Source organism: Lentzea sp. NPDC004789 (assembly GCF_053601075.1).
Genome location: NZ_JBSGBE010000023.1, coordinates 57,672 through 168,634, shown reverse-complemented (window position 1 = coordinate 168,634; position 110,963 = coordinate 57,672). Strand labels below are relative to the sequence as shown.

At 70.5% G+C, this 110,963-nt stretch carries 78 protein-coding genes (1 of these 78 only partly in view); 43 read left to right on the top strand and 35 right to left on the bottom strand.

Annotated features, from left to right (window positions below; genetic code table 11):
• From ACWEIJ_RS38445 to araA, 4 genes are all read left to right on the top strand, one after another.
• The coding region (locus tag ACWEIJ_RS38445; protein ID WP_449842196.1) for a hypothetical protein at positions 1 to 208 on the top strand (208 nt) is incomplete at its 5' end.
• Between the two features lie 40 nt (positions 209 to 248).
• Positions 249 to 1,922: a ribulokinase gene (gene araB, locus ACWEIJ_RS38440; RefSeq protein WP_449842195.1), complete on the top strand. Its 1,674-nt coding sequence runs from the start codon at positions 249 to 251 to the stop codon at positions 1,920 to 1,922.
• Positions 1,922 to 2,575: an L-ribulose-5-phosphate 4-epimerase gene (locus ACWEIJ_RS38435; protein ID WP_449842194.1), complete on the top strand. Its 654-nt coding sequence runs from the start codon at positions 1,922 to 1,924 to the stop codon at positions 2,573 to 2,575. Before araB ends, ACWEIJ_RS38435 begins: the two co-directional genes overlap by 1 nt.
• Before the next feature lie 20 nt (positions 2,576 to 2,595).
• Positions 2,596 to 4,098: an L-arabinose isomerase gene (gene araA / locus ACWEIJ_RS38430; protein ID WP_449842193.1), complete on the top strand. Its 1,503-nt coding sequence runs from the start codon at positions 2,596 to 2,598 to the stop codon at positions 4,096 to 4,098.
• Here the strand turns inward: araA and ACWEIJ_RS38425 are convergent.
• Complete coding sequence (locus ACWEIJ_RS38425; protein WP_449842192.1) at positions 4,068 to 4,805, bottom strand: alpha/beta fold hydrolase; 738 nt, start codon at positions 4,803 to 4,805, stop codon at positions 4,068 to 4,070. The two genes, araA and ACWEIJ_RS38425, sit on opposite strands and share 31 nt — an antisense overlap.
• A 245-nt stretch (positions 4,806 to 5,050) precedes the next feature.
• Here ACWEIJ_RS38425 and ACWEIJ_RS38420 point away from each other — a divergent pair, with 245 nt between their 5' ends.
• The 3 genes from ACWEIJ_RS38420 to ACWEIJ_RS38410 all read left to right on the top strand — a co-directional run bounded on the left by ACWEIJ_RS38420 (position 5,051) and on the right by ACWEIJ_RS38410 (position 9,033).
• Positions 5,051 to 5,845, top strand: a complete 795-nt coding sequence (locus ACWEIJ_RS38420; protein ID WP_449842191.1) for a hypothetical protein — start codon at positions 5,051 to 5,053, stop codon at positions 5,843 to 5,845.
• Between the two features lie 162 nt (positions 5,846 to 6,007).
• Entirely contained in the window at positions 6,008 to 7,975 is a 1,968-nt protein-coding gene (locus ACWEIJ_RS38415) for an RICIN domain-containing protein (RefSeq protein WP_449842190.1), read from the top strand.
• 77 nt (positions 7,976 to 8,052) lie between these two features.
• The gene (locus tag ACWEIJ_RS38410; protein ID WP_449842189.1) at positions 8,053 to 9,033 is read left to right on the top strand and encodes a cellulose binding domain-containing protein; all 981 of its coding nucleotides are present in this window, start codon (positions 8,053 to 8,055) and stop codon (positions 9,031 to 9,033) included.
• A gap of 90 nt (positions 9,034 to 9,123) precedes the next feature.
• On the opposite strand, the gene ACWEIJ_RS38405 is transcribed toward ACWEIJ_RS38410, so the two are convergent.
• On the bottom strand, positions 9,124 to 10,098 hold the full coding sequence (locus ACWEIJ_RS38405; RefSeq protein ID WP_449842188.1) for a LacI family DNA-binding transcriptional regulator: 975 nt from the start codon (positions 10,096 to 10,098) through the stop codon (positions 9,124 to 9,126).
• A gap of 70 nt (positions 10,099 to 10,168) precedes the next feature.
• Here ACWEIJ_RS38405 and ACWEIJ_RS38400 point away from each other — a divergent pair, with 70 nt between their 5' ends.
• A complete protein-coding gene (locus ACWEIJ_RS38400; RefSeq protein ID WP_449842187.1) occupies positions 10,169 to 11,341 on the top strand; it encodes an MFS transporter in 1,173 nt (390 codons plus the stop codon).
• A 54-nt stretch (positions 11,342 to 11,395) separates the two neighbouring features.
• Here the strand turns inward: ACWEIJ_RS38400 and ACWEIJ_RS38395 are convergent, their stop codons facing one another.
• Positions 11,396 to 12,160: a pectate lyase gene (locus ACWEIJ_RS38395; RefSeq protein ID WP_449842186.1), complete on the bottom strand. Its 765-nt coding sequence runs from the start codon at positions 12,158 to 12,160 to the stop codon at positions 11,396 to 11,398.
• A 613-nt stretch (positions 12,161 to 12,773) separates the two neighbouring features.
• On the opposite strand from ACWEIJ_RS38395, the gene ACWEIJ_RS38390 reads away from it, so the two are divergent.
• The 7 genes from ACWEIJ_RS38390 (at position 12,774) to mmuM (ending at position 22,668) form a co-directional block, all read left to right on the top strand.
• Positions 12,774 to 15,584: a glycoside hydrolase family 48 protein gene (locus ACWEIJ_RS38390; RefSeq protein ID WP_449842185.1), complete on the top strand. Its 2,811-nt coding sequence runs from the start codon at positions 12,774 to 12,776 to the stop codon at positions 15,582 to 15,584.
• A gap of 11 nt (positions 15,585 to 15,595) precedes the next feature.
• The gene (locus tag ACWEIJ_RS38385; RefSeq protein WP_449842184.1) at positions 15,596 to 16,852 is read left to right on the top strand and encodes a lytic polysaccharide monooxygenase; all 1,257 of its coding nucleotides are present in this window, start codon (positions 15,596 to 15,598) and stop codon (positions 16,850 to 16,852) included.
• On the top strand, positions 16,852 to 17,304 hold the full coding sequence (locus ACWEIJ_RS38380) for a hypothetical protein (protein WP_449842183.1): 453 nt from the start codon (positions 16,852 to 16,854) through the stop codon (positions 17,302 to 17,304). Before ACWEIJ_RS38385 ends, ACWEIJ_RS38380 begins: the two co-directional genes overlap by 1 nt.
• A 20-nt stretch (positions 17,305 to 17,324) precedes the next feature.
• Entirely contained in the window at positions 17,325 to 19,079 is a 1,755-nt protein-coding gene (locus ACWEIJ_RS38375; RefSeq protein WP_449842182.1) for a glycoside hydrolase family 6 protein, read from the top strand.
• Between the two features lie 86 nt (positions 19,080 to 19,165).
• Positions 19,166 to 20,494: a beta-L-arabinofuranosidase domain-containing protein gene (locus ACWEIJ_RS38370; protein WP_449842181.1), complete on the top strand. Its 1,329-nt coding sequence runs from the start codon at positions 19,166 to 19,168 to the stop codon at positions 20,492 to 20,494.
• A 101-nt stretch (positions 20,495 to 20,595) separates the two neighbouring features.
• Positions 20,596 to 21,615 carry a LacI family DNA-binding transcriptional regulator gene (locus ACWEIJ_RS38365; RefSeq protein WP_449842180.1) on the top strand — a complete coding sequence of 340 codons (1,020 nt, stop codon included), beginning with the start codon at positions 20,596 to 20,598 and terminating at the stop codon, positions 21,613 to 21,615.
• A 162-nt stretch (positions 21,616 to 21,777) separates the two neighbouring features.
• The gene (gene mmuM / locus ACWEIJ_RS38360) at positions 21,778 to 22,668 is read left to right on the top strand and encodes a homocysteine S-methyltransferase (protein WP_449842179.1); all 891 of its coding nucleotides are present in this window, start codon (positions 21,778 to 21,780) and stop codon (positions 22,666 to 22,668) included.
• Positions 22,669 to 22,672: 4 nt separating this feature from the next.
• Here mmuM and ACWEIJ_RS38355 read toward each other — a convergent pair whose 3' ends face one another.
• Positions 22,673 to 23,188 (bottom strand): LppU/SCO3897 family protein, encoded by a 516-nt coding sequence (locus tag ACWEIJ_RS38355; protein ID WP_449842178.1) that lies wholly within the window; start codon positions 23,186 to 23,188, stop codon positions 22,673 to 22,675.
• A 182-nt stretch (positions 23,189 to 23,370) separates the two neighbouring features.
• Here ACWEIJ_RS38355 and ACWEIJ_RS38350 point away from each other — a divergent pair, with 182 nt between their 5' ends.
• Positions 23,371 to 24,885: an ABC transporter substrate-binding protein gene (locus tag ACWEIJ_RS38350; protein WP_449842177.1), complete on the top strand. Its 1,515-nt coding sequence runs from the start codon at positions 23,371 to 23,373 to the stop codon at positions 24,883 to 24,885.
• The gene (locus ACWEIJ_RS38345) at positions 24,885 to 26,627 is read left to right on the top strand and encodes an ABC transporter permease subunit (RefSeq protein WP_449842176.1); all 1,743 of its coding nucleotides are present in this window, start codon (positions 24,885 to 24,887) and stop codon (positions 26,625 to 26,627) included. Before ACWEIJ_RS38350 ends, ACWEIJ_RS38345 begins: the two co-directional genes overlap by 1 nt.
• Before the next feature lie 89 nt (positions 26,628 to 26,716).
• Here the strand turns inward: ACWEIJ_RS38345 and ACWEIJ_RS38340 are convergent, their stop codons facing one another.
• From ACWEIJ_RS38340 to ACWEIJ_RS38305, 8 genes are all read right to left on the bottom strand, one after another.
• The gene (locus tag ACWEIJ_RS38340; RefSeq protein ID WP_449842175.1) at positions 26,717 to 27,949 is read right to left on the bottom strand and encodes a ricin-type beta-trefoil lectin domain protein; all 1,233 of its coding nucleotides are present in this window, start codon (positions 27,947 to 27,949) and stop codon (positions 26,717 to 26,719) included.
• A 17-nt stretch (positions 27,950 to 27,966) separates the two neighbouring features.
• Complete coding sequence (locus ACWEIJ_RS38335) at positions 27,967 to 29,280, bottom strand: ricin-type beta-trefoil lectin domain protein (RefSeq protein WP_449842174.1); 1,314 nt, start codon at positions 29,278 to 29,280, stop codon at positions 27,967 to 27,969.
• A 114-nt stretch (positions 29,281 to 29,394) separates the two neighbouring features.
• Positions 29,395 to 30,684, bottom strand: a complete 1,290-nt coding sequence (locus tag ACWEIJ_RS38330) for a ricin-type beta-trefoil lectin domain protein (protein ID WP_449842173.1) — start codon at positions 30,682 to 30,684, stop codon at positions 29,395 to 29,397.
• Between the two features lie 58 nt (positions 30,685 to 30,742).
• Positions 30,743 to 32,062, bottom strand: coding sequence for a cellulose binding domain-containing protein (locus tag ACWEIJ_RS38325; RefSeq protein WP_449842172.1), 1,320 nt, complete (start codon positions 32,060 to 32,062; stop codon positions 30,743 to 30,745).
• A 48-nt stretch (positions 32,063 to 32,110) separates the two neighbouring features.
• On the bottom strand, positions 32,111 to 34,966 hold the full coding sequence (locus ACWEIJ_RS38320) for a glycosyl hydrolase family 95 catalytic domain-containing protein (protein WP_449842171.1): 2,856 nt from the start codon (positions 34,964 to 34,966) through the stop codon (positions 32,111 to 32,113).
• A 79-nt stretch (positions 34,967 to 35,045) separates the two neighbouring features.
• The gene (locus tag ACWEIJ_RS38315) at positions 35,046 to 36,395 is read right to left on the bottom strand and encodes an extracellular catalytic domain type 1 short-chain-length polyhydroxyalkanoate depolymerase (RefSeq protein WP_449842170.1); all 1,350 of its coding nucleotides are present in this window, start codon (positions 36,393 to 36,395) and stop codon (positions 35,046 to 35,048) included.
• Positions 36,392 to 37,759, bottom strand: a complete 1,368-nt coding sequence (locus ACWEIJ_RS38310) for a glycoside hydrolase family 43 protein (protein ID WP_449842169.1) — start codon at positions 37,757 to 37,759, stop codon at positions 36,392 to 36,394. Before ACWEIJ_RS38310 ends, ACWEIJ_RS38315 begins: the two co-directional genes overlap by 4 nt.
• Before the next feature lie 89 nt (positions 37,760 to 37,848).
• Positions 37,849 to 39,240, bottom strand: a complete 1,392-nt coding sequence (locus ACWEIJ_RS38305; RefSeq protein ID WP_449842168.1) for an endo-1,4-beta-xylanase — start codon at positions 39,238 to 39,240, stop codon at positions 37,849 to 37,851.
• Between the two features lie 547 nt (positions 39,241 to 39,787).
• On the opposite strand from ACWEIJ_RS38305, the gene ACWEIJ_RS38300 reads away from it, so the two are divergent.
• Positions 39,788 to 41,167: a glycoside hydrolase family 6 protein gene (locus ACWEIJ_RS38300; RefSeq protein ID WP_449842167.1), complete on the top strand. Its 1,380-nt coding sequence runs from the start codon at positions 39,788 to 39,790 to the stop codon at positions 41,165 to 41,167.
• Between the two features lie 48 nt (positions 41,168 to 41,215).
• On the top strand, positions 41,216 to 41,899 hold the full coding sequence (locus tag ACWEIJ_RS38295; RefSeq protein ID WP_449842166.1) for a glycoside hydrolase family 11 protein: 684 nt from the start codon (positions 41,216 to 41,218) through the stop codon (positions 41,897 to 41,899).
• Positions 41,900 to 41,955: 56 nt separating this feature from the next.
• Here the strand turns inward: ACWEIJ_RS38295 and ACWEIJ_RS38290 are convergent, their stop codons facing one another.
• Entirely contained in the window at positions 41,956 to 44,304 is a 2,349-nt protein-coding gene (locus ACWEIJ_RS38290) for an RICIN domain-containing protein (RefSeq protein ID WP_449842165.1), read from the bottom strand.
• A 229-nt stretch (positions 44,305 to 44,533) separates the two neighbouring features.
• On the opposite strand from ACWEIJ_RS38290, the gene ACWEIJ_RS38285 reads away from it, so the two are divergent.
• The 7 genes from ACWEIJ_RS38285 to ACWEIJ_RS38255 all read left to right on the top strand — a co-directional run bounded on the left by ACWEIJ_RS38285 (position 44,534) and on the right by ACWEIJ_RS38255 (position 55,637).
• The gene (locus ACWEIJ_RS38285; RefSeq protein ID WP_449842164.1) at positions 44,534 to 45,301 is read left to right on the top strand and encodes a FadR/GntR family transcriptional regulator; all 768 of its coding nucleotides are present in this window, start codon (positions 44,534 to 44,536) and stop codon (positions 45,299 to 45,301) included.
• Positions 45,302 to 45,441: 140 nt separating this feature from the next.
• Positions 45,442 to 46,473 (top strand): LacI family DNA-binding transcriptional regulator, encoded by a 1,032-nt coding sequence (locus ACWEIJ_RS38280; protein ID WP_449842163.1) that lies wholly within the window; start codon positions 45,442 to 45,444, stop codon positions 46,471 to 46,473.
• A 383-nt stretch (positions 46,474 to 46,856) separates the two neighbouring features.
• Complete coding sequence (locus ACWEIJ_RS38275; protein WP_449842162.1) at positions 46,857 to 47,570, top strand: SGNH/GDSL hydrolase family protein; 714 nt, start codon at positions 46,857 to 46,859, stop codon at positions 47,568 to 47,570.
• A gap of 39 nt (positions 47,571 to 47,609) precedes the next feature.
• Positions 47,610 to 49,067, top strand: a complete 1,458-nt coding sequence (locus ACWEIJ_RS38270) for a non-reducing end alpha-L-arabinofuranosidase family hydrolase (RefSeq protein WP_449842201.1) — start codon at positions 47,610 to 47,612, stop codon at positions 49,065 to 49,067.
• 67 nt (positions 49,068 to 49,134) lie between these two features.
• Positions 49,135 to 50,742 (top strand): glycoside hydrolase family 27 protein, encoded by a 1,608-nt coding sequence (locus tag ACWEIJ_RS38265; RefSeq protein ID WP_449842161.1) that lies wholly within the window; start codon positions 49,135 to 49,137, stop codon positions 50,740 to 50,742.
• Positions 50,739 to 52,694, top strand: coding sequence for a family 43 glycosylhydrolase (locus ACWEIJ_RS38260; RefSeq protein ID WP_449842160.1), 1,956 nt, complete (start codon positions 50,739 to 50,741; stop codon positions 52,692 to 52,694). Before ACWEIJ_RS38265 ends, ACWEIJ_RS38260 begins: the two co-directional genes overlap by 4 nt.
• 129 nt (positions 52,695 to 52,823) lie before the next feature.
• Entirely contained in the window at positions 52,824 to 55,637 is a 2,814-nt protein-coding gene (locus tag ACWEIJ_RS38255) for a helix-turn-helix transcriptional regulator (RefSeq protein WP_449842159.1), read from the top strand.
• Here ACWEIJ_RS38255 and ACWEIJ_RS38250 read toward each other — a convergent pair.
• The gene (locus ACWEIJ_RS38250) at positions 55,630 to 55,896 is read right to left on the bottom strand and encodes a hypothetical protein (RefSeq protein WP_449842158.1); all 267 of its coding nucleotides are present in this window, start codon (positions 55,894 to 55,896) and stop codon (positions 55,630 to 55,632) included. The genes ACWEIJ_RS38255 and ACWEIJ_RS38250 overlap by 8 nt on opposite strands.
• Complete coding sequence (locus ACWEIJ_RS38245; protein WP_449842157.1) at positions 55,893 to 56,708, bottom strand: phytanoyl-CoA dioxygenase family protein; 816 nt, start codon at positions 56,706 to 56,708, stop codon at positions 55,893 to 55,895. The genes ACWEIJ_RS38250 and ACWEIJ_RS38245 overlap by 4 nt, the downstream gene beginning before the upstream one ends.
• 71 nt (positions 56,709 to 56,779) lie before the next feature.
• Here ACWEIJ_RS38245 and ACWEIJ_RS38240 point away from each other — a divergent pair, with 71 nt between their 5' ends.
• Positions 56,780 to 57,532, top strand: coding sequence for a helix-turn-helix domain-containing protein (locus tag ACWEIJ_RS38240; RefSeq protein WP_449842156.1), 753 nt, complete (start codon positions 56,780 to 56,782; stop codon positions 57,530 to 57,532).
• 84 nt (positions 57,533 to 57,616) lie between these two features.
• On the opposite strand, the gene ACWEIJ_RS38235 is transcribed toward ACWEIJ_RS38240, so the two are convergent.
• The 10 genes from ACWEIJ_RS38235 to chvE all read right to left on the bottom strand — a co-directional run bounded on the left by ACWEIJ_RS38235 (position 57,617) and on the right by chvE (position 70,254).
• The gene (locus tag ACWEIJ_RS38235) at positions 57,617 to 57,955 is read right to left on the bottom strand and encodes an anti-sigma factor family protein (protein ID WP_449842155.1); all 339 of its coding nucleotides are present in this window, start codon (positions 57,953 to 57,955) and stop codon (positions 57,617 to 57,619) included.
• Positions 57,952 to 58,446 carry a sigma-70 family RNA polymerase sigma factor gene (locus tag ACWEIJ_RS38230; RefSeq protein WP_449842200.1) on the bottom strand — a complete coding sequence of 165 codons (495 nt, stop codon included), beginning with the start codon at positions 58,444 to 58,446 and terminating at the stop codon, positions 57,952 to 57,954. Before ACWEIJ_RS38230 ends, ACWEIJ_RS38235 begins: the two co-directional genes overlap by 4 nt.
• 28 nt (positions 58,447 to 58,474) lie before the next feature.
• Positions 58,475 to 59,248 carry an enoyl-CoA hydratase/isomerase family protein gene (locus tag ACWEIJ_RS38225; protein WP_449842154.1) on the bottom strand — a complete coding sequence of 258 codons (774 nt, stop codon included), beginning with the start codon at positions 59,246 to 59,248 and terminating at the stop codon, positions 58,475 to 58,477.
• Positions 59,249 to 59,258: 10 nt separating this feature from the next.
• A complete protein-coding gene (locus ACWEIJ_RS38220) occupies positions 59,259 to 60,494 on the bottom strand; it encodes a hypothetical protein (RefSeq protein ID WP_449842153.1) in 1,236 nt (411 codons plus the stop codon).
• Entirely contained in the window at positions 60,491 to 62,023 is a 1,533-nt protein-coding gene (locus ACWEIJ_RS38215; RefSeq protein ID WP_449842199.1) for an amino acid adenylation domain-containing protein, read from the bottom strand. Before ACWEIJ_RS38215 ends, ACWEIJ_RS38220 begins: the two co-directional genes overlap by 4 nt.
• Before the next feature lie 113 nt (positions 62,024 to 62,136).
• Positions 62,137 to 63,219, bottom strand: coding sequence for an aldose epimerase family protein (locus ACWEIJ_RS38210; RefSeq protein WP_449842152.1), 1,083 nt, complete (start codon positions 63,217 to 63,219; stop codon positions 62,137 to 62,139).
• 12 nt (positions 63,220 to 63,231) lie between these two features.
• Entirely contained in the window at positions 63,232 to 66,312 is a 3,081-nt protein-coding gene (locus ACWEIJ_RS38205) for a family 43 glycosylhydrolase (protein WP_449842151.1), read from the bottom strand.
• A gap of 113 nt (positions 66,313 to 66,425) precedes the next feature.
• Entirely contained in the window at positions 66,426 to 67,640 is a 1,215-nt protein-coding gene (gene mmsB / locus ACWEIJ_RS38200) for a multiple monosaccharide ABC transporter permease (RefSeq protein ID WP_449842150.1), read from the bottom strand.
• Entirely contained in the window at positions 67,637 to 69,142 is a 1,506-nt protein-coding gene (gene mmsA, locus ACWEIJ_RS38195; protein ID WP_449842198.1) for a multiple monosaccharide ABC transporter ATP-binding protein, read from the bottom strand. The genes mmsB and mmsA overlap by 4 nt, the downstream gene beginning before the upstream one ends.
• Before the next feature lie 26 nt (positions 69,143 to 69,168).
• Positions 69,169 to 70,254, bottom strand: coding sequence for a multiple monosaccharide ABC transporter substrate-binding protein (gene chvE / locus ACWEIJ_RS38190; protein ID WP_449842149.1), 1,086 nt, complete (start codon positions 70,252 to 70,254; stop codon positions 69,169 to 69,171).
• A 202-nt stretch (positions 70,255 to 70,456) separates the two neighbouring features.
• Between chvE and ACWEIJ_RS38185 the strand changes: the two genes are divergently transcribed.
• The 4 genes from ACWEIJ_RS38185 (at position 70,457) to ACWEIJ_RS38170 (ending at position 78,002) form a co-directional block, all read left to right on the top strand.
• Positions 70,457 to 73,156: an RICIN domain-containing protein gene (locus ACWEIJ_RS38185; RefSeq protein WP_449842148.1), complete on the top strand. Its 2,700-nt coding sequence runs from the start codon at positions 70,457 to 70,459 to the stop codon at positions 73,154 to 73,156.
• Between the two features lie 110 nt (positions 73,157 to 73,266).
• A complete protein-coding gene (locus tag ACWEIJ_RS38180; RefSeq protein ID WP_449842147.1) occupies positions 73,267 to 73,797 on the top strand; it encodes a SigE family RNA polymerase sigma factor in 531 nt (176 codons plus the stop codon).
• Positions 73,794 to 74,579 carry a hypothetical protein gene (locus ACWEIJ_RS38175; protein ID WP_449842146.1) on the top strand — a complete coding sequence of 262 codons (786 nt, stop codon included), beginning with the start codon at positions 73,794 to 73,796 and terminating at the stop codon, positions 74,577 to 74,579. The genes ACWEIJ_RS38180 and ACWEIJ_RS38175 overlap by 4 nt, the downstream gene beginning before the upstream one ends.
• A gap of 336 nt (positions 74,580 to 74,915) precedes the next feature.
• Positions 74,916 to 78,002 carry a tetratricopeptide repeat protein gene (locus ACWEIJ_RS38170; RefSeq protein ID WP_449842145.1) on the top strand — a complete coding sequence of 1,029 codons (3,087 nt, stop codon included), beginning with the start codon at positions 74,916 to 74,918 and terminating at the stop codon, positions 78,000 to 78,002.
• A 118-nt stretch (positions 78,003 to 78,120) separates the two neighbouring features.
• On the opposite strand, the gene ACWEIJ_RS38165 is transcribed toward ACWEIJ_RS38170, so the two are convergent.
• Together ACWEIJ_RS38165 and ACWEIJ_RS38160 are read right to left on the bottom strand one after the other, a co-directional pair.
• Positions 78,121 to 80,697: a glycoside hydrolase family 9 protein gene (locus tag ACWEIJ_RS38165; protein WP_449842144.1), complete on the bottom strand. Its 2,577-nt coding sequence runs from the start codon at positions 80,695 to 80,697 to the stop codon at positions 78,121 to 78,123.
• 43 nt (positions 80,698 to 80,740) lie between these two features.
• Positions 80,741 to 82,738, bottom strand: a complete 1,998-nt coding sequence (locus tag ACWEIJ_RS38160) for a cellulose binding domain-containing protein (protein WP_449842143.1) — start codon at positions 82,736 to 82,738, stop codon at positions 80,741 to 80,743.
• Positions 82,739 to 82,856: 118 nt separating this feature from the next.
• On the opposite strand from ACWEIJ_RS38160, the gene ACWEIJ_RS38155 reads away from it, so the two are divergent.
• The 4 genes from ACWEIJ_RS38155 to ACWEIJ_RS38140 all read left to right on the top strand — a co-directional run bounded on the left by ACWEIJ_RS38155 (position 82,857) and on the right by ACWEIJ_RS38140 (position 89,978).
• Complete coding sequence (locus ACWEIJ_RS38155; RefSeq protein WP_449842142.1) at positions 82,857 to 83,570, top strand: type 1 glutamine amidotransferase domain-containing protein; 714 nt, start codon at positions 82,857 to 82,859, stop codon at positions 83,568 to 83,570.
• Positions 83,571 to 83,695: 125 nt separating this feature from the next.
• Positions 83,696 to 88,627, top strand: coding sequence for a CHAT domain-containing protein (locus ACWEIJ_RS38150; protein WP_449842141.1), 4,932 nt, complete (start codon positions 83,696 to 83,698; stop codon positions 88,625 to 88,627).
• Between the two features lie 18 nt (positions 88,628 to 88,645).
• A complete protein-coding gene (locus ACWEIJ_RS38145) occupies positions 88,646 to 89,038 on the top strand; it encodes a hypothetical protein (RefSeq protein ID WP_449842140.1) in 393 nt (130 codons plus the stop codon).
• A 10-nt stretch (positions 89,039 to 89,048) separates the two neighbouring features.
• Positions 89,049 to 89,978: a hypothetical protein gene (locus ACWEIJ_RS38140; RefSeq protein ID WP_449842139.1), complete on the top strand. Its 930-nt coding sequence runs from the start codon at positions 89,049 to 89,051 to the stop codon at positions 89,976 to 89,978.
• Here the strand turns inward: ACWEIJ_RS38140 and ACWEIJ_RS38135 are convergent, their stop codons facing one another.
• Positions 89,979 to 91,151, bottom strand: coding sequence for an FAD-dependent monooxygenase (locus ACWEIJ_RS38135; protein WP_449842138.1), 1,173 nt, complete (start codon positions 91,149 to 91,151; stop codon positions 89,979 to 89,981).
• Between the two features lie 104 nt (positions 91,152 to 91,255).
• Between ACWEIJ_RS38135 and ACWEIJ_RS38130 the strand changes: the two genes are divergently transcribed.
• Positions 91,256 to 91,720 carry a MarR family winged helix-turn-helix transcriptional regulator gene (locus ACWEIJ_RS38130; protein WP_449842137.1) on the top strand — a complete coding sequence of 155 codons (465 nt, stop codon included), beginning with the start codon at positions 91,256 to 91,258 and terminating at the stop codon, positions 91,718 to 91,720.
• Positions 91,721 to 91,923: 203 nt separating this feature from the next.
• Here the strand turns inward: ACWEIJ_RS38130 and ACWEIJ_RS38125 are convergent, their stop codons facing one another.
• Complete coding sequence (locus ACWEIJ_RS38125; protein ID WP_449842136.1) at positions 91,924 to 93,348, bottom strand: 5'-methylthioadenosine/S-adenosylhomocysteine nucleosidase family protein; 1,425 nt, start codon at positions 93,346 to 93,348, stop codon at positions 91,924 to 91,926.
• A gap of 79 nt (positions 93,349 to 93,427) precedes the next feature.
• Complete coding sequence (locus ACWEIJ_RS38120; protein ID WP_449842135.1) at positions 93,428 to 94,540, bottom strand: TIR domain-containing protein; 1,113 nt, start codon at positions 94,538 to 94,540, stop codon at positions 93,428 to 93,430.
• 88 nt (positions 94,541 to 94,628) lie between these two features.
• Between ACWEIJ_RS38120 and ACWEIJ_RS38115 the strand changes: the two genes are divergently transcribed.
• The gene (locus ACWEIJ_RS38115) at positions 94,629 to 95,114 is read left to right on the top strand and encodes a GNAT family N-acetyltransferase (protein ID WP_449842134.1); all 486 of its coding nucleotides are present in this window, start codon (positions 94,629 to 94,631) and stop codon (positions 95,112 to 95,114) included.
• Here the strand turns inward: ACWEIJ_RS38115 and ACWEIJ_RS38110 are convergent.
• Both ACWEIJ_RS38110 and ACWEIJ_RS38105 read right to left on the bottom strand, forming a co-directional pair.
• Positions 95,103 to 96,248 carry a hypothetical protein gene (locus tag ACWEIJ_RS38110; RefSeq protein WP_449842133.1) on the bottom strand — a complete coding sequence of 382 codons (1,146 nt, stop codon included), beginning with the start codon at positions 96,246 to 96,248 and terminating at the stop codon, positions 95,103 to 95,105. The two genes, ACWEIJ_RS38115 and ACWEIJ_RS38110, sit on opposite strands and share 12 nt — an antisense overlap.
• The gene (locus ACWEIJ_RS38105) at positions 96,245 to 97,315 is read right to left on the bottom strand and encodes a helix-turn-helix domain-containing protein (protein WP_449842132.1); all 1,071 of its coding nucleotides are present in this window, start codon (positions 97,313 to 97,315) and stop codon (positions 96,245 to 96,247) included. The genes ACWEIJ_RS38110 and ACWEIJ_RS38105 overlap by 4 nt, the downstream gene beginning before the upstream one ends.
• 221 nt (positions 97,316 to 97,536) lie before the next feature.
• On the opposite strand from ACWEIJ_RS38105, the gene ACWEIJ_RS38100 reads away from it, so the two are divergent.
• Positions 97,537 to 98,169 carry a hypothetical protein gene (locus tag ACWEIJ_RS38100; RefSeq protein WP_449842131.1) on the top strand — a complete coding sequence of 211 codons (633 nt, stop codon included), beginning with the start codon at positions 97,537 to 97,539 and terminating at the stop codon, positions 98,167 to 98,169.
• Between the two features lie 13 nt (positions 98,170 to 98,182).
• Here ACWEIJ_RS38100 and ACWEIJ_RS38095 read toward each other — a convergent pair whose 3' ends face one another.
• Positions 98,183 to 100,825 carry a hypothetical protein gene (locus tag ACWEIJ_RS38095; RefSeq protein WP_449842130.1) on the bottom strand — a complete coding sequence of 881 codons (2,643 nt, stop codon included), beginning with the start codon at positions 100,823 to 100,825 and terminating at the stop codon, positions 98,183 to 98,185.
• A gap of 199 nt (positions 100,826 to 101,024) precedes the next feature.
• Here ACWEIJ_RS38095 and ACWEIJ_RS38090 point away from each other — a divergent pair, with 199 nt between their 5' ends.
• The gene (locus tag ACWEIJ_RS38090) at positions 101,025 to 101,453 is read left to right on the top strand and encodes a YkvA family protein (RefSeq protein ID WP_449842129.1); all 429 of its coding nucleotides are present in this window, start codon (positions 101,025 to 101,027) and stop codon (positions 101,451 to 101,453) included.
• 57 nt (positions 101,454 to 101,510) lie between these two features.
• Here the strand turns inward: ACWEIJ_RS38090 and ACWEIJ_RS38085 are convergent, their stop codons facing one another.
• Positions 101,511 to 103,388, bottom strand: a complete 1,878-nt coding sequence (locus ACWEIJ_RS38085; protein WP_449842128.1) for a S8 family serine peptidase — start codon at positions 103,386 to 103,388, stop codon at positions 101,511 to 101,513.
• A gap of 284 nt (positions 103,389 to 103,672) precedes the next feature.
• On the opposite strand from ACWEIJ_RS38085, the gene ACWEIJ_RS38080 reads away from it, so the two are divergent.
• The 3 genes from ACWEIJ_RS38080 (at position 103,673) to ACWEIJ_RS38070 (ending at position 109,236) form a co-directional block, all read left to right on the top strand.
• A complete protein-coding gene (locus tag ACWEIJ_RS38080) occupies positions 103,673 to 104,878 on the top strand; it encodes a calcium-binding protein (RefSeq protein ID WP_449842127.1) in 1,206 nt (401 codons plus the stop codon).
• 14 nt (positions 104,879 to 104,892) lie between these two features.
• Entirely contained in the window at positions 104,893 to 105,720 is an 828-nt protein-coding gene (locus ACWEIJ_RS38075) for a hypothetical protein (protein ID WP_449842126.1), read from the top strand.
• A gap of 69 nt (positions 105,721 to 105,789) precedes the next feature.
• Positions 105,790 to 109,236, top strand: a complete 3,447-nt coding sequence (locus tag ACWEIJ_RS38070) for an AfsR/SARP family transcriptional regulator (RefSeq protein ID WP_449842125.1) — start codon at positions 105,790 to 105,792, stop codon at positions 109,234 to 109,236.
• On the opposite strand, the gene ACWEIJ_RS38065 is transcribed toward ACWEIJ_RS38070, so the two are convergent.
• The gene (locus tag ACWEIJ_RS38065; RefSeq protein ID WP_449842124.1) at positions 109,229 to 110,203 is read right to left on the bottom strand and encodes an NADP-dependent oxidoreductase; all 975 of its coding nucleotides are present in this window, start codon (positions 110,201 to 110,203) and stop codon (positions 109,229 to 109,231) included. The genes ACWEIJ_RS38070 and ACWEIJ_RS38065 overlap by 8 nt on opposite strands.
• 93 nt (positions 110,204 to 110,296) lie before the next feature.
• Between ACWEIJ_RS38065 and ACWEIJ_RS38060 the strand changes: the two genes are divergently transcribed.
• Positions 110,297 to 110,963, top strand: partial view of a LysR family transcriptional regulator gene (locus ACWEIJ_RS38060; protein WP_449842123.1) — the 5' portion only. 206 nt of this gene lie beyond the right edge of the window; 667 of the gene's 873 nt are visible here — the first part of the coding sequence; it begins with the start codon at positions 110,297 to 110,299; its stop codon lies beyond the right edge, outside the window.

Genomic DNA, 110,963 nt, shown 5'->3' with positions numbered 1-110,963 from the left:
GTCCGGTGAGGTGCTGCCGGGCCTCTACGCCGCCGGTGAGGCCGCCGGCTTCGGTGGCGGTGGCGTGCACGGCTACCGTGCGCTGGAAGGAACGATCCCGCCCGCGCCGACTTCGGCGCGGGCGGTTTGTCGTGCGCTCACGTTGGTTCACGTTCGTTCATGTTCCTTGTGTATGCAGGGAAAACATGATGTAAAAGTGGCATCTTGACTCGCCCAATGTTAGCGATAACACTCAGGTGGTGACTGACATGACGATCGACCACGACGCGTGTGTGGTGGGTGTCGACTTCGGCACGCTGTCCGGTCGCGCCGTGGTCGTGCGCGTCCGCGACGGTGCCGAGCTCGGCACTGCGGTGCACGAGTACCGCCACGGTGTGGTGGACCAGGTTCTGCCCAAGACCGGCGCGCCGCTGCCGCCGGAGTGGGCGCTGCAGGTCCCGGCCGACTACCTCGACGTCCTGCGCACCGCCGTCCCGCAGGCGGTCGAGGCGGCCGGGATCTCCGCGGCCCAGGTGATCGGCATCGGGACGGACTTCACCGCCTGCACCATGGTTCCGGTGACCGCGGACGGCACGCCGCTGTGCGACCTGCCGGAGTTCGCGGACAACCCGCACGCCTACGTGAAGCTCTGGCGCCACCACGCCGCCCAGCCCCAGGCCGACCGGATCAACGAGCTGGCGCACCGCCGCAAGGAGCCGTGGATCGCGCGCTACGGCGGGCTCATCTCGTCGGAGTGGGAGTTCGCCAAGGGCCTGCAGGTGCTGGAGGAAGCGCCCGAGGTGTACGCGGCGATGGACCACTGGGTCGAGGCCGCCGACTGGATCATCTGGCAGCTGAGCGGCACCTACACCCGCAACGCCTGCACGGCCGGCTACAAGGGCATCCACCAGGACGGCCAGTACCCGAGCGACAACTTCCTCGCCGAGCTCAACCCGGCGTTCGAGACCTTCGTCGCCGACAAGCTCGACCACCCGCTGTCCGCACTGGGCGACCGCGCCGGGTCGCTGACGGCGCAGGCCGCGGCGTGGACCGGTCTGCCGGAGGGCATCGCGGTCGCGGTCGGCAACGTCGACGCGCACGTCACCGCGCCGGCCGCGCAGGCGGTCGAGCCCGGCCAGATGGTCGCGATCATGGGCACCTCGACGTGCCACGTGATGAGCGGCGACGTGCTGCGCGAGGTGCCGGGCATGTGCGGCGTCGTCGACGGCGGCATCGTGCCGGGCCTGTGGGGTTACGAGGCCGGGCAGAGCGGTGTCGGCGACATCTTCGCGTGGTTCCTGCGCAACCAGGTTCCGCCCGTCTACCACGAGCAGGCGAGCGAACGCGGCATCACCGTGCACGAGCTGCTGTCCGAGCTGGCCGCGCAGCAGCAGGTCGGCGAGCACGGGCTCATCGCGCTGGACTGGCACAGCGGCAACAGGTCCGTGCTGGTCGACCACGAGCTGTCCGGCGTGATCGTCGGTCAGACGCTCGCCACCAAGGCCGAGGACGTCTACCGCGCGCTGCTGGAGGCGACGGCGTTCGGCACGCGGGTCATCATCGACACCTTCACCGACGCGGGTGTGCCGGTGCGGGAGCTGGTGATCGCGGGCGGCCTGGTGAAGAACAAGCTGCTCATGCAGATCTACTCCGACGTGGTCAACCTGCCGCTGTCGGTGATCGGCTCCGAGCAGGGGCCGGCGCTCGGTTCCGCGATGCACGCCGCCGTGGCCGCCGGTGCCTACGCCGACATCCGCGCGGCCGCGGCCGCCATGGGTTCGGTGCGGCGCGACGTCTTCACGCCGGTGCCGGAGAACGTCGAGGCCTACGAACGGTTGTTCCTCGACTATCTGGAGCTGCACGACTACTTCGGCCGGGGTGCCAACGATGTCATGCACCGCCTGCGCCAGTACCGCCGCGACGCCCTGGAGGGGAAGAGCTGATGTCCGCCACGGCAGAACTGCGCCGCACGGTCGCCGAGCTGCACCGCGAGCTGACCCGCTACGAGCTGGTGATCTGGACGGCGGGCAACGTGTCCGCCCGCGTGCCGGACCAGGACCTGATGGTGATCAAGCCGTCCGGTGTCTCCTACGACGACCTGGGGCCGGAGGCGATGGTCGTCACCGACCTGCACGGCAACCTGGTCGAGGGCGAGCTGGCACCGTCGTCCGACACGGCCGCGCACGCGTATGTGTACCGCCACATGCCCGAGGTCGGCGGTGTAGTGCACACACATTCCCCTTACGCCACAGCGTGGGCCGCACGCGGTGAGCCCATCCCGTGCGTGCTGACGATGATCGCGGACGAGTTCGGCGGTGACATCCCGGTCGGGCCGTTCGCGTTGATCGGCGACGACTCGATCGGCAAGGGAATCGTGGAAACGTTGCGGGGCAGCAGGTCTCCCGCCGTGCTGATGCGCAACCACGGCCCGTTCACCGTCGGCGCCACGGCACGCGCCGCGGTGAAAGCCGCGGTGATGCTCGAGGACGTCGCGCGCACCGTCCACTTCGCACACCAGCTCGGCAAGCCGGACATGATCGACCAGCAGGACGTCGACCGGCTCTACGAGCGCTACCAGAACGTCTACGGCCAGTGAGCCCAGAAGGAGAGCAGCACATGCCGGACAAGCCCCAGATCTGGTTCCTCACCGGCAGCCAGCACCTCTACGGCCCCGAGACGCTCGACCAGGTCGCCGCGCAGTCGCAGCAGATCCAGCGGATGCTGAGCGACTCGGGACGGATCAGCGCGGAGATCGTGTGGAAGCCGGTGCTGACCGACTCCGGCGCCATCCGCGCGATCATGCAGCAGGCCAACAACGATCCGACCTGCGTCGGCGTGATCGCGTGGATGCACACCTTCTCCCCGGCGAAGATGTGGATCACCGGGCTGGACCTGCTGCGCAAACCGTTGCTGCACTTGCACACGCAGTTGAACGAGGCGCTGCCGTGGTCCACCATCGACATGGACTTCATGAACCTCAACCAGGCCGCGCACGGCGACCGCGAGTTCGCCTACGTGCAGACCAGGATCGGGGTGGCGCGCAAGACGGTCGCCGGCCACGCGAGTGATCCCGTGGTGGCGCAGCGGATCGACGGCTGGGCCCGGGCCGCCGCCGGCCTCGCGCACCTGCGTTCCCTGCGGCTGGCCCGGTTCGGCGACAACATGCGCGACGTCGCGGTGACCGAGGGCGACAAGGTCGAGGCCGAGCTGCGGTTCGGCGTCTCGGTGAACACCTACGGCGTCAACGACCTCGTCGCCGTCGTGGACGAGGTGCCGGACGCGGACATCGACCTGCTCGTGGCCGACTACGCCGAGGCCTACCGGCTGGCACCGGAGCTGGCGCGCGGGGCGGAGCGGCACGAGTCGCTGCGCTACGCCGCCCGCATCGAGATCGGCCTGCGGTCCTTCCTGGACGACGGCGGTTTCGGCGCGTTCACCACGAACTTCCAGGACCTCGGCGGGCTGCGGCAGCTGCCGGGCCTGGCCGTGCAGCGGTTGATGGCCGACGGCTACGGCTTCGGCGGCGAGGGCGACTGGAAGACCTCGGCACTGCTCGCCGCGGTCAAGGCCATGGGCACCGGCACCGGCCGCGGCACGTCGTTCATGGAGGACTACACCTACCACTTCGGGCCGGGCGAGCCGAAGATCCTCGGCGCGCACATGCTGGAGGTGTGCCCGACGATCGCCGAGGCGCAGCCGTCGTGCGAGATCCACCCGCTCGGCATCGGCGACCGGGAGGACCCCGTTCGACTGGTGTTCGACGCGGCCACCGGTCCCGCCGTGGTGATCGGTCTCGCCGACATGGGCGACCGGTTCCGCCTGGTGGCCAACGAGGTCACGGTCGTCGCGCCGGACGAGCCGCTGCCGAAGCTGCCCGTCGCGCGGGCCGTGTGGCAGCCCGCGCCGTCGCTGTCGACGTCAGCGGAGTGCTGGCTCACCGCGGGAGGTCCGCACCACACCGTGATGACCCAGGCGGTCGGATCGGAGGTGCTGCGGGACTTCGCGCAGATGGCGGCCACCGAGCTGGTCCTGATCGACGCCGAGACGACGCCCTGGTCGTTCGCTGACAGGTTGCGCTGGAACCAGGCCTACCACCGCCTGGCGCTGGGGATCAACTGACGCGCGTGGAACTCGGCGATCTGTCGCCACATCGCGACGGGGTTGGAGTACATCGGCAGATGCCCGCTGTGCGGGATCTCGGCGAGCTCCACCCCGTTCGCGTCCAGCACGGGCAAGTAGGACAGACCGGCGCACTGTTCGCCGTAGAGGTACATCCGCGGGCAGGGGAGTGACAGGAACTTCCCCATGAGGTTGCCGTGGTCGGCCAGTTCCACCATCGAGCGGAACATGCCGGCCACGGCGCCGCGCCGCACCTTGTGCGGCAGGTTCGCCGCGTACAGGCCGCTGCCGTAGTGAGGCGCGTTGCGCGTGCGCTCGGCGCCCTGCAGGAAGAACCCGGCGGGATCGGGCTGCGCCAGCGCCTCTCTGCTCAGCACGCAGTCCTCCGGTCCCAGCACGCCCTTGATGTTCACGAAGCTGAGCACCCTGCCCGGTTCCTGGTGCGCCAGGATCAGCGCCGTGAGCGCGCCCGTCGAATGCCCGATGACGTGGAACCTGCCGATGCCCGCGCGTTCGAGCACCGCGCGGGCGGTGTGGACGAGGAACGGGATGTCGACCGCCGCTGGATCGGTGCAGTCGGTGGCACCGGCACCGGGCATGTCGTAGGTGAGGAACGGACGCCCGGCGAAGTCGTGCCGCTGCGCGATGTCGAGGTAGTCCTCCTTGCTCGTGCCGAAGCCGTGCAGGAAGACGATCGGGGCGTCCACACCACCCCTGTGCACTGCCGCTACCTGGAGGTTCACGCCCTGGACGCGTAGCGGTAGGTGCTCGTGGACGACTCTGTCTGCCGATGGCATGGCTGTTCCCCGGTTCTTCGCAGGTGCGGACTGCGGAATAGGCAAAGAGCATGCCATTGGCTGTGAACGCTCACAAGTGGTTGAACCCTTCACGATTCCTGTCCGTATCCCGCTGTGCCGGCACAAAACGTCCACCAACTCGTGAGGTTTCGAACATGTCGAGTGCGCATGCACAGCCGAAGCGGAAGAAGCGGTTGCTGGTTGCCGGAGTCGCCGTGGCCGCCACCCTGTCCGCGGCGACCGCGGCCGCCGCCTTCGCGGCAGGTGGGGACAACGAGAACCAGTCGATCGCCTGCCCCCAGCCGGTCATCGGCGCGGTACCGGCCAAGGCGCAGGCCGAGGTGCAGCGCGAACTGGCCAACCTGGACAAGCAGATCGCCGAGGCCAACAACCGGTTGCGCACCTCCAAGGGGGAGGGCGGGCCGAACTTCGTCCAGAACGCGATCCTGGGACCGTTGAAGGACAAGCGGGTCGCGGCGCTGAACCGGATCGAGACCGCGATCGGCCGGGTGGCCCAGAAGCCGGAAGGCCTCGAGAGGTTCGCGACCTGCGGGCTGGGCAAGGCACCCGCTGTGCCCGCCGCTCCGCCGAAGGGCAACAACGGCAACAACGCCAACAACGGCAATAACGGCAACAACAACGCCGGATCGGGCAACAACGCGGCCGGCAAGACGATCGCCTGCCCGCAGCCGGTCATCGGCGAGGTGCCCGCCAAGGCGCAGGCCGAGGTGGACCGCGAGCTCGCGAACCTCGACAAGCAGCTGGCCGAGGCGAACAACCGCTTGCGCACCTCGGAGGGTCAGGGCGGGCCGAACTTCGTGCAGAACGCCATTCTCGGGCCGTTGGCCGGAAAGCGCGCGTCCGCACTGGACCGGATCGCCATCGCCATCGGCCGCGTGGGCACGAAGCCCCAGGGCCTCGAACGCTTCGCCACCTGCTCGCTCAAGTAACTCCTCCTCGGGGTTCGAGCGGTGCCGGGCCCGTCTCCTCGGGGGCGAGCGTTTCGGGAGAGGACCTGCCGGGTGGTCGCGCCACCGCCCGGCAGGACCTTGACGCAGTATGTGGTCCTCTGTAGATGTTAGCGTGAACATTGCGCGTTCAACGGAGAACCGATGAGACTTCTTCCCCTGCTAGCCGCTTCGGCGCTCACCCTCACGACCGCGGTCCCTGCCTCAGCCGCGGTCGAGTCAGTCACGGTGAAGCCGGATCCGACGTACCAGCAAGAGCCGTTCCAGGGCTGGGGCACGAGCCTGGTGTGGTTCGCGAACGCCACGGGCGGTTACCCGGACGAGATCCGCAACCAGCTGGCAGAGCTGCTGTTCGGTGAGGACGGACTCAACCTCAACATCGCCCGCTACAACATCGGTGGCGGCAACGCGCCGGACGTCCCGCAGTACCTGCGTGCGGGAGCCGCGGTCCCCGGCTGGTGGAAAGCGCCTTCCGGGACCAAGCGCACGGACACCGACTGGTGGAAGCCGGGCGACCCGCGCTACTTCGACGCCGCGGCGGACCCGCGCCAGCGGTGGTGGGTCGACAAGGTCAAGTCCCACGTGACCCGCTGGGAGGCGTTCAGCAACTCGCCGCCGTGGTTCCAGACGGTGAGCGGCTACGTCTCCGGTGGCTTCGACGCGAACTCCGACCAGCTGCGGGAGGACCGGATCGGCGACTTCACCGCCTACCTGGCCCAGACGACCGCGGAGCTGGAACGCGCGCACGGCATCAAGTTCGCCACCGTCGACCCGTTCAACGAGCCCAACACCTCGTACTGGCGCACCACGCTCGGCCCGGACGGCAACCCGACCGGCGGACGGCAGGAAGGCGCCCACATGGGACCGGCCCTGCAGTCGAAGGTCGTGCCGGCGATGGCGGACGCGTTGCGCGCCAAGCACTTGAAGGCCACCGTGTCGGCGCCGGACGAGACCAACCCCGGCACGTTCGCGAACGACTGGGCGGGCTACTCGCCGTCGGCACGCGAGAAGCTCGGCCAGCTCAACGTCCACACGTACGGCACGGACCGCCGCACGACCGCCCGTGACATCGCCAAGAGCGCGGGCAAGCCGTTGTGGATGAGCGAGGTCGACGGGCACTGGGGCTCCGGGCAGTCGTTCACCAGCATGGACCCCGGCCTCGGTATCGCGGAGCGCGTGATCGACGACCTGCGCGAGCTCGAACCGCGGGCATGGCTGCTGTGGCAGGCCATTGAGGACTACAACAACATGACCCCCGGCGGCGAGTCGGAGAAGGGCATGAACTGGGGCGTGGTCCAGATCCCGTTCAACTGCGGTGCGAACGACACGCTCGCGACGTGCCCGGCGCGCGTCAACACGAAGTTCCACACGCTGCGCAACTTCACCCACTACGTCAAGCCGGGCGACCGCCTGGTGAAGGTCAACACCACGACCGACGTGGCGGCGGTGCGCAACACCGAGCTGAAGTCGTTGGTGCACCTGAACAAGTCGACGCAGGCGCAGTCCGTGACGCTGGACCTGTCCGGGTTCGGCTCGATCAGTCCGAACGCCACTGTGCGGCCGATCGTCACCGACGAGCAGGGCGCGCTGGTCAAGGGTGCGGCGGTGCGGGTGAAGGACCGCAAGGCCACGCTGTCGGTGCCCGCGCGGTCGGTCACCACGTTCGAGGTCTCCGGTGTCAGCGGTGTGAACCGCGCCTCGGCACTGGGCGGCACCTACCGGCTCACCGGTGTGCAGAGCGGCAAGTCGCTGGCGCCGTCGGGCACCTCGCTCGTGCAGCGCACCACCGACGCGAACGCGGCGGACCAGGTGTGGCGAGTGGAGCGTCGCAGCGGTGGCTACGACAGCCGCGCGCAGTTCTCCGTGGTCAACGCCTCGACCGGCCAGCGCATCGCCGCGGTGTCCGGAGACGCGGTGCTGACGTCCTCCGACAGCCCGGCCGCGCGCTGGGTGCTGTCCTCGACCGGCGACGGGACGTGGACGTTCGTCAACGCGCAAACGGGAACCCTGCTCGACGTGAACGGCGAGTCGCGTGAGGACGGTGCCAAGATCGGCTTGTACCAAGCCACTTCCGGCCCCAACCAGCGCTGGTCCGCCGTTCCGAGCAAATAGTCCACTCCGAACGGTCGATTGAATCCCAACGACCGACCTCTAGTGTTGTTGATGTTTAAACGACAATAGGGGTAGTGGTGGCGCGCAAGAACTTGCTCGTGGTCTTGGTCCTGCTCACCGGAGCGTGCACGGCACAACCGCCGGCACCCGCGCCGACCACACGCACGCCCTGGAAACCGCCCTCGCTGATCAACCAGGAGGGGCCGGCCCAGGGCGTGCTGCAGTTCGTGCGGGATGTCATCGACGCCCGCACGGTCGAACTCGCCGACGGCACCAAGGTGCGCGTCGCCCAGCTGGCACCACCGGCCGCCTGCTGGGAGGCGAGCGCGCTGGACTTCGCCCGCACCACCCTGCTCGCCAGCACCGTCCGGATCACCACGTTCCTGTCCGGTGAGGTGAACCTGGTGCTGGAGGACGGCACCGACTACGCGCTGCTGGCCGTGCAGCGCGGTGTCCTCCGGTCGCAGGGCATCGACGGCGGCCCGCTCATGACCGCCGAGAGCGAGGCCGCCGCCGCCAACCGCGGGCTGTGGGGCCCGCCCTGCGAGGGCCTCGACCTCGCACAGCCTTCGACGCCGACACCTCAGCTGCCGCCGCACCAGCCGGGCCAGCCGAACCAGCCGGCGCCGAACCCGCCCGCTCCCGGTGGCACGACATCGCCTCCTCGCCCGGCACCCACGACCACCCCGCCCCGTCCCGCGCCGACGACGACCACCACGGTGCCGCGTCCGCCCGCGCGCGTTTGCGCGGTCGCGTACCGGGTCACCAACGAGTGGCCGGGCGGGTTCCAGGTCAACATGACCGTGCGGAACACCGGCGGGGCGACGATCAACGGGTGGACGGTGCGGTGGAGCTTCCCCAACGGGCAGTCCATCCGGGAGATGTGGAACGCGACGCCGCGCCAGTCCGGCGCCACCGTCGACGCGAGCAACGCCTCCTACAACGGGCAGATCGCTCCCGGTGCCACGGTGACCGTCGGCTTCAACGGCAACATGTCGTGGGGCAACGGGGCGCCGAACGCGTTCTCGCTCAACGGTCAGTCGTGCACGGTGGAGTGATCGGGCGTTCTCCCGCACCACGGCGGTGAGGGGGAGAACGTCGCGTCGGACGCGTTCTCGCTCAACGGCCAGTCCTGCACGGTGGAGTGATCAGGCGCTCTCCCGCACCACCAGCCGTGACGGGTAGAACGTCGCCCGTTCCACCCGTCCGCGGTCGAGCACGGCCCGCGCCGCCGCCTCGGCGATCTCCTCCACCGGATGCGTCGACGTGGTGAGCGCCGGCCGGCTCAGACACGCGAAGGCGATGTCGTCGAACCCCGCCACCGCCACGTCGCCGGGCACGCGCACGCCCAGCGCGTGCAGGCCGTCCAGGACACCCAACGCCGTGAGGTCGCTCAACGCGAACACCGCGTCGGTGTCGGGCCACCGCGCCATGATCTCGACGGCGGCCTCGGCGCCGCGGGCCGCCGTGAAGTTGCCCGGGACGACCCTGGTCTCGGCGCCGCACGAGAGCATCACGCGCCGGTAGGCCTCGACGGCGCGGTCGCCGCAGGGCAGCCAGGACGGGCCGGTGACCATCGCGATGTGGCGGCGGCCGGTGGTCACGAGGTGCCGGACCACGCCGTCGGTGCCGGTGCGGTTGTCCACGTCGAACGACGGCACGTCGCGGGTGCCGACGCCGATCGCGGCGACCCGGCCGCGCAGTGAGCGGGGAACGGTGTCCAGCGCCGGGCGGGTCGGGTTGACGACCACCAGGCCGCCCAGGCCGCGGGTCTCGGCGAGCCGGCCGAGTGAACCGGGGTCGTTCAGGGGTAACCAGTGCAGTGACACGCCCACCTCGCGCGCGGCCGACACGTGTGCGGCCGTGGTCAGGACGCGGCCCACGTAAGGGTCGTCGAGCACGGCGGCGGTGTGGCCGATCACGGCGATGGCCAGTCGTGTGCCCGTGCGGGTCACCAGGGCGCGAGCGGCGGCGTCAGGAACGTAGCCGAGTGCGGCCACGGCCGCCGCCACTCGGGCGCGCGTCTGGGGTGAGGCAGGGCCGTGTCCGGTGATCACGCGCGAGGCGGTCGCACGGGACACGCCTGCGGCCCGCGCCACGTCGTCGAGTGTCGCTCCCGTCATCTCAGCAGTATTGCCGTGGAAGCGCTTCCATGTATGTACTCGACGGATCGGGATCGAGAAAGGGGAACGGATGACGGTCACAGCGCCGCGCGGGCAGGTCCGGGCCGCCGCAGCGGGGGTCGGGGTCACGTTCGGGCTCAACGGTGTCGCAGTGGCGACGTGGTTCGCCCGGGTGCCCGTCGCCCGTGATGCGCTCGGGCTGTCGCCCGGTGCGCTGGGACTGTTGCTGTTGTTCATGTCCGCGGGCGCGTTCCTCGCGATGCTGACCGCGGGCGAGGTCACGCACCGGCTCGGGCCCAAGCGCACGGTGTGCGCGTCGGTCACGGCGGTCTCCGCCGGCCTCGCGGTGGCGGGCTTCGGGATCGGCGCGGTGCCGTCGGTCGCGCTGACGGCGATCGGGATCTTCGTGCTGGGGTACGGGTCTGGCACCTGCGACGTCGCCATGAACGTGGAGGCCGCCGAGGTGGAACGGGTGCTCGGGCGCACGGTCATGCCGCGGTTCCATGCGATGTGGAGCCTGGGCACCGTCGCCGCGGCCGGGCTCGCGTCGCTGGTGGCGTGGGTGACGCTGCCGGTGACCGCGCACCTGGTGGGCGTGGCGGTGGTGGTCGCCGCGGGCACGTTCGTCGCGGCGCGCGCCTACCGGTTCGCCGGGGAGGCGGAGAAGGGGCGCGGCAGCGGGGTGCTGGCGGCCTGGCGGGAACCTCGCACGTTGCTGATCGGGCTGCTGGTGCTGGTGCTGGCGTTCACCGAGGGCACCGCGAACGACTGGGTGGCGGTGGCGTTCGTCGACGGCTACGCGTTCGACCCCGCGACGGGTGCGGTGGTGTTCGGCGTGTTCGTGACGACCATGACGTGCGGCCGGATCTTCGGCACGATCGCGCTGGACCGGTGGGGACGCGTGCCGGTGCTGATCGGCACGATGCTGCTGGCCGCGGCCGGGGTGGCGCTCGCGGTCTTCGGCGGGTCGCCGGTCGTGGCGGTCGCCGGGGTCGCTGTGTGGGGACTCGGCACCGCGCTGGGCTTTCCCGTCGGCATGAGCGCTGCCGCGGACGATCCGGCCCGGGCGGCCGCCAGGGTCAGCGTGGTCGCCGTCATCGGGTACACCGCGTTCCTCGCGGGACCGCCGCTGGTCGGCCTGCTCGGCGACCACGTGGGTGTCCTGCGCGCGCTGCTGGTCGTGCCGCTGCTGTTGCTGCCGGCCCTCGCCCTCGTGCCCGCGATGCGCGAACCACGCGCCTGAATCCGGGGCAGCGGAGAAGCCCCGGCGGGTGCCGGGGCTTCTCGCGGTGCGGGGCTAGCGGTAGGTGATGTCCGAGGACTTGTAGAGGCAGTTCGTGCCGTCCGGGCCGGTGCCGATCTTCTTCGGCTCACCGCTGGTGACGCCCTGGTACTTGTCGCAGATCGCGATCTTCCGCTGGCCGTCGCCGACGATCGTGATCTTCGAGAACCGCGCGGTGTCGCCGTAGTTGGTGTTGATGCCGACGACGGCCTTGCCGGGGGAGAACGCGGTGATGTTCTCCAGCACGACGTTGCGCCGGTGCTGGGTCTTGCAGTTGCCGCAGGACCGGTAGAGCTTGCCGAAGTCGTCCACCTGGAAGTTGCGGATGATCATCGTGCCCGGCCCGTTGTGCTGGAACACCTTGTCGGCGGCCTTGCGCGCGCCACCGCCGTTGATGGTCATGGTCTGCGACGACGACGTCCCCTTGAACGTGGCCGCGTCCTCGCCGACGTCCTCCCACCACACGTTGGTGAGCGTGCAGGTGCCGAGGCAGTGGACGCCGTCCGCCGCCGGGGCGCCGAGCACGACGTTCTTCAGCGTCACGCCGTCGGCCAGCTGGAAGATCGGGTCCTGGTTCTCGTTCTGGCCGCCCGAACCCAGGTTGCCGGTGCCGTAGAACCGTTGCAGGCCACCGTCGTAGATGCCCGCGGGTACCTTGATGGTCGCGCCGACCGGCCTGGTGCCCGTCGGGTTCGGGAAAGTGCTGCCTGCCGCTTGTGCCTGAGGTGCGAGAAACGCGGTCAACACCGCGGCCAGCACCACTGATGCCAGTTTCTTCATGTGCGCTCCGCTTGCCGGGATGCGCGGCGGTAATTCGATCGTAGGGTCGGCGATTTTGCTGTCAACTATTTTCGATTGTTCGACTCGAACGCTCTCGAATTGTTGACCGGATTGTTGTGGGCTGGTTTTCTGAAACGCGCAGCACTGATTTTCGCCACCGCGCCGCGTGCGGTTACGGCGGTGTGACGGCGGACGGTGCCTCCGCCACCGTTGGAGCAGGCGTACTGGTCGGAAGTGACTACTTCGCGAACGCCGCGGAACAACCATTTCGTCAACTTGGGAACGGGGTGACCACGGCGGGTCGGTGAAGAGCCTTCCTGCAGGAGCGGGCCGCGGCTGATCACTCCGACGCTCTGGGACCGCTCCCAGAATTCCACTCGAAGGGAGCAGTAAGGGAATCTGGCAGACGAACGGTTGTTGTGCCGAGTGGCGCAGCGGCAAGGGCTTTCCGATGCAGCACCGACTGCACCGGGGGGCCAGTACGCGATGTGGCTCGCGTTACAGTGCCGTGAACTCTGGGAGCGCTCCCAGTTGTCGAGAGGGCGGCGGCATGACTCGACGAACAACGGCATTGATGGCTGCGGCGGTGATGGTGATCGGAGGGGTACCCGCGATGGCGGCCCCCGCAGCGGTCGCCTGCACCGTCACTTATTCGATCACGAACGAGTGGAACAACGGATTCGGCGCCAGCGTTTCGATCCGCAACGACGGCGACACGCTGAACACCTGGAACCTGACCTGGACGTTCCCGGACGGGCAACGCGTCACTCAGGGCTGGAACGGCACCTTCACGCAGAACGGCGCGGTCGTCACCGTGACCGGCCCGGACTGGGCGCGCACGCTCCCGGCCGGCGGCACGGCGCAGGTCGGCTTCAACGGCAGCAAGGGCGCCACCAACCGGCCACCGACGGACTTCGCGGTGAACGGCGTGTCCTGCACCGGCCCCAACAAGCCCCCGACGGTCTCGCTGACCGCGCCCGCGAACGGCAGCACCTACACGCTGCCCGCGCAGATCCCGCTGGCGGCGACCGCGGCGGACTCCGACGGCACGGTGACCAAGGTCGACTTCTACGACGGCGACCAGCTGATCTCGACCGACACGTCCGCGCCGTACACCGGCACGTGGACCTCGGCGGCGGCCGGTGACCACAGCATCACCGCACGGGCGACCGACAACCGCGGCGCCACCGCGGTGTCCGCACCCGCGATGGTCAAGGTGCTCTCCGGGCCCGCGGTGCTCGCGTCACCGAGCACGGTCTCGGTCAAGCAGGGCCAGTCGGCGACCTTCGACGTCTCCCTGGCCACGGCGCCGAGCGGGCCCGTCACCGTCACGATCGCCCGCACCGGCAGCGCGGACCTGACCGCGACGCCGGCGACGCTCACGTTCACCAGCGCGGCCAAGCAGACCGTGACGGTGGCCTCGGCGGCCAACGGCGGCGACCTCGCGACCGCGACGTTCACCGCGTCGGCGACCGGCTACAGCCCGGCGACCGTGACGGTCAAGGAGATCGATCCGTCCACTTCGGACTTCAACAAGGCGTTCCTCGACCAGTACAACAAGATGAAGGACCCGGCGAGCGGTTACTTCCGCAAGTTCGGCGACCTTCTCGTGCCGTACCACTCGGTCGAGACGCTGATGGTCGAGGCACCGGACCACGGGCACCAGACGACGTCCGAGGCGTTCAGCTACTACCTGTGGCTGGAGGCGAGCTACGGTCGCGTCACCGGTGACTGGGCGCCGTTCAAGTCCGCCTGGGCGTCGATGGAGAAGTTCATCATCCCGTCGCAGGCCGACCAGCCGACCAACAGCTCGTACAACGCCTCGAAGCCGGCGACCTACGCGCCGGAGCACCCGCGGATGGACCGCTACCCGGCGGTGCTTGACTCGGGCGTTTCCGTCGGCCAGGACCCGATCGCGTCCGAGCTGAAGGCCGCGTACGGCAACTCCGACATCTACGGCATGCACTGGCTGCTCGACGTCGACAACACCTACGGCTTCGGCCACTGCGGTGACGGCACCACGGCGCCCGCGTACATCAACACCTACCAGCGCGGTTCGTCGGAGTCGGTGTGGGAGACCATCCCGCAGCCCTCCTGCGACACGTTCAAGTTCGGTGGCCCCAACGGTTACCTGGACCTGTTCACCAAGGACTCGTCCTACGCCAAGCAGTGGAAGTACACCGACGCGCCGGACGCGGACGCCCGCGCCGTGCAGGTCGCGCTGCTCGCGCAGAACTGGGCGACCGCGCAGGGCAAGCAGTCGCAGATCGCGCCCGAGGTCGCCAAGGCCGCGAAGATGGGCGACTACCTGAGGTACGCCATGTTCGACAAGTACTTCAAGAAGATCGGCAACTGCAGCAGCCCGTCGTGCCCCGCGGGCACCGGCAAGGACAGCGACCACTACCTGCTGTCCTGGTACTACGCCTGGGGCGGCGCGTACGACACGTCGGCCGGCTGGGCCTGGCGCATCGGTGACGGTGCCTCGCACGAGGGCTACCAGAACCCGCTGGCGGCCTACGCGTTGTCGAACGTGCCCGCGCTCAAGCCGTTGTCCGCCACCGGACAGCAGGACTGGGCGAAGAGCCTCGACCGGCAGCTGGAGCTGCTGCAGTGGCTGCAGTCCGCCGACGGAGCGATCGCCGGCGGTGTCACGAACAGCTGGGACGGCTCGTACAGCGCGCCTCCCGCCGGCACGCCGACGTTCTACGGCATGTACTACGACCCGCAGCCGGTGTGGCACGACCCGCCCTCGAACCGGTGGTTCGGCTTCCAGGTGTGGGGTCTGGAGCGCACCGCGTCGCTGTACCGGCTGACCGGTGACGCCCGGGCGAAGAGGATCCTGGACAAGTGGGTGCCGTGGGCGATCGCGAACACCACCACCGGCGCGAACTTCCAGATCCCCGCGGACCTCGGGTGGTCGGGCGCTCCGGACACGTGGAACGCCACCAACCCCGGTGCGAACGCCAACCTGCGGGTGCAGGTCCTCAACCGCAACCAGGACGTCGGCGTGGCCGCGTCGTACGCCAAGGTGCTGCTGAACTACGCGGCCAAGTCGGGCAACGCCCAGGCCAAGACCACGGGTGAGGCACTGCTGACCGGGTTGCTCGCGCACCAGGACAGCATCGGCATCGCGACGCCGGAGGTCCGCACGGACTACAACCGGTTCGACGACGTCTACAACTCCAGCACCGGTGAAGGCCCGTACGTGCCGCCGGGCTGGACCGGGAAGATGCCGAACGGCGACCAGATCAAGCAGGGCGCGAGCTTCCTGTCGATGAGGTCGATGTTCCGCAACGACCCGCAGTGGCCGAAGGTCCAGGCCTATCTGGACGGTGGCCCGGCGCCGGAGTTCACCTATCACCGCTTCTGGGCGCAGACCGAGATCGCCACGGCGTTCTCGCTGCACGCAGAGATCTACGGGTGAGGAGTACCGAGATGAGAAAACGCATAGCAGCGCTCTTGCTCGTCGCGGCCACCACCGGCGCGGTGCTCGTGCAGACCGGTGGAACGGCGCTCGCCCACGGGTCGATGGTCTGGCCCGCGAGCCGCACCTACGCCTGCTACCTGGACGGACGGGCCGGCAGCGGTGGCGGTGACCTGCAGCCCACCAACCCCGCGTGCGTCCAGGCGGTCGCGCTCGGCGGCAAGCAACCGCTGTGGGACTGGTACGGCAACCTGCTCAGCAACGCGGGCGGGCGGAGCCGGGACATCATCGCCGACGGTCACCTGTGCGGCCCGGCCACGAAGTACGACGCCTACAACCAGGCGCGGGCCGACTGGCCTGCCACGCAGCTGACCGCGAACGCCACGGTCACGTTGCGGTACAACGCCTGGGCACCGCACCCCGGCACGTGGGAGCAATACGTCACCAAGGACGGCTTCGACGTGACGAAGCCGCTCAAGTGGTCGGACCTGGAGCCGGCCCCGTTCGACAAGGTGACGAACCCGCCGCTGGGCAACGGCGAGTACAGCTGGCAGGCCAAGCTGCCCAACAAGTCCGGGCGCCACATCATCTTCTCGCTGTGGCAGCGCTCGGACAGCCCGGAGGCGTTCTACAGCTGCTCGGACGTCGTGTTCGGCGGCGGCGTGCCGGACACGCAGCCGCCCACCGCGCCCGGCACGCCGGTCGCGTCCTCCATCACCGGCAGCTCCGTGCGGCTGGACTGGGCGGCGTCGACGGACAACTTCGGCGTGTCGGAGTACCGCGTCTACCGCGGTGACCAGGTGGTCGCCACCTCGGCGACGAACTCGGCCACGATCAGGAGCCTGACCGCGGACACCGAGTACACCTTCCGCGTGGTCGCGGTCGACGCGGCGGGCAACGTCTCACCGTCGTCGGCGGGCCTCACGGTGCGGACGGGCAGCGGTCCGGGCGCGTGCACGGTGACCTACACCAAGCCGAGCACCTGGAACGGTGGCTTCACGGCGAACGTGAAGATCGCCAACAGCAGCGCGGAAGCGGTGCGCGCGTGGCAGCTCGTCTGGGACTTCCCCAGCGGGCAGCAGCTCTCCTCGGCGTGGTCGTCCACGATCACCGTCGCGGGCGGCAAGGCCACGGCCAAGGGGGCGTCGTACAACGCCGACATCTCCGCCGGCGGCACGGTGGAGTTCGGGTTCAACGCGACGACGTCCGGTTCGGTCACGGATCCGGTGAACTTCACGCTCAACGGCGTGTCTTGCGCCATTCCGTGATGAGGGTCCTCCTCGCCCTCTTCGTGGTCGGTGCGGTCGTGTTCGTCATCGTCGTCGGACACGCCGCACCGGCCCCGGACCCGGCCAAGGGGGTCGACGGGATCGCCTCCTGGCTCAACGAGGTCACCGGCGAGTGCACCGAAGTCCGCAAAGGCGAGGACTTCGCCGCGTTCGCCGGTCCGGTGCGGTCGAAGGTCTACGGGCCGTTCATCGCCGACTGGGCCACGTGTGTGAAACCGCCCTACGAACGGCTGGGGCTGCTGGTGCTCCGGCCGGGTCTGGCGGAGGCCTGGCACGACGCACTGGCACGAGGCGAGGTCCGGGGCGACCCGGACCTCGTGTTCGGCGACGGGTTCGCGCTCACCGGTTCGGACGGCATGGAGTACCTCGGCCTGAAGCGACTGGAGTGCACGCCGGCCGCGTGCTCGTTCGTCGAGATCAAACACCATTGAAAGACAGGAGATCCGTGGCAATGAGGCTCAACGGACAGAGGCGGTGGGCCGCGGCGGGAGCCGTGGTCGCCACCGCCGTCGCGACGACCGGGCTCGCGCTCAGCGCACCCGCGGGCGCCGCACCTGGCTGCCGTGTGGACTACACGGCGAACAACTGGGGCGGCGGAGGCTTCGGCGCGGCGGTGAAGATCACCAACCTGGGTGACGCGGTGTCGTCCTGGACGCTCAAGTTCAGCTTCCCCGGCAGCCAGCGCGTCACGCAGGGCTGGAGTGCGACCTGGTCGCAGTCGGGCGCGGACGTCACGGCGACCAACGCGTCGTGGAACGGCAGCCTGGGCAGCGGTGCGTCCATCGACATCGGCTTCAACGGCAGCTACACCGGCAGCACCAACGCCAACCCGACGACGTTCACGTTGAACGGCACGGTGTGCACCGGGCAGCCGCCGACGAGCACGACGACGACCACCACCACGACCACGACGACCACGACGACCACGACGACGTCGGGCAACCCGAACCCCGGCACGCGCGTCGACAACCCGTACGCGGGCGCGAAGATGTACGTCAACCCGGACTGGTCGGCCAAGGCGGCGGCCGAGCCCGGTGGCAGCAGGGTCGCGAACCAGCCGACCGGCGTGTGGATCGACCGCATCGCGGCGATCACCGGCACGGTCGACGGCCGTGGCATCGAGGGACACCTGGACGAGGCGGTGCGCCAGGCGGCGGGCTCACCGCTCGTGATCCAGTTCGTGATCTACAACCTGCCCGGTCGCGACTGCTCGGCGCTCGCGTCCAACGGTGAGCTCAAGCCCACCGAGATCGACCGCTACAAGACCGAGTACATCGACCCGATCGCGGCGATCTTCGCCAAGCCGGCGTACAAGAACCTGCGGATCGTCACGACGGTGGAGATCGACTCGCTGCCGAACCTGGTCACCAACGTGACGCCGCGCAACACCGCTGTGCCGGCGTGCGACGTGATGAAGAGCAACGGCAACTACATCACCGGTGTCGGCTACGCGCTCGCCAAGCTCGGCGCGGTCCCGAACGTCTACAACTACCTCGACATCGGCCACCACGGCTGGATCGGCTGGGACGACAACTTCGGCGCGACGGCCGAGCTGCTGTTCCAGGCGGCCAACGCGTCCGGCAGCACCAAGTCGAACGTGGTGGGCTTCATCGCCAACACCGCGAACTACGGCGCGTTGCACGAGCCGTACTTCACCATCGACGACACGGTGAACGGCACGTCCGTGCGCCAGTCGAAGTGGGTGGACTGGAACCGCTACGTCGACGAGCTGTCGTACGCGCAGGCGTTCCGGCAGCGCGCGATCCAGGCGGGCTTCGACTCGAACGTCGGCATGCTGATCGACACCAGCCGCAACGGCTGGGGCGGTGCCGCGCGTCCGACGGGTCCCGGTCCGAAGACGAGCGTGGACGCGTACGTCAACGGCGGCAAGCTCGACCGGCGCATCCACACCGGCAACTGGTGCAACCAGTCCGGTGCCGGGCTCGGCGAGCGGCCGAAGGCGGCGCCCGCGGCGGGCATCGACGCCTACGTGTGGATGAAGCCGCCGGGCGAGTCCGACGGTGCGAGCAAGGAGATCCCGAACAACGAGGGCAAGGGCGCCGACAAGATGTGCGACCCGACCTACACCGGCAACATCCGCAACGGCAACAACATGTCGGGTGCGCTGCCGGACGCCCCGCTGTCGGGCAAGTGGTTCTCCGCGCAGTTCCAGGAGCTCATGCGCAACGCCTACCCGGCGCTGTGACGACGAGGCTGCCCTGAATCGGCTCCCGCGCGAAATCCCGCTCGCGCGGGAGCCCCTCGTCTCGTATTCGAAAAAGGTCGTGCACCATGCAAGAGGTCGTTCTTCCCCACATCGCCGCGGCCCGTGCGGACTTCGGCGTGTCGGCGGAGCCGTTCCCGCTCGGCGCGGTGGCGTTGTTGCCAGGACCGTTGCGGGACAACGCGTCCCGCGCGCACGCCCGGCTGAGGCTGCTCGACCCCGACCGGTTGCTGCACACGTTCCGCCGCAACGTCGGCCTGCCGTCCGGGGTGGTCCCGTGCCGAGGGTGGGAGGCGCCCGGCTCGCAGCTGCGCGGCCAGTCGGCCGGACACGTGCTGTCCGCGCTGGCGCAGGCGTTCGCGACCACCGGCGACCACATGTTCTCGGTGCGGGCGAACTACCTGGTCGAGCAGCTCGCGCTGTGCCAGGACCGGGCCAGGATCGCCGGCTACAGCACCGGGTACCTGTCGGCGTTCCCGGAGGGCTTCCTCGGCGCGGCGGAAGCGCGCCAGCCCGTCCGCGCGCCCTACCGCACCCTGCACCGGATCATGGCGGGACTGCTCGACGTGCACCGGCTGCTCGGCAACGCGCAGGCGTTGACCGTCGTCACCAGGATGGCGGCCTGGGCGGCGTGGCGCATCGGCAGGCTGCCGCCCGCGGTGCGGCGGGAGGTGCTCGCCACCGAGCCCGGCGGGATGCACGAGGTGCTCACCGACCTCTACCAGCTCACCGGCGACCCGGCGCACCTGATCACGGCGCGGTACTTCGAGTCCGACCACGTCAGCAGCTTCACGGCGCTGGGCGCGATCCGGGCCTACCACGCCACGGGCGCGGCCCGCTACCGCGACGTCGCGCTGGACTTCTGGCGGACGGCGGAGCGCTCCGACCATCTGTGCGAGACCTACAACGTGCTCAGGCTCGCCCGGGAGCTCTTCCGCGCCGATCCCGGCCGGGCGAGGTACTTCGACCACTACGAGAAGGCGCTGCACCTGGTGGCCGTCCAGGACGCCGACGACTTCACGTGCTGCCACGGCACCGGTCTGGAGGCCGGCACCCGGCACGGCGACAGCATCTACTTCCACGCCGGGTCCGCGCTGTACGTCAACCTGTTCGTCCCGTCCGTGCTGACTTGGGCGGGACGGGGGATCACGGTGCGGCAGGAGCCGTCGTCACCTGAGTCGATCAAGCTGACGATCGGCGGGTCCGGCCGGATCGATCTGCGGGTGCGCGTGCCGTCCCACCTGGTGGGCGCCCGGCTGCGGGTGAACGGCGTGGCGTCGAGCCTGGTCACGCCGGGGACCTACGCCCGCATCGATCGCCATTGGACGAACGGGGACGTTGTGAGCGTGCCCACACAGGCAACTTTCCAGACGGAAAATATTCGTCTGGACCACTGACCGAGTGCAATGTTAACGCGAACATGGCTCTTGATGTCATCTGCGAGCGCTCCCTATGGTTGCGGAACGCTCAACGCGAGTGAATGTGAAAGGAGGTCGGTGTGGTCACGATCGCGGATGTCGCGAGGCATGCGGGAGTCGCCCCGAGCACCGTCTCCTACGTGCTCACGGGCAAGCGGTCGATCTCCGCGGACACGAAGTCGAGGGTCCGGGAGAGCATAAGGGCGCTGGGCTACCAGCCGCACGTGGCCGACCGCGTGCTCACCACCAGCCGGACCAACGTGATCGGCCTGGTCCTGCCGTTGCGCGCGGGCACCCACCTGCCCGCGGTGATGCGGTTCGTCACCGCCGCGGTCACGACCGCGCGCCGCTACGACATGGACCTGCTGCTGCTGACCGCGGACGACGGCGCGGCCGGCCTGCGCAGGGCCGCGAACAGCGCCCAGGTCGACGGTTTCCTGGTGATGGACGTGGAGATGGACGACGACCGGGTGCCGTTGCTGCGGCAACTGTCCAAACCGTCCGTCCTGATCGGACATCCCGCCGCGGCCAGGGGGCTCACCTGCGTCGATCTGGACTTCGAGGCGGCGGGCGCGAAGTGCGTCGACCACCTCGCCGACCTGGGCCACCGCTCGATCGGCTTCCTCGGCGCGCCGAGCGCGGTCTACCGGCGCAGCAGCGGGTTCGCCCACCGCACGATGAACGGCTTCAGCGCCGCCGCGATGCGCAGGGGAGTGGCCGCGACGGCACTGTCCGTCGAGGACGACCACGACTCCGTGCTGCGCGCGGTCAAGGGCCTGATCCGCGCGCACCCGTCGATGACCGCGCTGGTCGTGCACAACGAGGCGGCGCTCGGCTGGATCACCGCGTGCCTGCGCGCGGCCGGCCGTCAGGTGCCCGGTGACGTCGCCGTGGTGGCGATCTGTCCCGACGAGCTGGCCGAGCAGATGTCGCCACCGCTCACCTCGGTGCGCCTGCCGGCGGAGGAGCTCGGCAGGCACGCGGTGGACCTGCTGGTGGCCAAGCTCGACGGCAAGCAACCGCCGCCGCTGATGCTGCTGCCGCCCCGCCTGTCGCGGCGCGCGAGCACCCCGGACCCGGCGCACCGAGCGTCGGGCTGACCCGGGAGACCGGCTGGGCGATCGCGGACGGCGTCCGGGGCGTGCGGAAATGCGGCCCGCACGAAAAGGCGTCGTCCCGCGGCCGTCCCGGAGGAGTGCGTGAGGATTTCGGCGGAGAGACTGTCACGCACTCCTCCACCACACCTTTTGTAGGATCTCCCGGTGACGCTGGCAGATTCTTTGGCTCGCAACGTGGTCGTGCTGGACGGCGGGATGTCGACGGCGCTGGAGCTCGCCGGGCACGACCTCTCCGACGAGCTGTGGTCGGCCCGGTTGCTGATCGGTGACCCGGACGCGGTGCGCGCGGCCCACCTGGCCTACTACGAGGCGGGCGCCGACGTCGCCATCACCGCGAGCTACCAGGCGACCTACGAGGGCTTCGCCCGTCGCGGCCTCGACGCCGCCGAGACCACCCGCCTGCTCCGGTCCAGCGTGGCGCTCGCCCGCTCGGCCGCGTCCGATGTGGACGGTGAGCGCTGGGTCGCCGCGTCGGTCGGGCCGTACGGGGCGATGCTCGCCGACGGCTCGGAGTACCGCGGCCGCTACGGGCTCTCCCATCAGGAGCTCGTGGCGTTCCACCGGCCCCGGATCGAGGCCCTGTCCGTGGCTGGGCCGGACGTGCTCGCGGTCGAGACGATCCCGGACGCCGACGAGGCCGCGGCGGTGCTGGAGGTGGTGCGCGGCAGCGGAGTGCCGGCCTGGCTCTCCTACAGCGTCCGCGGCGACCGGACCTGCGCGGGCCAGCCGCTCGACGAGGCGTTCGCGGTCGCGGCGGGGGTGGGCGAGGTGATCGCCGTCGGCGTCAACTGCTGCGCGCCGGAGGACGTCGCCAACGCGGTCGAGGTGGCGCGCCGGGTGACCGGGCTGCCGGTCGTGGTCTACCCGAACAGCGGTGAGCAGTGGGACGCGCGCGGCCGGTCGTGGAGCGGTGCCGGCACCGGGTTCGCCGCGCTGGCGGGGGAGTGGGTCGGCGGCGGCGCGCGGATGGTGGGCGGTTGCTGCCGCACCGGGCCGGACGCCATCGAGGAGCTCGCGCACGCGCTGAGGTCCTGAGTGGTCAGAAGTCGGCGTTGGTGTAGCAGTAGGTGATGCGCGGCTCCTCGTAGGACATGGCCTCCGTGCGCGCGGGGCAGTGGCTGTGGTCGGTGGTGCCGGCCAGCACCTCGGTGACCTTGATGCCGCCCTCTCCCGTGCACGGCGCCCGGTACCAGCTGTGCTCGGGGAGACCCGGCCGGTAGCAGGAACCCTTGACCAGGTGCGGCAGCAGGCACAGCGTGCCGGCCTTCGCGTCGACCAGCACCGTGTACTCGTCGTGGCCGTCCGGGCAGTTCTCGCCGCGGCGGGTGAGCACCTTGCCCACCCGGAACGTCGACTTCTCGCTGTCGCAGGTGGCCGTCGTGGCCTGGCCGGTGCCGTCGCCGGCGAACGCCATCGCGACGCAGTCCCCCGCCTTGGCGCTCGCCTCGGGGGCGGCGAGCCGGTAGGCCGCGAACACGCACGCTCCGATCGCCAGCAACACCAGGGCGAGCCGCAGGAGGCCGGTGTTCCGTCGTGCCGGTGGCGCGTGCCTCATCGTCGTTTCCCTTCTCCTGCTTGGACAACTGCCCGTGACTACGACGTCGCCGGGCGACGGAGTTCACGGCTCGGGTGCGGTCGAGACGTTCGGCTGGAAGCCGAGACGATCGGCCCGACGATCATTGAGATTTCAACCACTGTGGCCTGTATTGGTTAGGCTTGCCTCATAAGGTGACGGCCATGCACCACTTCCGCCGCCCCCTCACGGGCCTCTGCGCCCTGCTCGCCCTCACCCCGTTGCTGACCGGATGTTTCGTCTCCGGCGGCGCGGAGGCCGGATCGTCCGGCCGGTTGCGGGTCGCGCTCGCGGTGCCGCCGGCGCAGGCGTTGTCGCCATTGGGCAACGACGCCACCGTGCTGGGCAAGCTTTCGGTGGCGGAGGGGCTCACGGCGCTGGACGCCAATGGCGCCGCCGCGCCCGCGCTGGCTCGGTCGTGGGCTCGCAAGGACGACGCGACCTGGACCTTCGAGCTGCGCAAGGCCACCTTCCACGACGGTACCGAGGTCACCGCCGACGCCGTCGTCGCCGCGCTAGGGCACGCGGCGGCGGCGAAGGTCAAGCCCCGTGTGCTGAGCGACGTGACGCTGACCGCGCGGGCCGAGGACGCGGACACCGTCACGATCAGCACGAACACACCCGATCCGGTGCTGCCGTTGCGGCTGGCCAGCCCAGCGCTGGGCGTGCTCGCGGCGAAGGCGTACGCGCCGGACGGCACGGTCAGCCCGGTCGGCACGGGCACCGGCCCGTTCAAGATCACGAAGCTCAACGGCAAGAGCACGGCCACCCTCGACCGCTTCGACGGCTACTGGGGCGGCCGGGCCGCGCTGGCCGGCATCGACGTGACGTGGATCGCCGACGGCACGTCCAGGGCCAACGCGGTGCGCTCCGGTGAGGTCGACGTCGCCGAGTGGATCCCGACCTCCCAGGCGAAGCTGCTGGCCGACGGCACCCGGCACGACGTGCCGTCCGTGCGGACCGACAGCCTGGTGCTCAACACCGCGGACGGGATCTTCGCCGACCCGTCGTTGCGCGCGTCCGCCCGTGCCGCCGTGGACGGCTCCGCGGTCGTCGGCCCGGTCTTCGGCGGCTTCGCCGACCCCGCCCAGGGCCTGTTCGGACCCGCGGTCGGCTGGGCGGCGGCCAACCGGGTCGCGGTGACCGGACGGGCGCAGGCCCTGCCGGCCGCCGACGTGCGGGCGAAGACCCAGGGCCGGACGCTGCGCCTCGCCGCCTACACCAACCGCGCCGAGCTGCCAGAGGTCGCGACGGTGCTGCAGCAGCAGCTGGAGAAGGCCGGTTTCACGGTGCAGCAGGACGTGCGCGAGTACACGCAGATGGAGCCGGACCTGCTCGCGGGCAAGTACGACGCGTTGGTGTTCTCGCGCGTGACGCTGCTCGACACCGGTGACGCGGTCGCATTCCTCGCGAGCGACTTCGCCGGCAATGGCGTCTACAACATCGCGCGGCTGCGCGACGGCGGGGTCGACCAGGCCATCGCGGCCGCCGCCCAGGAGAGCGGCACCGCGCAGCGGCAGCAGAAGATCATGCGGGCCGAGGCGGAGATCCTGCGCACGGACGCCGTCGTGCCGCTGGTGCACGAAAAGGTCGTGCAGGGCATCAGCACGCGCGTCGAGGGCGTGGTGCTCGACCCGCGCGAGCGTTCGCTGATCACCGTCGGCACCCGCCTGAAGTAGTGGCAGCGAGGGGGAGCGCGGCGGTCGTCGCCGGTCGCGTCGTCGCGGGAGCCGGGGTGCTGGCGGCCGTCGCGCTGCTGCCGTGGCTGTCCGGCACCGACCCGGCCCTGGCGGTGCTGCGCGCACGGTCCGCCGACCAGGACCCCAGCCCCGCGCAGCTCGCGGCCGTGCGGGAGCAGCTGGGCCTGGACCAGGGCCCGTTGCCGCATCTGCTGCGCTGGCTGGGCGGACTGCTGCACGGTGACGCGGGCGTGTCGTGGGTGTCGGGACACCCGGTGCTGCCCGAGGTGCTCAGCGCGTTCGCGGTGTCGTTCACGCTGATGCTCGGCGCACTGGTCGTCACGGTCGTGGTGGCGGCGCTGCTCTGCGCTCGTACCCTGCGGCACGGGGCGCAGCCGCGCACGGACACCGCGGTCGCGTTTCTGGCCGCGTTGCCCAAGTTCCTGCTGGCCTCCCTGCTCGCCACGGTCTTCGCCGTGTGGCTGCGGTGGTTCCCGTCCGGCGGCTGGGAGGGACCGGCGTCGATGGTGCTGCCGTCGCTCGCCCTCGGCGTGCCGTCCGGCGCGGTGATCGGCGGCCTGCTCGACCGCGCCCTGCCGGCCGTGCTCGCCCAGCCGTGGGCGCGGACCTGGCACGCCTGCGGCCTGCCACCCGGCCACATCGCCCGGCACGGCCTGCGCGGCGCGGTGGCCGGTGTGCTGCCGCAACTGCTGCCGACCGTGGTGGCCCTCGTCGGCGGCGCGGTCGCGGTGGAGAAGATCTTCACCGTGCCCGGTCTCGGCCGCCTGGCCCTGGACGCCGCCCTGGCCAGGGACCTTCCGCTGCTGCAGACCGCCGCATCGGTGCTCGTGCTGCTCGGCGTCGTCGCGGGCGCACTCGTCCGCGCCGCCCGCCGTGCTCTGCTCGGCCCGGCGCTGCGCGACGGCGCCCTGCCCGCCCTTGAGCCGGTTCTGTCGCGCCCGCACCCCTTCACCCGGTGGGTTGCCGGTTCTTGTGCGCTCGTGCTGCTCGTTCTGGTGGTGGCAGGGCTGTTGCGCGACCCGCTGCACGTGGACATGGCCACCCGCCTGGCCTCGCCGTCGATCGCGCATCCGCTGGGCACCGACGCACTCGGCCGCGACCTGCTGGCCCGGCTCGGCCACGGAGCCCTGCGCACGACGGCGCTCGCGCTGGCCGTGACCGCGGTGAGTGTCCTCATCGGACTGTTGGTCGGCATGGCCGGCCGCGGCGGCGAGGGACTGACCGAGGTGGTGTCGATCCTGCCCGCCGTCCTCGTCGGGTTGCTGACAACGGCCGTGGCCGGACCGTCCGTGTGGGGCGCGGCGTGCGCGGTCAGCCTGGTCGCCTGGACCCCGCACGCCGCCCAGGCCGCGGCGCTGCTCGAACAGGAGCGGGCCACCGGACACGTGCGGGTGGCGCGCTCGATGGGTGCTGGGCGGCTGCACCTGATGCGGCGCGGCCTGCTGCCCGCGGTGCTGCCGTCCGTGCTGCGCAACGCGGTGCTGCGGCTGCCCACCACCGTGCTCGTGCTGGCCTCGCTGGGGTTCCTCGGCCTGGGTGCGCAGCCGCCTGCCCCGGAGTGGGGGCGTCTGCTCTCGGAGAACCAGCCCTATCTGGAGCTGGCGCCGTGGACCGTGCTCGGGCCCGCCGGTGCGCTGGTGCTGCTGTCGGTGGTGGCCGTGTCCGCTGCTCCGGGTGGGGGCCGTGGCGGCAGGGTGGGGGCGGCCTGGAGGCTGTGGTGAAGGCGACCCGCGCTTCGTGCCCCAACAGCCGCGCGGACAGCGGTGAAGGCGGCCCCCGCGCCCGGCGGCCGCCTTCACCCTTCAGCCCGCTAGGCCTTGGCCCAGCGCTGGGCCGCGCTGCCGTTGCAGGTCGCGACCGTCACCGCCGCACCGTTACCAGTGCTGGTGGCGTTGAGGCACAGTCCGCTCTGGACGTTGGTGATGGTGCCGTTGGTGCCGATGTTCCAGTTCTGGTTCGCACCACCGTTGCAGTCCCAGATGCGGGCCTGCGTGCCGGCACCGGCGTTGGCCGGTACCTCCACGCACTTGCCCGTGACCTGCAGGGTCTGCCCGACAACGCTGAACTGCTGGTTGGCGTTGGTGTGGCAGTCCCAGCTGATCATCTGAGTGCCGTTGGCCGTGCCCGCCCCGTTGACGTCCAGGCACCGCCCGGAGGCCTCGCCGCGCAGGCGGAACGTGGTCGGAGGCGTGGGCGTCTCGCCGGTGAAGAACTTCCACACCTCGTACTTGACCCAGCTGCGGGCCCCGCTCTCGCAACCCGCGCACCCGTCGACCGGACCTTGTTGGTGGCCACCGTCGAACGGTGCCCACACCACCGGATACCCGGCCTTGCAACCGGAGTAGTACGTGGTGATGTGGGTGTTGCTGCCCCGCGCGGGTTCCGGGGCGTTCTGCGGGGTGCAGCCGTTGTTGCGGACCCACCGGTCGCGCAGGGCACGGCCGCCGGCGATGTTGTCGCTGATGCCGTGGATGCCCATGAACGCCACCGGCGTGGTGCCGCCCGCGCAGCCGCTGATCTCGCCGCCGGCGATGGAGACGATCGCCCGGAAGACCGTCGGGCGGGCGCACGCCAGCGCGACGCTCATCCCGGCGCCGTAGCTGAAGCCGAGTGCGAAGACCTGGCCGGTGTCGACGCAGAGGTCGCCTTCGATCCGGCTGATCATGTCGTCGACGAACTTGACGTCCTCGCCGCCGGAGTTGGCCCAGCCGTTGTTGAGCCCCTGCGGTGCCACGAAGATCGCCGAGTTGTTGGCCAGCCGGCGCAGGCCGTAGTGGGCGTAGACGTCACCGTCGCTGCCGCCGCCCGCCACCTGCTCGGCCGTGCCGCCGTACCAGTGGAACCCGAAGATCAGGCGGTACTGCTTGGTGTTGTCGTAGTTGTCCGGGATGCTGATGATGAACTGCCGGCTCTTGCCGCCGCTCTGGATCGTCAGCTTGCCGTTGCGCAGCGTCGGAGCCTTGCCGCAGCCGGAGGTCGGGCTCGCGTCGGCCACGCCGACACCGGAGAGCACCAGCGCGAGGACGGCGACCAGCCACCCCAATCCGCGAAGTGTGTGCCTCATGCCTTCGCCCAACGCTGGGCCGCGCTGCCGTTGCAGGTCGCGACGGTGACCGCGGCGCCGTTGTTGTTGCTGGTGGCGTTGAGGCACAGTCCGCTTTGGACGTTGGTGATGGTGCCGTTGGTGGCGATGTTCCAGTTCTGGTTGGCGCCGCCGTTGCAGTCCCAGATGCGGGCCTGGGTGCCGGCACCGGCGTTGTTGGGCACCTCGACGCACTTGCCGGTCACCTGCAGGGTCTGCCCGACGGTGGTGAACTGCTGGTTGGCGTTGTTGTGGCAGTCCCAGCTGATCATCATGGTGCCGTTCGCGGTACCCGCGCCGTTGACGTCCAGGCAGCGGCCGGAGGCCTCGCCGCGCAACCGGAACGAGGCCGGCGGCGGGGTGGTGGTCGTCGTCGGGCCGGTGCCGCCGGAGAACTGCGTGATGAACTTCCACACCTCGCCGGAGGTCCAGGTGCGCCAGCCGTCACCACCGGAGTCGATCGGGCCCGGCGTGTGGCCGCCGTCGAACGCCGCCCACACCACCGGGTACCCGGCCCTGCAGCCGCTGTACTTGGTGATGATGTGAGTGTGGCTGCCCGCCGCCGGTTCCGGGGCGTTCTGGGCGGTGCAGCCGTTGTTGCGGACGAACCTGTCCCGCAGACCGCGGCCCAGACCGATGTTCAGCACGTTGTCGGTGACGCCGTGCACACCCATGTACGCGATGGGGTCGTTGCCGCCGCTGCAGCCGCTGAGCTCCGCGCCGGAGTAGGCGACGACCGCGCGGAAGACGTTCGCGCGGGCACAGGCGATCGCGTACGACATGCCGCCGCCGTAGCTGAAGCCACCGGCGAAGCGCTGCGTCGTGTCGACGCAGAGCCCGCCTTCCAGCTGCCTGAGCATGTCGTCGATGAACGTCAGGTCCTGGCCGCCGGGGTTGGCCCAGCCGTTGCCGTTGCCCTGCGGCGCCACGAAGATCGTGCTGTTGTTCTCCGCGTCGGCGAGCTTGCGCAGGCCGTAGTACGACCAGTTGTAGCCGTCGGTGCCGCCGGAGTCGACGTCGTTGGCCGTCCCGCCCCGCCAGTGCAGGCCGACGAACAGGCGGTACTGCCGGTTGTTGTCGTAGTTGGCCGGCACCCGCAGGATGTACGAGCGGTTCTGGCCACCGGTGTTGATGGTGTGCTGGCCGCTGCTCAACGACGGCGGCTTGCCGCAGCCCGCGGTTCCCGCGGCCTGGCCGGTGGGGGTGGTGCCGCCGAGCGCGATGCCGGCGGCGCCGAGGAAGGCCACGGCGCTCGCGGCGGCCATGGCGATGATGCTTCTACGACCGAGCATGGCGCGCCCCTTTGTGCTGGTGGAACATCGTTGTCCCTTCGGTTTTCGTCACTGGAGGCCGGAAGAACCGGTGAAGGCGGACGCCGCGCCGGTGCCGCCTTCACCGACCCCCAGCTAGGCCTTGGCCCAGCGCTGGGCGGCGCTGCCGTTGCAGGTCGCGACGGTGACTGCCGCGCCGTTGTTGTTGCTGGTGGCGTTGAGGCACAGTCCGCTTTGGACGTTGGTGATGGTGCCGTTGGTGGCGATGTTCCAGTTCTGGTTGGCGCCGCCGTTGCAGTCCCAGATGCGGGCCTGGGTGCCGGCACCGGCGTTGTTGGGCACCTCGACGCACTTGCCGGTCACCTGGAGGGTCTGCCCGACGGTGGTGAACTGCTGGTTGGCGTTGCCGTGGCAGTCCCAGCTGATCATGGCGGTGCCGTTGGCCGTGCCCGCGCCGTTGACGTCCAGGCAGCGGCCGGAGGCCTCGCCGCGCAACCGGAACGTGGTCGGGGGAGTGGGCGTCTCGCCGGTGAAGAACTTCCACACCTCGGACTTCACCCAGCTGCGCGCACCGCTCTCGCAACCGGCGCACCCGTCGACCGGTCCCTGCTGGTGACCGCCGTCGAACGGCGCCCACACCACCGGGTAGCCGGTCTTGCAACCGGAGTAGTAGGTGGTGATGTGCGTGCGGCTGTTGGGTGCCGGTTCGGGCGCGTTCTGCGGGGTGCAGCCGTTGTTGCGGACCCAGCGGTCCCGCTGCGCGCGCCCGCCGCCGATGTTGTCGTTGATGCCGTGGATGCCCATGTACGCGACGGGTGCGGTGCCGCCCGCGCAGCCGCTGATCTCGCCAGGGCTCGCGATGTCGGCGATCGCCCGGAAGACGGTCGGGCGGGAGCACGCGAGCGAGATGCTCATCGAACCGCCGTAGCTGAAGCCCATGGAGAACAGCTGCGTGGTGTCGACGCAGAGGTCGCCTTCGATCCGGCTGATCATGTCGTCGACGAACCGGACGTCCTCGCCGCCGGAGTTGCCCCAGCCGTTGTTGAACCCCTGCGGCGCGACGAAGATCGTCGAGTTGTTCGACAGCGCCTTCAGCCCGTAGTAGGCGTAGACGGCGCCGTCGCTGCCGCCGCCCGCCACCTGGTCCGAGGTGCCGCCCAGCCAGTGGAAGCCGAAGACCAGCCGGTACTGCTTGGTGTTGTCGTAGTTGTCCGGGATGCTCAGGATGAACGACCGCGTCTTGCCGCTGGTCTGGATCGTCTGGTTGCCGTTGCGCAACGTCGGAGCCTTGCCGCAGCCGGCGGTCCCCGCGAGGGTCGTCGGTGCGGCGGGTACCTGTGCGTCAGCGGCGCCGGGGCTTGCCAGAACCAGGGCGGCGGCAGCGACCAGCCACCCCGCCGCACGGAGAATTTTCTTGTGTCCCATGGATGTTCGCACTCTCTGTCGGTGGGCTTCTCCGGGCGGCGGTCCGGGCGGTGGTCGGTCAGGAGGAGATGGTGCAGCTCTTTCCGTTGAGGGCGAACGAGTCCGGTGCGGACGTGTTGCCGGTGTGGTTGGCCTGGAAGCCGATGGTGATCGACGCGTTGGGTGCGATGTCGCCGTTGTAGTTGACGTTCTTCGCCGTCACCTGGCCCGAGGCGGGCGAGTAGCTGGCGCTCCAGCCGGAGGTGATGGTCTGGCCGCCGGGCAGCGTGAAGACCAGCGACCAGCCGCTGATCGGCGTCGTGCCGGTGTTGGTGATGGTGATGCTCGACGTCAGGCCGGTGTTCCAGGCGTTGACCGCGTCCTTGACCTGGCAGCCGCCGGTGGGAGGCGGCGTCGTGGTGGTCGTCGTGGTCGTCGTGGTGGTGGTCGTGGTGGTGGTCGTGGTGGTCGTGCCACCGCCACCGCCTTGGAACTGGGTGATGAACTTCCACGCCTCGCCGGAGGTCCAGGTGCGCCAGCCGTCACCACCGGAGTCGATCGGGCCGGGCGTGTGCCCGCCGTCGAACGCGGCCCACACCACGGGGAAGCCGGGCCGGCACCCGCTGAAGTTGGTGACGATGTGCGTGTGGCTGCCCGCACGGGGTTCGGGCGCGTTCTGCGGTGTGCAGCCGTTGTTGCGCACGAACCGGTCGCGCATGCCGCGGCCCTGCGAGATGTCGAGCACGTTGTCGCTGACACCGTGGACGCCCATGTACGCGATGGGGTCGTTGCCGCCGCTGCAGCCGCTGAGCACGCCGCCGGAGTAGACGACCACCGCGCGGAACACGTTCGCGCGGGCGCAGGCGATCGCGTACGACATGCCGCCGCCGTAGCTGAAGCCGCTGGCGAACCGCAGCGCCGGGTCCACGCACAGCCCGTTGTCGATCAGCTTGACCAGGTCGTCGATGAACGTCAGGTCCTGGTTGTTCGGGTTGGCCCAGCCGTTGTTGTTGCCCTGCGGCGCCACGAAGATCGTGCCGTTGTTCTCCGCGTCGGCGAGCTTGCGCAGGCCGTAGTACGACCAGTTGTAGCCGTCGGTGCCGCCGGAGTCGACGTCGTTGGCCGTGCCGCCGAGCCAGTGCAGGCCGACGTACAGGCGGTACTGCCGGTTGCTGTCGTAGTTGGCCGGCACCCGCAGGATGTACGAGCGGTTCTGGCCGCCCGTGTTGATCGTGTGCTGACCGCTCGTCAGCGTCGGTGCCTTGCCGCATCCCGAGGTTCCCGCGGCGATACCGACGTGGTCGCCGGAATTCGTGCCGCCGAGCGCGATGCCCGCGGCGCCGAGGAAGACCACGGCGCTCGCGGCGGCCATGGCGATGGCGGTCCTATGCCTGAACATGGCACGGTCCCTTGTGCTCGTGGAACATCGTTGTCCCTTCGGTTCTCGTCACACTGCTTGGACTTGGAAGCGCTGGTTGTCCGCGCCGGTGGGGTTCCACTGGGAGACGCGGGCGCCGTCGGCGGTCGACACGCTCCAGACGTCCATCGCGAGGTTGCTCTGCCGGTTGACCAGGCTGATCACCCCGCCGCCCTGGTCGACCACCCGCCACTGCTGGTTGTTCGCGTTCGTGTCGGCCTGCTGGCTGATGTCGGCGCCGGTGCTGGAGCTCGCCACCTGCAGCACCAGGCCGCTGTGCCGCGCCCTGACCCGGTAGTAGCCGCCGCCGGAGTCGACGAAGTCGAACTGCTGGTTGAGCCCGCCGGTCTGGGACCACTGCTGCAGCAACGCGCCCGCCGCGGTGGACGAACCCGCGATCTCGATCGGCTTCCCGCTGTGACGGGCGACCAGCCGGTAGTTCACGCCGGGGCGCACCACCGGTCCGGAACCCGTGCCCTGGCCGGTGGCGCGGTAGACGTGTCCTGCCTGGACGGGGAACTCGGCGAGGTCGGCCTCCGGCCTGGTGGGCTGCACCGCGGTGCCGGTCGTCGTGTCGCGCAGCTCGAACGTGCCGCCGAAGATCCGGTTGCGGACCCGCACGGTGCCGTCGCGGTCGGGCGTGATCGTCAACGTGATCGTGCCGTCGGCCGCCCACGTCGCGCCGACGGTGTACCCGCCGCGCCCGCGCAGGCCGGAGAAACTGCCGGCCGGCCAGGCCGGTGGCAGCGCGGGCAGCACGTTCAGCTCACCGTTGTGGCTGTGCAGCAGCATTTCCGCGACGCCGGAGGTCGCGCCGAAGTTGCCGTCGATCTGGAACGGCGGGTGCAGGTCGAACATGTTGGGCGCGAGGCGGTCCGTGGTCACGAGGGAACGGATCAGGTCGTGCGCCCTGCCGCCCTCCTCCAGCCGCGCCCAGTAGTTGATCTTCCACGCGAGTGACCACCCGGTGCCCGCGTCACCGCGCAGCTCCAGCGTCCTGCGGGCGGCGGTGTGCAGCTGCGGGGTGCCGCGCTTGGTGATCTGGTTGCTCGGGTGCAGGCCGTAGAGGTGCGAGACGTGCCGGTGGTTCTGCTCGGTCTCGACCCAGTCGTAGAGCCATTCCATGACGTTGCCGCGCGAGCCGACCTTCATCGGCGCCAGCCGCTGGCGCGCCGCCCGCACCTGCGTGCGGAAGTCGGCGTCGACGCCCAGCACCTCGGACGCGCTCGCGCAGCCGTCGAACAGGTCGCGCAGGATCTGCATGTCCATCGTCGGCCCGGCGCACACGCTGGCGTTCGCGTGGTGGGTGAGCTCCGGCGAGTTCGACGGGTTGGTGACGAGGTAGCCCAGACTCGGCTCGGTGACGAGCGTGTCGAGGAAGAACTGCGCGGACCCCTTGAGCGCCGGGTAGTACGTGCGCAGGAAGCTCACGTCTCCGGTGAACCGGTAGTGGTCCCAGATCATCGTCGAGAGCCAGGCCCCGCCCGTCTGCCACATGCCCGACGTCGCGAAGTCGACGACGGAGGAACCGCGCCAGGCGTCGGTGTTGTGGTGGGTGACCCAGCCGCGCGCGTTGTACTGCACCTGGGCGGTGCGGGCGCCGGTGACGGTGAGGTCGTCGATCATCTTGAACACCGGCTGGAAGCACTCGCCGAGGTTCGTGGTGTCCGCGGGCCAGTAGTTCATCGGCAGGTTGGCGTTGAGCGTGTACTTCGAGTCCCACGACGGCGCCATCTGGTCGTTCCAGATGCCCTGCAGGTTCGCCGGTTGCGTGCCGGGACGGGACGACGAGATCAGCAGGTAGCGGCCGTACTGGAACAACAGCGCCGAGAACTGCGGGTCGCTGGTGCTCGCGTGCCGGCTGATCCGCACGTCCGTCGGCTGGTCGGCCGCCGAGGTGCGGCCGAGGTCGAGACTGACCCGCCCGAACAACGCCTGGTAGTCGGCGACGTGCCGGGCGCGCAGGGTGTCGAACGCCTGGCCCTGCGCGGCGTTCAGGCGGGTGCGGGCGGTGCCCTGGTAGTCGCCGTTGACCGTGCGGAAGTTGAGGTAGCTGGTACCGATGGAGATCAGGATCGTGACGGCGTTGGCGTTGCTCACCCGCAACGTGCCGCCGGAGCTGCTGACGCTGCCGCCCTCGGCCACCGCCCTGGCCAGTGCGAGGAACCGGACCGTGCCCGCGATTCCGCGCTGGTCACCGGAAATGCCGTCCAGCGCGATCGTCGTGGCGTCCGGGCTGGACGCCGTCGTGCGCTGCGGCGAGCTGAACGACGCCGTGAACGAGACCGAGCCGGGTGTCTCCGCGGTCAGCCGCATGACGATCACCTGGTCCGGCGCGCTCGCGAACACCTCACGCCGATAACGCACGTTGTTCGCGGTGTAGGTCACCGTGGTCGTCGCGGTGGTGAGGTCGAGCGAGCGCTGGTAGTTGCTCGCGGTCGCGGACGGCAGCGCCAGCTTGAGGTCGCCGACCGGCTGGTAGGCGAGCTGCCCGGCGGGGTTGCCGAGCATCGTCTGGTCGATCAGCGACTGCGCCTGCGTCCACTGGTTCGAGAACACGAGCTGCCGGATCTGGGCGAGCGAGCCCGCCCCGCGCGGGTTGCTGTAGTCGTGCGGGCCGCCCGCCCAGACCGTGTCCTCGTTGAGCTGCAGGCGTTCGGTGTCGGTGTTGCCGAACACCATCGCGCCGAGGCGGCCGTTGCCGACCGGGAGCGCGCGCAGCCAGTCCGATCCCGCCGGGCGGTCGTACCACAGGGCGAGATCGTTGGCGGCGCGCACTTCCGGCGGCGCCGAGGAGGCGGCGTTCGCCGTCGCTGTCCAGCCCGCCTGCGTCAGCACGACACCCGCGCCGAGCTTCATGAGCTGCCGCCGGTTCAGGTCGGACATGCCGGTCCTCCAATGGTTTTCGCGGTCGCTGAAGCACCCCTGGTGGTGGCCACGAGGAGTCGGGACTTGCCGGGGACGGTCAGCTCACGGCGCACCGCGCGTCGTTGAGCGTGAACCCGTCGGCGGCTGCGCTGTTGCCGGTGTGCGAGGCCTGGAAGCCGATCTGCACCGACCCGCCCGGCGGGATCTGCGCGTTGTAGTCGACGTTGCGCGCGGTGACCTCACCGCTGGCGGGGGAGTAGCCGGCGCTCCAGCCGCTCGTGATCACCTGTCCGCCGGGCAGCGTGAACCGCAGCTGCCAGCCGTTCACCGGGGTGGTGGACGTGTTCTTGATGGTGATCGTCTCGGTCAGGCCGGTGTTCCACGCGTTGACCGACGCGGTGACCCCGCAGTCACCGGGCGGAGGCACCGGCGTTGTCGTAGTGGTGGTCGTCGTTGTCGTGGTGGTGGTGGTCGTCGTCGTGGTGACCGGCGGGTTGTTGTCCAGGCCGAGGAACGCGATCGAGTACGCGAGCATGCCCGCCATCGGCAGCTCGTGCCCCACCCCGGAGATGCTGACGCCCTCGACGGTCGCCGTGGTACCGGTGGCGCCGTAGCGGGTGCGGGTCCAGTTCGACTTCGGCTGGTCGGTGAACGACGGCGTCCTGCTCAGCCCGTTGAGGTTGGTCCACTGGTCGAGCTCTTCGCCGAAGTTCGGGTACGCGAGCGTCGTGTCGGTGGTGCCGTGCCACAGCTGCATCCGCGGGTAACGCCCGGTGTAGCCCGGATACATCGCCCTGGCCTGGTCACCCCACTGCTGCGGGGTCTTCTGCACGTTGCCGCCGGAGCACTGGCTGTTCCACAGCGAGCCGTTCGTCGTCGCGAAGCACCCGGCCGGGACGCCGGAGAACGCCGAACCCGCGCTGAACACGTCCGGGTACTCCGCGGCCAGCACGTTGGTCATCATCGCGCCGGACGAGAAGCCCGCGACGACGATCCGGGCCGGGTCGACGTTGTAGCGCTGGCGCGCGTACGACACCATCGACATGATCCCGGTCGAGTCGCTGCCTCCGTTGCGCCGCAACGCGTTGGGCGTCGAGACGTCGAAGCAGTGCCCGTCCCTGGTCGCCTCCGGGTAGAGGATCACGTACCCGTAGCGGTCCGCGCCGGTGACGTAGTCACGCCCGTTGCCGTTGTGCACGGCGCTCGCGGAGCCGCTGCAGTAGTGCACCATCACGAGCATCGCCGGGCGCGCCGCGACCCGGTCCGGCACGTACACGTACATGTTGAGGTTGGTGGGGTTCGTGCCGAAGTTCGTGACCCGCACCAGCGACGCGGCCTGGGCCTGTTGCGGCACCAGGGAGAGCGCGATGGCGGCGACCAGCAGCGTCACCGCCGCGACGAGGGCCGCGAGGGTGAGTCCCTCCCGGTGACAGCGCACGGTGATCATGCGCCACCGCCGAACTGCCACCAGTTGAAGTTGAGCAGGTAACCGCTGCCACCGCTGAACCTCAGGTAGAGGTCGCGGGTGCCGGTCAGCCCGCTCACCGGGCACGAGACGGTGGTCCACGTCTGCCACCCGCCGGTGTTGGGCACCGTGCACCGGCCGGCGAGAGGCCCGGTCGGGCTGTCGGTGTGCACCTCGACGGAGCTGCCGGCGACGGTGGACGCCACCCGAGCGCTGAAGGTCTTCGCGCCGGAACCGAAGGCGACGTTCTTCACCTTGACGTAGTCGCCGTTGTTGATGAACCCGACGTCCATCCCGCCCTCGCTGGACACCTCGGTCTCGATGCCGCTGCCCCAGGCGATCGTCTCGGCCTCCTGCCGGACGTAGGGGTTGAGCGTGTCCACTGGCGGCGGCCCCGTCGTGGTCATGTTGATCGTCGGGATCGTGCCGTCGGCGTTGTAGGTGAACTTCTCGACCGCGACGGACCTCGTGAAGCCACCACCGCCGGGCAGTGCGCCGTTGTGGTAGAAGAAGTACGAGTTGCCCTTGTAGTCGATCAGTCCGGGGTGGTTGGTGAAACTGCTGCCCTGGGTGGGCATCACGGTGCCGCGGTAGGTCCACGGACCGGTCGCGGTGGGAGCCGTCGAGTACGCGATGAACTCCGAGCAGCACTTGGCCGCGAAGACGTTGTAGTACAGGCCGTTGCGCTTGTAGACCCAGGGGCCCTCCTCGTAGAGGGTGGGCCGGTTGGGGTCACCGGTGCGGGTGCCGAAGCCCGCCGTGGTGAGCGGGATCCGGTTGATGCCACCGGAGTAGGAGATCATGTCGGTGTTGAGGCGCACGTACGACAGGTTGGGGTTGCCCCAGTACAGGTACGCCTGCCCGTTGTCGTCGATGAACACCGTCGGGTCGATCTCGCCGTTCTCCACCAGCGGGTGGCCGAGGGCGTCGCGGAACGGGCCGGTGGGGCTGTCGGAGACGCCGACGCCGATGGCCGGGCGCCCGGAGGCCTTCGTGACGACCGGGACGTAGTAGTAGAACTTGCCGTTGCGCTCGATCACCTGCCCGGCCCACGCGTCCTGCTTGGCCCAGCTGAACGTGGCGAGGCTCATCGGCGAGCCGTGGTCGGTCCAGTTCACCATGTCCGTGGTCGACCAGACCCGCCACTCCTTCATGGTGAACCAGGTCGAGTTGTCCTCGTCGTGCCCGGTGTAGAGGTACAGGCGTCCGTTGTAGACCAACGGCGCCGGGTCGGCGGTGTAGATGTGTTGCACGATCGGGTTGTCCGCCCGTGCCGGAATGGCCAGCGTCAGCACGACGCCCACCGTCAGCGCGATGCGCGCCCAGAATCCACGTCTCGTGGCCATCTCTCGTCTCCCCAAGGTGCGGGGCGGGATCCGCGTGTCCGCCCGTCCGGTCCGTCGGACCCCGCCCCGCGGTTCGGTGGTGCGTGGCGTCAGCTCGCGCTGCAGGACGGGTTCAGCCCCTCGCCGCTTCCGGTGCCCTGGAAGCCGAACTCGGTGGACTGACCGGCGGGCACGTTGGCGTTGTAGTCCACGTTGGACCACGTGATGGCGCCGTTGTTGCCGCTGCGGTTGGCACTCCACGAGTTCGTGACTGTGCCGTTCGACAGGGTCGTCCCGACCCGCCAGCCGCTCAGCGCGGACGATCCGGCGGTGACCTTGACCGTCGCGACGAAACCGCCGTCCCACTGGTTCAGCGACACCGTCGCCGAGCAGTCACCAGGACCTGGGTTGTTGCTGGTCGTCGTGGTGGTCGTGGTCGTCGTCGTTGTGGTGGTCGTGGTCGTGGTCGTGGTCGTGGTCGTCGTCGGACCAGCCGCGTTCAGCGCGTCCAGAACCGCGTTGTACGCGGGCTTCTTGGCGCCGGACCCGGTGAACAGCAGCGGGTTCTCCCCGCCACGCCACGAGTCCGTGTCGCGGATGCCCCACGTGGTGATGCCGGCGCAGGCGCGGACGGCCACGCACGCCTTGGTCACGGCACCGTAGGCGTTGGCCTGGTTGCTGCCGGAGATGTCGAGCTCGGTGATCTGCACCTCGACGCCGAGGTCGGCGAAGCGCTGCAGGTTCGCCTGGTAGTCACCGGGCGGGTTGCCCGAGAGGTGGGACTGGAAGCCCACGCAGTCGATCGGCACACCGCGGGACTTGAAGTCGCGCACCATGTTGTAGACGCCGGTGGACTTCGGGTTGACGCCGTCGGTGTTGTAGTCGTTGTAGCAGAGCTTGGCGCCGGGGTCGGCCGCACGGGCGGCGCGGAACGCGGCCTCGATCCAGTCGTTGCCGGTGCGCTGCAGGTTGGAGTCGCGGCGACCACCGCTGCCACCGTCGGCGAACGCCTCGTTGACGACGTCCCAGGCGTAGATCTTGCCCTTGTAGTGGGTGGCGACCTGGGTGACGTGGTTCATCATCGCCTGGCGCAGGTCGGAACCCTCCATGCGCTGCGCCCAGCCCGGTTCCTGCTGGTACCACAGCAGGGCGTGGCCGCGCATCCGCTTGCCGGTGCTCACGGCCTGGTTGAGGATGCGGTCACCGCTGGAGTAGTTGAACTGACCGCGGTTGGGTTCGGTCGCGTCCCACTTCATCTCGTTCTCGGCGGTGACCATGTTGAACTCGGTGTTGAGGAGGTTCACGTAGGTCTGGTCGCCGAGCTTGCCCGCCGCGACGGCGGTGCCGAAGTAGCGGCCGGACTGCGCCGCGGCAGCACCGAGCGTGGTCGCGGCGTTCGCGACCGAGCCCGTGGCGGTGACGACCAACGTCGTGCAGAGTGCCGCCGCCGCAAATGCTGACACGATCGGAACAAGTGACACTGACCTCGCTGTCAGTTTCATCTTCCACACTTTCGAAACTCCGCCCGGAAATGCCGGGCGTGGCGGGTATGACGATCTGGGCGCACGGCACGGCGACCGGTGCGGCGATACCGGTTCTCGGTGTGTGCGTTGAAGGTGCTTCGCGCGGTCAACCGCGGCGTCGTGGCCGGCGGGCGCGATGTCTTCGGCGCGGTCCGGGAATCTTCACTACCGTCTCCTTCACCCACATGACTGGGGAGTGCGCCGTGGTGGAGTGTGACACCTTCGTGTTCGCGCTCACAAGAAGGTGACGACGGTTTTGTGCCGATATTGAGCTGAACGGGCTACAAAAGACCGGGAGCGCTCCCAGTCTGTTGTCGAATGGCGTCGAATGCGTTCTGCCGCCGGGTCTGTGCAATGATATTGCTAAAGTTCGTGCTAACAGTTTTAGCTTTGACGCTCCATGGTGCCCTGGCTACATTGGCCTGGGCCTGGACGCGTTTTCCCCAAGCGTGGTGCGCAATCTATGGGAGCGCTCTCATAGCCCTCTCCCCGCACTGCATCCAGCAACGACGCTGTGAGGACCCGAATGACAGCAATCGATCCTGCACGCGCCGGTACGACCGGCACCGCGACGGCACGGTGGAGGCGCTCGGCCGGCGCCTGCGCGGCCGCGGGCGTGGTCGTGGCCGGCACCGTCGCACTGACGCTGAGCGGCGGCACGACGGTCCGCGCCGCCGAGTCGTCGTTCTACGTGGACCCGGCCAGCTCCAGCGCGAGATGGGTGGCCGCCAACCCGGGCGACTCGCGGACGCCGGTCATCCGCGACCGGATCGCCTCGGTGCCGCAGGCGCGCTGGTTCACCACCACCAACACCTCGACGATCCGGTCGGAGATCAGCTCCTTCGTGGGCGCGGCCGCGTCGGCGGGCAAGATCCCGATCCTGGTGGTCTACAACATCCCCAACCGCGACTGCGGCGGCGCCAGCGGCGGCGGGGCACCCTCGCACGCCGCCTACCGGGCCTGGATCGACGAGGTGGCCGCGGGACTGGGCGGCCGCCGGGCGACGATCGTGCTCGAACCCGACGTGCTGGCGCTGATGACCAACTGCCAGAACGCCGACCAGCAGAACCAGACCAAGGCCTCCATCGCCTACGCGGGCAAGAAGCTCAAGTCCGGTTCCGGGCAGGCCAGGGTGTACTTCGACATCGGGCACTCCGCGTGGCTCGCCCCGGCGGAGGCCGCGAACCGCCTGCGCGGCGCGGACATCTCCAACAGCGCCGACGGCATCTCGACCAACGTGTCGAACTACCGCGCGACCTCCGACGAGGTGAACTTCGCCAAGGCCGTGCTGAACAACGTCGGCGACGGCCGCCTGCAGGCGGTCATCGACACCAGCCGCAACGGCAACGGCCCGGCGGGCAGCGAGTGGTGCGACCCGCCCGGCCGCGCGATCGGCACGCCCAGCACGGAGAACACGGGCGACCCGAAGATCGCCGCGTTCCTGTGGGTCAAGCTGCCCGGCGAGTCGGACGGGTGCATCGGCCCGGCCGGTCAGTTCGTGCCGCAGCGCGCCTACGAGCTCGCGCAGGCGGCGGGTCCCGGCCCGACCACCACGACGACGACCACGACGACCACGACCACCGGCAACAACCCGGGTGGTGGCTGCCGGGCGAGCTTCCGGCTGACCAGCCAGTGGCAGGGCGGCTACGGCGCCGAGATCGTGATCGAGAACCGCGGCTCGGCGATCAACGGCTGGACCTTCACGTTCTCCGCCCCCGGCGTGACCGTCACGCAGGGCTGGAACGGCACGTGGAACGACACCGGCGACGTGGTCCGGGTGACCAACGCGTCCTGGAACGGCTCCATCCCCGCCGGTGGCACCACCTCCATCGGTTTCAACGCCAACTACACCGGCTCGACGCCACCGTTCGCCTCGCCGGCGTTGAACGGCACCGTCTGCTCCTGAGCGGGCATCCCGCCGCCGCGTCAACCTCAATGACGAGGAGTACCGCACATGTATTCGGTCAATGTCCGGACGCCGCGCCGCAAGCGCGGTCTCGCACTGCTGTTCGCCACCGCGCTGGCAATGACGCTGACTCCCACCGTCGCCGGCGCCGATGTCGGCATCACCGCCACCTGTTCGAGCCAGACAGGCAACAACAACGGCTACTACTACTCATTCTGGACCGACGGTCGCGGCCGGGCCTGCATCGACTTCGGGTCCGGCGGCAACTACAGCACCTCGTGGAGCAATGTCGGCAATTTCGTCGGCGGCAAGGGCTGGAGCAACGGTTCCCGGCGGACCGTGAACTATTCCGGCAGCTTCAACACGTCCGGCAACGCGTATCTCGCGCTGTACGGGTGGACGTCCAACCCGCTGGTCGAGTACTACGTCGTCGACAACTGGGGCTCCTATCGGCCCACGGGCACGTACAAGGGCACGGTCACCACTGACGGTGGCACGTACGACATCTATCAGACGATGCGTTACAACGCGCCCTCTGTGGAAGGCAACAAGACCTTCCCGCAGTTCTGGAGCGTCCGGCAGCAGAAGCGGACCGGCGGAACCATCACCACCGGCAACCACTTCGACGCGTGGAACCGGGTCGGCATGCGGCTCGGCAACTTCAGCTACTACATGATCCTCGCGACCGAGGGCTACCAGAGCAGTGGCAGCTCGAACATCACCGTGAGGTGAGCGTTTCCGGCCCAGGTGCCCCCGTCCCGGCCGGGACGGGGGCACCTTCGCGTGCCTCAGCCGCGCAGGGTCCACTGCTGGTTGGTGCCGCCGTGGCACGTCCAGAGCTGGATCAGCGTGCCGTTCGCGGTGCCGTTGCCGCTGGCGTCGAGGCACAGCCCCGACTGCGCGCCGGTCACGCTGCCGTCGGCGTTGAGGTTCCACTGCTGGTTCAGGCCGCCGTGGCAGTCCCAGAGGATCGCCGCGGTGCCGTTGGACGTGCCGTTGCCGCTGGCGTCCAGGCACTTGCCGCCGATCGTGAACTGCTTGGCCGCGGTGTAGTTCCAGCGCTGGGTGGTGCCGCCGGTGCAGTCCCAGAGCCGTGCCTGGGTGTTGTTGTTGGTGGTGGCGACGTCGATGCAACGACCGGACTGGGTTCCGACGACCGTGACGTTGTCCTTGCCGCCGCCACCACCGCCGCCAGGTCCGGCGTTGGCCATCACCGCCTGGGCGCCGGCCGGCCAGTTCCCGTTGGTGACGACGGTGTTGTTGTTGACGACGTTGCCGCGGTCGCCGTTGGAGATGTTGCTGACGCTGTTGCTGGACCAGTTGCCGGTCAGCGTCCAGTTGCCCATGTTCTCGCCGCCGCCGTAGTTCGCGGTCGCCCACGTGCCGGTGGCGTTGAAGACGTTTCCGGTGGCGCGGTAGTACTTCGAGCCCTCGTCGAAGTAGAGGCCGTAGTAACCGTTGAGGCGCAGGCAGTAGTTGCCGCTGATTTCCGCGTTGGGGTTCCAGCCGAGGGTGTAGATGCAGCCGCCGTCGTTCATTTGCTGCATCACGTCGTGGACGTAGTTGTTGAGCAGCTTGTTGTTCGACGCGGTGGTGGGCGTCGTGTAACGCGGCTGGTAGTTGTACAGGCCGCGCTGGGCGTAGTGGTTGCTGCCGCCCGCGTCGTTGGAACCCCAGCCGTAGCCGAGGGAAATACCGGTGTACGGCAGGTTGTAGACCTCGTTGTTCGCCACGGTCGCGTTGGTGACGTAGGTGTTGAGCACCGACACGATGCCGCGGTACTCGAGGCCGAGGTCGTGGATGCGGCTGTAGCTCACGGTGATGTCGCGGTTGACCATCCGCTGGTCGCTCGGGTGGTGCGCGTCCGCCTGCACGCCGCCGACCACGACGCCGCCCGCCGAGTTCTGCGCGATCTCCGAGCGGGTGATCGTGATGCCGGACGCGCCCAGGCCGACGCCGCTGGCGTGGGCGTTGGCGTCGTTGCCGATGCCGATCGCGGTCTGTCCGAGGTTGACGAACCTGGAGCCGGTGAAGGTGATGCCGCTGGCCGCGGAGATCTGCACGGCGGCGGGCATCTGCTGCCAGTGCGGCCGGACCGCCTCGAACAGCTGGCAGCCGCTCTTGCAGGAGTTCAGCCGGTCCGCGGGCCAGTTCTGGTTGCCCGCGATGTAGGCACCGGTCTGCTGGTCGGCGAAGCCCTGGTTGCTGCTGGGGCCGAGCCACGACGTGCCGGTGAAGGTGATGCCGCTGAACGACATGTCGCGCGCGGGCGCGTCGTAGGTGCCGCCGATGTCGACCAGCGACTGCAGCGTCGGCAGCTCGACGCTGACGCTGCTCATGTTCTGCCCGGCGCGCGGGATGTAGTAGAGCACCCCGGTGCCTGGGTTGAGGTACCACTCGCCGGGGGAGTCGAGGAACTCGTAGGCGTTGGTCAGGTAGAGCGGCCCGGCGCGGAACGGGTTGTTGAGCGTGTCGTAGCCGAAGGTGTTGTTGTTCCAGGCGGGTTGCTGCATCGTCAGGAAGTTGCCGCTGATGCTCTGCACCGGCGAGTACCGGTCGGTGAACGAGTTGACGCTCTCCACCTCTACCCGGTTCTGGTTCGCAAGGTTGTTCAGGTAGCTCAGCGCGCCGTTGGAGAAGCGCATCCCGGTGTCGGTGAACGTGAAGTCGCCGCGGTTGACCTGGGTCCGCGCGCGGGTGGCGATCGCGCCGTCGACGTAGAGCTGACGGCTGTCGAGGCCGGTGCCGACGTTGGCGCGCCAGATGTTCTTCCCGGAGTCGGCTACCGACCACCCCGTCACGGCCTTGGCGCCGCTGATGACGGGTTTCGCCGACGCGGCGGCCTGCCACAGCACGCGGTGGCCGTTGCTGCCGGAGTCCGCGGCGGTGAACCGCAACGGCTGGGAGAGCCGGTACACGCCGTCGGCCAGCTCCACGACGATGTCGCCGGACATGGAGCCGTTGCGGGACCGCACGGCGGCCTGGGCCGCGGGCAGCGCGCACGGCTCGGCGGCCGAACAGGTGGTCCCGGTGCCGGAGGGGGAGGCGTAGAGGGTGGTGGTGGCCGCGGCGGCAGGGGGAGCCGTGGCCAGCGCGGCGAGCAGCACCGCTGCCGCGGCGATCGAGGACGTGGACAAGGGACCTCCTGGCGTGAGGTGTGAGTCCCGTTGCGGCGGACGGGACGTGATTATGTCCTCTGTGGACTTTGAGCGGGTGCTCCGCGCGTGCGCCGGATCCGCGGAAGCGGTGTGACACTCGCTTCACATATCTGATCGGAACGTAACTCGTATGACGTGTGACGTCAATGGTGTTACGTATACTGTCGGACTCAGCTCGTCGGAGATCGTGCGGCGCAACGGAGGCAGGATGAAGGCGACAGGTTCGCAGCCCGAGCAGGCCACTCCGGCGGGCTGGACGCGCCGGCCGGCCAGTCTCGCCGCGGCGGTGACGGGGGAGCTCGTGCAGCGAGTGGTGCGCGGTGGTTACCCCGTCGGGACCGTGCTGCCCCCGGAGCCGGTGCTCTGCGAGACGTTCGGGGTGAGCCGGACGGTGATCAGGGAAGCGGTGAAGGTCCTGCAGGAGAAGGGCCTGGTCCAGGTGCGCCAGGGCTCCGGCACGACGGTCAACCCGCACGCGCAGTGGAACCTGCTGGACGAGCTGGTGCTCCGGGCCGCGATCGCCGAGGACGACAGCCTCGCGCTGCTGGACGACCTGGTGGTGACGCGCAGGTTGCTCGAATCGGACATGGCGCAGGTCGCCGCCCGCGCCGCCGGTCAGGACGTGCTGGACGAGCTGCGCGCCATGGTGGACCGGATGGAGGAGCTGGTCGGCGACACGCCGGCGTACGAGGAGCTCGACCGGCACTTCCACGACGTGATCATGCGGGCGTCCGGCAACCGCATCGCCCGCGGTGTCGTGCAGTCGTTGCAGGGCCAGGCCATCACCTCGGCCGGGTACCTGGGCAGGAGCGGGCGCGAGCTCTGTCAAGCGTCCAACCAGGGGCACCGCCGCATCTACGAGCGACTCGCCGCGCGCGACGCGGAGGGTGCCGCGGAGGCCATGTTCACCCACATCACCGAGGCGTGGCTCGTGCGCCGCGGTGGCGCCGGCGATCCCGGCCGGCTGACCAGATAGGCGACTCGCCGGACGCGTCCCCTCCGCCAGGACCCGTCCGGTCACGTGTGAGCACAGGTGTTTCGTGGAACCTCCGACCGTGGGTACGCGGTCGGGCCCGTACGGCAGCGGGAGGCGGATGTGCGGTGGGACGAACGCGCGTGACATTGGCCGACGTCGCGGCGGCGAGCGGAGTCTCGATCACGACGGCGTCGCTCGTCCTGACCGGGCGGGCGCGGGAGCTGCGCATCTCCGAGGCCGCCGAGCGCCGGGTGCGCTCGACGGCGCGGGAGCTGGGCTATCGGCGCAACACGCTGATGGCCGGCCCGCGTGCCGGGCGCGCCCAGACGATCGGGTTCGTGTCTGACACCGTCGCGTCGTCCGGGCTGACGGGCGACATGGTCAAGGGCGCCGTGGAGACCGCGTACCGGCACGGGTACATGCTGTTCGTCGGGGAGTCCGGCGGTGATCCGGAGGTCGAACGGGCGCTGGTCGAGGCGATGCACGACCGGCGCGCGGACGGGGTGGTGTTCGCCGCCATGCACACCAGGACCGTCGCGGTGCCGGAAGGCCTCTACGACGGCCCTGCCGTGCTGCTCAACGCGACCCCCGTGACGCGGGCGAACGTCCCCGCGGTGCTGCCCGACGAGGTGCAGGCGGGCCGCTCGGCGGCGCGTGTCCTGCTGGAGGCCGGCCACCGTCGCGGGGTGCACCTGATCGGTGCGGGGCCGGGGGTGCACGACGTGCCGCCGAACAGCATCGCGGCCGCGCAACGCCTGCTCGGGCTGCGGGAGGTGTTCACCGCGGCCGGGGTCGAGGTCGTGAGCTCACTCCGGTGTCCGAAGTGGACACCCGAGCACGGCTTCGAGGCGACCGCCGAGCTGCTGCGCGAACACCGGCCCAAGGCGCTGGTCTGCTTCAACGACCGCCTGGCGTTCGGGGCCTACCAGGCACTCGGCGAGGCGGGGCTCTCGGTGCCCGGCGACGTCTCGGTGATCGGCTTCGAGGACCACCCCGTCGCGTCGTGGCTGCGGCCGCGGCTGACCACGATCGCCCTGCCGCACGAGGAGCTCGGCGCGCGGGCGGTCGAGGTCCTGGTGGAGATGCTCGAACGACGGCCGCGGCAGCCGATGATCCACCGGGTGCCGATGCCGGTGCGCGAGGGCGGATCGGTGGCTCCGCCGCGCCCGTGACGACGTGACCTGGTCGCAGGAGGGGCTTGGCGCGCGGGTGGCGGAGGTTCTGGTGCTCGAACGGTGGGGCGTGGCTCCGCCGCGCGGCTGACGACACGTTGTGCCGCACGAGGAGCCGGGCGGTGGAGATTCTCGACCGACGGCTGTGGCAGCCGATGACCCACCGAGTGCCGATGCCGCTGTGGAAGGGCGCGGATCGATGGCTTCCGCCACGCGCAACGACGTGATGTGGTCGCTAACAGTCGAGCGTCCAGTCGAATGAAAATTCGAAGTCATCGAACGGGTCCGGCTAAAAGTGAACGCTAACAACTTTAGCTTTGACCGTGTGTGACGGTCTCGTTACATTGCTGGAAGCAGGCCTGATTCCCCCGGAAGGCTGACCAATGTCAAGCGTGCTCAAGGTGTTCTGCGGTGCGCTGCTCGCCGCACTGCTGACGGTACCTCCTGCGGCTTCTGCGTCCACTGTGGACGCTTCCGCCGCTCCGGTGCGGGTGATGCCGCTCGGTGACTCGATCACCCAGGGCGGCTCGATCGGCGGCTACCGCCTCGACCTCGGCACGAAGCTGCGCGCCGCCGGCCGCTCGATCGACTTCGTCGGCTCGCTGACCGACGGTCCCGCCTCGATGCCCGACCGCAACCACGAGGGCCACCCCGGCTGGACCATCGCGCAGATCGACGCGAACGTCGTGAACTGGCTGCGCACCTACACCCCGCACACGATCCTGCTGCACATCGGCACCAACGACATGTACGGCAGCGACCCGGCCGGCGCGCCCCGGCGGCTGTCCGCCCTGGTGGACAAGATCACCGCGCAGGCGCCGTCCGCCGAGGTGTTCGTCGCGACGATCATCCCGATCCGGTTCGCCGACGGCACGGTGCGCAACTACAACGCCGCGATCGTCCCGATGCTGCGCGCGAAGGCGGCGGCGGGCAAGAAGGTGCACGTGGTGGACATGTACCCGGCGGTGCAGATCTCCGACCTGCCCGACGGCATCCACCCCAACGCGGCGGGCTACAGCAAGATGGCCACGGTCTGGTTCAACGCGCTCAAGGCGGTGCCCGGCAGCACTGCCGCGCGTCAGCTCGCGGCGGTCTGATCCCTCGACGCCTGATCCCTCCGACGACGAAGGGTGACCATGTTCCTCGCGCGCCTGTTCCGCTCCCGCCGCGTCCGGCTCACCGCCGCGGCCGCGGTCCCGCTCCTCGCGATGTCCGCGCTCGCCGCGGTGACCGTGCCTCCCGCGGCGGCCGCGCCGGGATGCTCGGTGACCTACTCCACACCGTCGCAATGGGACGGTGGGTTCACCGCGAACATCAGCGTCACCAACATCGGCGACGCGGTCGACGGCTGGACGCTCACGTGGAGCTTCGGGGCCGGGCAGCAGGTGACGCAGGCGTGGAACGCCCAGGTGTCGCAGTCCGGCTCCCAGGTGACCGCCCGCAACGTGTCCTACAACGCGGCGATCCCCACCGGTGGCAAGGTCGAGTTCGGGTTCAACGGGTCCTCCAGCGGCAGGGACAACCCGAGCCCCACGGCGTTCACGCTCAACGGCACCCTGTGCACCGGTGACGTCGGCCCCACCACCACTACCACCACGACGACGACCACGACGGGCAATCCGCCAGGAGGCACCCTGCCGTCGAGCTTCCGGTGGTCCTCCAGCGGTGCGCTGATCAGCCCGAAACCGGACGGGGCGCACCCGAACGTCTACTCGGTCAAGGACCCGAGCGTCGTGTACTACAACGGCAAGTACCACGTGTTCGCGTCGGTGTACACCACGGGCTACAACCTGATGTACACGAGCTTCACCGACTGGTCGCAGGCCGCCTCCGCACCGCAGTACTACCTCGACCGGACGCCCGTCGGCGGTGGCTACAAGGCGGCGCCGCACGTGTTCTACTTCGCGCCGCAACGGCTGTGGTACCTGGTGTACCAAACGGGTTCGAACGCCTCGTACTCCACGACCGCGGACATCTCCAACCCGTCGTCGTGGTCGGCGCCGAAGAACTTCTACGCGAACGGCATGCCGCAGATCATCCGCGACAACATCGGCAAGGGTTACTGGGTCGACTTCTGGATGGTCTGCGACGACGCGAAGTGCTACCTGTTCTCCTCCGACGACAACGGGCACCTCTACCGGTCCGAGACGACCATGGCCCAGTTCCCCAACGGGTTCACCAACACGGTGATCGCGTTGCAGGACTCGAACCCCAACCGGTTGTTCGAGGCGTCCAACGTGTACAAGGTCGCTGGCAGGAACCAGTGGCTGCTCATCGTCGAGGCCATCGGATCCGACGGCCGGCGCTGGTTCCGCACCTGGACGTCGTCCGCGATCACCGGCCCGTGGAGCCCGCTGGCCGCGGAGGAGTCGAACCCGTTCGCCCGCGCGAACAACGTGACGTTCCCCAGTGGACAGTGGACGCGCGACATCAGCCACGGCGAGATGATCCGCGCCGGCGTGGACCAGACGATGGAGATCGACCCCTGCCGGCTGCGCTTCCTCTACCAGGGCATGGATCCCAATGCCGGCGGTGACTACAACAAGCTGCCGTGGAAGCTCGGCCTGCTGACCCAGACCAACTCGACCTGCTGAACCCAGTGACCCGACGCCGCCGGACTTCCGCGCCGGCGGCGTCTTCCCCTGCGAGAAAGGGGCGACGATGCCCAGAAGACTCGCTGCCGCCGCGGTGCTGGTGCTCGCCACCATCACCGCTCCGGCCGCCGACGCCGCGCCCGGCAGCCCGGCGCTGACCCCGCCGCTGGGCTGGAACAGCTGGAACAGCTTCGGGTGCGGCATCACCGAGGCCCAGGTGCGCCAGGCCGCCGACGCGATGGTGTCCTCGGGCATGCGCGACGCCGGCTACCAGTACGTGGTGGTGGACGACTGCTGGTTCGACCCGCAGCGCGACTCGGCCGGCAACCTCAGGGGCCACCCGACGAAGTTCGCGAGCGGCATGAAGGCGCTGGGCGACTACATCCACGCGCGCGGCCTGAAGTTCGGCATCTACCAGGTGCCCAACGAGAAGACGTGCGCGCAGGGCACCGGCGCGTTCCCCGGCGCGACGGGCAGCAAGGGCCACGAGGCGCAGGACGCCAGGACGTTCGCGTCGTGGGGCGTGGACTACCTGAAGTACGACTGGTGCTCGGGCGCGGGGACGCGGGACGAGCAGGTCGCCCGGTTCTCGATCATGCGCGACGCGTTGCGCGCCACCGGCCGCCCGATCGTCTACAGCATCAACCCCAACAGCTTCCACGCCATCACCGGCGACCGGTACAACTGGGGTGAGGTCGCCGACCTGTGGCGGACCACCGAGGACCTGCTGGACATCTGGCAGAACAACAACGTCAACAGCTACCCGATGGGCGTGGGCAACGTCGTCGACATCACCGCCCCGCTCGCCGTGCAGTCCGGCCCCGGCCACTGGAACGACCCGGACATGCTGGTCGTCGGCCGCCCCGGCCTGTCCCTCACGGAATCCCGCGCGCACTTCGCGTTGTGGTCGTTGATGGCCGCGCCGCTCATGGCGGGCAACGACATCCGCACCATGTCGGCCGACGTGAGCGCGATCCTGCGCAACCCGCGGCTGATCGCGGTCAACCAGGACCGCCTCGGCGCGGGTGGCCGCCGCGTTCGCGACGACGGCGCCACCGAGATCTTCGCCAAGCCGCTCTCGGACGGCTCGGTCGCCGTCGGGTTGTTCAACCGCGGCAGCGGCACGGCGACCGTGTCGACCACGGCCGCCCAGATCGGCCTGTCCGGAGGAAGCTTCACGCTGACCGACCTGTGGACCGGCGGCACCTCCACCACCACGGGCGCGATCTCGGCCTCCGTCCCGGCGCACGGCGTGGCCGCGTACCGGGTGAGCGGTGGCAGCCAGGTCACCGGCACCACCGCGAGGTTCCGCGGCACCGCGTCCAACCGGTGCGCCGACGTCGAGAACGGTTCCACCGCCGCCGGCGCCAACACCGCGCTGCAGGACTGCACCACCGCGGCGAGCCAGCAGTGGACGTCGTGGCCGAACGGTGAGATCAGGGTGTTCGGCGACAAGTGCCTCGACGCCTACAACCAGGGCACCACCCCCGGTACCCGCGTCATCACCTGGTCGTGCAACGGCCAGACCAACCAGCGCTGGACCGTCGAGACCGACGGCACGGTCCGCAACGCGGGCCTGTGCCTCGACGCCGACCGGTCCGGCACCGGCAACGGCACGCGGCTGGTGCTGTCGACCTGCAACGGCCAGCCGAGCCAGAAGTGGACGAGGTCATGAGGCGCGCACCGGTAGCGGCGACGGTCGCCGCACTCACCCTCGTGGCGGCGGGGCTCGCCGCGAGCACGGCCGCGCACGCGGCTCCCGGCTGTTCGGTCACCTACAGCAAGACCTCCGAGTGGCAGGGCGGTTTCGGCGCGTCCGTGTCGATCACCAACACCGGTGACGCGATCGACGGCTGGAACCTCGAGTGGACCTACGCGTCCGGCCAGCAGGTCGGCCAGCACTGGAACGCCGTGATCACGCAGAGCGGCGACCAGGTCAGCGCGCGCAACGCGTCCTACAACGGTTCCGTGCCGACCGGCGGCAAGGTCGACTTCGGGTTCAACGGCACCTACACCTCGGCCAACCCCGACCCGGTGTCGTTCCGCCTCAACGGTGTCACCTGCAACGACCCCGGCACGCCCACGACCACGACGACCACCACCACGACCACGACGACCTCCGGACCACAGGCGTCGTTCAACAACCCCGTGATGTGGCAGGACTTCGCGGACGGCGACATCATCCGCGTGGACGACACCTACTACTACTCGGCGTCGACCATGCACTACTCGCCGGGCGCGCCGGTGCTGCGCTCGTACGACCTGGTGAACTGGGAGTACGCCGGGCATTCCGTGCCACGGCTGGACTTCGGCGCCAAGTACGACCTCAACGGCGGACGCGGTTACGTTCGCGGCATCTGGGCGTCGTTCCTGAACTACCGCAAGAGCAACAAGACCTACTACTGGGGCGGTTGCGTCGACTTCGCGCAGACGCACATCTACACCGCCGCCGCCGTGGACGGCCAGTGGTCGAAGCTGTCCACCATCAACAAGTGCTACTACGACGCCGGCATGCTGGTCGACGACAACGACACGATGTACGTCGCGTACGGCAACACGCAGATCAGCGTCGCGCAGCTCTCGCCGGACGGGAAGTCCGAGGTCCGCTCCCAGCAGGTGTTCCAGACGCCGTCGAACATCGGCACGCTGGAGGGCTCGCGGTTCTACAAGCGTGGCGGCTACTACTACATCTGGGTGACCCGGCCCGCGAACGGCCAGTACGTGCTGAGGGCGTCGAGCCCGTTCGGCCCGTACACCGTCCAGCAGGTGCTGCTGAACATGCCGTCGCCGGTCCAGGGCGCGGGAGTGCCGCACCAGGGCGGTCTCGTGCAGACGCAGAACGGCGACTGGTACTACATGGCGTTCATCGACGCCTATCCCGGCGGCCGCATGCCGGTGCTCGCGCCGGTCACCTGGACCGCCGACGGCTGGCCGCGCATCACCACGGTCAACGGCGGCTGGGGCGCGAGCTACCCGAAACCGAACCTGCCGCCACCACCGCGCCAGGTCAAACCCATGACGGGCGTGGACACCTTCGAGGGCACCGCGCTCGGGCCGCAGTGGGAGTGGAACCACAACCCCGACACCACGAAGTACAGCGTCAACAACGGTTTGCGGCTGTCCACCGCGACCGTCACCAACGACCTGTACAACGCCCGCAACACCCTCACCCACCGGATCCAGGGACCCTCGTCCACCGCCACCGTCGCCCTGGACGTGACCTCGATGCGCGACGGTGACCGCAGCGGCCTCGCGATGCTGCGCGACTCCTCGGCGTGGATCGGGATCAAGCGCGACAACGGCCGCAACCGGGTGGTGATGGTCAACGGGCTGACCATGGACGGCAACTGGAACACCACCGGCACCGGCACCGAGGTCGCGAGCGCGAACCTCACCGGCAACCGGATCTGGTTGCGCGCCAACGCCGACATCCGTCCCGGCAGCGGCAGACAGGCCCGGTTCTCCTACAGCACGGACGGGGTGAACTTCACCTCGCTGGGAACCGCCTTCACGTTGAAGAGCGACTGGCAGTTCTTCATGGGCTACCGGTTCGGCATCTTCAACCACGCCACGCAGGCGCTGGGTGGCTCGGTCGCAGTGTCGCGCTTCGAGCTCTCCACCCCCTGACGTGCGACTGGTCCCGCACCGGTGCGCCGGTGCGGGACCGGGGTGTGGGGTCCGTTCATTCACATGGCGTAACAGTTCGTGGATGCATTCAGCGGTAAGCTCCTCGCCAAACGGGTGTCCGGAGGACGGGTGACGCGGGTGGCTGGGTTCGGCGGTTCCTTGCCGTTCGTGGGCCGCCGGCACGAGCTGGAGCTGCTGCTGGACGCCATCCGGCAGCCACCCGCGGTGGTCGTGGTCGAGGGCGATGCCGGGATGGGCAAGTCCCGGCTGGTCCGCGAGGCCACCGCGGTGCTGCGGTCGGACGGGTGGCGCGTCGTGACCGGCTTCTGCCACCCGCTGCGCGAACCCCTGCCGTACGGGCCGGTGATCGACGCGCTCGGCAAGGTCGGGCCGTGGCTGCAGGGTGCGGATCTGCCGCCCACGGCGGGAGCGCTGGCCCCGTTGCTGCCCGATCTCGCCGACTTGCTGCCACCGATACCGTCCAAACCGGACGATCCGGGCGGGGCTCGGCACCAGCTGATCCGGGCCGTGCGGTCGGTGCTCGCCGCGATCGGCCGGACCGTTCTGGTCGTCGAGGACCTGCACTGGGTGGACGACGCCACCCGCGAGCTGCTCCTGCTGCTCGCCCGTGACCTGCCAGAACAGCTCGCCCTGGTGCTCACCTGCCGTGCCGAGAACGGCTCCTCGGTCCTCGGCGGCGCCCACCGCCCCGCCGTGATCAGGCTGACGCCGCTGAGCGAGAGCGAGGTCGCCGAACTGGCCACCGCCGCGCTCGGTGGCGGCGCGACCCGTGAGCTGTGCGCCGTGCTGCACCGCCGCAGCGAGGGCCTGCCGCTGGTCGCGGAGGAGGACCTGCTGACATTCCGCGCCAGGGACCGCCACGACCCCGGCGAACTGGAAAAAGCCGATGTGCCGGAGGGGCTGCGCACGGCGGTCACCGAGCGGCTGGTGGCCCTGTCCCCGCAAGGTGCCGCCGTGGTCGACGCGGCGGCCGTGCTCGCCGTGCCCGCCACCGAGGCACTGCTCGCCGAGGTCGCCGGGCTCGAACCCGAGCAGGCCGCGCAGGGCCTGCTCGACGCGCTGGGCGCGGCGGTGCTGCAGGAGATCGGCACGGACCTGTACTGGTTCCGGCACGTCCTGGCGCAGCAGGTCGCGTACCGGCACGTCCCCGGGCCACGCCGCACCCGCCTGCACCGGCGGGCGATCGAGGTGTTCGAGACGCACGACCCGGTGCCGTTGGTGCAGATCGCGCACCACACGCTCGCGACGGGTGACCGGGAGGGCTGGCTCGTCCGGGTCGAGGACGCGGCCGACCAGGCCGTGGCGCTCGGCGATGCCGGCACCGCCGTCACCCTCCTGCAGCAGCTCCTGAACGAGCCGGACGTCGGCGTCGAGCAGCGGTCCCGGGTCGCGCTCGCGCTCGCGCGGATCGCCGACTACGGCGCCGACTTCGCCACGAACGCCCGCCTGCTGAGGGCCGTGCTCGCCGATCCGCTGCTGCCGGAGGCGATCCGCGGCGAGGTCCGGCTGGGGCTCGGCCTGATCACCGTCAACGTCGCGGCCGACTGGGACGCCGGTTACCCCGAGCTCGAACGCGCGGTCGACGAGCTGGCCACCCTCCCGGACAAGGCGGCGCGGGCGATGATCGCTCTGGCGAACGTCGGCCACCAGAACGACGCCGAGCGTGCGTGGAGATGGCTCGACCAGGCCGAGTCGGTCGTCCGGCACAGCACCGACGAGGCGATCAAGGCCGCGGTGCGGGCGACCCGGCTCACGCTGATGGCCAAGGAAGGTGATCCCGCGGTCTGGCCGCTGGTGGAGCAGCTGCCGCGCCAGAGCCCGGACATCGCGGTGCTGGCGCATACCTGGCGTGCGCTGCACAACGTGATCATGGCGACCACCCATCTCGGTCACTACCGCCGGGCCCACGAGCTGCTGCTCGAGAGCCTGGACCTCGCCCGGCGCCTGGGTGGCCAGCGCTACGAATGTCTTTGCCGCATCAGGCTGCTGTACCTCGACTGGCTGACCGGTCGCTGGGACGGTCTGGAGACGGGGTTCGCCGACCTGGCGCGCGGCTACCCCGACGTCGGGATGGTCGGCCTCGGCCTCGCGCTGTGCCGGGGACGCCTCGCTCTCGCCCAGGGGCGGTACTCCGCTGCCCTCGAACACTTCACCAGCGCCAAGCAGCACACGAACGACATGACCCCAGGGGGAACGAACCTGGAGGTCTCCACCGAGCTCATCGCGGTCAGGCTGGCCCAGGACGACCCGCAGGCGGCCTGGGCGATCGCCGAACCCGTGGTGCCGTTGTTGCGCGGGAGCGCTCCCTGGGCATGGCTCAAGGACCTGCACCGCGTCGTGGTCGAGGCCGCCTTGGCCGCCGGGCACCGTGACGAGGCTGACCTGCTGGTGGCCGGAGCCGAAGCCCGCCTTCGCGACCTGGACGCTCCGGATCTCGCCGCGGAGCTGAACCTCGCCAAGGGACTGCTGCTGCGAGGCACCGAGGCAGCCGCCGGGCACTTCGCCGCGGCCCGGCAACGGTGGCTGGACATCGGCAGCCCGTACCTCGCGGCGAAGGCCACCGAGCACCTCGGCAACGCCCTCGCGTCCGCCGACCCCGAGCAGGCCGCCGCGCACCTGGCCGAGGCGGCGACCGTCTACACCGGACTCGGTGCGACCGCCGGTGCCACCCGCTGCCAGCAGGCCCTGCGCTCGTTGGGGGTCGGTGAACCGGCCCGGCCCGGCCGCCGCGGGTACGGCGGCGAGCTCTCACCCAGGGAGCTGGAGGTCGCCGAGCTCCTCGGCCGCGGCGCCACCAACGCCGACATCGCGCAGACCCTGTTCCTCTCGCCCCGCACGGTCGAGAAGCACGTGGCGCGCGTGCTCGCCAAGCTGGGCACCGAACGCAAGAACGTCGAGGCCGTTCTGCGTGGTTCTAGCTGAGCTTCTCGAAGAAGAACTCGTGCTTGAGGAACGAGGTGCCGTACTCGGCCCCGGCCTGCGGCGGCAGCAGCGGCGAGGCCTGGATGAGCCGCCAGCCGTCCCGCAGCGCCGCGACACCGTCGGGGTAGGGCGGTTCGTCGGAGTCGCCGGTGGTGGGCCGGGTGGTGCCGGTGCCGTCGTAGCGGGACCAGCCGACCACCGGCGAGTCGAGTGCGGAGGTGGCCAGGTAGAGGACCAGGACCTGCTGCCGGAGGCTCATGCGCGGCTCCTGTCGGCGGGACGGTTGGTGACGCGCGTGACCCAGTGCTCGACGTCGAACGACGGGTCGCCGCTGAGCGCGCGCCACAGCAGCACCCGGTTGTAGATCTCCAGCCGGCCGGTGGCGTGCTCGTACCACGGGAAGTACCGGCTCAGCTCCTCCGCGACCGCGGGGTCGGCCATGTCGGCGGTGTCCCACAGCCGCACCTGCGGCACCGCCGGGTTGAAGCGGATCTTGAACATGTACCGGCGGAGGTCGCTGTCGTTGCGGCGCCCGCCGTGCCAGATCCCGTGGTGCAGCAGGAGAACGGTGCCCGCCGGGCAGACCAGGCGGGTCTGGCCGCGCAGGTTCTGGTAGCGGCCGGTGTCGCTTTCGTTGGTGCGGCGCAGATGGCTGCCCGGCACGACGAGCGTGCCGCCCATGTCGGGGGTGACCCGCTGCGGGTAGTACATCAGCTGCACGTCGAAGGCGTCCGGCCGCACGTCGATGATCGCGTCGCCGTGCAACGGCTGCGCGTGGCCTTCATGGGGTTCGCGCACGTGCACCGCGTGGTGGTCGACGGTGGGATCAGGGCCGACGAGGCTGCGCAGGGCCCCGGCCACGGCGGGCAGCTCGACGAGCCGCCGGGGAAAGGAGCCGTCGGGATAGGCGTCGGCGACCGCGGTGCCGTACGGCACGTCCGGGATTCCGCGCGGGAGCAGGTCGAGCGCTTCCCGGTTCATCTCCTCGGGCACGACCGCGTCGAGGCGCAGGTAGCCGTGCGCCACGAAACGCGCCAGCTGCACCGAAGTGAGCAGAGTGCTGGTTCGCATGCGACGAACGTAGGAGGGCAGGTCGGTGCGGTGCGTGGGTTGTATTCACCCAGTACTGGTAATTTTTCACCGTGCATCAGGTCGTGCTGCCGCTGGGCGAGCCGCCGGAGGTGGCGGACGTCGGAGTCGGCGTGCACGGCGTCACGGGCCTGGAGGACGTGTTCCGGTTGCCGGACCTGTGGCAGCTGCACCTCTACGGGTACGAGGGCGTGCTGGAGGTGGGCGGCACGGCGCACCGCATCGCCCCCGGCCACGCCAGCCTGGTGCCGCCCGACACCGAGGTGCTGTTCCGCTACCGCGGCAGGTCCGAGCACCTCTACGCGCACCTGCGCCTCCCCGGCACCGCGGAACGCCGCGTGGCACCGGTGATGCAGGACGCCGGTCCGAACAGGACGGTCATCGCCCGCCTCCTGCGCGGCGCCCTCGCGGCGGCACCCGCACGGGCCTCGGCGCACCTGTGGACCGTGCTGTGGCAGCTTTCCGACGCCCCCGCCGGCCGTACCGCGGCCGATCCGGTGGCGGTGGCCGCGGCGCACGTCGAGGCGCACCTGGGCACGCCCTTGCCCGTCGCGGAGATCGCCAGGGTGGCCGGGGTGTCGCACAACCACCTGACCCGGTTGTTCCAGGCCCGGCTGGGCACCACGGTGGTGGCGTACCTGCGGCGCCGCCGGGTGGAACGCGCACGTCACCTGCTCACCGCCTCGACGTTGTCGATCTCGGCGGTGGCGGCGGCGGTCGGGATCCCGGACCTGCAGGCGTTCAACAAGGTCTGCCGGCGTGAGCTGGGGGAGTCGCCGCGGGCGGTGCGCGCCCGCGGTCGCTGAACCGCTTCTTCCCGCGGCTCGGGTGGACGCGTGTGCCGTTCGTCGAGGACCGAGCGGGCCGCTGAACCGCTTCTTCCCGCCGGTTCACATCAGCCAGCAGAACACCCCGCACACGCCGGCACCGGCCACGGCGGCGACCAGGACCGCCACCGCCGTGACCACCAGGGCCCGCCGCCGCACCGCCCGCACCAGCCGGGGCAGCAACGTCGGCGGCACCTCCGGCGCGGTGCCGAGCGACTCCACCGCCCAGGATCTCGGCACGCGCGCCAGAAATCCCGGCATCCCCGCGAGCTGGCCCACCGCGTGCTCGCACGGCGGGCAGACCTCGAGGTGGCGTTCGTAGGCCTGGCGGTCGCCCGGCGACAGCGACCCCAGCACGTAGGCGACGTCCCACTCCCGGAACGGATCCGTCGGAGGGATCACCGCCCCGTGACCCCGTTCTCCTGCAACGCCAGCCGAAGCGCGCGCAGGCCGTAGTGCAGCCGCGACTTCACGGTGCCCTGCGGCACGTCCAGGGCGTCGGCGAGCTCGGCGATGGTCTCACCGCGGTAGTAGGCGCGTGCGATCACCACGCGGTGTTCGGGTTTCAGCTGGGACAGCGCGTCGGCGATGAGCCAGGCGTCGAGCGCGGCGTCGGTGTCGTCGGACCGGGGGCACTCCGGCACGCGGGCGGACTCGACCTCCCACCTGGCCTGGGCGCTGCGGCGTTCGTCGATGGCGAAGTTGCGCGCCACGGCGTACAGCCACGCCTTCGACGCCGAGGAGCCCTGTTCCAGGATGTCGGGATGCCGCCAGGCGCGCAGCAGTGCCTCCTGGACGACGTCCTCCGCCAGTTGTTCGTCGCCGGTGAGGCGCAGCGCGTAACGCCAGAGCGCGGCGGCGTGACCGTCGTGCAGCGCGCGCAGCAGGGTGATGTGTTCGGTGTTGATGGCGCACCTCGTCTCACCGGCGGAACACCGGAGTGCGTTTGGCCAGGAACGCCGATGTTCCCTCGCGCATGTCGGCGGTGGTGAAGGTGTGCCGGAACGCGTCCAGCTCGACGCGCAGGCCGGTGTCGACGGGCAGTCCGTCGACGGCGCGCAGGGTCGCCTTGCACGCCGCCACCGCGTCGGGCGAGTTGGCCGCGATGTCGGCGAGCACGAGCCGTGCGGCGGTGAACATCTCCTCGCGCGTGTCGAAGACCTGGTTCACCAACCCGATCCGGTGCGCCTCGGCCGCGTCGACCCGGCGGCCGGAGTAGATCATCTCGCGGGCGCGGGCGACCCCGACGCGGCGGAACAGCCGCACGCAGCCGCCGAAGCCGGGGATGAGGCCCAGCAGCACCTCCGGTTGCCCGAACACCGCCTTGCCGGTGGCGTAGACGAAGTCGCACGCCAGCGCCATCTCGCAGCCGCCGCCGAGCGCGTAACCGTCCACGCAGGCCACGACCGGCACGGGCAGCTGTTCGAGCAACCGGGTCACCTCCTGGCCCAGCGCGCCGAACGCCTCGCCTTCTTCCGGTGTCATCGCAGCCATCTCGCGGATGTCGGCACCGGCGATGAACGCGGGCCCCTCCGCCCCCGTCAGCAGCACCGCGCGAGGGCCGGACATACCCGTCAGGAGGTGGCGCAGTTCGCTGAGCGTCGCCTGCGACAGGGCGTTGCGGGCCCGCGGCCGGTTCACGGTCACGGTCAGCACGCCGCCCTGCTCGTCGAGCACCAGGTTCTGATAGTCCACAGTGGTCTCCTCACGAGTCCCAGATCGCGCCGTAGGCGGGAATTCCCCTGGATTCGATCTCTTCGACGACCTGCCAGGTGGTCTGCTTGTTGGAGATGCAGATGACCGCCTCCGCGTCGAACCGGCGGCAGGCGTCGTGGGCGAGGGCGACGAGGTCCGGTTTGCCCTGGGTGGAGGTGTCCCAGACGACGGCGTCGGGCTGCACCCGCAGGATCTCGTCCACCAGCGCGTCACCGTAGGTGCGGCGCGGGTCGCGGGTGGACCACACGAGCTTGGCCGGCGCGGTCTCGGCGAGCAGGTGGGGCAGGCAGGGGCCGATACCGCTGCCGGTGGCGACCCACACCACCCTGGTGAACAGCTTGTCGATGTTGCCGACGCCCGCGGTGGGAATGCCCTTCACCCACACGTGACCGGGCTGGTCGGCGATGAACCTCCCCGTCCAGTCGCCGGCACGGGAGATCGTGAGCCGGAACCCGCTGCGGCCCGGCGCCGGCACGTTGGCGAAGGAATGCCACTCCAGCAACGGGTTGCGGCTCACCGCGGTCGACGAACCGGCGAACGGCGTGACGCCGTAGTCGAACGACACGAGCGCGACGTGCGGTGACGGGCTGTCGATGTGCACCGGCACCCGGCGCAGCCGCAGCCACGGCAGTGCCACGCTGACCGCCACGAGGGCGAGCGGCCAGAGGAACACCGGGTCCGACACCGCCGCCAGCACGGCGAACAGCACGAGCACCGACCAGCCGCCGAACCGGTGCGAGCGCTCGAAGAGGTCGTGGTGGCGGGCGCGCAACCGGGGCAGCGCGAGCACGATCATCCCGCCGAGCACGGCGAAGATCAGCCACGTCAGCACCCGCACGAACGGTGGTCCCGTCGTCGTGCAGGCCAGCACGAGGAACCACGCGGTGGCGCAGATCGCGGCACCGACGTGCAGCCCGCCGAAGTGGTAGACCTTGCCGAGCGTCCAGCGGATCCGCAACGGCCAGTGCGTCGGCGCGCTGGTGGCGAGCCGGAACAGCAGGTTGATCACGAGCTGCTGGCGGATCAGCGCGGCCAGGGTGACGTTGAGGACCACCAGCGCGGTCAGCACCTTCGCGTCGCCCCGCCAGTCCCAGGACAGCGCGGCGACGGCGTTGGCGAGCACGACGGCCGCGGCGAGCCGGTTGTGGTGGGTGAAGGGACGGCGGCGCAGGATCGTGCGCAGCGACCGGTCGGCCGGCGGCAGCGCGACAGCGTGCACCGTCATGCCACGGTTTCCTTCTGCTCCAGACCGTCCAAACGCGACACGAGCGCGCGCCGGTCGACCTTGCCGCGATCGGTCGTGGGCAACGTGTCGACGGGGACGATCAGCGTGGGCACGCAGTAGTAGGGCAGTCGCTGCTCGACCGCGCGCCTGGCCTGCTCCGGTGCCGCGGTGGCCGGGCTGATGAACCCGACGAGCCTTCCGTTGTGCACCAGCGTCGTGGCGCGGGTGCAGTCCACCGCGTGCTCCAGCGCCGAGGTCACGGCGTCGAGCTCCACCCGAAACCCGCGGACCTTCACCTGGTCGTCCGTGCGGCCGTGGTGCTCCAGCTGGCCGTCGGTCGTCCACCTGCCGAGGTCGCGGGTCCGGAACATCACGTGGTCGCCGCCGAGGAACGGATCCGGCCGATATCGTTGCGCGGTCAGGTCGTCGTCGCCCAGATAGCCCTCGGTCACGCACGCGCCGCCCGCCCACATCTCGCCGACCTCGCCGATGCGGCACGGCCGCAGGTGCTCGTCGAGCACGTACACCGTGGTGTTCGGCACCGGCCGGCCGATGGTGAGCGCGCCGGCGTTCGGGTCGTAGCGCTGCACGGTGTTGACGATGGTGACTTCCGTGGGACCGCAGGCGTTGTGGAAGGCCGCGTGCCGCGACCACCTGTCGGCCAGCGCCTGCGGGCACCGTTCACCGGCGACCGCGACGGTGTGCACCCGTTGGCACACATCGGGATTCAACGACGCCAGCACGCTGGGCGTCGCGATGACGACGTCCACGGTGCTCGCGGTCTGCTCCATGTCGGTGCCGCGGATCACCAGCGTGCCGCCGTTCGCGAGCGTGCCGAGGATCTCCCAGATCGCCATGTCGAACGCGATGTTCAGCAGCTGCGACACCCTGGTCCCGGAGGTGACGCCGAGGGTGCCGGGCCTGGTGAGCAGGACGTTGCACAGGTTGGCGTGCGAGACGCGCACCCCGTTGGGCCGTCCGGTGGTGCCGGAGGTGAAGATGACGGCCGCGATGTCCGACTCGCCGGTGATGCTGCGGCGGAACGACCTCACCTCGGGCAGGGCGTCGATCGCGATGACCATGCCGAGGTGGCGGGGCAACGCGGCCGCGTCGGCCTTCGTGGTGAGCACGACGTCGATGCGGGCGGTGCGGACGATGTGCCGCAGGTGTGCTTCCGGGGTGATGCGCACGTCCTGCGGCACATAGGCCGCACCCGCCTTGAGCACCGCGAGGATGCCCACGACCATCGGGATGGACCGGGTGAGAAACAGGCCCACGTGGTCGCCGGGCCGCACCCCGTTGCGCACGAGCAGCTCGGCGAGCCAGGAGGCCCTGGCGTCGAGTTCCGCGTAGGTGAGCGACTCGCCGAGGTGCTCCACGGCCGTCCAGTGCGGACGTCGTAACGCATGTGTTTCAAAGGCGTGATGGATGTGGTGGAACGGGGGAGTCCTGGTCGGTCCTGCGCCGAATGACTGGAACAGCTCGCGATCGGCAGGGGGTAGATCGCGCAGGGCAGCTTCCTGGAACACGGCTGTCACGACAGGTCCCTTCGTGAACGGAGCTCGGTCAACATCCTTGAACGAGACAGCCCGTCGGGAAGTTCATGTCGAATCGAATAGCCGGTCGAATCGATCAGAAAGCTCTAATCCATTGTGGACAGTTGGTACACCGTCTCCTGGTGGTAGACCTCGCCCGGCCGCAGCACCGTGCTGGGGAAGTCCGGGCGGTTCGGCGAGTCGGGGAAGTGCTGCGCTTCCAGGGCGAACCCGGCACCGCGGTGGTACGGGCGGCCGCTCGGGCCGACCAGGTCCTCGGTCAGGAAGTTGCCGGAGTAGAACTGCAGACCGGGCTCGCTGGTCCACATCGTCAGCACGCGCCCGGACACCGGGTCGCTCGCCCGTGCCGTGAACGGCGCGTCCGCGTCCAGCACCCAGTTGTGGTCGTAACCGCCGGCGATGAGCAGCTGCGGATCGGGCAGGCTCATGCGCTCGCCGATCGGGACCGGCGTCCGGAAGTCGAACGGGCTTTCGTCGACGGCGACAGGATCACCCATTGGGATCAACGTGTCGTCGACCGGGCAGAACCGGCTCGCGTTGAGGGCCAGCGACTGCCCGTAGACGTCGCCGCTGCCCTCGCCGGCCAGGTTCCAGTACGTGTGGTTGGTCAGGTTCAGCACGGTCGGCGCGTCGGTGGTCGCGCGGTAGGTGATGCTCAGCCGGTTCTGCCGGTCGAGGCGGTAGGTCACCTGCGCGGACACGGTGGCGGGGAACCCGGCGTCACCGTCCGGGCTCTCCAGGTCGAGCCGGACGCCCACGCTGTCGGTCTCGTGCAGCTCGGTCGCCGACCACACCCGCGTGTCGAAGCCGGCGGGGCCGCCGTGCAGGGTGTTCGGGCCGTTGTTGCGCGGCAGCCGGTGCAGGACGCCGTCCAGGGTGAAGGCGCCGGAGGCGATCCGGTTGGCGTACCGGCCGATCACGGCGCCGAAGAACACCCTGGCGGCGTCCGGCTGGTTGTTCGCGACGTAGTCGTCGAGCGACGGGAACCCGAGCACCACGTTGGCGGGCACACCGTCGCGGTCCGGAGCCTCCAGCGACTGGATCACGCCGCCGTAGTCCAGCACCCGCACGGTGAGCCCACCCGGCCACGCCAGGACGTACCGGTGGACCTCGGTGTCACCGACCCGGCCGAACAGTTCCCGGCCGAGCTCGGGTTCCCGCTGCGTCATCGAACTCCTCGATCAGTTGTAGTCGGCCCGGCAGTGGTGCGGCCGGATCCGCTGCGGTGCGACGCTCTCCAGGGTGGGCACGACCGGGGCGATCGTGCCGTCGCGGTTGAACGTCAGCTTGTCGATGGTGGTCTCGCGGTGCGTGCCGTCACCGTCCGGGATGGCGAACCGGTGGTAGGCGAGGTACCAGTCGTCGGTGCCGGGCACCTGCAGCATCGAGCTGTGGCCGGTGCCCTTGATGCCGAGCTTGAGGTCCTTGCTCAGGATCAGGCCGCGGTTGGTGAACGGCCCGGTCGGGCTCGGCGCCGTGGCGTAGGCGACGCGGTAGTTCTCGCTGCCGGTGTCGTCGACCGACCAGCTCAGGTAGTACGTGCCCTTCCGCTCGACCATGAACATGCCCTCGCGGAAGTCCGTCAGCCCTTCGATCCGGACGACCTTGGCCGGATCGAAGGAGATCATGTCGTCGTTGAGCGGCGCGACGTACGCCTCGCCGTTGCCCCAGTAGAGGTACGGCTTGCCGGTGTGGTCGATGAACACCGCCGGGTCGATCGCCTGGCCACCGCCGCTGGGGTTGCGCGGGATCAGCGGCTTGCCGGAGTCGACGAACGGGCCGGTGGGCGAGTTGCTCACCGCGACACCGATCTTGGCGTCGGCGCAGAAGTAGAAGTAGTACTTGCCGCCCCGCTCGGCGATCGTCGGCGCCCAGGCACGGCTGTCGGCCCAGCTGACGTCGGGACCGAGGTCGAGGATGACGCCCTCGTTCTTCCAGTCGGTCAGGTTCTTGGACGACCAGGCGGAGAACTTCGTGCCGCTCCAGCCGGGGAACCCGTCGGTGGTCGCGTACATGTAGTACGTGTCGCCGAACGCCACGATGTTCGGGTCGGCGTTGAGGCCGGGCAGCACGGGGCTGCGCAGCTCGTGCGCCTCGACCGTCCACTCGCGACTCGCGCTGCCCGACCTCACCACGAACTTGCGGGGCTTGCGCAGGTCGACCGCGCCGTTCGGGGTGATGGTGGCGCCGGGGGCGAGGCCGAAGTCGAGCTTGACCCGCCGCAGGTCGGTGCCGGGTTTCACGGGGAGCACCACGGTGCCGTCCCCGATGACCGCGGGCGCCTTGAGCGAGGGGTGCGAGACCGACCGGATCAGGGTGCCGTTGAACGGCAGCCCCGCCACCTCGTCACCGGACAGCGCCCGGTTGTAGAGCCGGACGTCCTTCATCTTGCCGAGGAACGGCTTGTCCGGCGCGTAGACCGACCGGCCGAGGTAGTTGGCCGCGGTGATGCCGCCACCGATGTCCGACGGCTTGATGGTGACGCCGGTGTTGCGGCCCACCTCGACACCGTCGAGGTAGAGCACCTCGACGCCGTCGCCGACGGTCAGCGTCACGTTCTTCCAGACGCCGCGCGGCAGCGGGCGGTTGGTGTTCACGCCCTGCTCGGTCGACCAGTTGCCGGTCGCGATCGCGCCGCGGTAGGTGTCACCGGTGCTGAACAGGTAGCCGTTGCCGACCCCGTCCTTGCCGGTGTTGCCGAACCCGTAGAGGAAGTACGGCGTCTGCTGCGCCGGGTCCACCAGCACGTCGGCGGAGACCGTGGCGGCGGACGCGCCGGTCAGCATGTTGTTGGGCAGCTGGACGTGCCCGCCCTGCAACGACAGCGCACCGTCGGACCACGTCGTCTTGCCGGCGGTCACGCCGTCGTAGCCGTGCCCGGTGGCGTCGTTGGCGGAACCGTTGAGCGGCCAGTGCGCGACGAGGCCCTTGCCGTCGGCCTTCACCGGCGCCGGGGGAGCGGTGATCCGGTTCAGCTCGGCCTGGGTCACCGGCAGCACGGTGCCGTGCCGCGGGGACGCGGGCAGCTTGGCGCCGGTCGACATCGTCCACTTGCCGGAGGCGAGGTCGGTGGTCTCGAACGGCACGTAGCCGCGGCCGCCGAACTCGTCGATGAACAGGTACCACTTGTTCTCGGTGTTGGACTTGAAGCCCGTCGGGCCCTCACCGGCGCTCAGGCCGGGGCTGGTCGCGGTGGCCTTGCCGATGCACTCCGCCACGAAGTCGTACTTGGGGTTGAGCAGGTCCGTCGACTTCTCCGCCGTGATGAACTTGCTGCACGGCGTGGACGACGTGTTGTTGCGCTCGTCCTTGGTGTAGCGGTAGTAGGTGCCGTCGTGCTCGATGACCGTCGAGTCGATGACCGAGTAACCGGGGTCGATCCACACCTTCGGCGCGCTGAACGTGACGAAGTCGCGGGTGGTCGCGTACATCATCCGGTTGTAGCTGTCGCCCTTGTGGTCCGGGTCGTTCTCCGCGTACAGCTTCGAGGCCCAGTAGACGATGTAGGTGCCGCGCTTGGCGTCCCAGTGGGCTTCCGGCGCCCACGTGTTGCCCGCGGTCGGCGGTGACACCTGGACGCTGCGCTGGCGCGACCAGTTCCGCAGGTCGGTCGACTCCCACACCATGATCGACCGGCTGCCGGTGCGCTGCGCCGCGTCCCAGCCGTTGCCGCCGTTGATCTTGAGGTCGGTGGCGAGCAGGTAGAACTTGTCGCCCTCGGGGGAGCGCAGGATGAACGGGTCGCGCACGCCGAGCTCGCCCAGGCTGGACTTGAGGATCGGCTGGCCGTTGTTGAGCTCGGTGAAGCTCAGCGGGTTGTTGCCGTTGCTGGCGGCGGCGTAGATCTGCTCGCCGTTCGGGCTGCCCTCACCGGTGAAGTAGAAGAAGCTGTAGCCCGCCAACGGTTCCTTGGCGGGCAACGGCGGGACGGTCGCGGTGAGCGTGCGGGTGGCGGACTGCCACCACCCGCGGCTCACCTTCGCCGTCAGCACGACCTTGGCCGGCTTGCTGCCCGCGGGGGGACGGCTCACCTCACCGGTCGGGGTGATCACCTTGCGGTCCGACGACGACCACGTGATGGTCGTGTCGTTCTCGCCGGTGGTCGGCAGGGTCAGGTTGCCGCGAACGTCGTCGATGTTCGGCACGGACAGCGCGTTGGCCGCGATCCGCGCCGGTGACTCGGCCGCGTTGGCCGCCGGGACGGAGACCAGCGCGGCCGTGACGGCCACGACAACGCCGAAATGGCGCAGGGATAACAACATCGTTGTTGTCTGCCTTCCGGGTTTGTGCTTGGGGAACTTTCGCACCAGGTCGGTGAAGGGCCTTCCGGCATCTCAGGGGTGGAAGGCCCTTCACCGACGAGCGCGAGCGACTTTCAGGCGCGCCGCTTCGTCCAGACGTCGTAGGCGACCGCCGCGAGCAGCACCAGACCCTTGACGAGCATCACGCGTTCACTGGGCGCGCCGATCAGCGACATGCCGTTGTTGATCACGCCCATGATCAGGCCGCCGGTGATGGCGCCGACCACCTTGCCGACACCGCCCTGGACGGCGGCGCCACCGATGAACGCCGCGGCGATGGCGTCCAGCTCGAACGACGTGCCCGCGGTCGGACCGGCCTGGTTGAGCCGTCCCGCGAAGATCACGCCGGCGAGCGCGGCGAGCGCGCCCATGTTGACGAACACCCAGAACGTGACGGCCTTGACCTTCACGCCGGACAGCGTGGCGGCCTGCAGGTTGCCGCCGATCGAGTAGATGTGCCGTCCGAACACGGAGTTGTTGGCCATCAGCGAGTAGCCCAGCGCCAGCGCCGCGAGCAGCACCAGCACCCACGGCAGGTTGCGGAACCGGGCGAGCTGCACCACGACCGCCATCACGACCACGGCGACGCCCACGAGCTTGAGCACGAACACCGGCATCGAGTCGACGGTCTGGCCGTAGCCGAGCCGGGCCGCGCGCTTGCGCCACTGCGACAACGCGAACCCGGCCACGCAGGCGAGGCCCGCGAGCAGGCTCACCAGGTCGGCGCCGCCCAGCGGGCCGAGGCCGACGTTGCCCAGGTAGCCGCCGGTGAAGCCGTTGGACAGCGACCGGATCGCGTCGGGGAACGGGCCGATGCCCTGGTTGCCCAGCGTGGTCAGGGTCAGCGCGCGGAACACCAGCATGCCGGCCAGCGTCACGATGAACGCCGGAATGCCGAAGTAGGCGATCCAGTACCCCTGGGCCGCGCCGATGAGCGCGCCCGCCAGCAGCGTTAGCAGCACCGCGACCGGCCAGGGGAGTCCCCATTGGACGGTCAGCACCGCGCAGACCGCGCCGGTCAGCGCCACCGTCGAGCCGACCGAGAGGTCGATGTGCCCGCCGATGATCACCAGGATCATGCCGATCGCGAGGATCAGCACGTAGGAGTTCTGCACGATGATGTTCGAGATGTTCTGCGGCTGCAGCAGGGCACCGTCGGTCAGCACCGCGAACAACACGACGATCAACGCGAACGCGACGTAGATGCCGGACTGCCGCAGGTTGATCGAGATCCGCCCGCGCGGAGCCTGCTGGGCGGTCGCCGGTGCGGCCGCGGTGTTCGTGGTCATGTGTTCTGTCCTCGTGTCATGTACTGCATCAGGCGTTCCTGCGTGGCCTCTTCGCGGCTCACCTCGCCGGTGATCCGGCCCTCGGACAGCGCGTAGATCCGGTCGCACAGGCCGAGCAGCTCCGGCAGCTCCGAGGAGATGACCAGCACGGCCCTGCCCTGGGCGGCGAGGTCGTTGATGATCGAGTAGATCTCGTACTTCGCGCCGACGTCGATGCCGCGCGTCGGCTCGTCGAGGATCAGCACGTCCGGGTCGGTGAACATCCACTTGGCCAGCACGACCTTCTGCTGGTTGCCGCCGGACAGCGTGCCGACCTGGGTCGACACCGCCGGCGTGCGGATGCCCATCGAGCGGCGGAACCGCTCCGCGACCGTGTACTCCTCGTTCTCGTTGACCCAGCCGCGCTTCGAGAGCTTGTCCAGCGCCGCGGCGGAGACGTTGCGCTGCACGCCCTCGATCAGGTTCAGGCCGTAGCGCTTGCGGTCCTCGCTGACGTACGCGAGCCCGTGGCGGATCGCGGACTGCACCGTCCTGGTGTCGATCTCCGCGCCGTCCTTGACCACCCGGCCGGAGATGCCGACGCCGTAGGAGCGGCCGAACACGCTCATCGCGAGCTCCGTGCGGCCCGCGCCCATCAGCCCGGCGAGACCGACGATCTCACCGCGCCGCAACGACAACGTGGCGTTGTCCACGACGACCCGGTCCGGCTGGGCGGGGCTGTGCACCGTCCAGTCCTCGATGCGCAGCACCTCCTCGCCGACGTCGGGGGTGCGCGGCGGGAACCGGTGCTCCAGGTCGCGGCCGACCATGCCGGAGATGATGCGTTCCTCGCTGAGCCCGGCGGCGGGCAGCGTCTCGATCGTCTTGCCGTCCCGCAGCACGGTGACGCTGTCGGCGATCCTGGTGACCTCGTTGAGCTTGTGCGAGATGATCACCGAGGTGATGCCGTCGTCGCGCAGGCCGTCGAGCAGGTCGAGCAGGTGCTGCGAGTCGTCGTCGTTCAACGCGGCCGTCGGCTCGTCCAGGATCAGCAGCTTGACCTCTTTGGACAGCGCCTTGGCGATCTCGACCAGCTGCTGCTTGCCGACACCGAGGTCGTTCACCGGCGTGGTCGGGTTCTCGCGCAGTCCCACGCGGTCGAGCAGCGCCTGCGCCTCGTGGTTGGTGCGGTTCCAGTCGATGAACCCGCGCCGTGCTCTTTCGTTGCCCAGGAACAGGTTCTCCGCCACCGAGAGCTGCCCGCACAGCGCGAGCTCCTGGTGGATGATCACGATGCCGCGCTGTTCGCTGTCACGCACGCCGTGGAACGCGCACGGCTCGCCGTCGAAGACGATCTCGCCTTCGTACGTGCCGTGCGGATGCACCCCGGACAGCACCTTCATCAGCGTGGACTTGCCCGCGCCGTTCTCTCCGCAGATCGCGTGGATCTCACCACGCCGCACGCTCAACGAGACGTCGTGCAGCGCGGTGACACCCGCGAACCTCTTGGTGATGCCGCGCATCACCAGGATTTCGTCCGACACGGTTGTTACCTGAGCTGGTCGGCGGTGTAGTAGCCGGAGTCGATCAGTTCCTTCTTGTAGTTGGACTTGTCGACGGTGACCGGCTGCAGGAGGTACGACGGCACGACCTTGACGCCGTTGTCGTAGTCCTTGGTGTTGTTGACCTCGGGCTTGCCGCCCTTGAGCACCGCGTCGGCCATCTTGACGGTGACGTCGGCGAGCTGACGGGTGTCCTTGTGGATGGTCGAGTACTGCTCACCCGCGATGATCGACTTCACCGAGGCGACCTCGGCGTCCTGGCCGGTCACGATCGGGTAGGCCTGGCCGCCGGTGCCGTAGCCGCTGCTCTTGAGCGCGGACAGGATGCCGATCGACAGACCGTCGTAGGGGGACAGCACGCCGTCGACCTTGGCACCGCCGTAGGTCGAGGTGAGCAGGTCCTCCATGCGCTTCTGCGCGGTGGCCGGGTCCCAGCGCAGGATCGCGACCGTCTTGAAGTCCTTCTGGCCGGACTTCACCACGAGCTTGCCCTGGTCGATGAGCGGCTGGAGCACCGACATCGCGCCGTTGAAGAAGAACGTGGCGTTGTTGTCGTCCGGCGAGCCCGCGAACAGCTCGACGTTGAACGGGCCCTCACCACGCGTCTTCAGCCCGGCGAGCAGCGAGTTCGCCTGCTCCACACCGACCTTGAAGTTGTCGAACGTGGCGTAGTAGTCGACGTTCGGGCTCTTGCGGATCAACCGGTCGTAGGCGATGACCGGGATCTTCGCGTCCGCGGCCTGCTGCAGCTGCGAGGTGATCGCGGTGCCGTCGATCGACGCCACGATCAGCAGCTTGGCGCCCTTGGTGATCTGGTTCTCGATCTGGTTGGCCTGGGTCGGGATGTCGTTCTCCGCGTACTGGAGGTCGACCTTGTACCCCTTGCCCTCCAGGGCCTTCTTGATGTTGTCGCCGTCGTGGATCCACCGCTCCGACGAGCGGGTCGGCATGGTGACGCCCACCAGCGCACCCTCGCTCGACGAGCTCTGCTGGTCGACCGTCTTCTGGGCCGAGCCGCAGGCCGCGAGGGTGAGGGTGAGCGCGGTGGCGGCCGCGATCTGGACAAGCCTCATTGGTTCTCCTCGATGTCACCGACAGGCAACACTGCCGTAGGCGGCGAGTGTTATCGCTAACAATGGACCAGTCAAGTGACATCTCGGTAACGCCAGGTAATGCCCTGTTAGCGCTCACAGAATTTCTTGAAACCCGCGGCAACCTTATCCGCGACCGGCGGCAACTCGGGGGCAGACGCGAGAACGATAGAGGAGCGCTGCCATGAGCAAGACCAAGTCCACCGCGGGTCGGCGCGGTGGCGAGGAGCCGCGGACACGCAGGCGCTGGACGGTGATCGGCGCCGCGCTGGGGGCGTCGGTGCTGGTCGGGTCCTGCCTGGGTGTGGTGTTCAGCGACGAGGAGCCGGTGGCGGTCGACGCCGCCGCTTACTACCAGTTCGTGTCGGCACGCAGCGGAAACGCGCTGGACGTGGCCGGGGCGGACAACGCCGACGGCGTCCGGATCCAGCAGGAGAGGCGCAGCCCGGACGCCGCGAGCCAGCAGTGGCGGCTCAAGCCGGTCGACGGCGGTTACCACCAGCTGGTCAACAACAACAGCAGGAAGGTCCTGGGCGTGCCCAGGGGCACGACCGCGCAGGCCAACGTCGAGCAGCAGTCCGACGTCGGGGCCGAGTACCAGCAGTGGAAGCTCGCCGACGCGGGCGAGGGGGACGTGAAGATCGTCTCGCGCAGCACCGGCAAGGTCCTGAGCGTGACCGACGGTGCCGACGGCCAGGCGGTCGTCCAGGCCGACGACCGCGGCGGCGCCGAACAGCGGTGGAAGGTCGCGAAGGCGGAGAGGCCGGCGACGCCGGCCGCTCCCGCGGCGGCCGCCGCGACGAGGCCCGCGCCGACCACGTCCGGCACGCCTCAGGCACCGCCTCCTCCCGCGACCGGTTCCGGCCCGTACAACTGGCGCAACGTGCAGATCGCGGGCGGTGGCTTCATCACCGGCTTCGTGTTCAACCCGAGCCGCAAGGACCTGCTGTACGCGCGCACCGACATGGGCGGCGCCTACCGCTGGGACGCCCGTGCCGGGCAGTGGGTGCCGCTGACCGACTGGGCCGCGGACTGGAACACGCTCGGCATCGAGAGCGTGGCCACCGATCCGGTCGACCCCGACCGCCTCTACCTCGCGACCGGCACCTACACCAACGAGTGGGCGGGCAACGCCGCACTTCTGCGGTCCACCGACCAGGGCAGGACGTTCCAGCGCACCGACCTGCCGTTCAAGCTGGGCAGCAACGAGGACGGCCGGTCCGCGGGCGAGCGGCTCGCGATCGACCCGGCGAACAACGGCACGCTCTACCTGGGCACCCGCGAGAACGGGCTGTGGCGCAGCACCGACTACGGCGTGACGTGGAGCCAGGTGTCGTCGTTCCCCGTCAAGGACGGCGGCAGCAGCGGCACCGGCCTGCCCTTCGTGACCTTCGGACCGGCCGGCAGCAGGACGATCTACGTGGGTGCCGCGGACAGGTCCACCTCGCTGTACCGCTCCACCGACGGCGGTGCCACCTGGGCCGCCGTGCCCGGCCAGCCCACCGGCTCGCTGCCGCACCACGGCGTGCTGGCCGGGGACGGCTCGTTCTACGTGACCTACACCAACGTGCCCGGCCCCAACGGGGTGACGGCGGGCTCGGTCTGGAAGCTCACGCCGTCCAACGGCGCGTGGAAGGACATCTCGCCGATGCCGGGCAACGGTTTCGGCTTCGCGGGACTGGCCGTGGACCCGCAGCGCCCGTCCACGGTGATGGTCACGACCCTCGACCGCTGGTGGCCGTCGGACGAGCTGTTCCGCTCCAACGACGGCGGCGCCACCTGGAAGGCGCTGGGCGGCTCGGCCGTCCGTGACGCGTCCGGAGCGCCGTACGTCGGCACCGGCATCGGTCACTGGATGGGCGCCCTGGCCATCGACCCGTTCGACTCCGGGCACGCGATCTACGGCACCGGATCGGGCCTGTGGGCCAGCAAGGACGTCACCGAGGCCGACGGCGGCCGTCCGACGCACTGGTCGATCCCGGTCAAGGGGCTGGAGGAGACGGCGGTGCTCGGCCTGATCTCGCCGCCGGGCGGCAAGCTGGTCAGCGCCCTGGGCGACGTCGGCGGGTTCCGTCACGACGACCTGACGAAGGTGCCGGTCGGTGCCTCGTCCGGACCGCGCTTCAGCAACACCACCGGCATCGACTTCGCGCAGGCCAAGCCGAACGTCGTGGTCCGCGTCGGCTACAGCGGCGAGGAGCGCGGCGCCTACTCGGCCGACGGCGGCGCCACCTGGAAGCCGTTCCTCGCGGCTCCGGTGAGCGCCGCGGGCGGCGGCACCGTGGCGGTCTCGGCCGACGGCGGCACCGTGGTGTGGACGGCGGCCGGGCAGGTGCCGTACTTCTCCACCGACCTGGGCAGGTCGTGGCAGGCGTCCTCCGGTCTGCCGGCGGGCACCGCCGTGCTGGCCGACCGTGCCGCGGCAGGCACCTTCTACGCGCTCAGCGGCAACACGGTGTTCGCGAGCACCGACGGTGGCAAGAGCTTCAGCGCCCGCGCCCGCGGACTGGGTGCCGGACGGCTCAAGGTCGCTCCCGGTGCCGCCGGTGACCTGTGGCTCGCCGGCCACGACGGGCTCTCGCACTCCACCGACGGCGGCGTGAGCTTCACCAAGGTCGGCAGCGTGCGGTCCGCCGACGCCGTCGGCTTCGGCAAGGCCGCCCCCGGTGCCCGCTACCAGGCCCTCTACCTGATCGGCACGGTGAAGGGCGTGACCGGGATCTTCCGGTCCGTCGACGCCGGGAGCACCTGGACGCGGATCAACGACGACCTCAGCCAGTTCGGCGGCAGCGTCGGCGGGGTCATCACCGGTGACCCCGACGTGTTCGGCCGCGTCTACGTCGGCAGCAACGGCCGCGGTGTCCTCTACGGAGACCCGTCCTGATCACCGGACGGCCGCGGCCCATGCCCCGGGCCGCGGCCGTCCGGCCCACCGCAGCAGCAGGTACATTGCCGCCCGATGAGGGCGTGGCAGGGAGAGGGCAACCGAAAAACATGGTCGTCGACCACAGATCGGCGGAGTTCCACGACTTCTTCGAACGCCACCACGCCGAGCTGGCCCGCTTCGCCTGGTTGCTGACCGGGCAGGCCGAGGCCGCCGACGACCTGGCCGCGGACGCGCTGGTCGCGCTGTGGCAGCGGTGGGACCGGCTGAGCGCGGCGGAGCACCCGCTGGCGTACGCCCGCGGAGTGGTGGCGAACCTGGCCAAGGAACGCATCCGCAGCGCGACGCGGGAACGGCGGCGGATCGCGCTGTTCTTCTCGCGCGGCCCGCAGCAGACGCACGGTCCCGACATGGCGGCCGTGGTGGACGTGCGGGCGGCGCTGGACCGGTTGCCGTTCCGCAAGCGGGCCTGCGTGATCCTGCGGCACGCGTTCGACCTGTCCGAAAAGGACACCGCGGAGGCACTGGGGATCTCGGTGGGCGCGGTGAAGAGCCAGACCTCGAAGGCGATGGCCGAGCTGGAACGCGTCCTCGGGGCGCGCGGGGCGGGCGACGTCATGACGGGAAGGGGGACCCGGTGAACGACGAGATCAGCAGGCGGTTGCACCAGGCCGCCGACGCCTACCAGCCGGATCGCGCCCGGATCCTGGAACGGGTGCGGCGCGGCATGGCGAGCGCCGACGTGGCCACCCCGAAGCCGGGCATCGCGAGGTCCTGGACCAGGGTGACGTTCGCCGGGCTCGCCGCGGCGAGCGCGCTGGCGACCGCGGGCCTCGCCGTGGCCGCCATCGTCCACACCGCGCCGCCCACGGACCCCGGGACGATCCCGACGTCCGGGCCGTCGAGCGCGACCACGAGCTCCGCGCCGTCCGTCAGCACCACCGGCCAGCCGGTCGCGCCGCCCGCGCAGACGCAGCCGGAGGGCACGTCGACGAGCAGCCCGCCGCCGGTCACCGACCCGGCCCCGCTCAGCGGCAAGCCGGTCACGGACGGACCGTTGTCGTCGGTGGGCTTCGTCGATCTGCAGACCCACCCCAACTGGGCGCAGAGCAGGGTCGTCCTCAAGACCACCCAGCGGCTCACCGCGTTCAGCCTGGAGTTGCGGGTCGTGCAGACGGGCGGTGTGCGCACCACCGGCCAATGGCAGACGCTGCCCGCCGACGACTTCACGGTCACCGTGAAGGAGGCCGACGGCGCGGTGGTCTACCGGTGGGAGCTCAAGCCGGGCCACGCGGTGCCGGAAGGGGTGCACACCTTCGCCGGTCAGTACAACCACGCCGCCGGCAAGCGCGACGCCCGTGCCGACACGTACGTCGGCATCGGTGGTGCCTTCACGGTCAAGGGGCGCTTCACCTCGGAGTGAGCGGGCGCGTCGGAGGACTGTCGACGGATTGTCGACGGGTCCCGCCATGGTGAGCAGGACGCCGCGAACGGCACGGGGTCCTGCTCACGGAGGTGTCCAATGAGAAAGCGGATGGCCACGACCGCGATGGCGTTCGGCGTCTTCCCGGTCTGACCGGCGGAGGGGGACCGTCGTGCGGCCCTGACCCCAGCAGGGCCGCACGACGGCACGTACTGCGCCGACCGGAGCACGGTTGCTGGGCGAATCAGCCTGTGCCGCAACGGGTTTCACCACACCGCTACGATCACCGGTGCGCCAGCGACAGCGAGGGGTCTGGCGGACCGGCAGGTCTTCTCGGTGCGGTGGAACAGGGACTGGATGGCGGGGCAGGCGACGCCTGGCGTCGTGCTCGGAGTACTGGGGCCGCTCGAGGTCGAGGCGGGCGGCACCCTGCTGGATCCCGGCGGGCCGCGGTTGCGGGCGATGCTCGCGCTGCTCGCCGCGTACGCGGGCCGGCCGGTGAGCGTGGCGATGTTCGTGTCGCAGCTGTGGGGGCCGGTGCCGCCGTCCGACGCGGAACGGACCGTCCGCACCTACGCCTCCCGGCTGCGCCGGGGCGTGGGGCCGCTGGCCGACCTGATCGTCACCCGCGCACCGGGGTACGTGCTGCTGGAGCCGGACGTCGTCGACGCGGTCCGGTTCCAGCGGCTCGCCCGCGAGGGGCACGCGGCGCTGGCGGACGGCGCGATCCCGCTCGCGCACGAGCGGTTGACCGCCGCGCTGGGGTTGTGGCGGGGGACGGCGTACCACGAGTTCGACGGGATCGCCGCGCTGGAGGCGGAGCGGATCCGGCTCGACGGCCTGCGTCTCGGCGCCGTGCAGGACCGGGTCGACGCCGACCTGGCCGCCGGGGCGGGAGCGGAGCTGGTCACCGAGCTGACGGACCTCACGGCCGCCCATCCCGGCAACGAACGGCTGTGGGGACAGCTGATGACGGCCCTGTACCGCGCGGGCCGCCAGTCCGACGCCCTGGAGGCGTTCCAGCGGGCGCGGCGCGGGCTCGTCGAGCACGCCGGCGTGGAACCGTCACCGGTGCTCACGGGCATCCAGGAAGCGGTCCTCGCGCACGACACCCGGCTGCTGGCCGCGGCCGTCGCTCCGCGTCCGGCGCAGCTGCCGCCCGTGGTCGCGGGATTCACCGGACGGCAGGCCGAGCTCGCGGCCCTCGACGCCGTCGCCGCCGCGAGAGAGGGCACGGTCGCCGTGGTCGCGGTCTGCGGCACGGCAGGTGTCGGCAAGACGGCGCTGGCCGTGCGCTGGGCGCATGAAGTCGCCGACCGGTTCCCCGACGGGCAGCTCTACGTCAACCTGCGCGGCTTCGACCCCGCGGGCGCGCTGCCGCCGGAGGAGGCGCTGCACGGGTTCCTGACCGCCCTGGGCGCCACCCCGGATCAGATCCCGGACTCCCCGCAGGCCCAGATCGCGCTCTTCCGGAGCCTGACCGCGGGCAGGCGGATCCTCGTGGTGCTCGACAACGCGCGCGACGCCGCACATGTCCGCCCGCTGCTGCCGTCCGGGCCGGGCAGCACCGTCGTGGTCACGAGCCGCGACGACCTCATCGGACTGGTGGCGCGCGACGGTGCGGGCCGCGTCGGGCTGGACGTGCTCGGCCTCGCGGAGGCGGTCGCCCTGCTCCGGCTGCTGATCGGTGACCGGGTGGCCACCCCGGTGGAGCTCGACGGCCTCGCCGAGCAGTGCGCCCGGCTTCCCCTGGCGCTGCGCATCGCCGCGGAGCTCGTCGCGCGCCGCGGCCGCGTGGGCCTCGACGACCTCGCCGACGAGCGCAGGCGGCTGGACAGCCTGGAGGCCGGTGCCGACGCCGACACCGCGGTGCGCGCCGTGTTCTCCTGGTCCGAACGGCACCTGCCGGCACCGGCCAAGCGGCTGTTCTGGTTGCTGGGCCTGCATCCCGGCCGCGACACCGACACCGCCGCCGTCACCGCGCTGGCCGGCGAGGACGCCCTGCCGCTGCTGGAGGTCCTGCACGGCGCCCATCTCGTCGAGCGGTCGGGCACGGGCCGCTGGGCCATGCACGACCTCCTGCACGTCTTCGCCGGGGAGCGCGCCGAGCAGCGGCTCACCGAGCCCGACCGCCAGGCCGCGTTGAAGAACCTCTACGAGCACTACCTGACCGGCGCCGTGGACGCCATGGACGTCCTGTACCCGGACGCGCAGCCGCGTGGCGGTGGTTCGCAGCTCACGGCGGCCGCCGCGAAGACCTGGCTGGACACCGAACGGGCCACCCTCGTCGCGATCACCCGCACGGCGTCCGGTGAGCACGCCGTCCGGCTCGCTCAGGCGATCGCGGGGCACCTGAGCGTCGGCTACCACAACACCGACGCGTTCTCGGTGCACCAGCGCGCACTCGCGGAGGCGGAGGACTCCGGCGACCGGGCCCGCGCCCTGCTGGACCTCGGGCGCGCGCACGCCCGTTCCGGCGCGTACAGCGAGGCCGAGGAGCACTACCGGCAGGCGCTGCGGCTGTTCCGGCGGCTCGGCGACCAGCCGGGCGAGGCCAGGACCCTGCAGGAGCTGGGCCACCACGAAAGCCGCCTCCGCCGCTACCACGACGCCCTCGCCACCTACGGCCAGGCGCTGACCCTGGGCCGGCAGACGGGCGACCGCGGCCAGGAAGCCGTGGCACTGGCCAGCATCGGACAGGTGCAGTACGGCCTGGGCAACCGCGACGAGGCCGTGGAGTGCTACCGGCAGGCGGCCGAGATCTACGCGGAGATCGGCAAACGGGTCGGGCAGGGCCGCATCCTCAACGACCTCGGCGCCGCGCTGCAGAGCCAGGGACGCCTGGACGAGGCCTACGAACACCACCAGCGCGCCCTGCACATCCTGCACGAAGTCGGCGACCGCGCGGCCGAGTCGGTGGCGCACACGGAACTCGGCCGGATCTGCTCGCGCCGGGGCCGCCACGCCGAAGCCCTGGAACACCACGGCCAGGCGATCACGGTGTTCCGGGAGATCGGCGACCCCGTCGGCGAGACGGAGGTGCTCATCGACCTCGGCACCGCCCACGAACGCATGGGCCGGTACCGGGAGGCGGCCGACCTGCACCAGCAGGCCGAGGCGCTCGCCGCGAAGCTCGGCGACCGGCAGCTGGAGTGCGCCGCCCTGAACGGCCGCGGTCGTGCGGCCCGTGCGGCGGGCCGGTTCGGTGAGGCGCTGGTGTGCCACGAGCGGGCGCTGGGGCAGGCGCGGGAGATCTCCGACCGCGAGCAGGAGGCCTGGTCGCTGGACGGGATGGCGGCCGTGCGGGAACGCACGGGGGCGGTGGCCGAGGCGCGCCGGTTGTGGGCCGCGGCTTTGGTGATCTACGACGAGTTGGGCATGCAGGAGGCCGCGGTGGTGCGGGAGCGGCTGGCCGAGGGGTGAGGTGGCGGATGCCTGTGCGGCCAGGCACCCACCACCTCGGACAGCCGACCTCGCGGCCTCGCCGTCGGCGGAGAGCTCGGCCGGCCGGCCTCACCCTCGCCGTCGGCGAGGACCTCGGTCAGCCGGTCTTGCAGGCCTTCCCGTTGATCGTGAACGCGCTCGGGTCAGCCCCGCCCCCGGACGCGTTGAATCCGATGTAGACGGACTTGCCGGGCTCGACCGCCCCGTTCCACGGCATGTTGGTCGCCGTCACGTCCTTCCCGTTCTGGCTCCAGTTCGCCGACCACCCGGTGGTGATCCGCTGGGTGCCGGGGAACGCGAACCCGAGCTTCCACGAGGTCCACGCGGTGGTGCCGGTGTTGGTGAGCGTCACGTGCGCCGACAGCCCGCCCTGCCACTTGTTGGCGTCGTAGCCGACCGAGCAGTCCGATGCAGGCGTGGACTTGCCGGACTTCTCCGCCGCCCAGCCGGAAACCCAGGCCAGTGCGGAGTTCCAGTTCACCGCCACCTCGTTGACCGAGTAGGCGCCGATGTCGTCCACCCAGCACTTCTGCTGCGGGCAGCCGACGAGCAACCGCTGCGTCACCGGGTCCTGCAGGGCGCTGTTCGGGCCGCCGGACAACGCGCCGGGCGGTGCCATCGGCAGGGTCGCGTCGTTCTGGTGCGCCCAGAACCGGTGGTGCACGTTGTGCACGGCCTGGTCGCCGTAGCCCGCCACGTACGAGGTGCTCAGCGGGTTGCGGCCGAGGAGGTAGTGCAGCGCCTCGAACACGCCGTCGCGGTACTTGGCGGTGCCGGTGAAGTCGTACGCCAGCGCGAGCACCTGGGCGTTGTTGAGGACCGTGGAGTTCGAGCCCCACACGTAGCCGTCGTTGCTGTTGTCGTACGGCGTGGCGTAGCCCATCTGCGCCATGGCGGTCAGGTGCTGGTCCGCCACGGTGGCGAACGCGGACTTGATCGCCGCGACGTCCGCGGCGGGCAGGCCGTTCGGGACGAGGGCCAGCGTGATGTCACCCAGCGGTGCCGTGCCGCCCCAGTAGAAGCCCGCCCTGGTGAGGCTCGCCGCCTTGTAGTGCGGCGAGGAGGTCACGTCGGCGCGGTAGGCGGTGTCGCCGGTGGTCGCGTACAGCTCCGCGGCGGCCCAGTAGAACTCGTCCGTCACGGTCTTGTCGTCGTACGCGCCGCCGCCGACGTTGTCGTTGGGGTCGGCGAGCTTGTTCGGGTTCGCCTTGGCCGCCGCGTAGGCCTTGCGGGCGGCCGCGAGCAGCTTGGCGGAGTACGCGGCGTCGATGCCGCGCCAGAGCCGGGACGCCTGCGCGGCCACGGCGGCCAGGTTCAGCGTCGCGGCGGTGCTGGTCGCGGACAGCCGGCGCGGCTGGTCGTCCAGTTCCGGCCGGGTGGGCAGGGCCGTCCAGGCGGCGTCGTGCACCTTGTGGTGCGCCATGCCGTCCGGTGCCTGCATCTTCAGCAGGAAGTCGACCTCCCAGCGGGCCTCGTCGAGCAGGTCGGGCACGCCGTTGGCCTTCTCCGGGATGGCGAGCGTGCCGTCGCGGAACGCCGAGGCGTCGCCGACGCGCACCGCGCGCTCGTAGGAGTTGAGCAGCTGCCAGGCCGCGATGCCGCCGTTGACGACGTACTTGCCCTGGTCGCCCGCGTCGTACCAGCCGCCGCGCACGTCCAGCGTGTAGCCGCACGCGAGGTCCGCGCGGCACGGCACGTTGTTGTCGCCCTGGTTGGGCGCGACGTTGACGTGGCCTGCGGGGCGCGCGTACTCGGTGCCGACGTACTGCGCGTCGATCGGGATTCCGCTGCGCTGGTGGTAGAAGAACGCCAGCGAGTCGTAGCGCAGCTTCTTGATCGGGTCGGCGGAGATGTCGAACGGGAAGCTGCTGTCGGCGCCGACGGACAGCGTGTAGCCGGTGCCCGGCGTGTCGAACGACGAGAAGTCGATCAGGTGCACCGAGTCGCCGGACGCCGCGTCCGCGCCCTTGGGCGTGGTCTGGCCGGTGGCGACCGTCGCGCCCGCGGAGTTCTTGAGCGTCCACGGTTGCGGCGTCGTGGCGGTGGAGACCAGCGTCGCGCGCTTGGGCAGGCCCGGCACGTACGCCACCAGGTCGACCTGGACCTTCTTGGTGGGGTTGGGGGTCACGCCGCCGGGCGGCTTGACCCCGCCGACCAGCGAGACGTTGTCCACGCAGATCGTGTTGTCCGCGGCCTGACCGCCCAGCTGGAAGGCGACCTGGCCGTTGCCGGCGTCCGGGAAGTCCAAAGTGGACGTGAAGGTGAACGTGAAGTGCTGCTTCGCCGTGGTGATCGCGAAGTCCTGCTTGGCGATCCCGCGGTAGGGGCTCACGCTCTCGCCCGCCGCGGCGGCGATGGTCTGCGCGGTGGTGGCGTGCGCGTCGAACGAGAAGGTGTAGGACTGCCCGCTCTCGAACGGCACGCCGTTCTGGCCGACCAGGGCGTCCCACGGGTTGGTCGTTCCTCCGGTGACGGCGGCGCAGAGCTCGCCACCGGTCACCCGGTTGGTCACACCGGCGCTGCTCCACCAGGGATCGGCGGCGCCGCTGTCGAACTTCCCGTTGAGCACGCGTTCGTACTCCGCAGCCTCTGCGGTGCCCGCTGCCGGGAACATCGACGCGGTGAGCGCCGTGAGCAGGGCGGCGGCGAGCAGGCGTGGGGGTTGCGATTTCATGTGGTGAGGTTCTCCGTCCTCGTCGACGGGACTTTCCGGTGGTTCAACCGGTCTGGGTGCGGCAGGGCGTTCCGTTCAGGGTGAAGACCCCCGGCGGGATGTTCGGCCCGGTGTAGGCGCCGACGAACCCGACGCTGACGGTCGCGTTCGGCTCGATGCGGGGTGATCCGGTGACGGTGACCGTGGTGCCGTTCTGGGTCCACGTCCCGTTCCAGCCGGAGTTCACCTTCTGGCGGCTCGTGGGCCAGTCGAACGCCAGCGTCCATCCGTCGAGGGGTTGCGTGCCGGTGTTGGTGACGTCGACCGAGCCCACGAACCCGCTGCTCCAGTCGCTCACGTCGGACAGCCGGACCGCGCAGCTGTTCGACGCCGGGCCGGCGGTGGTGATCGTCAGCGGGGGAGAGGACCACGACACCGCACCGGCGGCGTCCCGCGCCAGCACGTTGACCGTGTACCGGCTGCCGGGGTTGAGGTTCCCGGCGGTGAACGACGTGCCGGGCGTCTCGCCCCACTGCTCGCTGACCGCGCCGAGCTGGCGGTGCAGCTCGTACTTCACCACACCGGGAACGGCGGGCCAGGTGACCGTCGCGGTCCGGTCGGTGACCGCGCCCAGCACCGGTTGTCCCGGTGCGGCGGGGTGGTTCGCGGCCGTCGAGTGCAGGACGAGCGTGGTGATCGAGTACGGCGGCAACGTGCGGCTGCGCGCGCTGCCTTCGACCGACGTCGTGATCGCGGCCGCACCGTTGGTGAACGTGTGCACGGTCGGCGCGTCCGCGGTCGGCGTGTAACCGGCGTAGTCGATGGTGACCGTGCGCGCGTTGTCCGGGTCGGTGTTGAGCAGCAGCACGGCGAGGTCACCGTTGGGCCGCCGGGCCGCGTGCGCCCGCACCGTGGAGGCGGAACCCGCGCGGATCAGCTGGTCGCCGGGACGCGCGAACAGGCTCAGCATCCGCAACGCGTGGTACGGCGCGAACGGCGTGTTCAACGGCGGTTCGCAGACGCCGTCGGACAGGCATCCGGCGCTGGAGAGCAGGCCGAAGTCGTCGTAGTCGGGCTGACCGGCCACTGTGGACGCCTTGCCGGGTCCGTTGTGGACGTTCCACCAGTCGACGTTGAAGACGCCGTTCTCCAGCAACGAGGTGTAGGCCTCGGCGGCGAACAGCGCGCCGGGCTGGGTGTTGCGGCCGTACGTGGCGTTCAGCTCGGTCACGGCGATGCCGAGGCGCCCGGAGTCCGGCCCGGCGAACCGGCTGATCTGCTGGCGCAGCAGGTACATCAGGTCCGGCACCTGCTCCGCGCTCGCGATCGAGTCCGGGTACCAGTGCACGATGACGAAGTCCACGTACGGGCCCGCGATCGACAGCACGGTCTGGTTCCAGTTCGCCGCGTCACCGCTGCCGACGATCGCGTCCGGCCAGTTCGCGGGCGTGGTGAGCACCGCGCCCACCTTGATCGTCGGGTCGGCCGCCTTCATCGCCTTGGCGTACTCGACGGTCTCCCGCGCGTAGCCGGCCGGGCTCTTGTCGGGATGGTCGTCGGCTTCCCAGTTGGCGCCGTAGTGGCCGTTGCCGTACAGCTCGTTGCCGATCTCCCAGTACTTGACGCCGTAGCCCTTGTCGACGTTGGCCGAGCGCACCCAGTCGGCGGCTTCCTGCGGCGTGCCGGTGCCGTAGTTCGCGATGATGATGGGCTGGGCCTTGGCCCTGCGCACGCCCGCCATGAACGTGTCGAAGTCCGTGTTCGGCGCGACGTAACCACCGGGCGCCGTGTGGTCCTTCCAGTGGTAGATGTCGCCGTAGGACCCGCCGGGGTAGCGCATCATCCGCACGCCGGCGTCGCCGAGCAGGTCGGACACCGCGTTCGTGCCGAGCTGGCTGTCCCAGATCGCGTGGTTCACGCCGAGCCCGGTGTCCGGCACGGTGGCCAGTCCCGCCCGTGCGTTGACCACGACCGTTGCGTCGGGCTCCGCGGACGCGACGCCTGGCAGGCAGGCCGCGACGAGCGTGATGACCAGAAGGAGCCGGCGGCGTTGCATGCGCATCACGTCCTCGTGAAGGCCTCTGGGAGCGCTCCCAGAATCCAGATGCGGGCTCTGGCGGTCAAGACTGCGTTCGGAGGCATCGGCCCTCGGACCGGCTCTGTCGTGCAGAATCCCGTCCGTGCGAATCCTGATGCCGCTGCCCGACCGCGACTTCGACGTCACCGAGGTCGCCGTGCCGTGGCGCCTGCTGACCGACGCCGGGCACGAGGTCGTCTTCGCGACCGAGCGCGGCGGGGCCGCGCCGCAGGCCGACCCGTTGCTGCTCACCGGTGTCCTCTTCGGACAGCTCGGCGCCGAGCCGGAGCCGAAGCGGTTCTACGCGCAGCTCACCGAGGCGCCGGAGTTCCGCGCGCCGATCGCGTGGGAGGCGGTCGAAGCGGCGTCGTTCGACGGGCTCGTCCTGCCGGGCGGACACGCTCCCGGGATGCGCCAGTACCTCGGTTCCGCCGTGCTGCGGGACAAGGTCTCCGCGTTCTGGGCGCTGGACCGGCCGGTGGGCGCGATCTGCCACGGCGTCCTCGTCCTGGCGCGGGCCGGCCTGCTCGCCGGACGCCGGACGACGTGCCTGCCGAAGTACCTCGAACGGTCCGCCTACTTCCTCACGGCGTGGCGGCGTGGCCGCTACTACCGCACGTATCCCGCGTACGTGCAGGACGAGGTCGTCGCGAGCGGGGCGGCGTTCGAGCGCGGTCCGGTCGAGCTGTCGCGGCGCGGCACGGCGACCGACGACACGCCCGCGTTCGTCGTGCGCGACGGCAACTACGTGTCGGCGCGGTGGCCGGGCGACGCCTACCTGTTCGCCAGGACGTTCGCGGGCCTGCTCGAGTCCTGACCCGGACGGCCCAGGCACTCGGCCGTTCGGGCGGCTCCGGCCGATAAGCCCTCCTCGCGTCCGGCGGTGTGGAAGTCTTGGGCCGGCGTCGGGGAAGCGCGGCCTTGCAGAGGTGGACAGGACAGATGTTCTTCCGCACCCGTGCCCGGCGGCGGGCTCACCGGCACCTGGTCTCCTCGCTGGTCAGCCTCTTCCGGGCGGAGAGCGACCTGGGCGCCGAGCGGTTGCGGCGGATCGTGCCGGCCCCGGCGGACCCGCGTGCCGCGGTGGCCGCCGCGCGGGAGGCGTATCGGGAGGTCGTGCGCGACGACCCGGATCCGTACCGCACCTGGGCGCCGCTGAACCTGGCGCGGTACCTCCAGGACTTCGACGCGGGCGAGGCGGCCGCGGTGTACCGAGCCGTGCTGGCACGCAGTGCGCGACCGGCCGCCGAGCTCGCCGCCGTCTGCCTCGGCGAGCTGCTGCGCGGGACCGGTGATCTCGACGGCGCCGCGACCGTGCTGGACGAGGTGGCGCGGCGGACGACCGATCCCGCGCTCCGGTCACGGGCCTTCTTCCGGCTCGGTGCCGTGCGGCAGGCGCAGCTCCGGCTGCCCGAGGCGCAGGAGGCCTACGCCGAGGCCGCGGCGGCCGGTGGTGAGCCGCACGCGTCGCTGGGCCTCGCGAACCAGGTGTCCGTGCTGGCCCAGCTGGGCGAGACCGACGCGGCGAGGGCGTGTCTGGAGCGGCTGGACGGGCACCACGATCCGAGTGCGGCGCAGGCCGTGGCGGCGTTGACCGCGTTGCTGGACGAACCGGACGTCGAGGTGGTGGTCGCCCGCGTCGTGCGGCAGCTGGTCGGGGTGCCGTGCTGGTACCAGACGCGCGAGATCCTGCACCGCAACGCCGGTGTGCTGCCGCGGCTGACGCAGGCCTTCGTGGAGATGGCGGAGCACGCCGAAGAGGCGACCCGGTTCGTCGATCTGCTGCGCCGGTGCGAACGGCTCGGCGTCGACGAGGCCCTGGCCGCCTTCGTGAACCTCGGTGCCGACGACGTCCCGGTGGCGCTGCGGTTGCTCCTGCTGCAGGTCACGGAGGCGGCGGACGAGGTCGTCGACGAGGGCGGGACCCTGCTGGACGACCTGCGCGACGGGTGCGTGGCGTTGCTGCGGTCGGCCGACTGGGACGGGCTCGCGGCGGTGGCGGCGTTCGAGGGCAGGCTGATCGCGGCCGACGCGCTGCTGGTCCTGGAGTCCTGCGGAGCCGATCCCGGTCTGGAGGACGAGGTCGACCGCCTGCTCCGCCCTCTGCCGGACCTCGCGGTCCTCGCCGGACGCGATCCGGAGCCGGCGGAGGCCGCCCTGCGGGCGGTGGCGGAGGTCAGGCGCACCAACCTCGCCGTGTCCTGGCTGGAGGAGTTCGTGGCCGCGGTGCCGCGGGGAACGGCCGGCGAGGTGCTCGACCGGCACCCGGAACTGCTGCAGGACTGGCTGATCGACGACTTCGGCGAGCGGCTCGGCCACGGGGAGCGGGGGACCGACGAGCTCCTCGACCGGCTGCGGGTGGGCCTCGACGTGCTGCGCATGTGCCGCCGGCACGGCACGGAACCCGTGCTGGCCTCCCTGCACGCCGCCAACGAGCAGATCGTGGACCTGATCGCGAAGGGGGAGATGACCCCCGCTGATCTCGACCGGATCGCGGCCGGCCCGCCACCCGCCGTGCCCGAGTCCGTTGTGGACGGAGATCCGGCAGAGCGCGCCGAGCGGGGCCGCCTGGGCGCCGACGCCCTGGAGCTCCTGCTGCGCGCCCGCGACGCGGACGAACGGCGGCAGGTCATCGAGGCGCACGCCGACCTCCTGCTGCGCGACGACGCCGACGCCGCCCTGACCGCGATGGTGGAGCACGAGGAGGGACCGCTCGCGGAGCTCGCCCTGCTCGCCCGGTCGATCCTGCGCGGGTACCGGGTCTTCGGCCCGGAGCCCGATGCCGAGCGGCGGGTGATGATCGCGCTGCTGGTGCCGGAGGACCCGGCGGTCGAGACGACCCGTGCGCTGCTGAGCGACCACCCCGGACTCCTGCTGCCGTTCGCCGACGAGGTGCTCGACGAGATCCAGCGGTCCGTCGACGACGAGGTCATCGCGGACCGGATCGCCACGCGGCGGCGCATGCTGCGGCGCTGTGCCGTGATCGGCGTGGCCGCCGCGGTGGCGGAGGCCTGGGACGACGGCAAACTCCTGGACGCGCGGAGCCACGAGCTGCTCTCCCGCGCGATGCTGCTGACGACCCAGATGGACCGCACGGACCCGTCAACGCTCGACCTGGCCACTCGCGCGTGGACCGAGGCGCAGACGCTCCCGATGTTCACCGCCGGCCGGATCGCCTCTTCGCCGGTGCCCCGGCCGATCGCCCGTGCGCTGGCCGCCTTTCACGGCATGCGGTACGGCACGACGGGCGACGCCGAGGACGGTGACCTGGCGGTCGAGGGCCTTCGCGACCTCGCCCGCCGCACGGCGGAGGACGACGCCGACTACGCGCACACCCTGCATCTGCTCGGTGTGGCCCTGTGCGACCGGTACGACCTCCAGGGCCGGGTCGACGATCTGCGCGACGCCATCGCGGCCCTGGAGAAGGCCGACCGCGCAGACCCGCGCGACGGCGGGTGGGACACCCTGGCCGAGGCGCTGGTGCGGCGGCACAAGAGGTTCGGGGACGCCGCGGACCTCGACTGGGCGATCGGGCTGGCAGAGTCCAGATTGGACGGTCAGCGGCCGGGCACCGGTGAGAACCAGCGCGGCTGGAGCGCGCTGAGCCTCGCGCTCGAGGCCAGGTTCTACCAGACCGGCCGGCTGGACGACCTCGACCGCGCGACGGCGATCGGTGAGGAGCTCCTGACAGCGCCGGTGGACGCGCCCATGCGCGCGATCTCCCTGGCGAATCAAGGACTGCGGCTGCTCGAACAGCACCACTACCGCGACGACGTCGCCGGCCTGAAGCGCGCGGTGGACCTGCTGCGCCAGGCGATCGGCACCCCCGGCACCCGGCGGGCCGACCAGGCGCGCTGGCGGTCCACGCTGGGTCTCGCGCTCGGCGCGCTCGCCGAGGTGACGGGCGAGCTGCCGGACCTGATGGAGTCCATCGCAGCGCACCGGCAGGCCGTCGCCGACACCCCGCAGCACACACCCGAATACGCGAACAGGTGCAACAACCTGGGCGCGGGGTTGATCGCGCTGTACAACCGCACGCGGCGCACGCGCGACCTGAACGCCGCGATCGCGGTGCTCGAAGACGCCGTGCGCGCCAGCGCGGCCGACGCGCCCGGCTACGGCTGGCGGGTCGGCAACCTCGCCGCCGCCCTGGCCGCGCGGCGAGGTGGCCATCGCGAGCTGTCCGCTCAGGGCCGGGCCGGACGGCTGTTCCGCATCGGGCTGGAGGCGAACCTCGACGTGCGCCCCGAGGTCGCCCTCCGGATGGCCGCGGCCTGGGGCGAACGGGCGGCGGACGCGGGCGACTGGGACACGGCGGCCGAGGCCTACCAGGCGGGTGTCCAGGCCGTGCGACGGCTGACCGAGACGCAAATCCTCCGCGAGGACTACGCGGTCTGGCTGCAGGCCGCCGGCGAGCTGTTCGTCGAGGCCGCCGGCGCGCTGGCACGGGCGGGCAGACCGGACGACGCGGCCCTCGCGCTCGAACAGGGCAGGGCGCTGGTCCTGTCCGAGACGCTCGAACGCGACCGCGCCGCGGTGGACAGCCTCACCGGCGTGGGCCTGGAACCGTTGCGGGACAGGTTCACCGAGGCGGTCGCGCGGCTGCGTGCTCTTCAGGGCGGTGTTCCCGCGGACGACAGCGGCCTGCGGGAGTCGGCACTGCGCGCCGCGCACACCCGGCTGCGGACGATCATCACCGAGGTGCGGGCACAGCCGGGCTACGAGAACTTCCTCCAGCCACCCGCCTTCGCGGACATCACCCGCGCCGCGACCACGCCGTTGTGCTACCTGACCGCGGCCAGGGACGGAGGGTGGGCGGTCCTCGTCCGCGGTGCGCGGAGCCGGGCGATCCCGCTGCCGGGGCTCACCGGCGCCGCGCTCGACGACCAGGTCCGCCGCTACCTGGACGCCTACGCGGACCGCGCCAGGACGACGTCCGCACGGGAGCGCTGGCTCGAAGCGCTGGACACGGTCACGCGTTGGTTGTGGGACGCGGTCATGGCGTCCGTCGTCGACTCTGCCGGTGACGCCGACGAGGTCGTGCTGGTGGCATCGGGCCGGCTCGGCTTCCTGCCGCTGCACGCCGCGTGGCGTCCCGACGGCAGCATGCCCAGCGGCAGGCGCTACGCCATCGACGATCTCCTCATCACCTACGCGCCGAACGCACGGGTGCTCAACGCCGCACGGCACACCGCGGACCGCGTCAATGCCGCGGCCGTGCTGGTGGTCGGTGCGCCGGAGGGCACGGGTGCGGACCACCTGCCCCATGCCGCGAGGGAAGCGGCCGAGGTGCGCGCGATCTTCGGCGCCGGTTCGTGGCTCACCGGCGTGGACGCCACTCCCGAACGCGTGCTGGCGGAGATGCGCGCGCACGACGCCGTGCACTTCTCGTGCCACGGCGTGGGCGAGCCGGCGGAACCGCTGACCAGCGCGCTCACCCTGGCGGGCGGCCGCCGGTTGACGTTGCGCGACCTGCTGAACGAGCCGCTGGTCCCGCGCCGGCTGGCCGTGCTGTCGGCCTGCGAGACGGCGGTCGTCGGCGCCACCCTGCCGGACGAGGTGACCGGACTGCCCGGCGGGCTCCTGCAGACCGGCGTGGCGGGCGTGGTGGCGTCGCTGTGGGCGGTGCCCGACCGCGCCACGATGCTGCTCGTCCGCCGGTTGTACGAGGGATGGCGCCGGGAGGGCCTCACGCCCGCCGCGGCCCTGCGGCGGGCCCAGCTCTGGCTGCGCGACGCCGACAACGGTGAGCTGCACCAACGCTTTCCCGACCTCCGCACGCCCGGCAGCGAGCGGGCGTACCGGATCTGGGCCGCGGCCCGCCCGCACTCGCACCCGTACCACTGGGCCTCGTTCGCCCACGTCGGCGCGTGACCGCATTGGAGGAGAACCGTGGACAACGAGATGGTCGAGCTCGCCCGCGCCATCAGACCATGCCTGCCGGAGCTGGTGGGGGAGAAGCAGGCCAGGGCGGTCGACCGGCAGCTGGCCGACCTGCTCGGGGCCGAAGGTCCCGAAGCCGACGTCGAAGCGGGCATCGACGCGGTGTTCCGCAGCTCACCGGAGATCCTGAGCTGGGTGGAGCGGACGCTGGACGACGACCGGCTGCGCCCGCCGCACGTGCAACTCCCCGCCGAGCGGATCGACGGACCCGGCGGGGACGGGGAGCTCGTCGACGCCGAGCGTTTCCAGTGCCCGCAGGGAGACTACGTCTGGTACCGGCCTTCCGTCGTCTACCCGGTACCGGTCTGCCCCACCCACAACGTCGTGCTGACCGTCGGCTGAACGGAGTTCCGTGGACAAGTTCTGGGAGTCTCTCGGCGGCAAGCTCGCCGAGAGATGGCTCTCGGTGGCCGTGCCCGCCCTGGTGTTCTGGCTGGGCGGGCTGGCGATGTGGCTGATCGGACGCGGCGGTCCCGCGGCACTGCGGCAACCGCTGGCCGACCTCGCCAAGCTGCCGGTGGGCACCCAGCTCATCGGCCTGGTCGCCGTGCTGCTCGGTGTCGCCTCGTCGGGCTGGATCGTCGCCCAGCTGGTGAACCCCGTGCTGCGGTTCCTGCAAGGCTACGGTCCACTGTGGACACCGGTGCGCCCGTTGCTGGTGAAGAGGTTCCAGCAGCGGTTCGACGCGATCGGCCGCGAGTTCGCCGAGCTGGCGCCCGTGGTGCTCGGCACCCCGGACGCCGCCACCGCCGAACAACGTGCCGCCTACGTCCGGCTCACCCGCCGTCAGCGCCGTCTCCCCGGTCCCGGCCGGTTCATGCCGACGGCCACGGGCAACACGCTGCGCGCCGCCGAAAGCCATCCGATCGACAGGTACGGCCTCGACGTGGTGACCATCTGGCCACACCTGTGGCTGCTGCTGCCCGAGGTCGTCCGCACCGAGCTCACCGCCGCCCGCGCCCGGATGACCGCCGGGGTGGCCGCCGGGATCTGGGGTGTGCTGTTCACCGGGTTCGCGCCGTGGTCGCTCTGGGCGGTCCCGGTCGGGCTGCTCGTGACGACCGGATGTCACCTGCTCTGGCTGCCGGGGCGGACGGAGGCCTACGCGGACCTGGTCCAGTCCGCCGTCGACCTGTACCGGCGCGCGCTGTACGAGCAGCTGCGGTGGCCGCTGCCGCGCAACCCCGCCGAGGAACGGGCCAGCGGCCGCCGGCTCACCACCTACCTGGCCCGCGGGCTCAGCGGCACCACGCCGGCTTTCACCGACACCACCGCGGAATGACTACGCGGCGAACTCGGGAAGCGTCATCGCGGAGTGCTCGGGCCGCCCCTGCGCGGCGGGCATCGCCGTGAGCTCGCGCAACGCGGCGTTGCGCTCGGCGAGTGCCTCGGTGGTGCCGGGGAACAGCTCCGCGCGACCTTCCTCGACGATGGCCTGGTTCGCCTCGACGAACGGGCGGGTCTGGCGTTCGTAGGCGTCGAACGCCGCCGTGTGGTCCGGCGCCGTGGCCAGGTGGCCCGCCAGCACGTACGCGCCGACCAGTGCGAGGCTCGACCCCTGCCCGGTGAGGAACGACGGCGCGTAGGCGGCGTCACCGACCAGGGCGACGCGACCGGACGACCAGCGCGGCAGGCGGATCTGGCTGACCGTGTCGAAGAAGAGGTCGTCGGCCGAGCGCATGGCCTCGACCAGCTTCGGCACCTCCCAGCCGGCGTCGGCGAACACCGACGCCACCAGCTCGCGCTGTGCCTGCGGGTCGCGGAACGCGCCGAACGGGGCCGTGGCGCGGCTGAAGCTCAGGAAGCCGTGCACGCTCTCGCCGGCACCGACCGCGTACAGCACGGCGGCGCGGCCGGGTTCGTTCCACATCAGGCCTTCGTGCCGCAGCCCGAGGTGGTTGGGCATGGTGAACCCGGCGAAGCAGTAGCCGAGGTAGCGGTGGAACCGCTCCTCCGGCCCGAACGTGAGCGCGCGCACCGCCGAGTGCAGCCCGTCCGCGCCGATCACGTGGTCATAGGTGCGTTGCAGGCCGCTGCGGAACGTTACGTCCACGCCGCCGCCGTGATCGGCCATCGCGACGATGGTGTTGTCGAAGAGGAACTCCACGTCGTCGCGCACGGTGCCGTAGAGGATCTCGGCGAGGTCGCCGCGCCGGACCTCCAGGTCGTGGCCGTCGCTGCGGGTGAGCGACTCCGGGCGGACCGCCGCCACGAGGCCGCCGTCGGCGTCGAGGAAGGTGAGCCGGCGGGTGTCGACGTGGACCTCGCGCAACCGGGGCAGTAAGCCCATCCTCTCGACCACGCCGAGCGCGGTGCCGCGGATGTCGATGGGGTAGCCCCCGCCGCGCAGGGCGTGCGACTTCTCGACGACGGTGACGTCGAACCCGTACCGCCGCAGCCAGAACGCGAGCGAGGGGCCGGCGATGCTGGCGCCGGAGATCAGAACGCTGCTCATGAGATGCCTCCACTAGCTAACTTAGGTATCCTTTTCACCCGCAAGGTGATCGCCGCGAGAACGGGGCGATGAGACAAGCATATACCTAAGTTAGGTAAGTGAACATGAGTGAGGCCCTGAACCCCGAGACGGTGCTGCCGCACCTGATGCAGCTGAGCACCGTGCTCAACCGCAGTCAGCTGGTCGAACGGGCGATGGAGCACGCCGGCCTCCCGCTGGACCGCCCCGGCATGACCGTGCTCATCACCCTGCACATGGCACGTCAGCCGCTGAGGGTGGGGGAGATCGCCGCACGGATGCAGGTCGTCGGCCCGCACGTGACGCGGCTGCTGCACGAACTGGAGCGGACCGGCCTCGTCCAGCGCGTCGTCGACCCGAACGACCAGCGCGCGCGCCTGATCGAGCTGACGGACAAGGGTTCGGCGGCGGCCGGGCGCTACCTGGAAGCGATCCTCGGCTGGTTCACCGACGCGGTGGCCGACTGGCCGGAGGAGGACCGGCGCACGTTCGGCCGGCTGCTCATGCGGTTCGTGGAGGACCTGCAGGCCAAGGTCGCGGATCTCGGCTGATCATCGAGGCGGCCGTGGCGCACTACGCCGCGTTCTGGCCAACAGGACGTTTCCGTCGGACGCCGCGGCTTGTCCGTCGACGAGGCTTGGCCCGCTTCGACGCCGGCCAGGCCGCGACGGCTGGGTGTTCCTGGCGCGCCCACTGGCCGGACCTGCGTCAGCAAGCCGCGACACGTCTGTCCGAGGCACGCTGACCTGAGCGGTCAACGGGCCTGCTGAAAAGCCAGGTGCAGCCGGGCCGAGATCTCGTCGGCCACCTCGGTCAGGTGAGCCAGCAGAGCGGTGAACGGCAGTTCGTCCGCCGGGGAGACCCTGACGTGAGGCGCGACGCGCGAACCGCTCGCCTGACGCCGGGGCGTGCGGGCGCTGTCCTCGGTGAGTCCGGCCACCGGCTCCAGCCCGGCGGCCAGGGCGACCGAGGCGAGTGCCGGGAGATCGCGGATCTCCGCCAGCAGCCGCAGTGACCGTTCGACGCGCTCTGCCAGGTCGTCGCGGTCGAGCACGGAGCCGAGGTGGTCGTTGGGCAGGGGCGACCACGTCGTGCGCTGGCCGGTCCGGTGCACGGCCAGCCCGCTGTGGCCGTACGGGCTGGGTGCCGAACGCACCCAGGTGACCTGGTTCGTGACGGTGGTGGACAGCTGCTCGGTGTCCGTGAAGAGACGATGCACCCTGCCGTGCGAGGGGAGGGTCTCGCGGAGCTGCTCCAGTCCGTGCGGTTCCAGGCGGCCGTACTGGTCCACCGGCACGATGTGCAGTTCCACGGCGCAGCGTTCGAGCGCCGACCTGGTGCCGGTCAGGTCCGTGCGCCAGTTGACGTCCACCGGTCTGCTCAACCGGCTCCACGTGACGGCCTTCGAGGGCGAGGACTTGCGCCCGTTCGGCGTGTGCGCGAGCAGTTCCGCGGCAACGGCGATGGTGAACGCCGCGGCGTTCGTGGCGGCGATGGACTGCCAGCCCGCGTCGTCGGTTTCGTGCTTGTGGCCGTCCGCCTTGTCGCTGATGCCGCGGACGGTCAGGAAGGGGACGCGGTTCAGCTGCGCGGCTTTCGCGGTGCCGGCGCTTTCCAGCTCGATCGCGGCGGCATCCGCGTAGTTCTGGTGAAGTTGCCGGGCCAGCGGTGTCTCGCGGGAGTTGAGCACCACCTCGCCGGCCGCGATCGGGCGGAAGCGCACGGCGGGGGCGTCCGGCAGGCCGCGGTGCCAGGTGTCGCCGCGGCTGACGACGTGGGCGATCTGTTCGAGCTCGTGGTCGGCGTCCCACGCCTGGGGCCGCGCGCCGAAGCCCTCGCTCTCGTCGAAACCGCCGTGATATCCGTAGACCTTGGTGCCGACGACGACGGTGCCAAGAGCGAGGTCTGAGTGGAGCGCGCCGGCGATTCCGGCGAAGAAGACCGCACGTGGCCGGAATTCGGCGATCGCGCGTTCGGTCAGCGCCGCGGCGGACTGGTTGCCCGCACCGACGAGCGCCAGGGCGACACGTCCCGCACCTGCCTGAATCGGGCCCACCGCGAAGTGGGTGCCGGAGGCGTGGCGATACACCTCGGGGGATTCGATCAGGTTCCGCACGGCGGTGTACTCGGTTTCCAAGGCCGTCAGCACCACAACGGTGTCCGTGGGTTCGGTCGTCACCCTGATCCCGCCTTGACAGCTCGGTTTGCGGGGAACCTACCTGCTCGGCTCGGCCTTTCCTTGGCCTGTCAGGTTTTTGTCATTGAAGTCGGGTCAGGGGGAGCTGCTGGAAAGTCCTCACGAGCGCGTCGTGCTCACGACGCGTGTAGCCGAGGAACTGGATGCGCCGCAGCCGGGTGTCCGGGTGGTCGACGAGGTGGTCCATCGCGGCGGTGACCATCGACTCGGCGGTGGCGGCGATGTCGGCGCGTGCCGCACCTGTGCCCAGCAAGGGGAACAGGACGCTGCGCAGTGGTAGGGGCGCCAACCCTTCGGCCACCGCGAGCACGTTGCGCACGCAGCCGCCCACGTCGGCCACCTGGCGGTAGCCGGCGGCAGGTTCACCGTGGACCGCGGCCACGTGGATCACGTGCTGAACGTTGTGCGTGCGCGCCAGTTCGCCCGCCCCGGTGGTGATCACGGTGCCGGGGGCGACGGGCCGTCGGCCCACCTTCGCGTCGAGCTCGGCGGAGATCGGGTCGTCGACGGGCCTTCCCGTCTCGTCGCGGCGGGATCCCCAGAACCGGATGGCACCCGACACGCTGAAGTCCGTCGGCCGGGCCATGCGCATTTCGGTGTTCTCGCTGTTGACCCAGACGTCCGCGGTCGTGCACCGGAGGATGTCGCCGGGCACGATCACGAGCTCGCACTGAGAGCCCCGGGCCGGGCGGAAGGAGGACGTCGCGCCCGACGCTCGTGTCTCGTCTGCCAGATGTGGCAGGAGATTGCGCAGCTCCCGCACGAGATGAGCCAGGTCGTTCTCGACGGTGTAGTGCCGCAGCCTGAGGTGCTGGCAGCGCGCCAGTGCGGCGATGCCGCCGGGAAGATCCGCCTCGGCTGGAATCTCGGCGTTCTCGATGAGCACCGGGATCACTCGGGTGCCGCGGGAGAACGCCTCGGCGATCTCCCGCTGGACCCAGTCCTGCCGCGGGTCGCCGAGCAGACCCGGCCACTCCGGTCCGATCACGGCGATCAGCACCTGGCACCGGCGGAGGGTGTCGAAGACCTGGTCGACGAAGTCGTCCCCGAGCCTGATCGAGCGGGAGGCGAGGAAGACCTGGTCGGAGCCGAACTCCTGGGCCAGCGCCTGGTGGACCAGCGTCGCGTAACCGGGCTGGTCCTGGACTCGGTAGTTGACGAAAACGGCGGCCACGCGGTCAGCGTACGGTGATCGCGCACCTGACTGTCCACTGTGGACGCCACCCGGTTCGGTACTGTGGTGCAGGGGTGACATGTGTGGCTTGAGGATCAGACCGGCGCGACCCGGTGACCTGCCGTCCCTGGTGGGGCGGCTGGGGCAGGAGGGCTACTTCGCCGACCGCCTCAAGCGGCAGGACGCCGGCCGTGGCGTCCTGCTCACCGCGTGGCGCGCCGGCCTGGTGGTCGGCGTCGTCTACCTGTGGCTGGAGCCCGCGGAGGAACCGGAGATCCGCACGCACCTCCCGGGCACCCCGCTGGTCACCCATCTGGAGATCCACCCCGATCACCGGCGCAGGGGAGCCGGGACCAGCCTCATTCGCGCCGCGGAGGAATTGCTGGCCCACCGGGGATACGACGAGGTGGCGCTGGCGGTCGAGATCAACAACACCGAGGCCGCGAAGCTCTACGTCCGGCTCGGCTTCCGGGAGTGGCCGCACTCGCTGGTGGAGTGCTTCGCGCCGAGTGACGGCAACGGCCACAGGGTCGCCGAGATCTGCAAGGTGCTGGTCAAGCCGCTACCGGGTTAGGTACCTGCTGTGCAGCACGAGGCCGAGGTCGGCGATGACCTTGCCGACCTGGCCGGCGCGGTGGTTCTGCCTCCTGCTGGGCTGGGCGCGTTCGAGATGTGCACGCCAGGTCTGCCGATCGGCACGCCAGGCGTGCACGTACTCCTCGCACAGCTCGGGTTTGATGCTCTGGGAACGCCCGCACGCCGCCTTGAGCGAGTCGAGCATCCTGTGTCGCCGCTCAGGACTTTCTTCCATGCACCGCACCATGTTCATGGTTTCGATGATGAAGCTCTGCCGCTTCGCCAGGTAGTGGCGCCAGTAGGCCGCGTTGGCGTCCCGCAGCGACCTTCCTTCGTCGAGCAGCCAGAAGGATCCTTCCGCGAGGACGTCGCCGAGCTCCTCCATCCGGGCGCGTTCGGTGCGGGCGAACGGGTCGTACGGCTTCTGCCACGCGACCCCGGTCACGGCTGTCGGCTGGAGTCGTTCGCCGTTGAGCAGGAAGAACCAGTCCTCGTTGTAGATGTTGGGGAAGAACGAGGAAGTCGAGTTGGTGTGGATGACGAGCGCGCCGCCCCCGACGAACACGTCCTGCGCTCCGCCCGCCTCGCGGTAGGCGTGGCACACCACCGAGTTGTCCGGGTACCCGTGGATGTTCAGGCCGACCCCGGCGAACTGTTCGGTGAGTGCGGCCGCTCTGCGGAGGTCGAACGGTTCCGGAATCTCGATGTCGTCATCGAGGAAGACGATCCGCTGCCAGCCGGCCATGCGCGCGATCAGCAGCCCGAGGTTGCGCTTCTGGCTGGTGTCCGTGTAGCGGTGGAACCTCGTGTTCGCCAGCAGCGCGCTGGTCCTGAACTGTGGGAGCAGGCCTTCGAGGGACCTGCTCACGTCGACGGCGAGCAGTTCCACATCAGCTGTGGCCGCGCGTGCGGCGACGCGGTCGGCTGACGAGTACTTGCTGCACAACGTGACCAGTGTGCATCCGAGCTTCATCGCCAGGTTGGTGGCGTGGTCCAGTGCCAGCGGGTTGCGGGCGGTGGGAACGATGATCGCGTCCACGTCGGCCTGGGGTGAGTCCCTGGCCGCGGTGTACAGCAGGCCGCGGTGTGAGCCGTGGTGGTGCTGGGAACGGATCCGGGTGGCGGTCTTCACGTGGTGGTCACAGGCCATTCGTGCAGTAGGAACTCGGGACTGGTCCAGTCGGGCGTGACGACACTGCGCTCCAGGACCTGAACTCGGCTGATGATGCTGAACGTGTCGTGACCGGCGAAGCGCTCCAGCACGTACGCGTTGTTGCGGTCGCGGAACCGGGCGTCGGTCAGGGCGCGGACGGCGCCGAGCGTTCCGCGCGAGTACATGCCGTTGCAGATGGAGACGGTGCGCTTGCGGTTGAACGGGTTGGGCGATCGGTAGAAGTGTGCGACGTCCTCCTCGAGAATCCATCGCTCCCCGGCTTTGCGGAGCGCGGGCCGGAAAATCTCGCGAGCGCCGTTCTGCACGACCTCGAACCCGCCCGTGTCGTCGTCGTCCTGTCGTTTGTGCTGCTGGATCGGCAGGTCGATCCGGTGCAGCACCTCTGCGGTGACCTTGTTCCAGTCGACACCGCCCAGCAGCACCAGGTGGCTGGTGTACTCGTCCGGCGCGAGCGACAGGGATCCGGTGCGCACGTGGACGTTGTTGCCGGGATTGAGCGCCCGGATGTGGCCGTGCAGTTCCAGCAGCGAGTCCAGGTCCGAGTACCGGGACAGCTCCACGTAGTCGGGATCTTTCGGGTCGGTGAAGGGAAGCGGGTCGAGCAGTCGCTGCGGTAGCTCGGAGCAGACGATCGTGATGTCCTGGTTGGTGGGAAACCGCCAGAGGTTGTCCGTGGTGCCGTCACCGCTCGGAACCGCGCCCCGTGCCCGGTCTCGCAGCTCGATGAGCTCGGCGAGCAACGTGTCCTTGCTCGCCTGCTCGGCCTCCGTCAGCTGTCCGACGAGCCGGAACGGTCGCCGTTCGACGGAACGGGTGGTGGCGAAGAAGGTCGCGTAGGCGTGCAGGCGTTGCACGGGAGGCAACACCGGATCGCTCTGCCGTTCCCAGGAGGAGATCAGCGGAACGCTGACGGCCAAGGCGTGGGCCAGCTGCTCCTGGGTGACGGGGGTGCCTGGCCAGCACTGCTTGCGCAGCGACCGCAGTCGCCGCGCCAGGTCCAGTGCCGGCCCCTCAGCGGAGGTCACGCCATCACGTCCTTCAGCTGAAATTCAGTGAAAGGTATCGCAACGCTAGGTTCATCGGCGTGTGCCGCGCTTGTATTACAGCGGACTTCAGTCACACGATGGTGCCTATTGCTAGGAACCTCACACGGGCTTTACTCTTGACTATAGACCTGAAGCTAGATCAACTGAAGTTTTCTGAAGGTCCCGTACCTGCCGGCTCATGAGGTCAGGAGGCGGGGAGCATGAATGCCCTGTCATCGGTTCAGCCGATCTACCCGGTCCCGCGCGTGATCGTCATGGCGGCCATCCAGGTGCCTTCGGCCTGCAGCAACTCGGTGAGAGCCCAGCTGCGCTGGGACACCTACCGGTTGTTCGAGCGGGCGCTGCTGCACAGCGAGAGCACGACGGATCTCCGCGACCGGCACGTCGACCGGGTCGACGGGCTGATGACCCTGATCCACGTCACCGACCGCTTCCCGAAGACCTGGTTGCTGACCAGGTTCGCGCCGAGGCTGCGGGAGCTGCTCGACGAGCGCAACGCGGATCAGGGCGACCCGTTGCGGCTCAGGATCGCGATCCACGCCGGGGACGTGGCCTGCGACGACGCGGGGTGGTTCGGCGAGGAGATCGAGATCGCCAACCGGCTGCTCGCCGCTCCCGCTCTGCGGACCCGCCTTCAGCAGACCACCTCGCCCGTTGCTCTCGTGGTGTCCGAACAGATCCACCGCTCGGTCGTCCGGCACGGTTACGACGGCATCGACCCGCAGGCGTTCACCCAGCTGATCAAGCTCCAGGTGGCCGGTCTCGAATGCCGCGGCTGGGTGCACGTGCCCGGCGGTCCGGAAGGGGGCTTCACCGGACCGCACGTCCGGTGAAGCCCCGCCGACCTCAGCTCAGCTGGGTGAGGCCGAACTTCCAGATCCCGCGACCGTGCGTCGCGACGTACACGGCGTTGTCGGACTTCGAGTACTCGGCGTCGAGCACCGCGGTGGTGGGGAGCCCACCGCCCAGGCGCTGCCACTGCGTCGACCCGGCCGGGCGGTACAGGGTGGCCAGGTCGGTGGCGAGCACGAGGGCGCCGGTGGAGAGCACCTTCACCGCGTTGGCGGGTACGTCGGGCAGGTTCGCCGAGACGTCCTTCCACGTGGCGCCCTGGTCGGTCGTCTCGAAGACGTGGCCGACGCCCGCGCCGGGGCCCTCGGTCCAGCGGCGGCTGAAGCCGTTGAACGCGACGTACGCGTGGTTCGGGTTGGCCGGGTCGACGCCGAAGCCCGCGACGTACCGGTTGGGCAGCACGCCGTCGGCGGGCAGGTTCAGCTGGTGGAAGCTCTTCGCGTCACCGAGTTTGCCGACCGCGATGCCGCGCGCGAAGCCCTGGTTGTTGCACGGGCCGCACCAGCCGACGTAGGCGACGCCCTGCGACAGGCTCACCGCCGTGGCGGTGTGGCCCGCGCCGAGGTCGAAGGCGTTCTGCCAGTCCTTGCCGCTCTTGATGCCGAATCCCTTGGTGTTCAGCCAGATGTGCTGGCCGCCCGCGATCCAGTTGTTCACGTTGTGGTCGTCGGCGGCGAACGGCGCGATGAAGCGCGCGGGTTCGTCACCGGGGCTCGACGTGTACGGCTGGATGTCCACCGAGGTGGAGGCCGAGGAGTCCGGGTTGGTGTTGGCGTTGCAGTTCTGCGTGGCCCGCATGGCCAGGTTGGTGTACTCCTGCACCTGCCGGCACGCGTTGTCCGGGTCCGCGAGGGAGTCTCCGCCGTCGCCGCCGAACGGTGAGCCCATGGTGGTCTCGCCCGCGCGCAGCATCGAGGCGCCGTTGTCCTGCAGGCCGCCGCTCACGCCCACGCCGGACTTGCCGTTGTAGGAGTCCTTGCCGACCGACACCGAGTAGTACTGCAGGGCGTCGATGGTGCCGTCGTTGAGGTTCTGCCAGTCCGTGGCGTGGCCGTCGCGGTCGGTCGACCCCTGCACCGGCCGGCGGTAGAGGCCGCCGTCGTTGCCCACGAAGACGTACGGCTTGCCCTGGTAGGACCCGATCGCCACGGAGTGCTGGTCGGAGTGCGTGGTCTTCTGGCAGGTGTTCTTGCTGTCGTCGGGGTTCCAGCACGCGAAGCTGAAGTTCCAGTACGGGCCGACGACCTTCCAGTTCGAGCCGCCGTCGGTGGTCTCGTTGACCTCCTCGAGGCCCGCGTAGACGTGGTCGGGGTTGGCCGGGTCGACCGCGAGGAACTGGTTGTACCAGGCCTGGATGCCGGGCCCGTAGCCCTTGCCGCCGACGGACTGCTTGAGCGCGGAGCCGGAGTTGGCGAGCTTGGTGGAGTCGGCGATCTTGTTCCACGGCCCGGACGGGGAACCGGTGTTGGAGACGTAGATGCCGTCCAGGTAGCTGTTCACGGTGCCGACGGTCTTGTTGTACAGCGTCGGCGACTGGTTGATCGCGTACAGCTTCGAACCGTCCGCGGCGAACGCGAACGTCGCGAAACCGATGTCGTTGGGCTGGATGGCACCGCCGGGGTTGACCTTCTTCCAGCCACCGGCGGTGTAGTCGGTGGTCTCGTAGAAGCCGTTGTAGGTGTCACCGCCGCGCCAGGCGATCGCCGCGACGACGTGCTTGGGGTTGCGCGGGTCGGCCGCGACGTCGTTGACGATGTTCTTGTACGCCGCGCTGGGGTCGTTCGCCTTCGCGCCACCGGGCAGGTAGTCGGGGTTCGGGGCGTACTCGAGGTGCCACGCGCCGGTCGTGCTCGCGGCGTCGTGGGTGAACAGGCCGCGGTTGGTCGCCGCCCACACCTTCCCGCCCGAGAACCGGACCTTCTGGATGACGCTGCTCTCCAGCTCGGGCCCGCCGACGCGCAGCTCCGGCGTGAACTGACCGCTGCGCGGGTCGGCCAGGCGGTAGACGCCGGAGCCGACGTAGCTCGTGGCACCGGTGTTGGCCTCACCGGTCGCGTACCAGAGCGAACCGTCGCCGGCCAGGGCCAGGTCGCCGGTGGACAGGCTGGGCAGCTGGTCGGCGATCGGCGTCCAGTTGCCGCCGCCGGTGCTCGAACGCCAGACGCCGCCGTTCGCGCCCGCCGCGTAGACGTAACCGGCGTTGTCGGCCGCGAGACCGGTGATCCGGCCGGTCACGTTGCCCGAACCGCCGCTGGAGTTCGACGCGTAGTCGCGGTAGCGGGGGTCGTCGCTGTCGTAGGGGACCTTCGTGATCTCCGACCATTGTCCCGGCGTGCTGGAAAGCCCTTTCAGGTCGGTGAAGGCGGCGCCGTACGCGCCGGGTGCGACGATTCCGGGCGCGGTCCGCGCCTGCGCGAACTGGCCGACCGCGGTGGAGTACTCGAATGCTTCCTCACCGGCCTCCTGGGACTCGCCCATCATCGCCTCGAGCATTTCGCGCGGCTGGTGCGGCAGCCCTTCGCCGGGTTCGCCGGCGAGGCCCAGCACCTCCTGGAACTCGTGGTTCGTGCCGACCACGACCATGCTCGCGACCAGCGCGGCCGCGGCGCCCAGTGCTATTGTCCGTTTTCTGCTCAAAACGGCCATTTTCGGCCCTCCTTGATGCGACGGTGCGCAAAGGCAACCTGAGCGCGGTGGCCAAATCCAGGAGGCGGGAATAACGATATGGCCGAACAAATTCACATTCTATTCGCTGTGAATGCATTCACTCGGACGACGGTGTCGCTGGAGGGCCGGTCGGCACCGGGCGGGGCCGAGGACGTAACTTCGAGGTGTGATGACCGGCTCGTTCTGGTGGGACCTGCTCATCGGCATCGGCGCCGCGCTGCTGCTGAGCTGGGTGGCGCTGGTCGTCGCGTTGCTCGTCGTCCGCCCGCGCGGCGGCCTGCTGCGCGAGGCGCTCCGGCTGTTGCCCGACGTGCTGCGCCTGGTCCGCCGTCTCGCCGCCGACAGGTCGCTGCCACGCGGCGTCCGGACCCGGCTCGGTCTGCTGATGGTCTACCTCGCGCTCCCGATCGACCTGATCCCCGACTTCATCCCGGTTCTCGGCTACGCCGACGACGCGATCATCGTCACCGCCGTGCTGCGCGGCGTCGTGCGGCGGGCCGGACTCGACGCGGTGCGCGCGCACTGGCCCGGCACGGACGACGGGTTCGCGGCGGTGGTCCGCCTCACCGGCCTGGACCGCGCCGGTCCGGACGGGTAGCTGTCCGTTCGAGGACCGTCCGGCCGGTCATCGACCGGCCGGACGGTCACTGCCGAGCTACGAGGCGAGCGGGATGTCGCCGCCGACGCCCCACTGGGTCGTGCTGATGCCGCGCACGTACCAGTTGCCCTCCCACGGGCGCCACACGGCGAGGTCGGTCACGCCGTCACCGTTGTAGTCGCCGGGAACCGGGATGTCGCCCGCGACGCCCCACTGCGTGGTGCTGATGCCGCGGACGTACCAGTTGCCCTCGGAAGGACGCCACACGGCGAGATCCGCGACGCCGTCACCGTTGTAGTCGCCCACAACGGGAATGTCGGCGCCGATGCCCCACTGGGTCGTGCTGATCCCACGCACGTACCAGTTGCCCTCGGAAGGACGCCACACGGCGAGATCCGTGATGCCGTCACCGTTGTAGTCGGCTGCAACGGGAATGTCGCCGCCGACGCCCCACTGGGTGGTGCTGATGCCGCGGACGTACCAGTTGCCCTCGGACGGGCGCCAGACGGCGAAGTCCGTGACGCCGTCACCGTTGTAGTCACCGGGAACCGGGATGTCGCCCGCGATGCCCCACTGGACCGTGCCGATGCCGCGGACGTACCAGTTGCCCTCGGACGGGCGCCAGACGGCGAAGTCGGTCACGCCGTCACCGTTGTAGTCGCCGGGAACAGGGATGTCGGCGCCGATGCCCCACTGGGTGGTGCTGATGCCGCGGACGTACCAGTTGCCCTCCCACGGCCGCCAGACCGTCAGATCCGTTGTCCCGTCACCGTTGTAGTCGCCCTCCGGGCCCCAGCGGGTGAACAGCGAGTAGAGCAGCCGGTTCGGCGATCCCGTGCCGGGATCACCGACCACGCCGGCCGTCGCGTTGCGGACGACGGCGTCGTGCACTCGCTGGGCAGGGGCCGCCGGGTGCCGCTGGAGGTACAGCGCCGCCACACCGGCCACGTGCGGGGTGGCCATCGAGGTGCCGCTGATCGAGTTGGTCGCCGTGTCGCTGGTGTTCCACGACGACGTGATGCCGACGCCCGGTGCGAACAGGTCGGTGCAGGTGCCGAAGTTCGAGAACGAGGCCCTGGCGTCGTTGGCGCCCGTGGCGTTCACCGTCAGGGCCTCCGCGACCCTGGCCGGCGAGGTGGAACACGCGTCGGCGTTGGAGTTGCCCGACGCCACCGCGTAGGTGACGCCGGACGCGATCGAGTTGCGGATCGCGGTGTCCAGCGGGTCGAACGCGCCACCGCCCAGGCTCATGTTCGCCACCGCCGGCTTGACCGCGTTGGCGGTCACCCAGTCCACTCCGCTGATCACACCGGCGAAGCTGCCGCTGCCGCTGCAGCTCAGCACCTTCACGGCGACCAGCCGCACCGCCTTCGCCACGCCGTACTCCGCGCCACCGATCGTGCCCGCCACGTGCGTGCCGTGGCCGTTGCAGTCGGTGTCGTTGCCGTCTCCCGTGGTGTTGGTGCCCCAGCTCGCGCGTCCGCCGAACGTCGAGTGCGTCACGCGGATGCCCGTGTCGATCACGTAGGCGTGCACGTTCTGCGCGGTGGGGCCGTAGTTGTAGCGCTGGTCCAGCGGCAGGCTCCGCTGGTCGATCCGGTCCAGGCCCCACGACGGCGGGTTCACCTGCACCGAGTCCGCCTTGACCACGGAGTCCTGGTACACCGCCGCCACACGGGGGTCACGGGCGAGCGCCTTCGCGTCCGCCGCGCCGGCGCTGACCGCGAAGCCCTGCAGCGCGTGCTGCCAGCTCGCGGTCACCTTTCCCTTGTACTGCTTGGCGAGCGAGCTCGCGCTCGCCGTCGCCACGCCGTTGCGGAGCACGACCACGTACTGGTCCGCGATCGCCGTTCCCTTCGGCGCGGCGATGAAGACGCCTTCCGCCGCCGAGGCGGTCGCGACGCAGGTCGACAACCCCGTCGCGGCCACCACCATCCCTGCAAGCGCACGCCAAACGGCGCGTCTGCCCGAGGTTTTCACAAACGCCCCTCTCGTCCGAGACAAGCCTTGTGCGGGCGCACGGTGCGCCCGCCAGGAAGTCGTCGCAGCCGGGGTTTCGTAACCGGAAAACACGGGTATCGGCCCAAATGACTCCGTCGGGACCGGTGATCTGGTCCTTTCGCGCCGCGCCTCCTCCCTCGGGCAGCGGATTCCCAGAGCTCGCCCAGCGTCGTGGGGCACGGTCGGCCCACACGCATTCGAGGTAGGGGAGGAACCTGATGCGATCAGCCGTTCTGGCCGCCGCCGTGCTCGCCGCCGCCTTCGCGGTCCCGGCGACACCGGCGTACGCGGCCGCCACCACGTGCAACGGACTACCGGTCACGATCTCCGGGACCGCGGGCAACGACTCGATCATCGGCACGCCCGGCAACGACGTCATCGCGGCCGGCGCGGGCAACGACGTGGTGCTGGGACTCGACGGCAACGACACCGTCTGCCTCGGCCCCGGTGACGACCTGTTCGACGGTGGCGCGGGCGACGACACCATGGTCGCCGACGCGACCCCCGACGGCGCCGACACCTACGTCGGGAACGGCGGTCTCGACGCGGTCACCTACGCCGCCCGCACCACGCCGGTCACGGTCACGCTCGACGGCACCGCCAACGACGGCGCGCCGGGTGAAGGCGACAACATCGCGGCCGACATCGGCGGGATCACCGGTGGGTCCGGCAACGACGTGATCGACGCGAGCGCCGGCCGGGTGCAGACGTTCGTGTTCGGCGGGCCCGGCAACGACACGCTCGCCACGAACTTCAACGCCGGAGGAGGCGCGGGCGACGACACGCTCAGGCTGGTCAACAGCGGCAGCGGATCGTTGTTCGGCAACGACGGCAACGACACGCTCTTCGGCGGTCCCGTCCGCGACAACCTCATCGGCGGCAACGGCAACGACAAGGTGTTCGCCGGCGGTGGCGACGACGAGCTGTTCGGCGGGCCGGGCGACGACCTGCTCGCCGGGGAGGCCGGCAACGACGACCTGTTCGGCGAGGCGGGCAACGACGAGCTCATCGGCGGTCTCGGCAACGACACCGTCGACGGCGGCGACGGCAACGACGTCTCCGACTCGCTGGTCTCGCTGGACGGCAGCGACTTCTTCTTCGGCGGCAACGGCGTCGACACCGCCAACTACAGCCCCCGCCAGTTCGGTGGCGGCCGGACGTTCACCATCAGCCTGGACGCGGTGGCCGACGACGGCGAGCCCGGCGAGGGCGACAACAACTGGACCGACGTCGAGAACGCCAACGGCGCCGTCGGTCCCAACGTCATCACCGGCAACAGCGGCGCGAACGTGCTGCGCGGCGGCCAGTCGAACGACGTGATCCGCGCGGTCGACGGCATCTCCGGCAACGACACGGTCATCGGCGGCATCGGCACCGACCTCTGCACCGCCGACCCCGGTGACACGAAGGACTGCGAGCTCTGAGGGGGAGGAAACGCATGTACAGAAGCAAGTTCTCACGCGCGTTGACGGTGGCGGGTGTCACGGCGGCACTGCTCGTCGGTCTCACGGCTCCGGCCGGTGCCGTGACGCTCGACGAGGTGAGCGGCAACGGCCACGGCACGATCTTCCGCGCGGCGGGCAGCAACTTCGGCGTTCCGCTGCTGGCCCGCTTCCAGTACCACTTCACCGGCGGCGACCACCACATCCGGCAGGTCTCGGCGATGCCGTTGCCGCAACAGATCGCGGTCGAGGTCGCGTTCGCCGACGAGAACGGTGACGACGACTACGGCTACCGCGTCTCCGCCGAACACGTCGACGCGACCGGCGTCGTGCAGGCCTCGTTCCACGGCACCTGCGTCGGCCAGTGCTCGGTGTTCCTCTTCACCCGCCCGGCCGCGGACGTCGTGTTCGTGCTCCAGGGCTTCCGGGTCACCTTCGACAACGGCGACCACCACCTGGACAAGATCGGCGTGCAGGAGGACAACGGCGTGCTGACGACGGCGTTCCGGGACAACAACGGCGACGACCCGTTCACCTACGACGTCAGCTACGCCTGGGTGCCGCGCAGCAGGTTCAGCACGCTCACCGAGTCGTCGAGCGTGGTGCACGCCAGCGGGCTGGCGACTCCGGCGGCCGTCGCCGGTGAGAAGGTCGTCCGCGGTTTCTCCATGGACAACGTGAACACCGGTGACAGCGGTGACAACCACATCCGCGACCTGGGCGTGGTGGCGAACTTCGACAACTTCGAGATCCGCTACGGCGACGACAACCCGCGCGACTCCGCCGACTGGAGTTACTCCGTGCGGTACGGCGTCCTGGTCTGATCGTGTATCTGAGGCGGGCACGGCGGCACTTCACGAGGAGAGTTCTTCTTCCTCGTGCGGAGGCTCGCCGTGCCCGTCCAGTTCAGGATCCTCGGACCGCTGGAGGTGCTGGCCGACGGCCGCGCGCTGGCGCTGGGCGGGCCGCAGCAACGGGCACTGCTGGGATTGTTGTTGCTGGAAGCCAACAGGGTGGTCTCGCAGCAACGGCTGATGACCGACCTGTGGGGCGACAGTCCACCTGCGACGGTGAAGAACCTGTTGCACGGCTGCGTTTCCGGCCTGCGCCGCGTGCTGCCACCGGACCGGCTGATCACGCGGCCGCCCGGCTATCTCGTGCGGGTGTTCCGCGGCGAGCTGGACGCGGACGAGTTCGAGCGGCTGGCGGCGGACGACTCGGTGGCGGCCGCGCTGGAGCTGTGGCGAGGGCCGGCGTTGCACGACGTCGAACTGGACGCCTGCCGGGTCGCGGCGGCGCGGCTGGACGAGCGGCGGCTCGCGGTGCTGGAACGCCGGATCGATCTGGACCTCGACCGCGGCCGGTTCGCCGCCCTCGCTGCCGAACTGGCGGCGCTGGTGCGCGAACACCCGTTGCGCGAACGGTTCTGGGCGCAGCTGATGATCGCGCTGTCCGGCACGGGCCGGCAGAGCGAGGCGCTGGCGGCGTTCCGGCAGCTGCGCGCCACGCTGGTCGACCAGCTGGGCATCGAACCGAGCGCGGTGCCCCGGCGGGTGGAACGGGCGGTCCTCGCGGGGGAGGACGCGCTGGCCGCCTACCGGGAGCGCGAACCCCTGTCGCCGGCACCGGACCGCCCGGTGCCGGCTCAGCTTCCGGCGGCGATCGCGGCCTTCACCGGGCGGGCCGGTGACCTGGAGCGGCTCGACGTGCTCGTTGGCGGGGCGTCGCGGTCGTCTGGCGGGGTGATGGCAGGTGGCGCTGGGGCAGGGGAGGTGTCAGCGACCCGGTCGTCTGGCGGGGTGATGGCAGGTGGCGCTGGGGGAGGGGAGGTGTCAGCGACCCGGTCGTCTGGCGGGGTGATGGCAGGTGGCGCTGGGGGAGGGGAGGTGTCAGCGACCCGGTCGTCTGGCGGGGTGATGGCAGGTGGCGCCGGGTCAGGGGAGATGTCAGCGACCCCGTCCGCAGCGGCGGGCGAGGCAGGTTCCGGTGATCTCGACGCGCGTGTCGCCGATGAGCCGCCGCATCCGTCCATCGCGATCGTGGCGGGCGCGGCCGGGGTCGGCAAGACCACGCTCGCCGTGCACTGGGCGCACCGCGTGCGCGACCGTTTCCCCGACGGCCAGCTCTACGTGAACCTGCGCGGGCACGCCCCGACACCGCCCGTGCAGCCCGCGGGCGCGCTGGCGGGATTCCTCGCGGCACTGGGACTTCCGGCCGCGCAGATCCCGCTGGACCTCGACCGGGCCGCCGATCTCTACCGCACGATGCTCGCCGACCGGCGGATGCTCGTGCTGCTCGACGACGCCCGCGGTGTCGACCAGGTCCGCCCGCTGCTGCCCGGCGGCCCCGGTTGTGCCGTCGTGGTGACGAGCAGGTACGGCCTCGGCGGCCTGGTCGCCAGGGACGGCGCGGCCCACCTCGTGCTCGACGTGCTCTCGCCGCCCGAGGCCGTCGCGTTGCTGCGTCACACGCTCGGCGCACGGGTCGACGCCGAGCCGGAGGAGACCGCGGAACTCGCGCGGCTGTGCGGGTTCCTGCCTCTCGCACTGCGCATCGCCGCGGCCAACCTGACGTTGCGGCCCGGCCGGACCGTCGCCGCGCACGTCGCCGACCTCGCGGCCGACGACCGGCTCGACCGGCTCGCCGTGGTCGGTGACGACGAGACCGCCGTGCGCGTCGCGTTCGACCAGTCGTACGCGGCCCTGCCCGAGGAGGCCGCCCGGCTGTTCCGGCTGCTGGGGCTCGTGCCGGGACCGGACTTCCCCGTCCCCGCCGCGACGGCGTTGCTCGGCACCGGCGCCGGAGCGGGGCTGGACCTGCTCGCCGACGCCCACCTGCTGCTCCAGCCGGCACCGGGCCGGTACGCGTTCCACGACCTGCTGCGGCTGTACGCGGCCGAGCGGGCCGCGGGTGACGACGACCGCGACGAGGCGGTCGGGCGGCTGGTCGACTGGTACCGGCACGGTGTCGACGCCGCCGTCCGCACCCTCGACCCCGAGGCGGTCCGGCTCCCGCTGGCGACGGCGGAACCCTTTGCCACGTCAGCGGAGGCAACCGCGTGGCTCGACGCGGAACTGGCGGGGCTGGTCGCCGTGGCCCGGCTCGCCGCCGAGCGCGGACCGGCCCAGATCGCCTGGCAGCTCACCGCCTCCCTGCGGCTCTACTTCTGGCTCCGCATGTGCACCGTCGAGTGGCTGGCGGTCGCCACGGCCGGCCTCGACGCCGCCACCGCCGCGGGCGACCTGCCCGGACAGGCCGCGGCCACCCTCTGCCTCGCCGACCTGCACCGGCTGCACGGCCGCTACCGGGTCGCGATCGACCACTACACCCGTGCCGCCGCACTGGCGCGGTCGGGCGGCTGGCTGGACGGCGCGGCGGTGGCGTTGAGCAACCTCGGGACCGCGCACTTCTGGCTCGGCGATCTGGCACAGGCCGAGGTGCACTACCGGCAGGGCCTCGACGTGGCGGTCCGCACCGGTCGGGTGGCGGGGGAGTCGAACACGCTCGGCAACCTCGGGCTCGTGTACGAGCTGCAGGGTGAGCTCGGCCGCGCCGTCGAGCACCACGGCCGCGCTCTCGCCCTGCACCGGCGGATCGGGGCGCGGCAGAAGGAGGCGGTGAACCTCGCGAACCTCGCCGACACCTACCACCAGCTCGGCCGGCTCGACGTGGCCTACGACCACATCACGCAGGCGCTGAACCTGCACCGCGAGGTCGGCGACCGGGGTGCGGAGGCCGAGTCGTTGCGCATCCTCGCGGGCATCTGGCTGGACCAGGGCAAGCACGACCGCGCACTGGACCGGGCCGTCGAGGCGGTCGCGCTCGCCACCGAGACCGGCCACCTCCCGATCAAGACGAACGCCCTCAACACGCTCGGCGCGGTACGGCTGCGCAAAGGTCAGGCCGAGGCACGCGACGAGCACGAGCACGCGCTTCGGCTCGCCCGCGCCGCGGGCACGCTCTACGCGGAGGTCGTCGCCCTCACCGGGCTCGCCGCGTGCCTGCTGCACGACGACCCGGACCGCGCCCGCACGCTGGCCGAGCACGCGCTCGCCGAGACCGACCGGGTCGCGTTCCGCATCGCCGCCGCCGAGGCCCTCACCGTGCTGCTGGAGATCCACCTCCACACCGGTGATCGCGAACGGGCGGCGGCGTGCGGGCACCACGCGCTCGCCCTGCACCGGGCCACCGGTCACCGCCTCGGTGAGGCCCGCACCGCGTTGCTCCTCGGCCACGCGCTCGAACCGGCGGCGGCCCAGGCTGCCTGGCGCCGGGCGGCGATGTTGTTCACCGACATCGGCGTCCCGGAGGCGGCGGAGGCGCGGGCGCTGCTCAGCTGACGCGGACGAGCATCTTGCCGGTGTTGTCACCGCGCAGCACGCCGAGGAACGCCTCGACGACGTTGCCGAACCCCTCGACGACGGTTTCGTCCACGCGCACCGAGCCGTTCTGGAGGTGTGGAACCAGGAAGCGCTCGAACGGTTCCCGTGCGTCGAGGTGCTCGCGGACCAGGTACCCCTCGACCCGCAGGGACTTGAACATCACGTCGGCCAGGTTGCGCGGCGCGGCGGGCGGGGCCGAGCTGTACTGGGCGATCGCGCCCGACCACGCCACCCGGCCGTGCTCGCGCAACGCGCCGATGGCCGCCTCCAGGTGATCGCCGCCGACGTTGTCGAGGTAGACGTCGATGCCGTCCGGAGCGGCCTGGGCGAGCTGCTCGCCGACCGGGCCTTCGCGGTGGTTGAACGCCGCGTCGAACCCGATCTCCTCCAGGTGCGCGACCTTCGCCGCCGACCCGGTGCTGCCGATGATCCGCCCGGCGCCCATCAGCCGCGCGATCTGGCCGGCCGCGCTGCCCACGCCTCCGGCCGCCGCCGACACGAACAGGTCCTCGCCCGGCTGCAGCCGGGCGATCCTGGTCAGCCCGACGAACGCCGTCAGCCCGGTCCCGCCCAGCACCCCGAGGTAAGCGCTCAACGGCACGCCCTCAGCCTGGTCGACCCGCCGCACGTCCGCCGCGCCGACCACCGCGTGCGTCGTCCAGCCGCCGCGGTGGAACACGGTCGTGCCGACCGGGAGCTCGGGCGACCGCGACTCGACGACCCGGCCGATCGCCCGGCCCTCCAGCCCAGCCTCGCCGGTGTTCATCAGCTGCCGCATGTACGGGTCGACCGACAGGTAGACGTTCTCCACCAGCACCTGTCCGGACGAGAGGGCGGGCAGCGGTTCGGTGACGACGGTGAAGTCCTCCGCGCTGGGCGTCCCCTGTGGACGGCGGACCTGGCGGACGGCGAGGAATGTGCTCATGCCGCCAACGTAGGAACCGGCGGCGCGGCGGAGCAGAGCGCGGAATCGATCGATCCCGCCCTTCCATGAACGGCGTTCATGGATAGTGGAGCCGTGGACCTGAGCCCCTCCGAACTGCGCCTGCTCATCGCCGTGGACCGCACCGGCAGCTTCACCGCCGCCGGCCGCGAGGTGGGCCTGTCGCAGTCCGCCGTGTCGCACGCCGTGCGGGAGTGCGAACGCCGCGTGGGCGCGGTGCTGTTCGAACGCGGCCGTCGCGGCGCACGCCCCACACCCGCGGGCGAACGGGCACTCGTGCACGCCCGCCAGATCCTGCGCCAGCTTGAGCTCCTGCGCACCGAGGCCCGTGGCGCGGCCGCCGGATCGATCACCGGCCCGGTGCGCGTCGCCGCGTTCCGCACCGCCGCCGCACACCTGCTGCCACCCGTGCTCGACCGCCTCACCACCCGGTTCCCCGGCCTGCGACCGCAGGTCCTCGTCGTGCCGGAGCTGGGCCGCGGCACCGCGGGCGAGGTGGCGGACGGCCGCGCCGACCTCGCCATCGCCACCCTCGACGACCACGCCGAGCTGCCCGGCCTGCGGCACGGCGACCTGCTCACCGAGCCGTACCTGCTCGTGCACCCGGCCGGCCACCCGGACCCGCGCACGCTGCCGTTGCTCGACTGGCCGGAGAACTGCTCGTCCTACACGCGCCACTGGTGGGCGACCCAGGACTGGCTGCCACCGCGCCGGCTGGACGTGGCCGACGACAGCGTCGTGC

Excerpts from the sequence above, each read along its gene's own strand:
- araB (WP_449842195.1), top strand. The coding sequence starts at position 249 with ATGACGATCGACCACGACGCGTGTGTGGTGGGTGTCGACTTCGGCACG.
- ACWEIJ_RS38435 (WP_449842194.1), top strand. The coding sequence starts at position 1,922 with ATGTCCGCCACGGCAGAACTGCGCCGCACGGTCGCCGAGCTGCACCGC.
- araA (WP_449842193.1), top strand. The coding sequence starts at position 2,596 with ATGCCGGACAAGCCCCAGATCTGGTTCCTCACCGGCAGCCAGCACCTC.
- ACWEIJ_RS38420 (WP_449842191.1), top strand. The coding sequence starts at position 5,051 with ATGTCGAGTGCGCATGCACAGCCGAAGCGGAAGAAGCGGTTGCTGGTT.
- ACWEIJ_RS38415 (WP_449842190.1), top strand. The coding sequence starts at position 6,008 with ATGAGACTTCTTCCCCTGCTAGCCGCTTCGGCGCTCACCCTCACGACC.
- ACWEIJ_RS38405 (WP_449842188.1), bottom strand. The coding sequence starts at position 10,098 with ATGACGGGAGCGACACTCGACGACGTGGCGCGGGCCGCAGGCGTGTCC.
- ACWEIJ_RS38400 (WP_449842187.1), top strand. The coding sequence starts at position 10,169 with ATGACGGTCACAGCGCCGCGCGGGCAGGTCCGGGCCGCCGCAGCGGGG.
- ACWEIJ_RS38395 (WP_449842186.1), bottom strand. The coding sequence starts at position 12,160 with ATGAAGAAACTGGCATCAGTGGTGCTGGCCGCGGTGTTGACCGCGTTT.
- ACWEIJ_RS38390 (WP_449842185.1), top strand. The coding sequence starts at position 12,774 with ATGGCGGCCCCCGCAGCGGTCGCCTGCACCGTCACTTATTCGATCACG.
- ACWEIJ_RS38385 (WP_449842184.1), top strand. The coding sequence starts at position 15,596 with ATGAGAAAACGCATAGCAGCGCTCTTGCTCGTCGCGGCCACCACCGGC.
- ACWEIJ_RS38380 (WP_449842183.1), top strand. The coding sequence starts at position 16,852 with ATGAGGGTCCTCCTCGCCCTCTTCGTGGTCGGTGCGGTCGTGTTCGTC.
- ACWEIJ_RS38375 (WP_449842182.1), top strand. The coding sequence starts at position 17,325 with ATGAGGCTCAACGGACAGAGGCGGTGGGCCGCGGCGGGAGCCGTGGTC.
- ACWEIJ_RS38370 (WP_449842181.1), top strand. The coding sequence starts at position 19,166 with ATGCAAGAGGTCGTTCTTCCCCACATCGCCGCGGCCCGTGCGGACTTC.
- ACWEIJ_RS38355 (WP_449842178.1), bottom strand. The coding sequence starts at position 23,188 with ATGAGGCACGCGCCACCGGCACGACGGAACACCGGCCTCCTGCGGCTC.
- ACWEIJ_RS38350 (WP_449842177.1), top strand. The coding sequence starts at position 23,371 with ATGCACCACTTCCGCCGCCCCCTCACGGGCCTCTGCGCCCTGCTCGCC.
- ACWEIJ_RS38335 (WP_449842174.1), bottom strand. The coding sequence starts at position 29,280 with ATGCTCGGTCGTAGAAGCATCATCGCCATGGCCGCCGCGAGCGCCGTG.
- ACWEIJ_RS38330 (WP_449842173.1), bottom strand. The coding sequence starts at position 30,684 with ATGGGACACAAGAAAATTCTCCGTGCGGCGGGGTGGCTGGTCGCTGCC.
- ACWEIJ_RS38325 (WP_449842172.1), bottom strand. The coding sequence starts at position 32,062 with ATGTTCAGGCATAGGACCGCCATCGCCATGGCCGCCGCGAGCGCCGTG.
- ACWEIJ_RS38320 (WP_449842171.1), bottom strand. The coding sequence starts at position 34,966 with ATGTCCGACCTGAACCGGCGGCAGCTCATGAAGCTCGGCGCGGGTGTC.
- ACWEIJ_RS38315 (WP_449842170.1), bottom strand. The coding sequence starts at position 36,395 with ATGATCACCGTGCGCTGTCACCGGGAGGGACTCACCCTCGCGGCCCTC.
- ACWEIJ_RS38310 (WP_449842169.1), bottom strand. The coding sequence starts at position 37,759 with ATGGCCACGAGACGTGGATTCTGGGCGCGCATCGCGCTGACGGTGGGC.
- ACWEIJ_RS38305 (WP_449842168.1), bottom strand. The coding sequence starts at position 39,240 with ATGAAACTGACAGCGAGGTCAGTGTCACTTGTTCCGATCGTGTCAGCA.
- ACWEIJ_RS38300 (WP_449842167.1), top strand. The coding sequence starts at position 39,788 with ATGACAGCAATCGATCCTGCACGCGCCGGTACGACCGGCACCGCGACG.
- ACWEIJ_RS38295 (WP_449842166.1), top strand. The coding sequence starts at position 41,216 with ATGTATTCGGTCAATGTCCGGACGCCGCGCCGCAAGCGCGGTCTCGCA.
- ACWEIJ_RS38285 (WP_449842164.1), top strand. The coding sequence starts at position 44,534 with ATGAAGGCGACAGGTTCGCAGCCCGAGCAGGCCACTCCGGCGGGCTGG.
- ACWEIJ_RS38275 (WP_449842162.1), top strand. The coding sequence starts at position 46,857 with ATGTCAAGCGTGCTCAAGGTGTTCTGCGGTGCGCTGCTCGCCGCACTG.
- ACWEIJ_RS38270 (WP_449842201.1), top strand. The coding sequence starts at position 47,610 with ATGTTCCTCGCGCGCCTGTTCCGCTCCCGCCGCGTCCGGCTCACCGCC.
- ACWEIJ_RS38265 (WP_449842161.1), top strand. The coding sequence starts at position 49,135 with ATGCCCAGAAGACTCGCTGCCGCCGCGGTGCTGGTGCTCGCCACCATC.
- ACWEIJ_RS38260 (WP_449842160.1), top strand. The coding sequence starts at position 50,739 with ATGAGGCGCGCACCGGTAGCGGCGACGGTCGCCGCACTCACCCTCGTG.
- ACWEIJ_RS38250 (WP_449842158.1), bottom strand. The coding sequence starts at position 55,896 with ATGAGCCTCCGGCAGCAGGTCCTGGTCCTCTACCTGGCCACCTCCGCA.
- ACWEIJ_RS38245 (WP_449842157.1), bottom strand. The coding sequence starts at position 56,708 with ATGCGAACCAGCACTCTGCTCACTTCGGTGCAGCTGGCGCGTTTCGTG.
- ACWEIJ_RS38220 (WP_449842153.1), bottom strand. The coding sequence starts at position 60,494 with ATGACGGTGCACGCTGTCGCGCTGCCGCCGGCCGACCGGTCGCTGCGC.
- ACWEIJ_RS38210 (WP_449842152.1), bottom strand. The coding sequence starts at position 63,219 with ATGACGCAGCGGGAACCCGAGCTCGGCCGGGAACTGTTCGGCCGGGTC.
- ACWEIJ_RS38205 (WP_449842151.1), bottom strand. The coding sequence starts at position 66,312 with ATGTTGTTATCCCTGCGCCATTTCGGCGTTGTCGTGGCCGTCACGGCC.
- mmsB (WP_449842150.1), bottom strand. The coding sequence starts at position 67,640 with ATGACCACGAACACCGCGGCCGCACCGGCGACCGCCCAGCAGGCTCCG.
- mmsA (WP_449842198.1), bottom strand. The coding sequence starts at position 69,142 with ATGCGCGGCATCACCAAGAGGTTCGCGGGTGTCACCGCGCTGCACGAC.
- chvE (WP_449842149.1), bottom strand. The coding sequence starts at position 70,254 with ATGAGGCTTGTCCAGATCGCGGCCGCCACCGCGCTCACCCTCACCCTC.
- ACWEIJ_RS38185 (WP_449842148.1), top strand. The coding sequence starts at position 70,457 with ATGAGCAAGACCAAGTCCACCGCGGGTCGGCGCGGTGGCGAGGAGCCG.
- ACWEIJ_RS38180 (WP_449842147.1), top strand. The coding sequence starts at position 73,267 with ATGGTCGTCGACCACAGATCGGCGGAGTTCCACGACTTCTTCGAACGC.
- ACWEIJ_RS38165 (WP_449842144.1), bottom strand. The coding sequence starts at position 80,697 with ATGAAATCGCAACCCCCACGCCTGCTCGCCGCCGCCCTGCTCACGGCG.
- ACWEIJ_RS38160 (WP_449842143.1), bottom strand. The coding sequence starts at position 82,738 with ATGCGCATGCAACGCCGCCGGCTCCTTCTGGTCATCACGCTCGTCGCG.
- ACWEIJ_RS38150 (WP_449842141.1), top strand. The coding sequence starts at position 83,696 with ATGTTCTTCCGCACCCGTGCCCGGCGGCGGGCTCACCGGCACCTGGTC.
- ACWEIJ_RS38135 (WP_449842138.1), bottom strand. The coding sequence starts at position 91,151 with ATGAGCAGCGTTCTGATCTCCGGCGCCAGCATCGCCGGCCCCTCGCTC.
- ACWEIJ_RS38130 (WP_449842137.1), top strand. The coding sequence starts at position 91,256 with ATGAGTGAGGCCCTGAACCCCGAGACGGTGCTGCCGCACCTGATGCAG.
- ACWEIJ_RS38100 (WP_449842131.1), top strand. The coding sequence starts at position 97,537 with ATGAATGCCCTGTCATCGGTTCAGCCGATCTACCCGGTCCCGCGCGTG.
- ACWEIJ_RS38090 (WP_449842129.1), top strand. The coding sequence starts at position 101,025 with ATGACCGGCTCGTTCTGGTGGGACCTGCTCATCGGCATCGGCGCCGCG.
- ACWEIJ_RS38085 (WP_449842128.1), bottom strand. The coding sequence starts at position 103,388 with ATGGTGGTGGCCGCGACGGGGTTGTCGACCTGCGTCGCGACCGCCTCG.
- ACWEIJ_RS38080 (WP_449842127.1), top strand. The coding sequence starts at position 103,673 with ATGCGATCAGCCGTTCTGGCCGCCGCCGTGCTCGCCGCCGCCTTCGCG.
- ACWEIJ_RS38075 (WP_449842126.1), top strand. The coding sequence starts at position 104,893 with ATGTACAGAAGCAAGTTCTCACGCGCGTTGACGGTGGCGGGTGTCACG.
- ACWEIJ_RS38065 (WP_449842124.1), bottom strand. The coding sequence starts at position 110,203 with ATGAGCACATTCCTCGCCGTCCGCCAGGTCCGCCGTCCACAGGGGACG.